This is a genomic window from Paenibacillus sp. 1001270B_150601_E10, assembly GCF_015558675.1.
GTDB lineage: Bacteria > Bacillota > Bacilli > Paenibacillales > Paenibacillaceae > Paenibacillus_B.
Genome location: NZ_JADMOL010000001.1, coordinates 727,352 through 842,694, shown reverse-complemented (window position 1 = coordinate 842,694; position 115,343 = coordinate 727,352). Strand labels below are relative to the sequence as shown.

The 115,343-nt window shown below is 45.6% G+C and carries 87 protein-coding genes, 2 tRNA genes, 4 pseudogenes, 1 riboswitch and 1 other annotated feature (1 of these 95 cut by a window edge); of the genes and pseudogenes, 65 read left to right on the top strand and 28 right to left on the bottom strand.

Annotation, left to right across the window (positions count from 1 at the left end):
- Both I2H74_RS03880 and I2H74_RS03875 read right to left on the bottom strand, forming a co-directional pair.
- Positions 1-322 carry the 5' portion of a type 1 glutamine amidotransferase family protein gene (locus I2H74_RS03880; protein ID WP_195572127.1) on the bottom strand. 308 nt of this gene lie to the left of the window's left edge, so only the first 322 of its 630 coding nucleotides appear in the window; its start codon is at positions 320-322; its stop codon lies beyond the left edge, outside the window.
- A gap of 53 nt (positions 323-375) precedes the next feature.
- Positions 376-1,365: a helix-turn-helix transcriptional regulator gene (locus I2H74_RS03875; protein WP_195571786.1), complete on the bottom strand. Its 990-nt coding sequence runs from the start codon at positions 1,363-1,365 to the stop codon at positions 376-378.
- A 103-nt stretch (positions 1,366-1,468) separates the two neighbouring features.
- Here I2H74_RS03875 and I2H74_RS03870 point away from each other — a divergent pair, with 103 nt between their 5' ends.
- Positions 1,469-1,972 (top strand): DinB family protein, encoded by a 504-nt coding sequence (locus I2H74_RS03870; protein ID WP_195571784.1) that lies wholly within the window; start codon positions 1,469-1,471, stop codon positions 1,970-1,972.
- A gap of 270 nt (positions 1,973-2,242) precedes the next feature.
- Positions 2,243-2,431 (top strand): annotated as a pseudogene (locus I2H74_RS03865) (ABC transporter substrate-binding protein); the annotation flags it as partial.
- A gap of 598 nt (positions 2,432-3,029) precedes the next feature.
- Here I2H74_RS03865 and I2H74_RS03860 read toward each other — a convergent pair.
- Positions 3,030-3,105: transfer RNA gene (locus I2H74_RS03860), tRNA-Lys, on the bottom strand.
- Between the two features lie 508 nt (positions 3,106-3,613).
- Here I2H74_RS03860 and I2H74_RS03855 point away from each other — a divergent pair.
- Positions 3,614-4,216, top strand: coding sequence for a hypothetical protein (locus I2H74_RS03855; protein ID WP_195571782.1), 603 nt, complete (start codon positions 3,614-3,616; stop codon positions 4,214-4,216).
- Positions 4,217-4,281: 65 nt separating this feature from the next.
- Here I2H74_RS03855 and I2H74_RS03850 read toward each other — a convergent pair whose 3' ends face one another.
- Together I2H74_RS03850 and I2H74_RS03845 are read right to left on the bottom strand one after the other, a co-directional pair.
- Positions 4,282-5,136 carry an RNA polymerase sigma-70 factor gene (locus tag I2H74_RS03850; RefSeq protein ID WP_195571781.1) on the bottom strand — a complete coding sequence of 285 codons (855 nt, stop codon included), beginning with the start codon at positions 5,134-5,136 and terminating at the stop codon, positions 4,282-4,284.
- Between the two features lie 112 nt (positions 5,137-5,248).
- Complete coding sequence (locus tag I2H74_RS03845; protein ID WP_229106315.1) at positions 5,249-6,358, bottom strand: NAD(P)/FAD-dependent oxidoreductase; 1,110 nt, start codon at positions 6,356-6,358, stop codon at positions 5,249-5,251.
- Positions 6,359-7,023: 665 nt separating this feature from the next.
- Between I2H74_RS03845 and I2H74_RS03840 the strand changes: the two genes are divergently transcribed.
- The gene (locus I2H74_RS03840; protein WP_195571779.1) at positions 7,024-8,238 is read left to right on the top strand and encodes a cation:proton antiporter; all 1,215 of its coding nucleotides are present in this window, start codon (positions 7,024-7,026) and stop codon (positions 8,236-8,238) included.
- A gap of 25 nt (positions 8,239-8,263) precedes the next feature.
- Positions 8,264-8,752: a cation:proton antiporter regulatory subunit gene (locus I2H74_RS03835; protein ID WP_195571778.1), complete on the top strand. Its 489-nt coding sequence runs from the start codon at positions 8,264-8,266 to the stop codon at positions 8,750-8,752.
- Between the two features lie 232 nt (positions 8,753-8,984).
- Here I2H74_RS03835 and I2H74_RS03830 read toward each other — a convergent pair whose 3' ends face one another.
- The 3 genes from I2H74_RS03830 to I2H74_RS03820 form a co-directional block, all read right to left on the bottom strand.
- Positions 8,985-9,569: a TetR/AcrR family transcriptional regulator gene (locus I2H74_RS03830; RefSeq protein WP_195571776.1), complete on the bottom strand. Its 585-nt coding sequence runs from the start codon at positions 9,567-9,569 to the stop codon at positions 8,985-8,987.
- Between the two features lie 64 nt (positions 9,570-9,633).
- Positions 9,634-10,080 (bottom strand): VOC family protein, encoded by a 447-nt coding sequence (locus I2H74_RS03825; RefSeq protein WP_195571774.1) that lies wholly within the window; start codon positions 10,078-10,080, stop codon positions 9,634-9,636.
- Positions 10,081-10,345: 265 nt separating this feature from the next.
- Positions 10,346-12,148: a glycoside hydrolase family 3 protein gene (locus tag I2H74_RS03820; RefSeq protein ID WP_195571772.1), complete on the bottom strand. Its 1,803-nt coding sequence runs from the start codon at positions 12,146-12,148 to the stop codon at positions 10,346-10,348.
- 462 nt (positions 12,149-12,610) lie between these two features.
- On the opposite strand from I2H74_RS03820, the gene I2H74_RS03815 reads away from it, so the two are divergent.
- The 4 genes from I2H74_RS03815 to I2H74_RS03795 all read left to right on the top strand — a co-directional run bounded on the left by I2H74_RS03815 (position 12,611) and on the right by I2H74_RS03795 (position 19,094).
- Positions 12,611-12,686 (top strand) — tRNA-Ala (locus tag I2H74_RS03815).
- A 1,391-nt stretch (positions 12,687-14,077) separates the two neighbouring features.
- Positions 14,078-14,653, top strand: a complete 576-nt coding sequence (locus I2H74_RS03805) for a DUF6037 family protein (protein WP_195571769.1) — start codon at positions 14,078-14,080, stop codon at positions 14,651-14,653.
- Positions 14,654-14,694: 41 nt separating this feature from the next.
- Positions 14,695-16,389 (top strand): site-specific DNA-methyltransferase, encoded by a 1,695-nt coding sequence (locus I2H74_RS03800; RefSeq protein ID WP_195571767.1) that lies wholly within the window; start codon positions 14,695-14,697, stop codon positions 16,387-16,389.
- Positions 16,386-19,094, top strand: a complete 2,709-nt coding sequence (locus I2H74_RS03795) for a DEAD/DEAH box helicase (RefSeq protein ID WP_195571765.1) — start codon at positions 16,386-16,388, stop codon at positions 19,092-19,094. Before I2H74_RS03800 ends, I2H74_RS03795 begins: the two co-directional genes overlap by 4 nt.
- 181 nt (positions 19,095-19,275) lie before the next feature.
- On the opposite strand, the gene I2H74_RS03790 is transcribed toward I2H74_RS03795, so the two are convergent.
- Both I2H74_RS03790 and I2H74_RS24950 read right to left on the bottom strand, forming a co-directional pair.
- The gene (locus tag I2H74_RS03790; RefSeq protein ID WP_195571763.1) at positions 19,276-20,397 is read right to left on the bottom strand and encodes a tyrosine-type recombinase/integrase; all 1,122 of its coding nucleotides are present in this window, start codon (positions 20,395-20,397) and stop codon (positions 19,276-19,278) included.
- Positions 20,398-20,762: 365 nt separating this feature from the next.
- Positions 20,763-20,981, bottom strand: coding sequence for a helix-turn-helix domain-containing protein (locus I2H74_RS24950; protein WP_195571761.1), 219 nt, complete (start codon positions 20,979-20,981; stop codon positions 20,763-20,765).
- Positions 20,982-21,305: 324 nt separating this feature from the next.
- Between I2H74_RS24950 and I2H74_RS03780 the strand changes: the two genes are divergently transcribed.
- From I2H74_RS03780 to I2H74_RS03770, 3 genes are all read left to right on the top strand, one after another.
- On the top strand, positions 21,306-21,842 hold the full coding sequence (locus I2H74_RS03780; RefSeq protein ID WP_195571759.1) for a hypothetical protein: 537 nt from the start codon (positions 21,306-21,308) through the stop codon (positions 21,840-21,842).
- A 60-nt stretch (positions 21,843-21,902) separates the two neighbouring features.
- Positions 21,903-22,256, top strand: coding sequence for a hypothetical protein (locus I2H74_RS03775; RefSeq protein WP_195571757.1), 354 nt, complete (start codon positions 21,903-21,905; stop codon positions 22,254-22,256).
- Between the two features lie 145 nt (positions 22,257-22,401).
- Positions 22,402-23,436: a hypothetical protein gene (locus I2H74_RS03770; RefSeq protein WP_195571756.1), complete on the top strand. Its 1,035-nt coding sequence runs from the start codon at positions 22,402-22,404 to the stop codon at positions 23,434-23,436.
- Between the two features lie 163 nt (positions 23,437-23,599).
- On the opposite strand, the gene I2H74_RS03765 is transcribed toward I2H74_RS03770, so the two are convergent.
- The 7 genes from I2H74_RS03765 to radC all read right to left on the bottom strand — a co-directional run bounded on the left by I2H74_RS03765 (position 23,600) and on the right by radC (position 28,468).
- Positions 23,600-23,740 carry a hypothetical protein gene (locus I2H74_RS03765; protein ID WP_195571754.1) on the bottom strand — a complete coding sequence of 47 codons (141 nt, stop codon included), beginning with the start codon at positions 23,738-23,740 and terminating at the stop codon, positions 23,600-23,602.
- Between the two features lie 23 nt (positions 23,741-23,763).
- Positions 23,764-23,958, bottom strand: coding sequence for a hypothetical protein (locus tag I2H74_RS03760; protein ID WP_195571752.1), 195 nt, complete (start codon positions 23,956-23,958; stop codon positions 23,764-23,766).
- 49 nt (positions 23,959-24,007) lie between these two features.
- Entirely contained in the window at positions 24,008-25,318 is a 1,311-nt protein-coding gene (locus I2H74_RS03755) for a copper amine oxidase N-terminal domain-containing protein (protein ID WP_195571751.1), read from the bottom strand.
- 22 nt (positions 25,319-25,340) lie between these two features.
- Complete coding sequence (locus I2H74_RS03750) at positions 25,341-26,876, bottom strand: hypothetical protein (RefSeq protein WP_195572156.1); 1,536 nt, start codon at positions 26,874-26,876, stop codon at positions 25,341-25,343.
- Positions 26,877-26,912: 36 nt separating this feature from the next.
- A complete protein-coding gene (locus tag I2H74_RS03745; protein WP_195571749.1) occupies positions 26,913-27,077 on the bottom strand; it encodes a hypothetical protein in 165 nt (54 codons plus the stop codon).
- Positions 27,074-27,448 (bottom strand): helix-turn-helix domain-containing protein, encoded by a 375-nt coding sequence (locus I2H74_RS03740; RefSeq protein WP_267490703.1) that lies wholly within the window; start codon positions 27,446-27,448, stop codon positions 27,074-27,076. The genes I2H74_RS03745 and I2H74_RS03740 overlap by 4 nt, the downstream gene beginning before the upstream one ends.
- A 411-nt stretch (positions 27,449-27,859) precedes the next feature.
- The gene (gene radC, locus I2H74_RS03735) at positions 27,860-28,468 is read right to left on the bottom strand and encodes a RadC family protein (RefSeq protein ID WP_195571745.1); all 609 of its coding nucleotides are present in this window, start codon (positions 28,466-28,468) and stop codon (positions 27,860-27,862) included.
- Between the two features lie 318 nt (positions 28,469-28,786).
- On the opposite strand from radC, the gene I2H74_RS03730 reads away from it, so the two are divergent.
- From I2H74_RS03730 to I2H74_RS03720, 3 genes are all read left to right on the top strand, one after another.
- Complete coding sequence (locus I2H74_RS03730; RefSeq protein ID WP_195571743.1) at positions 28,787-30,412, top strand: ATP-binding protein; 1,626 nt, start codon at positions 28,787-28,789, stop codon at positions 30,410-30,412.
- Positions 30,413-30,415: 3 nt separating this feature from the next.
- Positions 30,416-32,290, top strand: coding sequence for an AAA family ATPase (locus I2H74_RS03725; protein WP_195571741.1), 1,875 nt, complete (start codon positions 30,416-30,418; stop codon positions 32,288-32,290).
- 87 nt (positions 32,291-32,377) lie between these two features.
- Positions 32,378-33,724, top strand: coding sequence for a hypothetical protein (locus I2H74_RS03720; protein WP_195571740.1), 1,347 nt, complete (start codon positions 32,378-32,380; stop codon positions 33,722-33,724).
- Positions 33,725-33,849: 125 nt separating this feature from the next.
- Here the strand turns inward: I2H74_RS03720 and I2H74_RS03715 are convergent, their stop codons facing one another.
- The gene (locus I2H74_RS03715) at positions 33,850-34,731 is read right to left on the bottom strand and encodes a hypothetical protein (protein ID WP_195571738.1); all 882 of its coding nucleotides are present in this window, start codon (positions 34,729-34,731) and stop codon (positions 33,850-33,852) included.
- A gap of 821 nt (positions 34,732-35,552) precedes the next feature.
- Here I2H74_RS03715 and I2H74_RS03710 point away from each other — a divergent pair.
- Both I2H74_RS03710 and I2H74_RS03705 read left to right on the top strand, forming a co-directional pair.
- Complete coding sequence (locus I2H74_RS03710) at positions 35,553-35,711, top strand: hypothetical protein (RefSeq protein ID WP_195571736.1); 159 nt, start codon at positions 35,553-35,555, stop codon at positions 35,709-35,711.
- Positions 35,712-36,114: 403 nt separating this feature from the next.
- A complete protein-coding gene (locus I2H74_RS03705; RefSeq protein WP_324253988.1) occupies positions 36,115-37,998 on the top strand; it encodes an SLC13 family permease in 1,884 nt (627 codons plus the stop codon).
- A gap of 282 nt (positions 37,999-38,280) precedes the next feature.
- On the opposite strand, the gene I2H74_RS03700 is transcribed toward I2H74_RS03705, so the two are convergent.
- Both I2H74_RS03700 and I2H74_RS03695 read right to left on the bottom strand, forming a co-directional pair.
- Positions 38,281-38,850 (bottom strand): hypothetical protein, encoded by a 570-nt coding sequence (locus I2H74_RS03700; RefSeq protein ID WP_229106314.1) that lies wholly within the window; start codon positions 38,848-38,850, stop codon positions 38,281-38,283.
- Positions 38,851-38,864: 14 nt separating this feature from the next.
- A complete protein-coding gene (locus I2H74_RS03695; protein WP_195571733.1) occupies positions 38,865-39,392 on the bottom strand; it encodes a MauE/DoxX family redox-associated membrane protein in 528 nt (175 codons plus the stop codon).
- 482 nt (positions 39,393-39,874) lie between these two features.
- On the opposite strand from I2H74_RS03695, the gene I2H74_RS03690 reads away from it, so the two are divergent.
- A complete protein-coding gene (locus I2H74_RS03690) occupies positions 39,875-41,758 on the top strand; it encodes an ABC transporter ATP-binding protein (protein ID WP_195571730.1) in 1,884 nt (627 codons plus the stop codon).
- Positions 41,759-41,860: 102 nt separating this feature from the next.
- Here the strand turns inward: I2H74_RS03690 and I2H74_RS03685 are convergent, their stop codons facing one another.
- The 3 genes from I2H74_RS03685 to I2H74_RS03675 all read right to left on the bottom strand — a co-directional run bounded on the left by I2H74_RS03685 (position 41,861) and on the right by I2H74_RS03675 (position 45,159).
- On the bottom strand, positions 41,861-42,418 hold the full coding sequence (locus I2H74_RS03685; RefSeq protein ID WP_195571728.1) for an RNA polymerase sigma factor: 558 nt from the start codon (positions 42,416-42,418) through the stop codon (positions 41,861-41,863).
- 192 nt (positions 42,419-42,610) lie between these two features.
- On the bottom strand, positions 42,611-44,536 hold the full coding sequence (locus tag I2H74_RS03680; RefSeq protein WP_195571726.1) for an FAD-dependent oxidoreductase: 1,926 nt from the start codon (positions 44,534-44,536) through the stop codon (positions 42,611-42,613).
- 197 nt (positions 44,537-44,733) lie between these two features.
- Positions 44,734-45,159, bottom strand: coding sequence for a MarR family winged helix-turn-helix transcriptional regulator (locus I2H74_RS03675; RefSeq protein WP_195571724.1), 426 nt, complete (start codon positions 45,157-45,159; stop codon positions 44,734-44,736).
- Between the two features lie 147 nt (positions 45,160-45,306).
- A riboswitch (M-box (ykoK) riboswitch) is annotated at positions 45,307-45,483 on the top strand.
- Positions 45,484-45,692: 209 nt separating this feature from the next.
- On the opposite strand from I2H74_RS03675, the gene I2H74_RS03670 reads away from it, so the two are divergent.
- The gene (locus tag I2H74_RS03670) at positions 45,693-46,409 is read left to right on the top strand and encodes an MgtC/SapB family protein (RefSeq protein WP_195571723.1); all 717 of its coding nucleotides are present in this window, start codon (positions 45,693-45,695) and stop codon (positions 46,407-46,409) included.
- 148 nt (positions 46,410-46,557) lie between these two features.
- On the opposite strand, the gene I2H74_RS03665 is transcribed toward I2H74_RS03670, so the two are convergent.
- Positions 46,558-47,460, bottom strand: a complete 903-nt coding sequence (locus I2H74_RS03665) for a hypothetical protein (protein WP_195571721.1) — start codon at positions 47,458-47,460, stop codon at positions 46,558-46,560.
- Between the two features lie 213 nt (positions 47,461-47,673).
- Between I2H74_RS03665 and I2H74_RS03660 the strand changes: the two genes are divergently transcribed.
- The 18 genes and pseudogenes from I2H74_RS03660 (at position 47,674) to I2H74_RS03575 (ending at position 65,838) form a co-directional block, all read left to right on the top strand.
- Positions 47,674-48,702 (top strand): ATP-binding cassette domain-containing protein, encoded by a 1,029-nt coding sequence (locus I2H74_RS03660; protein ID WP_324253987.1) that lies wholly within the window; start codon positions 47,674-47,676, stop codon positions 48,700-48,702.
- On the top strand, positions 48,699-49,514 hold the full coding sequence (locus I2H74_RS03655; RefSeq protein ID WP_195571719.1) for an ABC transporter permease: 816 nt from the start codon (positions 48,699-48,701) through the stop codon (positions 49,512-49,514). The genes I2H74_RS03660 and I2H74_RS03655 overlap by 4 nt, the downstream gene beginning before the upstream one ends.
- A gap of 286 nt (positions 49,515-49,800) precedes the next feature.
- Entirely contained in the window at positions 49,801-50,982 is a 1,182-nt protein-coding gene (locus tag I2H74_RS03650; RefSeq protein ID WP_195571717.1) for a PQQ-binding-like beta-propeller repeat protein, read from the top strand.
- Positions 50,983-51,266: 284 nt separating this feature from the next.
- The gene (locus I2H74_RS03645) at positions 51,267-52,322 is read left to right on the top strand and encodes an LLM class flavin-dependent oxidoreductase (RefSeq protein ID WP_195571715.1); all 1,056 of its coding nucleotides are present in this window, start codon (positions 51,267-51,269) and stop codon (positions 52,320-52,322) included.
- Positions 52,323-52,574: 252 nt separating this feature from the next.
- A pseudogene (locus I2H74_RS03640) lies at positions 52,575-53,494 on the top strand (NAD(P)-dependent alcohol dehydrogenase).
- A 270-nt stretch (positions 53,495-53,764) separates the two neighbouring features.
- Complete coding sequence (locus I2H74_RS03635) at positions 53,765-54,310, top strand: hypothetical protein (RefSeq protein ID WP_195571713.1); 546 nt, start codon at positions 53,765-53,767, stop codon at positions 54,308-54,310.
- A 259-nt stretch (positions 54,311-54,569) separates the two neighbouring features.
- Complete coding sequence (locus I2H74_RS03630; protein ID WP_195571712.1) at positions 54,570-55,949, top strand: TraB/GumN family protein; 1,380 nt, start codon at positions 54,570-54,572, stop codon at positions 55,947-55,949.
- A gap of 270 nt (positions 55,950-56,219) precedes the next feature.
- A complete protein-coding gene (locus I2H74_RS03625; RefSeq protein WP_195571710.1) occupies positions 56,220-57,083 on the top strand; it encodes an AraC family transcriptional regulator in 864 nt (287 codons plus the stop codon).
- A 228-nt stretch (positions 57,084-57,311) separates the two neighbouring features.
- The gene (locus I2H74_RS03620) at positions 57,312-58,277 is read left to right on the top strand and encodes an N-acetylglucosamine kinase (protein WP_195571709.1); all 966 of its coding nucleotides are present in this window, start codon (positions 57,312-57,314) and stop codon (positions 58,275-58,277) included.
- Positions 58,278-58,342: 65 nt separating this feature from the next.
- Positions 58,343-59,659 (top strand): 6-phospho-beta-glucosidase, encoded by a 1,317-nt coding sequence (locus I2H74_RS03615; protein WP_195571707.1) that lies wholly within the window; start codon positions 58,343-58,345, stop codon positions 59,657-59,659.
- 187 nt (positions 59,660-59,846) lie between these two features.
- Positions 59,847-60,290, top strand: coding sequence for a phage holin family protein (locus I2H74_RS03610; protein ID WP_195571705.1), 444 nt, complete (start codon positions 59,847-59,849; stop codon positions 60,288-60,290).
- 161 nt (positions 60,291-60,451) lie between these two features.
- Positions 60,452-60,829, top strand: coding sequence for a cupredoxin domain-containing protein (locus I2H74_RS03605; RefSeq protein ID WP_195571703.1), 378 nt, complete (start codon positions 60,452-60,454; stop codon positions 60,827-60,829).
- A 184-nt stretch (positions 60,830-61,013) separates the two neighbouring features.
- Positions 61,014-61,442: a DUF86 domain-containing protein gene (locus tag I2H74_RS03600; protein ID WP_195571701.1), complete on the top strand. Its 429-nt coding sequence runs from the start codon at positions 61,014-61,016 to the stop codon at positions 61,440-61,442.
- A gap of 115 nt (positions 61,443-61,557) precedes the next feature.
- Positions 61,558-62,232 (top strand): helix-turn-helix transcriptional regulator, encoded by a 675-nt coding sequence (locus I2H74_RS03595; RefSeq protein WP_195571700.1) that lies wholly within the window; start codon positions 61,558-61,560, stop codon positions 62,230-62,232.
- A gap of 611 nt (positions 62,233-62,843) precedes the next feature.
- On the top strand, positions 62,844-63,686 hold the full coding sequence (locus I2H74_RS03590; RefSeq protein WP_195572124.1) for an aldo/keto reductase: 843 nt from the start codon (positions 62,844-62,846) through the stop codon (positions 63,684-63,686).
- A 100-nt stretch (positions 63,687-63,786) separates the two neighbouring features.
- Positions 63,787-64,581, top strand: coding sequence for an SDR family NAD(P)-dependent oxidoreductase (locus I2H74_RS03585; RefSeq protein WP_195571698.1), 795 nt, complete (start codon positions 63,787-63,789; stop codon positions 64,579-64,581).
- A 345-nt stretch (positions 64,582-64,926) separates the two neighbouring features.
- Positions 64,927-65,385, top strand: coding sequence for a hypothetical protein (locus I2H74_RS03580; protein ID WP_229106312.1), 459 nt, complete (start codon positions 64,927-64,929; stop codon positions 65,383-65,385).
- A 48-nt stretch (positions 65,386-65,433) separates the two neighbouring features.
- The gene (locus I2H74_RS03575; RefSeq protein WP_195571694.1) at positions 65,434-65,838 is read left to right on the top strand and encodes a YtxH domain-containing protein; all 405 of its coding nucleotides are present in this window, start codon (positions 65,434-65,436) and stop codon (positions 65,836-65,838) included.
- Between the two features lie 78 nt (positions 65,839-65,916).
- On the opposite strand, the gene I2H74_RS03570 is transcribed toward I2H74_RS03575, so the two are convergent.
- Positions 65,917-66,168, bottom strand: coding sequence for a hypothetical protein (locus tag I2H74_RS03570; protein WP_195571692.1), 252 nt, complete (start codon positions 66,166-66,168; stop codon positions 65,917-65,919).
- A gap of 442 nt (positions 66,169-66,610) precedes the next feature.
- On the opposite strand from I2H74_RS03570, the gene racE reads away from it, so the two are divergent.
- On the top strand, positions 66,611-67,420 hold the full coding sequence (gene racE / locus I2H74_RS03565; RefSeq protein ID WP_324253986.1) for a glutamate racemase: 810 nt from the start codon (positions 66,611-66,613) through the stop codon (positions 67,418-67,420).
- A 144-nt stretch (positions 67,421-67,564) separates the two neighbouring features.
- Here the strand turns inward: racE and I2H74_RS03560 are convergent, their stop codons facing one another.
- Positions 67,565-68,122: a GNAT family N-acetyltransferase gene (locus tag I2H74_RS03560; RefSeq protein ID WP_195571690.1), complete on the bottom strand. Its 558-nt coding sequence runs from the start codon at positions 68,120-68,122 to the stop codon at positions 67,565-67,567.
- A 283-nt stretch (positions 68,123-68,405) separates the two neighbouring features.
- On the opposite strand from I2H74_RS03560, the gene I2H74_RS03555 reads away from it, so the two are divergent.
- The 4 genes from I2H74_RS03555 (at position 68,406) to I2H74_RS03540 (ending at position 70,755) form a co-directional block, all read left to right on the top strand.
- A complete protein-coding gene (locus tag I2H74_RS03555) occupies positions 68,406-69,623 on the top strand; it encodes a M14 family metallopeptidase (protein WP_195571688.1) in 1,218 nt (405 codons plus the stop codon).
- A gap of 138 nt (positions 69,624-69,761) precedes the next feature.
- On the top strand, positions 69,762-70,034 hold the full coding sequence (locus I2H74_RS03550; RefSeq protein ID WP_229106311.1) for a hypothetical protein: 273 nt from the start codon (positions 69,762-69,764) through the stop codon (positions 70,032-70,034).
- Between the two features lie 111 nt (positions 70,035-70,145).
- Positions 70,146-70,370: a DUF1450 domain-containing protein gene (locus I2H74_RS03545; protein WP_195571687.1), complete on the top strand. Its 225-nt coding sequence runs from the start codon at positions 70,146-70,148 to the stop codon at positions 70,368-70,370.
- Positions 70,371-70,491: 121 nt separating this feature from the next.
- Positions 70,492-70,755, top strand: a complete 264-nt coding sequence (locus I2H74_RS03540; RefSeq protein WP_195571685.1) for a hypothetical protein — start codon at positions 70,492-70,494, stop codon at positions 70,753-70,755.
- Between the two features lie 189 nt (positions 70,756-70,944).
- Here I2H74_RS03540 and I2H74_RS03535 read toward each other — a convergent pair whose 3' ends face one another.
- A complete protein-coding gene (locus I2H74_RS03535; RefSeq protein WP_195571683.1) occupies positions 70,945-72,117 on the bottom strand; it encodes an aminotransferase class I/II-fold pyridoxal phosphate-dependent enzyme in 1,173 nt (390 codons plus the stop codon).
- An 89-nt stretch (positions 72,118-72,206) separates the two neighbouring features.
- Positions 72,207-72,423 (bottom strand) — a binding site (T-box leader).
- 744 nt (positions 72,424-73,167) lie between these two features.
- Here I2H74_RS03535 and I2H74_RS03530 point away from each other — a divergent pair.
- From I2H74_RS03530 to I2H74_RS03490, 9 genes are all read left to right on the top strand, one after another.
- Positions 73,168-73,734 (top strand): hypothetical protein, encoded by a 567-nt coding sequence (locus I2H74_RS03530; protein WP_195571681.1) that lies wholly within the window; start codon positions 73,168-73,170, stop codon positions 73,732-73,734.
- Between the two features lie 19 nt (positions 73,735-73,753).
- Positions 73,754-75,037 carry a valine--pyruvate transaminase gene (locus I2H74_RS03525; protein ID WP_195571679.1) on the top strand — a complete coding sequence of 428 codons (1,284 nt, stop codon included), beginning with the start codon at positions 73,754-73,756 and terminating at the stop codon, positions 75,035-75,037.
- Between the two features lie 63 nt (positions 75,038-75,100).
- Complete coding sequence (locus I2H74_RS03520) at positions 75,101-76,120, top strand: ABC transporter ATP-binding protein (protein ID WP_195571677.1); 1,020 nt, start codon at positions 75,101-75,103, stop codon at positions 76,118-76,120.
- Positions 76,092-76,886, top strand: a complete 795-nt coding sequence (locus I2H74_RS03515) for an ABC transporter permease (RefSeq protein ID WP_195571675.1) — start codon at positions 76,092-76,094, stop codon at positions 76,884-76,886. The genes I2H74_RS03520 and I2H74_RS03515 overlap by 29 nt, the downstream gene beginning before the upstream one ends.
- Before the next feature lie 3 nt (positions 76,887-76,889).
- Positions 76,890-77,687: an ABC transporter permease gene (locus tag I2H74_RS03510; RefSeq protein WP_195571674.1), complete on the top strand. Its 798-nt coding sequence runs from the start codon at positions 76,890-76,892 to the stop codon at positions 77,685-77,687.
- 29 nt (positions 77,688-77,716) lie between these two features.
- Positions 77,717-78,943 (top strand): DUF6421 family protein, encoded by a 1,227-nt coding sequence (locus tag I2H74_RS03505; protein ID WP_195571672.1) that lies wholly within the window; start codon positions 77,717-77,719, stop codon positions 78,941-78,943.
- A 42-nt stretch (positions 78,944-78,985) separates the two neighbouring features.
- On the top strand, positions 78,986-79,276 hold the full coding sequence (locus tag I2H74_RS03500; RefSeq protein ID WP_195571671.1) for an acyl carrier protein: 291 nt from the start codon (positions 78,986-78,988) through the stop codon (positions 79,274-79,276).
- Positions 79,273-80,229 (top strand): hypothetical protein, encoded by a 957-nt coding sequence (locus I2H74_RS03495; RefSeq protein WP_195571669.1) that lies wholly within the window; start codon positions 79,273-79,275, stop codon positions 80,227-80,229. The genes I2H74_RS03500 and I2H74_RS03495 overlap by 4 nt, the downstream gene beginning before the upstream one ends.
- Before the next feature lie 44 nt (positions 80,230-80,273).
- Positions 80,274-81,887, top strand: a complete 1,614-nt coding sequence (locus I2H74_RS03490) for an amino acid adenylation domain-containing protein (protein ID WP_195571667.1) — start codon at positions 80,274-80,276, stop codon at positions 81,885-81,887.
- Here I2H74_RS03490 and loaP read toward each other — a convergent pair whose 3' ends face one another.
- On the bottom strand, positions 81,888-82,442 hold the full coding sequence (loaP, locus tag I2H74_RS03485; protein ID WP_195571665.1) for an antiterminator LoaP: 555 nt from the start codon (positions 82,440-82,442) through the stop codon (positions 81,888-81,890).
- Positions 82,443-82,836: 394 nt separating this feature from the next.
- Between loaP and I2H74_RS03480 the strand changes: the two genes are divergently transcribed.
- The 14 genes and pseudogenes from I2H74_RS03480 to I2H74_RS03425 all read left to right on the top strand — a co-directional run.
- A complete protein-coding gene (locus I2H74_RS03480) occupies positions 82,837-83,667 on the top strand; it encodes a 4'-phosphopantetheinyl transferase family protein (protein WP_229106391.1) in 831 nt (276 codons plus the stop codon).
- A complete protein-coding gene (gene fabD / locus I2H74_RS03475; protein ID WP_195571662.1) occupies positions 83,664-86,993 on the top strand; it encodes an ACP S-malonyltransferase in 3,330 nt (1,109 codons plus the stop codon). Before I2H74_RS03480 ends, fabD begins: the two co-directional genes overlap by 4 nt.
- A 64-nt stretch (positions 86,994-87,057) precedes the next feature.
- On the top strand, positions 87,058-88,125 hold the full coding sequence (gene hisC, locus I2H74_RS03470) for a histidinol-phosphate transaminase (RefSeq protein ID WP_195571660.1): 1,068 nt from the start codon (positions 87,058-87,060) through the stop codon (positions 88,123-88,125).
- A 170-nt stretch (positions 88,126-88,295) separates the two neighbouring features.
- Positions 88,296-94,646 carry a beta-ketoacyl synthase N-terminal-like domain-containing protein gene (locus tag I2H74_RS03465; protein WP_195571659.1) on the top strand — a complete coding sequence of 2,117 codons (6,351 nt, stop codon included), beginning with the start codon at positions 88,296-88,298 and terminating at the stop codon, positions 94,644-94,646.
- A 12-nt stretch (positions 94,647-94,658) separates the two neighbouring features.
- A pseudogene (locus tag I2H74_RS03460) lies at positions 94,659-102,332 on the top strand (SDR family NAD(P)-dependent oxidoreductase); the annotation flags it as partial.
- 405 nt (positions 102,333-102,737) lie between these two features.
- Positions 102,738-104,579 (top strand): annotated as a pseudogene (locus I2H74_RS24440) (beta-ketoacyl synthase N-terminal-like domain-containing protein); the annotation flags it as partial.
- Positions 104,580-104,585: 6 nt separating this feature from the next.
- Positions 104,586-105,779: an acyl carrier protein gene (locus tag I2H74_RS24435; RefSeq protein ID WP_324254005.1), complete on the top strand. Its 1,194-nt coding sequence runs from the start codon at positions 104,586-104,588 to the stop codon at positions 105,777-105,779.
- A complete protein-coding gene (locus I2H74_RS03455; protein WP_195571656.1) occupies positions 105,780-106,028 on the top strand; it encodes an acyl carrier protein in 249 nt (82 codons plus the stop codon).
- Positions 106,006-107,232: a beta-ketoacyl synthase N-terminal-like domain-containing protein gene (locus I2H74_RS03450; protein WP_195571654.1), complete on the top strand. Its 1,227-nt coding sequence runs from the start codon at positions 106,006-106,008 to the stop codon at positions 107,230-107,232. The genes I2H74_RS03455 and I2H74_RS03450 overlap by 23 nt, the downstream gene beginning before the upstream one ends.
- A 22-nt stretch (positions 107,233-107,254) precedes the next feature.
- On the top strand, positions 107,255-108,520 hold the full coding sequence (locus I2H74_RS03445) for a hydroxymethylglutaryl-CoA synthase family protein (RefSeq protein WP_195571652.1): 1,266 nt from the start codon (positions 107,255-107,257) through the stop codon (positions 108,518-108,520).
- Positions 108,517-109,287 carry an enoyl-CoA hydratase/isomerase gene (locus I2H74_RS03440; protein WP_195571651.1) on the top strand — a complete coding sequence of 257 codons (771 nt, stop codon included), beginning with the start codon at positions 108,517-108,519 and terminating at the stop codon, positions 109,285-109,287. The genes I2H74_RS03445 and I2H74_RS03440 overlap by 4 nt, the downstream gene beginning before the upstream one ends.
- 15 nt (positions 109,288-109,302) lie before the next feature.
- Entirely contained in the window at positions 109,303-110,052 is a 750-nt protein-coding gene (locus I2H74_RS03435) for a polyketide synthase (protein ID WP_195571649.1), read from the top strand.
- 37 nt (positions 110,053-110,089) lie between these two features.
- Positions 110,090-112,546 (top strand): type I polyketide synthase, encoded by a 2,457-nt coding sequence (locus tag I2H74_RS03430; RefSeq protein WP_195571647.1) that lies wholly within the window; start codon positions 110,090-110,092, stop codon positions 112,544-112,546.
- Positions 112,547-112,565: 19 nt separating this feature from the next.
- The coding region (locus tag I2H74_RS03425; protein ID WP_195571645.1) for a non-ribosomal peptide synthetase at positions 112,566-115,343 on the top strand (2,778 nt) is incomplete at its 3' end.

The following is a 115,343-nucleotide window of genomic DNA, read 5'->3' as shown; positions in this document are numbered from 1 at the left end:
CTGCAACCACAGCACCGTCTTTCAAAGCTTGAGACGCTTTTTGCAAAATAGGTTCATGGATGGATTCCAACCACGTATTTCCGCCTGGAAGTATGAGAGCATCCGAATGTTCCATCACACACTCATCTATTGAAAGCCGTGGAAGGATGGTCAAGCCTCCCATTGTTGTAACAGGATGTGTATCAACGCCTACTGCTATGACCTCTACAGGCGCTAATCCCTTTTTAAAATACCTCCCCGAGTTGAGCTCAGCAATTAAATAACCGACCTCCCAATCTGACATCGTATCCAAGACATAAAGATAAGCTTTTGTTGTGCGCATCATGTACACTCCTTTTGTCGCTTATTGATCGATATGTCCATCATAAAAAAACTTCACTGACATCTTCCGTCAGTAAAGTTTTCAACTTGATAATATTGAATGAGCTCATAGAGGACTTCAATCATTTTTTGCTTCAGACTTTGCGGTTCAATGACTTGAACCGATTTGCCGTAAGGCAGCAACAAATAGGGTACATAGGTAAGCAACGCTGCTTCCTCTATTAAAAAAGTGACGGTCTTTGAAGTCCGTTCTTTCACATGATGTCCTAAAAACCAATGCTGGCACAAGTTATCCAATGCACTTGTCTTGCCTCCGAGAACGAAAGGGATTAGCGCTTCTTTGTCCTGTACCTCCGGCAGCAGGCTGTTCATAAAAAACTGACCTGCTGAAAATGGCTCTGGACGCTTAAAGGTCATCTCTGTATGAAGAATACGGCTGATTCGATCTGCTCTAAAACTGCGGATATCATGCCTTTGCTGACAAAATGCAATAACATACCAGTTATGCTTCCAATATATAATTCCGTATGGGTCAACAATTCTGCGCTTCGGCTGCTCTTCGCGTCTTGTATGGTACATCATTTCTACAGATGTGCCGTTAAGGATGCCTTGCTCCAATTCCTTCAATAATGGCTCCGTAGGAGATTGTCCAATTGGACTCAGTACTTCTAGCCCTTCTAAATGTTCCGTTATCCTCTTTTCCTGCTCTTGATTGGAGTGCAAGGTTAGCTTTGACACTGCGCGATTTAGTGCTTCCTCGGAAAAATACCCCGCTTTTCTTGCAAAATCAGCAGCTTGAAGCAAAGCCGTTTTCTCATCAACATCAAAGAGAAGTGGGCTCTCAATAAAATGATTCAACAGGGAATATCCACCGTGATGACCTGCATCAGCTATAATCGGTACACCGCTGGCAGAAAGCGCGTCGATATAACGGTACACCGTCCTTATATTCATTTCCAGCTTTTCAGAGATTTGCTTTGCGGTCACTCTTCTGCCTGAATGCAGCATCCATAGAATGGCCATCATATTATCCATTTTAGACATAAGCGTTCCTCTCATGTGTTCGTTACATATTTTTTAAAATATATGGAAGGATGATCCATGCGATTGGCGAAATGATTATAAAAAACGCTCAGGAGGTTTTTGTATGTTCCAAACCGTAGATCATTTTTTAGCATCTTGGGATTACGAAGCTGATGCTACACAACGTATACTGAACCATTTAACAGATGAGTCGCTTAAGCAGGAAATCACTTCGCAGAACTGGACTTTAGGACGTATTGCGTGGCATAGCGTAGCCGCTATTCGCATTATTGCATCGAATACAAATTTGACGTTTGAAGCGCCAGTCGAAGATTGGCCTGTTCCTGATTCGGCATCGTTTATCGCGAACAGCTATCAGCAAGCCAGTGATGCCTTCGTCAAAGCTGTTAAAACGCAATGGAGTGACAGTACCTTAGCTGAGGAAATCGATTTTTTAGGTCGGAAAATACCGAATGGGTCTCTTTTGCTGTTTTTGATTCTGCATCAAAGCCACCATCGGGGACAGCTGACGGTTCTTATGCGGCAAGCTGGATTAAGCGTTCCAGGCATTTATGGCCCATCCAAAGAAGAATGGGCTAACTTTGGCATGGAAGCCCCGAAAATGTAATCTTATCATAACCGATTATCAAGTTGAAGTGAGTTAAAGCTTACCGTTACATACAACCAGTGATGTACAAATGCTTACGCATTGTGAAAACAAGACATATATCGGCAATCAGGTGCCAATTGAAAATATAACAATCCTAAAATTGGCTAAAATACCGTTGAAGGCAGAAGACACTTAGGTGTGTTTATGCACAACGGTATTTTTTGTGTTTTAAAAAATAGAGAAAGAGGAATACCTTGCGCTTAACGATGTGCTGTTCATCAATAAAAATGGCTCGATGAGCTTGGCATGGCAGTGCCGACTACAGTTGATGAGTTCGAAGAGGCGCTGCTTGCGTTCAAGACGAAGGATCCAAACAAGAACGGCAAGGCCGATGAGCCTGAATTCAAGGAAGCAACGGCCTATTTTCATAAGCTGTATAAGCAGGGACTGATTGATCCGGAGAGCTTTACACAGGAACGGACGGTTCTATTCGAGGCATCGCTCGAATGGAACTGGGGAGCCATCGGAATAACGATGGAGGAGATGGCGGATGGCACCTCTCGATCAGGAGCGGGAAAGGTGTCCGGCTGGTAAATCATCCATTGGATATGGAATGCAAATTCGCGGTAGTACGCTTCGAAAAAGCTGGGTCAATCAGCTTGCTTGAGGCGACCTACCGCGGTTTGTTTTGAATGATTCTTTTTTATTGTAAAAGGGATGCGGACATTAAGAATGGGATAAATCGCTCGTAAGTTATTAAAGAGTATGCAACATTGTTTTGAAGGAGGGTGTTTTTAATCGTATCAGTAAGATGTAAGGGTCAGAATAATCGTTTACAAAGAAGCATATCTTTTCGTTTAGCTAGATTAAGGGTAACAGCTGGACGGTGGGTATTGGTCTCCAGATGGCAGCAAACTTGAAGAACTCCATTCAAAGACTTTTCAAGATTGGAAATCAGACGATGAAAAAATACAGCAATTAGCCGAACCAATGCAGTCATCCCAATGCATCGGGATAGGAGGGAATATAAAAGACAACAAAAAAACGGCATCTCTGCCGTCTTGGTTGTTAAATATGGTGGGTTCTGAGGGGTTCGAACCCTCGACCTGATGATTAAGAGTCAACTGCTCTACCAACTGAGCTAAGAACCCATATTCAGCTTCGAGTGAGAACGTTCGCTCTCATGCCTAACCTTCAATGTAAGGTATCGTGCATCGCTTATGGGATTATTATAGTCCGATTATAAGCTTGTGTAAACGTGCAAATACCGTCTAAATCGATAGGATATTTGAAAAATGTAAGCAAAATAAAGTATATATTCTCTTTTTCTTTCAATAACGCTTACTTTCTTTTCGTTATTTATAGAGTATGTCTCAGGACGAACATGTTTGCCGATAAGCAGGAATATGCTGAAAATAATTGAAAATAGAGAAGACAATCCTTAATAACGACTCGAATTAACCAATTTAAGACCACTGTATGATCTGCACGCTGAAAATTACAGCCTTTTAATCTCCACGCAAATAGCTTTGTGCAACTACGTTCTCAATAGCGGAACTCTTAAGAAGGAAACAAGTGCTAGACCACAACAGTCCTAACGTCTTCTGATTAGGACCTCATTCAGTGAAATTCCAAAGTAAAATATAGGAGGATTGACCGATGCTTTTAAAAAAGAAGAGCACTATTATTTCAATCGCACTTGCTTTAATTCTTGCGACAGCGGGAGGCTACTATTATTTTGCTATTTATCATTCTGTTCGTGATGTCTTTTCCATATCGGAATATAAAGAATATACTACGGCACAAGGATTATTTGGAGGTGCAGAATTCGTTGTCATTGGAAGTCCGATTAGAGACTTTGAAGATCGCGAGGTACTTTTGAAAGAGCGTGAGATCCTTATGGATGGGCGTCCTACAAGCATAATGGAGTATATTGTCACACGTACAGGGATTCATGTTGAGAAGGTGTTAAAAGGGCCAGAAGAGGATGCTGTTGATCTTAAAGTGATTGAACCTATCGGTGTCAAACAAACGTTAAAAGGTAAGGAAAGATATGCACTTGCAGGTTACACAGCAATGAAAAAAGGCAGTCAATACATCATATTTTTGAGCAAAAACACATCCGGTCAATACAGCATCATAAATATGCAATCAGGTAAATTCAATCTCGATGGAACGGATCCTGATGATTTTTCAGGAGTAAATTCAGGAAGAAAGCTATCCATGTTCTCTGAACTTAAAAGAATTTATCTCGAGGATTAACATAAGGTAGGGATTAACCCTACCTTTTTATCATGGATATTTCCCGGAAAATGTTCGGCTCTGATTCATGTTAGATGGGCAAGTTTGTCAGGGTTGCGCATAATATAAATATTTTGAATCTTCCCATTGCTGACATGCAAAAAGTATACACTCGCTATCTGATCATGCTCTCGAAACACGATGCAGCATTCCCCATTGTGGGTTGTAACCTCAAGTGAAGCGTTATTGGCATTGTATTTGCGTATAATGCCAAACAGGAAGCGGGACACAAAGTCTCTGGTGCGAATTGGCCGTAAGGCAGCAGATACTTTTCCGCCTCCGTCAGAGATAAGTACAACATCCTCAGCCAGCAACGAGACAACGTTGTCTACCTGACCCTTTGTTAGGGATAGAATAAATTGCTGCATCCATTCTTCATCCTGCAGCTCACGATGGTGAAGGTCTTCTTCTGAAACCCCCATCTTCGCTTTAGCACGGCTCATCAGCTTCCGGCAATTCGTTTCGCTCTTGTTCGTAAGCTGTGCGATCACGGGATAATCAAAGCACAAGGCCTCACGAAGCACGAAGACGATTCGCTCAGATGGCGTTAGCCTCTCCAGCAAGACAAGCATGGCATAGGAGAGCAGGTCTTGTTGAATGATCCCCTCATAATCGTCTTGAGCTAATAGTGACAGGGGCTCGGGCAGCCACGGTCCAACATACTGCTCACGGCGATGCTTCGCTGACTTCAGGTGATCCATACAGCGATTCGTTACCATTTTACATAGATATGCTTTCGGTTCCGTGATCCGATTGGTATCCACATGATGCAGCTTGACAAATACATCCTGTACGGCGTCCTCTGCATCCGCGACTGATCCCGTTAATTGATAGGCAAGTCGAAATAAAAGCCCCTTGTACTGTTTATACCAGTCAATCATCGTACAACCTCCAACCTTCTAGATGAACGCAGGGATTCAACCACGAAGCAGGCTTGCATAATTCCAAAGGTAAACTTTGATTCTATAGGCGAGCTTACCCGTAACGATCATATCAAGCCCCCATTTGCGTGTCCACATTTCCACGGTCTGGACCTAGTCCAATCGTAAACGAGGTAATGACATTTTTATGCTGTGGTGCCGTTCCTCCGGTCATATCGGCATAAAGAACGGAGCCTAGACGCTGAGCCTGTGGGATTGCCTCTTTGCAAGTCATTCCATCTGCTATACCCGTTATAGGATCAACAATATGTGCGCAGTCACCTATGCTGTAGATATTTGGCCTTCCATTTACTCGGTAACTGGCATCCACCTTCACCTGTTCGTCCTTTGTAAGCGGAAGGGAGAGTTGGAGAAGGATCGGATTAGGCTTCAGTCCTAACGTCCATATCGTCAGTCCAACCGGTAGACTTTTTCTAGAGGATACGTTCAATAGTCCGTCCTTTTCATACAGCGCCTTACATTGATGATGAACAGTCACCCCACACGCAGCAAGGGTGCGTTCTATCTTATGAGAGACTTTGACGGGACCCTCTTGAAATAAACGAGCTTTCGCATTGAATAAATGCACCTGAACATCATGGGGATCAAGCCCTATTCGTAACGACTCAGCCTTCATGGCATGAGCGAGCTCCGCAGCTGTTTCTACACCCGTTATGCCAGCTCCAGCCACGGCGGCGCACATAAGCCGTCTTTTTTCTAATGAGTTCGATGTCTTTGCGGCTTGCTCCAGGTTAGCCATCCATTTTATTCGAATATCCCGAGCTGAGTCCGTATCTATTAATGAAAAGCCCCCTTGATCAGAAGCATGCTTCTCTGCCATGCTGCCTACTGCCACAACCAGCTTATCAAATGGTAGCTTCTTTTCATTTCCATTCTGATCCTGATAATGAAGCTGCTTTCGCTCATGATCGATGTGCGTGGCTGCGCCTTGTACAAAGCGTACTCCCTCAGGAAGAAGCTGCTTCCACGGAACGGTAATGGGTTCGCCACTTGCTGCAGGCTGGAACAGCAATACCTTGCGAACATGGGCTTCAAGCTTATCCATAAGGATCAAGTTGAGCTCCATTCGATCTTTCTGTTCATGAAAGGCTTGATGAATAGCTTTCATCGCATGAATGCCTGCAAAACCGCCACCGAGTACAATGCAGGTTACTTGTTCCATCTCATGGTCACATCCTTCGTTTCGGTCTGAACATAGAACGAGTGAAGGGGAAGATTTGTGACAGGAAGAAGGTAGCATTTTCAAAAGAAAGCCATTTAATGTAGCTGGACTTTAGTAAGGGGTGTGCTATGATGGTAATAAGCCCCTTAATTGGGGCTATTTCATTATATGGAGGGTTGGTTTCAATGAAGAAAAACATGCATGTGAATCAAGTGACGGGAGGGTGTGTCAAAGGAAACGGAGATGCTACTTATTATGAGCCATAGTACAGAAAAGATCGGGCGCCAGGTATCTAAGTCATTTTTCAGGAAAAGGCCTGTCTGCTAACAGGTAGGGATAGCAATATTAATGAAAGCGCTTTACTAAATGTGGTCGGTAGGATTGCAGAATGTATTGCCAGCCGTTTTATTGATACTGAATCCTAACAATTTCAATTGGAAAATGCAATTTTTTAAGGGGTAAATATGAAGAATGTCAAGCGGGATCAAAGGAGGCGCATCTATACAGAGGCAGCTAAACAGGGTGATATCAATAGTAGCTGAGGTTACTCCGGATGATAAAGGCTATTGGTTTTGTGTTACCTGCAGCAGCATAAACGTTGTCTATTGTTCATATCCAAGTCCTCTGATGCCTCTGTTTATAACATAGGGAGGGGTACACGTTGTATGGAACATATCATCTTTGAGATTGGAACGGCACTGATGTTGGTGGCGATTGCATCCGTAATCGCGGGCAAGCTGAAATTTTCGATCATACCATTTCTCATTATTCTCGGAATGGCCGTCGGGCCTCATGCGCCGACTATTGGCATTATTGATTTGAAGTTTATTGAAAGTCAAGAGATCATTGCCTTTCTGGGCCGGATCGGGGTCTTGTTCCTCCTCTTCTACATTGGGTTGGAATTCTCGGTCTCAAAGCTAGTCAAATCTGGAAAGAACATTGTGTTCGGCGGAACGGTTTACGTATTATTAAACTTTTCATTAGGACTTCTATTTGGATTCGTGTCAGGACTTCCCTTATTCGAGACCTTAATCATTGCAGGAATGCTGTCTGTGTCTTCAACGGCTATTGTAGCCAAGGTATTGGTTGATCTTAAGCGAACGGGGAACTCAGAGACCGAGCTGATACTTGGCATGATCCTGTTCGATGATCTCTTCCTCGCGCTGTTCTTGTCAGTCATGTCAGGACTACTGTTTGGGGACGCTACTTCTGTTGGAAGCATTCTACTTTCAGTAGGGATCTCGCTAGGGTATATGCTCTTATTCCTTGTAATCGCTAGAAAAGGAACACCAATCCTGAATAAGCTATTGAACATCACATCGAACGAAATCTTTATCATTGTTGTATTTTCTCTTTTATTCTTTGTTTCTGGATTCTCCGAAAATCTGCACGTCGCAGAAGCAATTGGAGCGTTATTATTTGGTCTTGCTCTATCCGAAACGAAGCATAGCAAGAGAATTGAGCAGCTCGTTGTCCCATTCCGGGATTTCTTCGGGGCTGTCTTCTTCTTCAGCTTTGGCTTGAGCATTGATCCACTCACGCTTGGAGATGCTGCATGGATGGCGATCGCAGCTGTCCTGTTAACGGTCATTGGAAATGTGATCTCGGGTATGATAGCAGGCCGTAAGGCTGGGCTTTCCCATAAGGCTTCCTTGAATATCGGACTCACCGTTATGGCTCGGGGAGAATTTACGATTATTGTAGCGAATCTGGGCTTGGCTGCTGGATTGATGCCTGTGCTTAAGCCGTTTTCTGCCTTATATGTGCTGATATTAGCGATTGCAGGTCCGCTGCTCGCGAAAGAATCCAAGCCTATTTATCGTGTACTCAATAAGATCTTTAGATGGAGCGAATCTAAGGAGTTAGCTAGAAATAAATGATTTTTCGATATGGAGGATGTTAACCATGACGATGATTAGAGAATCCGATCTGCCGGGCGTTGGACGCAAGTTCCAGATCGAGACCAATACAGGCGAGAAGTTGGCCATTATTATTCATAATGACGGGCGAAGAGAGCTGTATCATTTTGATTCTGAGGATCCCGATGAGATTATTTCGGGTGTCAGTCTTGATGATGAAGAGGCGAGGCAGCTTGCAGCCATAGTCGGAGGGATGACCTACAAGCCGAAGGCGCTTGAAACGGTGGAGGTGTCACTAGAAGAGCTTGTGATTGAATGGTGCAAAGTGGAGTCGCATTACAAATGCATCAACCAATCGATTGCAGAGCTTCAGGTGCGTCAGCGTACAGGAGCAACGATTCTGGCGATCGTCGAGAAGCTTAGTCAGAAGATTAATCCTTCGCCGAATGAGAAGCTGATGGCGGATATGACTCTCGTGATCGCAGGGGAGCGCAAGCAAATCAAAGCATTGAAAGAGCTCTTGGTGAACGGGTAGAGATATCTGCAAGAGCGCGAGATGCAGTGGAAAAAGATTGGTATCGAGCCAACACAGTGTTGATATTGTGCTTTGCTCTAAATATTGCTGAGATAATATAAGGTATCGAGGAGCGGGAATCTTCTTCGATACCTTTTTAATGTTGTAAGCAGCGTACAAGCATGGATCTTCATTCATGCGGTGTGCATTCATGATCATTCATGCTTTGACTATCGTCAGGATAGGATTGAATTCACTTCTTTATGGCTTCAAGGTATGTTGCAATGACTTGTTCGCAATCCTTCATGGATTGCTCATGATTCGGCTGCAGGGCGAGCCAAAGAGCCAATTCGTTAAGTCCGCCGGAAATCAAATGTACCATTGCATCGAGAGGAAGCTGCTTTAAGGAACCATTCTGCTCCATGAGGAGAAGCTGCTCTCGGAGCAAACGCATCGAGTGCGTCTCATCCGTTAAGCGCCAAGCCTCCCAGCCCAGTACAGACGGGCCATCGATCAGCATAATGCGTTTGTTCTGCGGCTCCACTGCAGCAGTGAGGAAGGCAAGGCACCCAAGCTTCAACTGCTCCCACTCATCGCGGCATTGGGCCGACTCTGTTTCTATTCGTTCCGCAACCTCCTGGTGGATTGCTTCGAACACGACTTGGAACATCTCTTTCTTGTTGCTGAAATGGTGGTACAATGCGCCTCGAGTCAGATCGGCTTCTTGAACAATTGCCTCTAAAGCGGTTCCGACAAATCCATATTCCGTAAAATGACTTCTAGCAATATGTAAAAGCTGCTGTATCGTTCGATTTGCAGCTTCTTTATCTCTTCTCATCGATTCATAGCTCCTATTCTTGTTGCAGCTTTGTATGTGAATCGCAATGACATCCAGCTGCTTATTACACGCTTGGGTCAGTAGCTTTCCAGACTTCCTCTTGATATTGGTGGCTAAAGGCTTCTGATGGGGGGATGATTGAGATAACATCGATCAACACGCCGTTCGGATCACTCGTCATGAAATGTCTCTGCCCAAATTCCTCATCGCGCAGCTCCAGATGAAGAGGCAGCTTGGAACGTTCAATCAGCCGTTCATACGCTGCGTTCACGTCGTCAACTTCAAAGTTAAGAATGAAGCCTTTGGCACTCTTGCGGAAAGGTGCAGGGATCGTCTCGTGATTGAAGTTCAAAATGGCGAGCTCAAAGGGAGCGCTGCCTTGAAGAGCTTTCAAACTCACGTACCAATCGGATTGAAAAACAACCTCAAAGCCAAAATGTTCTGTGTAAAACGCAGCCGTGCTTGCTACTTGTTCCGTTTGAATAACGGGATAAAATGAGTTTGATTTCATGTGGAAAATCCTCCCTTATCATTGTCTGCGAGGAGCTTAACATACATACAGAATGTATGTAAATGGGGTTTGAATTGATTTACATATCAGCATTTCAAATATAGAAGTAATTTATTTGCAGTAATTTATCCGCCATTACGCGTTCTTGTATCCAGTGTTTGGTAATAAAGCAGGTCAATAAGAAAAGCCACCTCAACGAAGAAGCTAGCTATTGAAGCAGCTTATTGAGGTGGCTTATTCTTATACGGATAGGGTTCGATAATCCTTAGGGATAACGCAATCCATATCCTTCCTTGTATGTTTCATTCAGTATAACAGGTAATTTCCCTTTTGGAGATGCGCCAAAAATAACCTGAACAGCTGCATCCCACGAAACAGGAATGGGCGTGAGCCAGTACCAGTTGTCCAGCGCATAGGTGGATAGATGCGCCTTTGCGTTAGGATAGCTCAGGATGTCGCCAGGATTGCCTAGGGATACCGTCACAACGGGCTTCTCCGTAGCCAGCAATTGATTGACAAGGTCAATCTGCCCTTGGGGCAATTGACGATCGGATTGTGTAAATACGAGAATGCGATCCGCCTTCTTTGCAAGTGCAACCGCCTCAGCAATAGCCTCTGGCGCTGCATCCAGCTTCTCTCCTCGAGCAGGGGCGGCCTGATAAGCGGTGACCTGACCGCTCACCATCTGTCGGACACTTTCCGCAATCCAATCGGCATATGCGACACTAACGACGAGTATGTGATCATTGGTTTTTGGATCAAGCGGGAGGATTCCTTCATTCTTGATGAGGGTAATGGAATCCCTTGCTATTTGGTTGGACTGCTCCCAATGTTCTTTGCTGCCCACTAGAGCAGCTGCTTGATTTGCATCGACGGATTGCTGTTCGAACAAGTTCATTTTCAACTTGTAATAAAGGATTCGTTCAACAGAGTTATCCACACGAGCTCTTTCAATTTTGCCATCCTGTAGGGCTTCATATAGGGTATTCAGCGTTTCGTATTGATCCTCAACAGAACCATTTGCCATGACGATATCAGCACCAGCATTAATAGCCATAACTGCTGCTTCGCCAGCCCCCCAATTGGCAGAGATCGCTTCCATAACCATGGCGTCAGTCACAATGATGCCCTTGAAGCCCATCTGTTCTCTTAGCAGGCCAGTCAGTACTTTTTTTGATAAGGTAGCGGGAAGCTCAGGATCTATGGCTTCAATAATGATATGAGAGGTCATAATGGATTCAATGCCTTGATCGATGACCGCTTGAAAGGGTGGGAGATGGACTTTACGCAGCACCTCTTCGTTATAGGATACTTTAGCTAGAGTGGAATGAGTATCAAAGCCGGTATCCCCGTGCCCGGGAAAATGCTTGGCGCTCGAAAGCACGCCTTCTGCCTGGTAGCCTTTTACTTGCGCGACAGCCATGTCGCTGACAAGCTTGGTGTTCTGACCAAAGGAACGAACGCCGATGACGGGATTCTCTAGATTGGAGTTCACATCAGAGACTGGCGAGAAACTCCATTGAAAGCCCATGGCCTTAGCTTCAATCGCAGTAATTCGCGCAGCTTGTTCCGCATGCTCCACGTTGTGAGTAGCCCCAATGGCCATCTGTCTAGGCAAAATAGTTGCTTCACCTGGGACTCTTTGTGCTGCGCCATACTCTAAATCTCCTGATATAAAAAGGGGAATCCCAAGTCTAGATTCTCCCGCCCATTGCTGGAGTTGATTGGTGAACGCGGCCATCTCTGCAGCTGTCTGCAGATGCCGATTTAATAGAGCACTTCCAACGTAGAATTCCTTGATCATGGAGCTGGAGAATGCATCTGCTTGATCAGTAGGCGTATACATCACGAGCTGTCCGATCTTTTCCTTGTCTGTCATAAGTGCTGTGAGTTGCTTAGCCTGTTCCTCTAAAGTGCCTTTGTTCCATGCTTCTGCTTGTACTTGGTTATCTGTTGGGGGAGATGAATCATTCGATGATTTGGATGTGATATAGACAATAGAAGGATATATGACAGCAGCTGCGATCACAATGATGGAAGCAATAAAGATGATCCTCTTCTTGTTCATCAATCATGAGCTCCTCTCAGGAATAATCTTGCTATACCGTTACTGAAGCTAATGCGCTAGTGATCTTTTCAATAGGTTTCATGTTGTGTGAAGAGTCTATCATCTAAGTAGAGTCACCAACAAGGTCTGTAAGCAATGATTTCAGATACATTTCCACTGACTTGCTGCTACAATAAGTACACATCTGCGAGTTGGGCATGTTGATGTCATTGACTTTGCATTTGAGATGCTGGATAAAGCTAAACGACAAGATACGGTGTACAGTCTCGTGTACGAAATGGATCGATTAGAGATTGATGTATGGTTTTTACCATTTATCAATGAACTGGAACTTCAAAAATCCTTGTTTTTATAGCTTGCAGGAGAGTATATTGCGTAGTATAATAATGGAACGAAACAAAGTTTGTTGATTTGTTTAGAATGAATGTGTAATATGAAATACATAATGAGTTTTTAAAATATGGGGCCATAGCTCAGCTGGGAGAGCGCATCGCTGGCAGCGATGAGGTCAGGGGTTCGATCCCCCTTGGCTCCACCAAATACAAACCTTGTAGCACCGGGATTTCCCGGTGTTTTTTGATTTTCTGTCAGGCATTGCTCGGCCAAGAACCTTCTCGTGGTCACACTTTTGGTCACAGAGCTGTTTTTTGAGCCTATTTGGAGAAAATTCTTTAAAAACACTGATTCGAACGTTCAGGCAGTTCTGCTTCTTTTTTTAATAAGTCAGTGAAGGAAAAATGATGATTCAAATAACATTTTCACATATTGTGTAGCGGTCTACTTTTGAACAGAAGACAAAACATGAGAGTACGTATCAAGAGTTACTCTAATGTCGAAACGGCCAAAAACTTCTTTACCACTTTGGGATTTATGTTTTGGGCTAACATGATTGTGGGAATGTATGTCTGAGATCGTGAAAGCAGATGTGTGAGACATCTGCTTTCACGATCAATCTATAGAAGTTGCGAAGGAAATTTCGATGGTTAAGGGATTTGCCTGATTTAACGCTCACCAGAGAGCACAATGCCTGGAAGCAGCCACTGAAACAGATTCGTGAAGCCTTTCTTCCACGGCACGCGAAGTATGAGCAGCAGAAAGCCTGTTTTGGCGAATGCAATATTTACTTCTAAACCGATCCAGATGTCACGTTAATGCGGATGAAGGAAGATCATATCAAGAATGGAAGTTGAATCCAGGGTGCTATGTTGGTGGTAATGGAAACCAATTCATTTTGTTTTACAGCCTGTACCAGCGCCCACAGATACACGATGCTTCATCCCCCATATGGAACAATTGGTGGCATCCACTTTGCCGATATCCAAAACGATGCTAGCTGATGCAGGGTATGGTAGTGAGGAAAACTATTTGTATGCGGTGGGAGCAAAGCTTCAAGGATCTATGAATGTGAAGATTTGCAGCAACTGCACTTAAAGCCCGTATAAACCAAGGCCAAGGGAAACCGCCATGTACACTGGAATACGATTAAAAGCAAAGGCTAAAAAAACTCTTATCGTCATGTACGCTCGGAGTAAATTCGAGGTAGAGGGCGTATTGGCCACATCAAGGGAAATCGCTCGTTCCGTCTCTTTTCCTTGCGAGGGCTAATCAAGGTTCATATAGAGTTTTAGTTTGTGGCTTTAGTTTACAACCTACTGAAAGTAGCAGGTATCCGCTTCGCTGCTTTCCTGCAAATGCATTAAACATAGACTGGACGGAAAACCGTACGTTTTTCGCCAGTTTCTCGCCCAACCTTTTTATTTTGGGGACTTATTGGACAGCCCCATTTTTTCTAGGAAGCAGGAGGTTGGAAGGGCTTGATCGAATTTATAAGGATCGTGTTATCATAGTACGAAACATGTAAAGTTGATATGCTATAATCCCCAGTCTGCAATATTAATGTGGATTAATCATGATAAAGGTGGATTAATTATGAAACTTGACGGAATTATTCCTTTATACAATGATATGCGGCAATTAAGCCTTAAGAGGTATAGATTTGGCTTCAAATACAATAACGTGACATTCGATGTATTTTTCTTTATAGATGAAAGTCCTTACAAATTAATGTTTGGTGTGAAAGCTGAAAATTTTTACTTTGAAATGGACATTAAAAAAGGATTTGTTATTGATCCAACGCTACCAAAAGACAAGTATTCTGAATTATGCCGTATTCTCGGTTTACAATTTGATCCAACAAATAAGTTTAAACCCGCTTATTTCTTTGCGGAGTTTAATAAAAACATACCAGTAAAAGCTGATAAGAAGAATACACCCAAACCTCATGAAATAGCAGTTTACCGAACGGATGTAGAAGAAGCTGATAAAATATATTTTATGGGTTGGCTAGATAACACAATCAATGGTAACAAAGTTACTCTCAAAAATCTTGAAAAGACAAGGTTGTTATTGGGCGACGATGCTTATATACGTTGCAAAGCGAAAAATGTAAGTAGTAGATGGACAGATGAAATAAAAAAAGCTCAAGAAGTCATTCTTGATTTCTGAGAACTTGACAATACTTGATGACTACATGATTGAGGTGCTATATGAGAAGAACCAAGTTAGAATTAACATGGATCGGTAAAGATCAAGAACCACAGCTTGAACCGCGAATTTTATTAGAAGATTATGGGAAATCATATGGAGTTCAGCAAGAAAATTTACTAATACACGGCGATAATCTGCTCGCATTAAGGGCTCTAGATCAAGATTATTCTGGAATGATAAAGTGTGTTTATATAGACCCTCCATTTAATACTCAACAGGCATTTGAGTATTATGATGACGGTCTTGAGCATTCAATATGGTTATCGATGATGAGAAGTCGGTTACAGTTGATACACAAGCTTCTACATCCAAGCGGCTCGCTATTTATTCATATAGATGATAATGAATTAGCCTACCTTATTGCCATTACTGATGAAATATTCGGTAGAAAAAATCGCATCTCAGTCATAACTTTTAAGCAGAGCTCTGTATCTGGACCAAAAGCAGTTAATCCAGGTTTAGTCACTACCTCAAGCTTTATTTTGTATTATGCAAAAGATAAAGCCCGCTGGGAGTCAAATAAGGTTTATGTACCGGTGAAAAGGGACGATAGGTATAACAAGTACATTGTAAACTTTAATGAGCATTTCAGCAGTTGGAGACTTGATAATTTAAGGAATATTATTGCTGAGAAATACGGAATTAAGCCAACACAACTGAAAGCAAAATTTGGTGATAAGTTAGAAGATGTGATTGAAAACTTTGTACTAGAAGATCCCAGACGAGTAGTCAGAACAGCGAGGGTCGCACCTAAAGATATAAATCCAGAAGCTAGACTACAATTGGAAAACTCTAGACTCCAACCCAATAAAGTATTCAGATCTGAAAGAAATAACAAGGACGATTATTTCTTTCTCAATGGAGAGCAGCTTATATTCTATTCTACAAAAGCAAAAGAAATAGATGGGAAGTACATCACAGGAGAACCAGCTTCAACAATTTGGGATGACCTACTATCAAATAACCTACATAAAGAAGGAGGAGTGTCATTCCCAAATGGAAAAAAACCAGAATTTTTGATCAAGCGCATTTTAGAGTTATCGACCCAAAAGGGAGATATCGTGTTAGATTCATTTGCTGGCTCAGGTACTACCGGTGCAGTTGCACATAAGATGGGACGTAAATGGATTATGATAGAACAAGGAGAACATTGTCATACGCATATAATCCCTCGTTTAAGAAGTGTCATTGATGGCGAAGATCAAAGCGGCATAAGTAAGGCAGTAAACTGGCAAGGGGGTGGCGGCTTCCGATATTTTCATCTTGCCCCAAGCTTGTTGAAGAAAGACAAATTTGGTAATTGGGTTATAAGTAATGACTACAATTCTGCTATGCTTGCCGAAGCGATGTGCAAACACAAGGGCTTCAAGTTTAAGCCTGATGAATCATTTTACTGGAAGCAGGGTCAATCTACCGAACTGGATTTCATTTATACAACAACTCAATTGATAACACGAGAAACAGCAGACCAAATTCAAAGTCAGATGACGGCGGATGAAACGTTACTGATTTGTTGCAAGGCTTATACTGTGAATCCAAATGATTATCCTCAAATGACATTCGAGAAAATTCCAACTTCTATCTTAAAACGATGTGAATTTGGGAAAGACGACTACAGTTTGGATATTGCAGAAAATCCACAAAAACACGGTTTAAACGAACTAAACTCGGCTGAACAGGGGGACGGTCAATGAATCGCTATGTGAACTCGATTTCAGCCCGATTAAGCTTGAGGAAGCCACAACGAGATTCTCTCGAAATATTAGCAGATTTGCTAGATGTTCTGGAACTTGGTAAACATACATCTGAATCTTTGCTTACTCAACTGAATAATACAAAAGCATTGTATCCATCCGTTGACGATTTCGAGCGTGATTTCCCTTCCCTTTGCTTCGCTCTGGCTACCGGAGTTGGGAAAACGAGATTAATGGGGGCTTTTATTTCATATCTTCATATCGCAAAAGGCATGAAGAACTTTTTCGTTCTTGCGCCAAACTTGACGATCTACAACAAACTGATTGCGGACTTCACCCCGAATACACCCAAATATGTTTTCAAAGGAGTCGCTGAATTTGCATCGAATCAGCCAATTCTTATTACTGGAGAAAACTACGAAGATGGATTTGGTGTACGAAAACAAAGCATTTTTGGTGAAACAGAAGTCCACATCAATATTTTTAACATCTCAAAAATTAACTCCGAAGTGCGCGGCGGCAATTCGCCGCGCATTAAGAGATTGCAAGAATATATTGGACAAAGCTATTTTGAATACCTTTCTTCCCTTCCCGATTTGGTGCTTCTGATGGATGAGTCGCATCGTTATAGAGCTTCTGCGGGAATAAAGGTTTTGAATGAATTAAATCCGGTATTAGGTTTGGAACTGACGGCAACTCCTCAAGTAGAAAGCGGCTCGAAGTCCATTCCATTCTACAATGTCATTTACAGCTATCCTTTACATAAGGCAATGGAAGACGGATTTGTCAAAGAACCAGCGGTAGCTACGCGAGAAAACTTTAATGCTTCACAGTTTTCCGAGGAAGAACTGGAACGGATTAAGCTGGAAGACGGTATTCTTGTCCACGAGGAAACGAAGGTGGAACTGGAGATTTACGCTAGGCAATACCAACAAGCTATAGTCAAGCCGTTTGTTCTGATTGTCGCGCAGGATACAGATCACGCGCAATTGCTTTTACAAACGATTCAATCCGATTCTTTCTTTGAAGGGAGATACAAGAACAAAGTCATTACGGTTCACTCTAACCAGCGTGGTGAAGAAAAGGACGAAACGATTCAGCAGCTCATGTCTGTTGAGAATCCAAGCACCGCCACGGAGATCGTTATTCATGTCAACATGCTAAAAGAAGGCTGGGACGTAACTAATCTGTATACGATCATCCCACTTCGCGCAGCGAATTCAAAAACGTTGGTAGAGCAATCAATAGGGAGAGGATTGCGGCTTCCTTATGGTAAACGTACAGGAGTAAAATCCGTTGACCGACTAACGATTATTGCTCATGATAAGTTTCAGGATATCGTCGATGAAGCGAACAATCCAAACTCCATCATTCGAAGCGGTGTTATAATCGGAAAAGATGTGGCTGTAGAGCAAAAGAAGGTTATTGCCGCCCTACCAGCTATTGAAGAAGTTGTGGCAAAAGCTGTTGAAAAGACAATCGTAAATGAAATCAATAAAAGAACTGGTACAGAGCATCTAAATAGCACTAACCCGGTTGTACAATCGAATATTCAGCAGATTACACATTTAGTACAAACAAAGGTTCAGCAATTTGAGTACCTTTCTTCATCCAAGCAACTGGAAACTCCAGAAATCAAAAAACAGCTTGTGCGTGAGGTACAGGCAGCGTATGTTCATACTGAATTGGATTTATTTCCAGAACAACGAGAAGAAATGATTGAGAAGATCGTTGAGATTTTCGTTGAGAAGACGATTCAACATAGCATTGATATCCCTAGAATTATTGTCCAGCCGGTTGGTGGTCTCCAATGGGGATATGAAGATTTTGATCTCAATGCCAATGGCATTAATCTGTTGCCTGTCGATGATCATATTTTAATTCAGCATTTACGGACAAGCGAACGCGAAACTCTGCAACGATATGAGAATGATTACTACGAAGATCGGCTTGAAGACTATGTGGTATCCATATTAGCTGAATATCCCGATGTATCTTACGATGAGCACGCTGAACTGCTTTACAAATTATCAAACCAGTTGGTTCAACATCTTCAAAGCTATTTATCTGATGATAAGCAAGTACGTAACGTTCTCCTATACAATCGTTCCAAGCTTGGTGAATTCGTTTATGCTCAGATGAAGTCGCACTACTTCGCAAAAGCCGTTGATTATAAAGTAACGATTCCAAAAGGTTTTGAGACTCTAAAGAATACTTACTATACATCAGCCTCCGAAGAAGGAGTCCGCCCATTCAGGGAACCTGTAAATGACAGAAATCGAATTAGAAGCATGGTTTTCGGCGGTTTTCTCAAGTGTCTGTATAAAGAGCAGAAATTTGATTCAGATAGCGAGCGGCGGTTTGCTATAATTTGTGAAAATGATCCAAACGTTGAGAAATGGTTCAAGCCATCGATGAATCAGAGCCATATTAGGATTTATTACAGCCATAACTCAACTTACTATCCTGATTTTGTCCTGGAGACTAAAACAAACAAATACATCGTTGAGGTTAAAAAGGAAAGTGAGATCGCAAATGAGGTCGTCCAAGACAAAGCAAATGCTGTAGTTAAATGGTGCCAACATGCGACCGATCATGAGCTCAAAAATGAAGGGAAAGCATGGTCATATTTACTGGTTCCACATAATGAAGTGCTGGAAAATGCAACGATTGATGGTTTGAAATCGAGGTTTACAATAATGTAAAAAATGGGGCATCCAGTAGTCGGATTTTACTGACTTTCTGGACAGCCCCTTGTTTTTTAGTGGGCATTGATCGACCAAGAACCTCGTCGTGGACACTCATTTGGTCGCAATGAAAATCCTTCAAGAACACTGATTCGAACCTTCAGGAATTTTTTTTAATCCATCAGTGAAGGATAAATGATTATCTGAATAACATTTCCCCATATTGTTTAGCAGTCTGCTTATGAACAGAAGGCAAAACATGAGAGTACGTATCAAGAGTTACTCTAATGTCGGAATGGCCAAGAATTTCTTTTACCACTTTGGGATTTATGTTTTGGGCTAACATGAGTGTGGCGACTGTATGTCTGAGATCGTGAAAGCGGATGCATGAGACATCTGCTTTCTTGATCAGTCGGTAAAAGTTTCGAAGTAAATTTCGAGGGTTAAGGGGCTTGCCTGATTTTGTGCAGATGACTAGGTCATTATCTTTATAATCTGAACCAGCCGCAAGCTTCTGCTTCATAATTTTCTTGTGTTGTTTTTTCAGATCATCTAATGTTCGTTCAATTAAAGTAATCGTTCTTGCGCTCGATTTGGTTTTTGTTGCTTGTACCAGTTCTTTACCATCATGACTTAAGGTCTGACGCACACGTAAAGCGCCTTCATCAAAATCAATGTCCTTCCAGCGAAGACCTAATATTTCGGACTGACGCATTCCTGTTGTCAAAGCGAGCAAGAATGCAATATGCAGTTCATCTTCCTCAGCAAGCTTTAGGAATCGGACAGCTTCATCCAAATTCCATACGGCCATTTCCTTATGAGGGACTTTTGGAGCTTCAGCATCAGCGGCGGTATTGTAGGCAATGTATTTGCGTTTGAACGCAGTCTTAAAAGAACTTTTTACGATTTTCTGAATGTCCTGAATCGAACGTTCGGACAGACCGGTTTCTTTGAGGAGGAAAGCATAAAATTTTCCAATGTCTACCGTTGCAATTTTACCCATTTCCTGATTTTTGAAATAGGGGGCAATATGCTTTTTAATATTGGATTTATAGGTTTTAAAGGTAACGCTTCTGAGTTTCAATTCTTTGCTGGCCAACCATTCCCCTTCAAGAAACTCAACATACTTCAAATTGTTACTTTTAACGTAAGTATGGTCATCGAGTTGCTGCATAATTTTTCTCATTTCATGCATAGCTTCTTTTTCTGTTTTAAAGCCGCGTCTTTTAATTTGTCTGCGGTTTCCTTTCTCATCCTTTCCGGCGCTAATGACAAACCAGAATCTCCCAGTTTTTTCATCCTTATGAACTTTCATCTGCATGTTTAAATGCCTCCGTTCCGTTTTTTTGAAAATCAAATAGGCCAGAGCATTAAGCCCCAGCCGATTTACATTGTTACTAACTGAATTTTTTTATTTGGTCGTAATCATATGCAGGTAGCTGTCGCGCTCTGCTAAAGCAGTTCAATCTCTAACTTGATTATTTCTTTTCGGTGAATAGAAGTAACGGGTTGGTTATATTCCAATGCCAATTTCAAGTGTTGTTGTGCAAAAACAACCAAGCGAATGAGACAACCTTCACATTCCAGTGTATACGACTTATTGCTACTCATCGTTTGAACCTTCCTCAATGTCGATAAAAACAAAATAAGCTGCGACAATAAGGCCACAGCTTTCATCAATAGGCTTTATTCATTTTCAACTAACTCTTTGTAACATGCTGTGCTCATCTTCGATTGGGAAAGTACAAAGTCCTTGATCGCTGCTTTTGGAATCCGATATGCTTTCCCAATTTTGAATGATTTAATTTGTCCAGAACGCAGCAAATCATAAGCTTTATTCCGACCGATTGCTAATAGTTCCATCATGTCTGAAAGCGTTATAACATCATCGTAGTCTGTAAACACTGACACACATCCTCTCAATGTATTCCAAGAAATAATATATACATGAAACTGCCTTAGATACTGCTTTGATCGCATGTATAACGCTACTACTATTCCCACATTTCCCGCATTCCCACGTTCCCAAAGCTGTAATTGAAGTTTTGATTATGGTAGACTGAGTACAAAATCAACTGATTTTGAGCATTTTTTAGCTCTCCCTCCCGTCACATTGAATTTGATTGTTACACTTTTGTTTGGCTCATAATAATTTATTATTCGTTAGATTGTATCTCGCCAATAATACGGCATAACCATAAAACCGAATAAAATAGTAGGTGGTGCGTCATGGAGAAGTATCAGTCAGAGGACTTTATTGAAAAGTATGTGGAGAAAGTGAAGAATTCTGTTTTTGAATATAGGTTGGATGACATTAGGACAAAGATAAACAGAATTCTTCGAAAAGAAAATCTATATTTTGATGATGAAGCGTACCTCGTATTACAATCTGAAAACAAAGAAAACGAGACTAGAGTTTGCAACTTCTTTATTCTCCCTACACATAACCTATATATTGATGATGGAGAGAGGATCAATGAAGCCGGGATTGCAGTAGAACTATATTCGCAATTCAATGATGAGAAGTATAAGCGTATTGTTGTAAATCTAAGTGACGAGGCAATCGAGAAAGGGAATTGGCTAACCACTGCATATATTGACCGTGATTTCTTTGTGTATAAGCCAGACTTATATAGGTATCTGAGGATTGCAATAAAGTTGTCTTCGCGTATCCTAAAGAAAGAAGCCAAGAAGGTTTTTTATAATGACGAGTGGCTTGAAGACGATGAGGCAGTCGAGCATATTTCTAACTACCAGTATGACTGAAGAATACTCTCGATAAGGAAAATTGCAAATGAATCCAGTCATAAGGAAGATTCAGATGCAATGCTGTTTTTGAAAGCTCAGAGCCAGTATATATCTGAAATCAAATTACTCTCCTTCCCGGAGAAATCTTCTGACGAATCCAATGATTGGGGCTGGGAAGACAATGATTACTATTATCTGATCTACTCGAAAACATGGAGTTGGATTCGTGCATATTTCAATCGTAATGGGATTAAGCTTAAAACTGCTGAAAAGGAATTAGATCATTACTTGATAGAAGCAGGCGTTCTCGAAAGTAACGAAATAAGAGCAAAGACAAACTTAAAGCGCGCTGATCGAAGAACTGCTCCATTGAAAGAAAGGGTGTTTATGATTAACAAAGTAAGATTTAATGAGTTCCAATCTCAAAAGTAAAGCTAAAATCAACGCAATACATATCTATATTATTTATAGTAATATTTTGTATATCAATCGTTCTACAATCGATGATCCTATGGTGTTGATTTAGTTTGTAAGAAAATAAAAGTGCGCAAACACATTCAGAAAAGGATGTGTTTGCATGAAGATTGGTTATCATACCGTATTGCTAGCAATTCCAATAGATTTCTTTACTGAGGAAGCTTTATTCAGGGCATTGCAAACATGCTCAAAGGAACTGAATGCAAAGTTTTATAAGAAAGAATGGGGGAATATTTCGTGGACCACATTCGAGCTTTTCAAAGACAATGGACTATTAGTTTACTTGAAGGACTACCACTATAGGAGCGATGATCAGAAGTTCGTTTATAAAGTGCTTGAAATAAGGCTAAATCCAAAGCGGCTGTCTGATAAGCACCAATATGTGGAGGTTAGCGACTATGGGGATTACAAGACGATATCAAAAGCGTTCAAGAAGTTGCTGAATCCTGTAAAACGTGTTTATAAGCAGATTCGCTTAAGTGCATTCAATCGATTTATTAGTCCGTTTGTATTTGATGACATATCAATATACAAGGTTGACCGAATTGACTATTGCGTTAATATTCAAACACCGTATATGGACAGGTACATGGAGCTGATCCGTCGCGCTGACAAGCCAAAAACATTTGAAATGTGCTTAGAGGATAATCCACGCACAAAACGAAAAGAACCTTATAAAAATGCTTTCCGAATAGAAAATCAATCCGTACTGGTTCATTTTTATAATAAGCGTTTTCAGATGGCTCAGGTATTCGGTGATAAATTTCCTGACTTACGGGAAGCAGAACAGATCATTCGCTTAGAAGTGCAGTGTAAAAAAAGGAAAGTGAATAACCTTAAATACTACTATGGCATTGAAGGCAGGTCTTTGCTGGATTTTTCCCGTGAAGAGTTGTCAGAGAAGGTGCTATTATCGTACTATGAGAAAACGGTTGGATATGAGGATTACTATACGTTGCAGGAAGCAAGACGTTTGATAAGCGATTCCGATTTTAAATTGAAAGATCGGGAATGTATGATTGAAATTCTGGAACTGATTAATCGGAAAAGATCGGTTTGGAAAGCCAGGGACGAATACGAAGGTAGAAAGAAACGGTTTAATGAGGCCGTTAAACATATAAAAAAATGGGCATAAACCCTATTACAATCCTTGTATGGTGGAAGATTCAGCGACTTCCTAACCTTTTACATGAAATTGGCAGTGGTTTATGACCCTATTAGCGATTAATTTTCTGTTCAAACAATAATTTTATATGAGGGTAGAAGGACAATGAAGGGGACTATCTCTCCTTCATTCTCTATTTCTTGTTGTCGGAATCTTTGCCATACTTATCGTTCAATTCCTGTGCTGTTTTAATGACATCGAAATTGTTGCTGATCGTTTTGCTGACGGCATCAGTCGCTGCATTTTTCATTTGCTCCCACTTGTCGTTGCTCATCGATGAACCTCTCCTTTTTGAGTTTACCTAAACCATTTTTTTGTGAGTTTCCATCCTCCTGCTACACCACCTCCAGTTCCAAACAAGTATCCGAGAGCTGTTCCAACTCCAGGAAAAATCAGCGTTCCGAGAGCAGCGCCAACTGCACCACCTGCAAGAGCACTCCCACCAGTGACTGCTGTTTTTCCGGCTGTTTCAATGATAATTTTATCGCTCATGTGGTATTTTTCACCTCCTCTCTCGAGACATGCTTCTTTCTCTTTGAAATTAGTATCCCGAACCTTCGATGGTTACGGTTTTAGCTTCCATCCATTGATTATTCAACCAGTCGATACCGAAAAGCAGGGCTGTTTCTTCCTCCTTTCCTTTTTCTACTAGGAAGGAGGCTCGGTTCCAGTACACCAGAACTTTCGCGCCGCGAACTTCCTTAACTATACCGCTGAAAGTTCCTTTTCCAACAGTATCGCCAATATGGATTAGATTCCTTTGATAATCCAAAGGATCGTTGTCATTGTATTGAATTTTTTCGTGTTCTTTCTGTATGTCTTTCACTGCGTCTGCAAGAGTTTGACGATTGTCCTCCTGCTTTTGAAAGCCGTCAAGTAAAGCAAGTTTATAACCATATACAAGCCAATCGCTTTCTTTAGCTTCTGCGCCACCGTTGTATATAAGGACCATCTGCATTTCCCCATCCCAAGCTATCCTTGCCCCCAAATTTTCAGTGATAAATCGAACGGGGAGCATCGTGCGCCCTTTAATCACGGTGGGACGAACGGTCAATGTTTTTTTCACGCCATTTACATTTGCTGACTTACTATCAATCCAAAGTTCAACTGTGTTTTTATTCAACGTTATCGTTACTTTCCTTTCTTTATTATTCCAGCTAACGCTTCCGCCAAGTTGTTCTATGATCGGCGCGATAGGAAGCAGGGTGGAGCCGTTTTTGACAATTGGGGTCACACTATGGTCCGAGTCATCAAATAATTGACCGTCGTCCTCCGTCAGTAACCAAGGGTTGTTGATTTGCATGGCTAGAGTTACAGGATTCGCAGTTTGTTCGGTACCGGTTCCGTCCCCTGTCAACAAGCTGAATTCTAAATTACCATCTTCCGTGTAATGGGTTTGGAACTTCTTTCCGTATGTTGAGTTGCCTACGATATCGTTGATAAAGCTTAATGGGACGAAAATCCCAAGCCTATAATCGTCTAAATAGGTGGCTGGTGCTTCAAGCTGATATAGCTTTCCCGTCGGATTTATACAAGCACCAGATTCGTCCAGCTCATATTCCTGAATCTCTGTAAGACCATGTGTGATCCTAAAGCATTCTCCCTGAAAACTCACGAAAGAATGTGGAGGGGACTCGTCCCATTCAACGGTTTCTGTCCCAGACGGATCAAGGAAATTAAAGATTTGAGCAATTGGAAAGACTGCAACTTCGTTTACGGCAACTGGGGTATGTACAAAGCCTTCTTTTTGACCGACAAGTTTGATTCCGATTTCACTTGCTGCATGAACTACTTGGGACATACAAAATACCATGAGTAAGGACAAGCAAATAGCCGTGATTTTCTTTTGCATCGTTCAACCTCTTTTCATTTGATTAGTACTCTTTATAAAGAGCATCGGATATCGGTGAATCTTGATCAGGACCGTAAAACTCGAGGCTGTAGTTGCCGAATGAGTAGTGAATTGTGTAACTGCCGTCCAAGTCCGAAAACTCACTCTCGTCAGGCTCACCTAATTTATCGATAACATCCTGTGGTGTCGATTCTCCAATCTTGACACCTATAACTGTATGTCCATCGATAAATCTCATAGCAGTAACTTCGCCCTCAGTGATATTGCCGTTAATATTCAATTGACTCGTCGTATAATAAACGACATCATTGAACTGATAGGCGAATCCTGTTCCGGTATCCACTTCCTGAAGCACTTCGCCGTTCAAATCGAATAATGTGATCGTGCTATCCCCAATTCCTGAAGGAACCCCTGGAATCTTCCCGCCAAAAAGACTATTCGGCAATGGAGAAGGTTCAGATTGCAGTTTACTTGTTGCTTCAGATGCAACCGGCTTTTTTGTGCTCGGCTTGACGGGTTCCGATTTCGTTGTTTCCGCCGCGACTTCCTTATCATCAGTTGATGAAGCCACTTCGTGCTTTAGAGGAATTTCAAAAGTAAACGGTTCTGTACGCACCTCCCAGTTATCGCTACTGCCTTCGAACGTTGCTTTGAAATTTTCTCCGTTCACATTTATGGCTGGGAATACGATGATCCCTTCTGCTGTGACTCCGGGGCGAATGTTGTCCGAATTAATTTCAGGATAATCGGCATAAGTATTACTTGTTCTCTCGTACTGTTTTCCTTCTTGAATCAGGACAGACGAGTAAGTATGAAAATCAATGGTGTCTGCCGACTCGTTACTGATTTTGAGATAAACACGAGTTTCTTGCTTAGCCAATTCCACTTTGGATATCTCCATGATGTACCCGTTTTGATTTTGTATTTGCTTAACTTCGAGCGTCTTAATAGAAGGAGCAAATGCAGTAGCGTAGTCTGCCTTTTCAACATTCTTTACTCCAATGACCGGAATTTTTAGTGTTGCACCAAAAGCGTTTTTCCCTTGAAACAATTCTTGAACTTCGCCTACGATATGCAGAATGTCTCCTTTTTGAATGTCAAGAGTCGTATCGTCCAAGCGTACTATTGTATTTTTACTATCGTCGTTTCGTGCATACACTTGGAACGATTGGAATTTGTCTGTCTTTTCGGGCGACTGAAACACTCGACCATAAAAATCAACCTGATAACCTTCAAATGGCTTTGCATTTACATAAAGTTGATCGAACTGTTCGGAGGTCAAGAGTATACCCTTGCTCTTTGGCTCGCTGCTTTCATCGCTCATAACAATTCCTACCACAAATAAAAGCAGGATGAGGAGGCTAAGAGCAATTAGGCTATATTTCAGCTTTTTCCTCATTTTGATTGATTGTTTCTCCGGTAGCAGGAAGCTAACACCGGATAACAGTGCTGAAGATGCACCTATCATGGCGGCAAGGCCAATGTCACCTACCATAAAACTACCGATGATAAGGCCTGCTACACCTAACAGTATTTGCAGTACTCCAATAACTTTCATTTTCTGCTCCTTTTGAAGTGTGATAAGTACTTGAGACTATTTTGAGCTGACTTTCTTTGTTTTCAGCAGAAAGCCAATACCGGATAAAAGGGCAGATGTTGCGCCGATTATGGCTGCGATACCAATGTCACCAAACATTGAACTCCCCATAAAAATTCCCGCCGCTCCAATGATTATGAGAAGAATACCGATGATTTTCATATTGAATGATCTCCTTTTGTTGTGGGTTTATTATTCTTGCAATCTGCCGGATGATTGGGCACATTGTTTTTCATGGTATCAATGATAAGTTTCTTTAAATCGTCGGTCGTAAGTACAGCAAGGACAGCATTTTTATCTTTTGTCTGATCGTTTGGCTGCGTTCCGGTACCAAATAAGCTTTCAAGAGAGCAACCAAGACCAGTAGCTATTTTTTCAAGAGTGTTGATAGTGCAATTGTTTTTCTCTCCTCGCTCAATTTGTCCTAGGTAACTGATATTAACCGATGAGCTGAGTGCCAATTGTTCTTGACTCATTCCCCTTTGGAGTCGGAGGTACCGAATTTTCTCTCCGATATTCTGTCTTGGGTTCATATTCATCACCTCCATAAAAAGAATAGAATTTTACTATCTTTGCTTCAATATGATAGAGCCATTAAAAAAGTACCTGTGGATACGATATCGTGATTATTTGTTTAGATTAGACTGCTGCTAAATATACGGAATCCCCCCCTTTTTTGGACAATAAAAAAGACGCCTACCACGAAGGCAACTGTAAGACTGCATGAGAAATAAACATTTCCTCATGAATCTTTAAAGTTGTCTTGTGTCTGCGTCAAATGTTGGATATTATTGGCAGCTAATGCAAAGCTTGAAGGCTTTGCGGCTGTGGAACCTTTGCTGAAATCGCGAGTTCCAATTATTAAGTGGGGAAAAGCAATGTTTGAGAATTAATATACACATTTTTAGTGATTCTATCAAGGGTTAATCTTCACCCGCTCATATTCACATTAGGCCTCTTTCTTTAAGACTGACAAAGTTATTCCCCCCAATAATGATATGATCTAACACTTCTATGCCAATGATTTGGCCTGTATTCACCAGCCTTTTTGTTAATTCAACGTCTTCTGGAGACGGAGTAGAGTCCCCGCTCGGATGGTTATGAGCGCAGATCAGGGAGGCGCTGGCACGTTTAATTGCAGCTCGGAAGACTTCCCTTGGATGGACGATTGCAGCGTTGAGAGAGCCAATAGAGATAATCTCCTTAGTAATGAGGCGATTCTTTGTGTTTAGGAACAGGCATATGAAATGCTCTTTGGTCAGATGGCAAAGGTCTTGGGAGAGCAAGGAATACACATCCTTGGGGGTTCGGACGGTATACGGTTCGCTGGTAGGTATTGTGAGTGCTTTTGCCAGCTTAAGCATTGCAGTGATTTGTCGAGCTTTTCTTATGCCAATACCTTTAATCGTTGTTAATTGCTGTTCGGAAACATCTAATAGTTCCATGGTCGTTGGAAACTGTTCAAAAAGCTGCTGGATCGTGTAGCTGTCCTGTTGCTCCCTGAGGGATTGGGACAGAAGCGATTTCAAATTTTCATTGTGCTGAAGGTTCATTTGGACTCCTCCTGAAATTGGATTTGGGATAAGAAAGAGCCGGACACATTGGATTGGATCCGGCTCCTACATGATTAGTCTCTTGCGAGGACTACCTATCATGCATAGGTATCAGGGATATAATATAGATTTATTATTCATAAAAGTACCAATTATCTTATTTATAGAGGTCTAATTTCCTGTTTACAGGGAAGGGAAAAGACGGAAAATGTCGAACCTTTATCTATAGGAGATATTTCCACGTCAAAATGAAGTTTAACTCTTTCACAGAGAATCATAAAATAACCTTTATTAATGTTCTTAAGGAGAGTAGCGCAAATGGACTTAAGAAAAGAATCTTTGGGATTTGGAAAAGTTAATTGTGTAGATGGTAGTAAATTAACAATTAAAGCAGAATCTTTAAAAAGTATTGATGGAGAAACAACACTGCATGCTGAGGTTGGTTCATTTGTTAATTGTGGTGGATTTCATGGAGATACTATTTGCACAATAACAAGAGTCTTAATAGAGGAAGTTGAACGTCGGGAGTCAATAATTGAAAATAAAATTGTTGAGGTAGCTATAGTAGGAAGTACTGATGCAAACAATAGGTTTACACGAGGCGTGAATAAATTACCGACGGTTGGTTGTGATGCGTATTTATTGAATGGGGATCAAGTGAATTTCCTCTTGGGGATAAATCTTAATGAGCGAGAGAAGAAAAAATATTTCAAAGTAGGTCAACGTTCCATGAAAGGGGCCGGTGACGCCTATCTACATCTTGACAAGTTGCTCGGAAGACATACTGCGATTGTTGGGACTACAGGTAGCGGGAAAAGCAGTACAGTTGCAAGAATCGCCCAATCAATTCTGGAAAATTATCCTCAACCAAGATTGGTGTTTTTTGATATTCACAATGAGTATCGGAATGCATTCTCTGGGAAATGGAAAGAGAAGTCAAACTGCATTGATTGGGATAAATTCTCTTTGCCGTACTGGTTCTTAGATCTGGACGAATTTATTAACATCTACTACCCTGAAGCGGGTGGGACTCAAAAAATGTACATTAAAGAATTAATTGAATCTCTTAAGAAAAAGGGAGTTGCTGAAGCAGAAAAGGACAAAGTTTCTGTAGACAGTCCTGTATTTTTCAGTATGGAAGAGTTTCTTGGTGATATTGAAAAAAAGAGAGATAAAGAAACATCAGAAACAAAGAAAGATCCTTTTAACAAAATGCTTCTGAAGTTCCAAAGCATTCAAAACGATACTCGCTTTTCATTCTTAAAAACGGACGTTTCTAATAAAAAAAGTTTGTCCGCGTACTTTACATTTTTACTAGGACTTGAATCAGGAAAACAGAAGTATATTTCTGTTTTAGACTTAAGTGGGTTACCAGCCGAAGTAAGAACTATTTGTGTTGGCGTTTTAACTAGATTATGTTTCGATTATCGTTATTGGGATATGGATCCTGAAAACTTACCTATTGCATTGATATTGGAAGAAGCTCATACATATATTCCTGAAGATTCAGCTTCAAAATACTCTCTCTGTCTGGAAAGAGTTGAAAAAGTAGCTAAAGAAGGCCGTAAGTACGGTTTGAGCCTTATAGTAGTTACACAAAGGCCATCAAATATCTCTTCAACAGTTCTTTCACAATGCGGAACTTTCATTACTCTAAGGCTTACAAACGATATGGACCAAAATAAAATTAGGCGTCTCCTGCCTGATACATTAGGTGATCAAGCAGATGTCCTTTCTAGTCTAAGAGATGGGGAAGCATTGGTGACTGGAGATGCGATGACTTTGCCGGGAAAAGTTCAATTTGATCTTCCAGAGCCTAAACCAAAAAGTAATGATGTTAGATTTCATAAGTCTTGGGTGGATGGCCCCCCTCCAGGTTATAAAGTTGATGACATAGCTAAAAGGTGGATAACCCGGGAAAGAAATTTAGAAAAAAAGGAATAGATAATGAACATCAAATCAATCAATGTCCGCGGTTGGAGATCATTTTCCAGTGATGAGGGAGTATCTATTGGAGATTTTAAAAAAATTAATCTTATAATTGGTCCGAACAATGCAGGCAAATCAAATATATTCAAATATTTATTTCAAATTCGAAATGTAATTACAAGTGCTTCTGCAAGTCGGAAACGAAAAGACGGACTGGGAGAATATGATCTTCTGAATTCTATACCTTCCGCATTTAATGTAAGTGATACATGGTCGTACGAAGGACAGGATATTATTTGTAATATACAGTTAGAGGGGATCGACTCTTTTAATTTTGAGAAAGAGATACCCACTTTACATCAGTCAAAAGAAATAAACTTAAAAGCACATCATATGATTGGCGAGGGTAAAAGTTGCTTCGCTGTTAAATATGAAAATGATCTATGTTTACTTGAAGAGTTTAAAGAAAATAATCCGAAGGTATTAAATCCAATAAGTATGTCATATGAAAATCCTGTAGAAGGAGTTGGATATCCTCTCGAAACTGTTATTTATTGGAGGAACTTTATTGAAAGTTTGGTATTTGTTGATCCAGTCAGACACCATTCAAGGAATAGCTCAGAGTTCATTGAAAGTGACTTTGATGGTAGTAATATCGTTCAAGAAATTATCAGAGTTAGGAATGAACACGATACAGAGTGGAGAGAATTTAAAAATTGCCTTGAAGAATGGTTAAAAACCATTCTTTTAGAACCAAGTATAGTTCTTGATCCTACAAATGATAAGTTGAGATTTTATATAAGACGGGGTACAAAAGAAATTTCAGCTTCATTAGAAAATCTAGGAACTGGTGTTTCGCAACTTGTAATGTTGCTCTCATATCTTCATTTAAATCGCGAGAGACAATTGAATGTATTTATTGAAGAGCCAGAAAGCAATCTTCATCCAGAGGCTGTTGTTCAATTAGTAAAGATCATGGAAGATACTTTTCTCAACCATCGTTTCTTTATTTCAACTCATTCATCAATTTTAATAGATCAAGTTAATAGTAACTGGAGTATTCATCGAATCTATCGAAGAGATGTTCATGCATCCAATATCGTTCCGTGTACTGAGGTTTTAGAACAATACAGTTTACTTGATGAACTTGGAATTCGGCCATCACAACTACTGCAAAGTAATTCTGTGATTTGGGTTGAGGGGCCAAGTGATCGAACTTATCTGAATAAATGGATAAAAGATAATTCAGACTTAATTGAAGGTAAGCACTATAGTTTTCTAATGTATGGTGGTGCTAATTTGGCTAATTATGATTTAATAGATAATGAAGATTATATCAATGTGCTTAGAACAAGTAGATATTCTGTCATTGTTTGTGATTCTGATAAAAAACATAAAGACGCTGATTTAAAAGGTAGGGTGAGCAAATTAATTCAGCGCATTGCTGAAACAACATTTGATGATGGTCGATCTTTAAAGGACTATGCGTATATTTGGGTAACTAAAGGTAGAGAAATAGAGAATTACATACCAAAATCTTTATTGGATGATGTATTATTTTCTGAAGAATACCTACGAAAGTATGTTTATGTGAAAACTGGTACACGTGAGAGAACTAGAAAGAATCTAAAGTATACACTTGATGAAACAAGTTTGGGACTATATGAATCATTTGATGAACACTACGCTAAAAAATATATTTTTGATGATGGCTGTCAATTACTACCTGAGCAATTGACGGGCATAGCTGATGATCTTTCAAAGAAAAAGGCTAGTATTGCCAAGTCTATAGTTGAAAGATGGCAGCTTGTCCATTACTCAGATGAACTCAAAAAAGATATTGCAGACTTAATTGAACACATTAAGAAGGCTAATTATTTTGGAGATATTTAGAAAAAAGATTTAGGACACACGAAGATGATTTATCTCGTGTGTCCATTTAAAAATACTGACCATTTTCAAATATGATAGGGTGATAGTATGCAGCAAGGATATCTCTGCTTTGAAGGAATTGAATGCGTATATTCAAGACTTGATGATGGTCTAATTGTAACTCCAAAAAACGAATCAGATATTAGGACCATGTTCCAATACTGCCACAAAACAAATTTTTTTCTTGAGTATCAAAATCGGATTTACAAGAAGTCAGTTGCTTATGTTAAACAAATAATACCACGTGGGGATAATTCATTTAGATTTGTTACTAAATATAACGTAGCATTAATTGGTGAATATAATGTTACTGGTTTTACTATCACTGGGGATGATATCGATGTTTTCTTTAGTCCATCAAAATATTTCTTCCGAAAGAAAAGTGCAGGAGAATCGCTCGATACTGATTTATTGTACGATAAAATAAAGGCAGATGACTTTATTTTTACTTACTCTGAAAAAAGGATAACTGCGACACTATATTATGGAAATATTTTGGAAAAAGGAATCGCAAGCGATTTGAAAATTCATCCACATCTCAGAGTAGAATTTGACAGTACGAGTAATATCAACTTTATTTTTGGTTTATATGAGACAATTGTGAAATTTCTTAAGTTGGTTAGATACCAACAAAACATTAATCTGAAGCCGATTGAATTATTTGGTCCTACTGAAACACACGATAAATCTATATTGGGTATTATGTATTCGAACATTTACATTACCAAAGATTACAGAAAAACAAGTGACTCAGAGTATGAAATATTTAAACCGTATATTAATCAAATATTGCAGCTAGTGTCAGATGACCAAGATTTCTCTATTCGACATTTTCCGTTGAGTGAAGATGATTCATATAAGTACGACGTACAGAGATACTTATCAATATTTGCTTCATTTGAATATGAATGTAATAAAAATTCTGAAGAATATCTGCAACAAAATGATGAGCTTCTGAGATCAGTAAAAAATGACTTGCTTAATTGCATACAGGCATTGAAAAAAAATACAGCAAACGATATTGAACGTACCTTTCTTGATAATGCCCGAAATCGAATTTCTCAGTTAGGAACTCAATACGGTCAAGAAAAGAAAATTATCAATGCATATTATAAAATAGAAGATATCTTCAAAGAATCTATAACCTTTCTGTTTCCTCACGGTTTTAAAATTAAGGAGTTAGCTTCTAGATTATCTAAGTTGCGCGCAAAAATCGCACATGATAATCTTTATAGGGAATTAACAGATGAGGAGGCCAGAGATATTCGTTTTATGGAAGTCCTAAGTTATATAATGTTATTGAAGCGAGCAGGTCTTAAAGATGAGACGATCGAATTGGTTATAGGTGCTGTGTTTCATTGTAATTTTAAATACATGGATTTTTATAAGAACTAGCAATCGTACGAGCTACTTAATTTTATTTCATTACATCTGGTCAAACTTTTTCTTTCCTGTGGGCCACTGCATACTCGAACGTAGAAATACAACGTTCAAAAAAACAATTTGTGGTACAGGATGTTTCAATATTTGTCTCGTTCATATTTTTTATTTATGTGATTAAAGATGATTTTTAACTCGGTAGAGGCATTTTTTATCTCTTGTATGATTTCTTCGTATATTTCGCGTTTGAATTTGATTTTTTCATTTTCATAAAGTTGATCTGAGAAGTTGTAGAACTCAGCAATGAATTCACCCACTTCAATGCTTCGATTATCATATATATCAGGCAGTTCTATTATGAGGGGTTCATTATGGCTTCGTAGTATACTTTCATAAAACTCAAATCTTTCATAATGATGCTCAATCAAGTTATCAATAGTTTCGCGTTTACTAAGTTCATATTTCAAAATTTCATATGGTTTAGGAAATTCATAAACAAAAATTCCCTCATCCGGATTTTCATAACTAATGAACCCTTTGTCTCCATAACAATCCTTTAGAGCTCTAGCAAAGTTGTTCAGAATTATTTCTTCTGCAATATTGTAATGATTTATTGTCTTTTGTTCTTCCACCAAGCTCTTTAGTTTTAAAAGATTAGTTTTTAGCTTTTTGGGTAGAAACACATAGGAGCGCTCTAATTGCTTATCAATTTCAGGAAAATCGAAAGTTGTATTTAAACTTTTCCAGTAGGATACCTTTTCACTTTTTTTCAGTACTTCTTTTAGTTCTTCATCAATGGGGATGTAAGTGTCTTTTTTCTTCTCCAAAGCTGATTTTTGTTGTGCGTTGTAAGTGTTTACTCGAAAAGTTACAAATACTGTTATTAACCCTCCAAGAACTGTACTAACTAATGTTTTTAAAATATCAGTTTGCGGCACATTTGAGGGTCGGAAATATAGATATGTAAAAATACTGAGAATAACAATAAGTAATATAACTAAATATCGAAGTGAAGTTAACACATACACTCTCCTGTCTGTCACTTGTTTATGGTCACTAATTCGACGAGATATGACAGAATTCCTTTTCTGGTGTCCAACATTGTTAATGAGCGGATGTGCTCTTTTAAAAGTGAAGAATAATGATGTTATAAATTGTGCAGTGTTGGTCACATTTCTGGTCACACTTTTTCTTTCCCGAGCACTGAGGCGAACTCGAATGCAGAAACATAAAACTTAAGAAAGCCTTGCCCCAAAAGGCTTTCTCCCGCATTTTCCTTAACGCACAAAACCCCATCTCTCCACTGGCAGCGATGAGGTCAGGGGTTCGATCCCCCTTGGCTCCACCAAAATAATTAACGAATACGCAACCTGTATAGGGTTGCGTTTTTTATTTGGAGAATCGTCTTAGGGGAGGTGAATCCCAGTAGATGTTCCGTTAGTGTGGATTAGAATGACTTGGAGAGAAATCAATCGAAATACCTAAGATATATAGATCTGGACGATAGTTTAATATAAATGCTCATTTTCAATGCTCCAAAACATTGAAAGATTGCTTTTGAGCATAGCCAAGTAAACTCATATCGGTAGCGATCACTTTTATTTTATCTTGTTTTATGATTGGAAATAATAGTATTTTAAGGAAAATAATAATTTGCAATTATTGTAAGTGTGTTATAATACAATCATTAGGTATATTTCCTAAAAAGTACATTGTTTTTTGGGAAAAGATTTGGAGTTCTTGTGTTTTTAAATCCTAATTACGGGTTTCAGTAGCCTGCTAGAAGGATATGTAGCATGAGTCTTGAGCCGATTATCACATAACTGATTATGGAGGTATGGTCATGATTAATCGCAATAGAAAGAAAATTTTCACAGCCCTCGCCGCAGCTTTAGTTGTCTCTATGCTGGTTACAGGTGGAATAGTCGCTGACCAAGGTGAAACAACGTTAGAGGCAGCGAAGACAGCAGGGGATAAAAAGGTTGAAGTTATTAAAGCATGAAGCAGCTACCATTAGTATTAACGGCAAAAATTGTTGGTATATTTTCCTCAGCTCGGTTTAACCTAGCTGAGGTTTTTCCATTATACAGCTTGTCGGGATTCGTTAGGTAACAAGCCACCCAAGGAATACATTAGGGAATGCGTTATTCCCATTGACATGCTTCGTCATGCTGGAAATGATGATTAAAAGTCACTCTCTTGAGTGATTTTTTATTTTTCTATAAAAGGATTACAAAAACCAAGATGAATAGAGTAAATGGACTCTTCCTTATTGCTCCTTCCCAAGATTAATCTTGTGAGGGGGGATGGCAGTAGGTAAAATATAGGGGATATCCAGTCGTGGGATGAACTAAAGGTACTTGTGCTGTCATCAATAGATTCAGCGGAAAGTAGGGGAGCAGAGTGTGAATGGACCGATGATTTTGACATTAGCAACGCTTGGTGCAGCATCTATATTGTTTGTCTCAGGAAAAGTGCGTTCTGATCTTGTTGCGATTGGCGCGCTGCTGGCATTAATGCTGGGAGGCGTACTTACTGCGGAAGAAGCATTGTCCGGATTCTCTAACGCTGTCGTTATCATGATGATAGGCTTGTTTGTGGTTGGAGGAGGGATCTTCCATACGGGATTGGCGAAGCTTGTGAGCAGCAAGCTGCTGCAGCTCGGTGGAGCAAGTGATACACGGCTGCTTATCATGGTCATGCTCGTGACTTCCTTGATCGGGGCATTTGTTAGCAATACGGGAACAGTAGCGGTGATGATGCCGATTGTGGTCAGCTTGGCCATGAGCGCGCGAATAAATCCTGGGCAGCTCCTCATGCCGCTGGCCTTTTCCAGCAGTCTCGGAGGCATGCTTACATTAATCGGAACTGCACCAAATCTCGTCATTATGGAGACATTGGTGAGTGCCGGATACAAGAAGCTGTCCTTCTTTTCCTTCACGCCGATAGGCGTGGTGTGCATCATTACGGGAATACTTGCCATGCTGTTTCTGCGCCGCTTCCTTCCTAAGGAAGAAGAGGTTGGGAAGGATAAGCAGAGCGGGCGATCGCTGGAGGAGCTAGCTCAGAAGTATCAGCTAACTCAAAATTTGTACCGGGTTCAGGTAGCGGGCGATTCTGCAATCCGGTCCAAGACGCTGCGGGAGCTGGATATTCCTGCCCATTTCGGGCTTAGTATCATCGAGATTCGCCGCAAAATCTCGGCCAAGAATCAATTTTTCAAGACGATTAATCAAGAAATTGCTGGTCCGGATACGATGATAGAGTCGGAAGACATTGTATATGTGAATGGTTCCTTTGAACAGGTGCGGCAGTTTGCGGATCAGTACGGCCTGATCATATTGGACCATCATACAGCGGAACGTCGATCCGATGAGAAAGTAGAGGAACAGCAGGTTGGGGAGCAGTATGCGACTCGTGATGTAGGCATCGCGGAAGTCATGCTTACCCCCAATTCCTCCTTAATTGGCCGCTTCGTGAAGCACTCGGGCTTTCGAGAGAAGTATAGAATCAATATCCTCGGCATTCAGCGCAAGGAACAGTATCTGCTTCATCATTTGAAGGACGAAAAGATGCGCTTTGGCGATGCTTTGCTTGTGCAGGGGACGTGGCAGGATATTGCCTTGCTTGCAGCTGACCAGTCTGATGTTGTCGTAGTGGGTCAACCGATCGAGGAGTCAAGCAAGGTGACGATGGATCAGAAGGCGCCGATTGCAGCGGGGGGCATGCTTCTGATGGTGCTGCTGCTCGTAACCGAAATCGTGCCTGCTGTGGTTGCCGTCATGGCTGCAGCCGTGTTGATGGTTGCGTTGGGCTGTGTGCGCAATATGGAAGAAGCATATAAAACGGTCAACTGGGAGAGCATTGTGCTTATTGGCGGGATGATTCCCGTCTCGATTGCAGTTGAAAAGACGGGGGCGGCAGGGCTGCTGTCAGATGGACTGGTCAGCGCGCTCGGAAGCTATGGTCCGCTTGTGATGCTGATTGGCGTTTATTTAACGACTTCAATCATGACGATGTTCATCAGTAATACGGCAAGCACTGTGCTGCTTGCACCGATAGCACTGAGTGCAGCGATTCAGCTTGACGCGAATCCATTCCCGTTCTTATTTGCAGTGGCAGTAGGGGCGAGCATGTGCTTTGCCTCGCCATTCTCCACGCCTCCAAATGCTCTTGTGATGTCAGCGGGAAGATATCGCTTCAGTCATTATCTGAAGGTTGGCTTGCCTCTGCAAATGATCATTGGCGTGGTCATGATTGCTGTGCTGCCTTTATTGTTCCCGTTCTAATAAGCAGCATAAAGAAGACAAGATTGAAGGTCAGGCATTTAAGTGAGCAACGTTGCCCGATGAATGGGATAGCTTGCTTGATAAAGATCGGCAAACATAAGGGATGGTGGTGTTAGGGAATTGCTCCTGCATTGCCGTTCCTTCTTTTTGTGCTATAGATGCCTTCTTGAGCAAATGGGCATTAAATAAGGTGATCCCTGAGGCATACAGGAATCCCCTTTGGGTTGTGTTATCCACTGGGCCTTCTTAAGAGACGAAGAACATAATTTTTTTGCAGGAAAGCTAGCTGATCTTAACGTTAAGTTTCCCGGCTTCCTTTGCAAGCAATGATGAGACTTCATCAATTGTCTGTACATGACCTTTATTAAGGATAAGGCCTTCGTTAGACAATACATAGCAAAAAGGAAAGGTGAAGGTCCCGAAATTACCCATTTGATGCATCTCAATACGATGAATAGGGATGCGTAAATGGTGCTCATCGGTGATTTGATTGATTTCTTCTTCGGTACCGACCATTATTGCCGCTACCTGATAATCGTTAAAGGCATCGGCGATTGCATTCATATTGGGATACAGCTCGGCGCAGCTGCTGCAGCCATATACACTTAACATAAGGATGGTTCCTTGGACTTGGACAGGATGTAATTCAATGGGTTTGTTGGTTGTGTCGATGAGATGATCAACAGGGAAAATATGATGAAGAGGTAGTGAATTATTTTGCTGAGATTCCTGCTGGGGAGCGGGCGCGGGGCTTCGTTCATGCAGCTTTCGATACATGTATAAGGAGTTTATTAACAAGAAGATAATGAAACACCATTCTAGAAGTGTTGATAACTGCACATAGTTGACCACTTTATCACCTCCATTTATTCTGGTTCTGGCTTCACAAGCAAGATCCTTAGATGACCGTACAGGCCAATTATCGCTATGCTTTGAAGTATGCCGAGCGCAGCAGGATACACGGCAACCTGACTAACGGCCTTGCCGCTAAACACGAATTCCATAATTCCAGTGAACAATGCAAGTGCAATAAGGATAATGGCGCGATGAATGGTGTGGTCCCCTAACGTTTCTGGTATTAAGCTGCCAAAGCAGTTGCATGTAATTTTTCCGGGCAGCTTTTTGGAACGAGTGGACACCCATATAAAGCTAATGGAGAGCAACACAATTAGCAGAGATCCTCCCAGGTGTAGTGCAGGAATAAACATTAAGATGCCCGATAGCATCTCAAGACCAATAACGCAGGCAATCGTAAAAGCAGGATTGATGATCACGGTGTTCAGCTGTCTGATGGTTAGTGTAAATGAATGGAACGATAGAAGCTTGAGAACAGCTGTTGCAATCATCAAGGTACCAAGAAAAATGCGAATAAAATAGAAAAGATCCATCATCATTTCCTCCGTATATTACTACATTCTTTCATCCTCACTATATACAACACATTCACCTTGAAATTATCACAAAAGTAAATAATATTTTAAAATGTGATTATTTTACTTTTTATTTGTTTTAGATAATAGAGCCGCAGCAAGAGTTCTCGTGATAAAAAAAGGAGGAATTTTAGACAATGTCGACCGTTCAACCATTTGCACTGGAAAAAAAGATTTGCACTTATTATTCCAACTGTGTTACGGATTCTAGTGATTCATCTTACAAGTATTGCGATTATGCTCAATACTCATGTTGCGGATGCAGTAGTCCAATTGATGGTCCAAACAATTCGTTGATTGTTTCGGGTCGGAACCGTTTTGCAATTGGTACGCCTAGCATTCAATGCTTCCCAGGGGGAACTTGCTAATTTCAAGTTAATCAAGCATTCATATTTACGACCATCAATAAACCTATTGCGAGAACATCAGCTGGGAGCTGGTAAACGATGCGTTTACCGGCTTCTTCCCTTGTCAGCGGTTCTCCAATGCTTAGGAGACTGATTATGCAAAAGTTCCATCGGCTGCGATTTATCTCTGTCAATCTGTATCGTTTGATGAAGCTCTGTTGGGGGATTTGTCCGCGGGAAACTACTATTTTGGTGTTGATTCGTCTATTCCAAGCCTTTGTTCCCGGAGTACAACTCGTGCTGACTAAGCTTTTGGTAGACAGTGTAAGTGATGTTTTCACTTACCAACACAGCGTCAATCAAGCTTTCTTGCTTCTTGGGTTACAGTCCCTGCTACTACTCGTATTGCAGTCTATTCAGGTACTTGAACAGTATAACAATAGTAAAATGCAGTTAAAAATCGGGTTTGCTATAGAAGAACAAATTTCCGAGAAAACGGCAAACATTTCACTAAGGTATTTTGACTCGGGGAGCTTCTATGATACGTTGCAAAGAGCTTCATCGGGACAAAGCCAACGGATTATTGAACTGCTTAATGGACCCATACAAATAATACAAAGCGTGATTACAATCATGACTATCATCGGTGTATTGTTGAATTTCAGCTATCTCATGGCCATCCTGGTGGTTCTCATATCCATTCCTCCATTTTTCGTCAATCATCATATTGGAAATATGAGGCGCAACCTGCTGTTGGTTTTAATACCAATTTCAAGACGTTTAGCATATTTAATGAACTTGTTGAGAGGAAGAGAAACAGCCAAGGAAGTGCGAGTATTTCAATTACAGCATTTTTTACTGGGCAAATGGGGAGCACAATACAGCAAGCAAATGGACATTCAATTATCGTTTGAACGAAAAAAAAATTGGCTTCAAAGTTCATATGATTTTTCCAACGCAGCTGTTACGACAATTACTTTCGGGCTGCTTATATGGCTTGGTTCAAGAAATGGATACAGCATTGGTGATTATGTCGCGGTCTCACAGGCATTTATGACGGTTCATGGCGTCGCTGTAGCCGTTTCCTTGTCTGTTGCAGGAATATTTGAGAATATAAAGCTTCTATCCGATCTTTTTGATTTTCTCAACATTAAGGTCGAGGAAGAAAAAACAGAAACGGATACGCCTGCAATCCATTTTCCTTCATTGAATCAGCATGGCATAGTGGTCAAGGATTTATCGTTTGCATACGACAATGACAAGCATTTGAGGCTGAAAAATATCTCGTTCCAGATTAATCCAGGTCAGCGAGTAGCGATTGTTGGGGACAACGGCGCAGGGAAAAGCACCTTGATAAAATGTCTCATAGGCCTATATCGTAACTATGCAGGCCACATTTTTTACGAGAATACGGATTTGAAACATATGAATGCCAAGCTTGTATTCCAGCATGTAGGTGCTGTCTTTCAAGACTACTCAAAATATGATTTTTCAGTGAAAGAGAATATTGGGATCGGTGATATCGAGCGTTTGGCTGACGAGGAGGGAATCAGAGCTGCTGCTGAAAAGGGCGGTGCACATGAGTTTATTCAGAAGTTGGAACATCAATATGAGACTGAAGTAGGAAATGCGTTTGGTGGAGCAGTGAATCTATCGGGCGGACAATGGCAGAGGGTCGCAATCAGCCGCTCGTTCTTCTCCAAAGCTGATCTTCTTGTCTTTGATGAACCAGCAGCTTCCTTGGACCCGTTTGCTGAGTTGTCCTTGTATCAATCTTTGGCGAAACTCTCGGAGGGAAAAATCACAATTATGATTTCACATCGTTTGAGCAGTTGTGTGGATGCTGATCTCATTCTAGTAATGCGTAACGGAGAAGTTGTCGAACAAGGAACCCATGATGAGCTAATGGACGTAGGCGGGTACTATTCAAGCATGTTCCTCAGTCAACTAAGCGGTTATCAGAAAAAAGCTGTCGCTAAATGAGCTGCCTAGTTGGATAAAAGCCTTGGATCCTTGGGAACTCGTTACAGTTATAAGGAATAGTGGTGAATGCAAGTGAAAGCGGAGGTACTAGCGGGGGATATTTTATTTCCCATTCATATCATCTTTGATCGTTTTTCGTGCACGATACAGGCTTTGCCGCACACTTCCTTCAGAAATGCTAAGCTTCTCAGAAATATGCCGATAGGATAAATTCTCAAAACAATATAGATAAAGAATCAGCTTTAGTCTTTGTGGCAATTGAGCGATGCAGCCGATGAGTTCTGTGAACGTTGCTTCCCTTTCGATGGATTGCTCTAAGGTCTCATACAGCAAGCAATGCTGACTTTGAAACATGTCGTTGTCAATGATTGATGGAATCATCCGCTTTTGCTTTCTTAACTGATTAATCGCACAATTTTTTGCTAGCGTTTTGAGCCAGGAGCAAATTTTGTTTTTGTCTAAATGGTGGGGAGGAGATGTAAAAGCCTTTAGGAAAGCTTCTTGAACGATGTCCTGAGTGGAGTGGTGATTCTTGACGTAGGAAAATATCAATCTATAGACAAGCTCATTAAATGCTGAGAAAACCTCCTTCTGGACTGAATGCTCAAGCTTGTTAAACGACGGATCAAAAATTAATAACAATTTGTCGACATTATTCATTTTATTACCTCTTTTTCTTTAATTTACCATATGATCATAACATAAAAATGCAATTTTGGTATGCTTTTTTTTGTAAGTTTGAAGAGGGTGTCCAAGCATATCTGCGTGTTTGCAATTCCAAAGGATAGTAGACTAAACTAAGCTGAACTAAACGGCCTTAGTCTGATGGAGATCAGAACCAAGGCCGCTAGATTATGGTTTCACCTGAACCGCTGCATGTTCGCCTGCAATTCGGCCTGAGTTCCAGGCAAAGCCTGTTGCCAAGCCTTCGAACGTTGGGTAGCTTGTGATATTGCCGTAGAAGCCGGCTGCATTGTTGCCGACAACGAACAAGCCTGGAATGGGCTTGAGATTCTCATCCGTTGCTTGCAGCTTCTCGTTTACCCGCACGCCGCCTAATGTCCCCAAGTTGCTGATTTGCATTTTCACCGCATAGAAAGGTCCTTGCTTCACTTCATAGACTAGGCTTTTCTCGCTCTTGCCATACGGATCATTCTTCGTTTGAACCGCTAGATTGTATTCCTCCACATTGGAAGCGAGACGATCCGTTTCCATGTTCAAGTTTTTAGCTAATTCCTCAATCGTTTCGCCTTTTGTAATAATGCCTTGCTTTACGCCTTCTTCAGCCAGGGCAACGAAGTCGCCGGGGTCTGTGTTTGGTCCCCCTACAGCCGTATCCATGGTCAGGGCCTTGCCGTTGGTATAGGCTTTAAGCGTCTCTGTATCCATCAAAACATAGTAGATACCGCCTACAGAATAAGCCGCGTTAGCGGTTTCCGCCGTATCCCACACCAGCTCTTCATTCGCAAAGCGATTACCGGATTGGTCGATCCACATGAGCGGGGAACGGGTAATACGGTTGAACGGGCTGTTGGCCAAGCTGACATCGCCTTTTGTCGTTGCTGCAACCATGCCGCTGCCATGCAGCAGGGAGGAGGCTGTATCCCACTTCGCAGCGCCAGCGTCCCATGCCATGTTGACACCGGAACCATCTTCACCCCAGCCGCCTAGAGATGAAGTATTGTAGTATTGCTTCATCATTTCAGAGTTGCCGGCAAAACCGCCCGTTCCGAGAATAACCGCTTTTGCATGAACCGTAAGCGTGCTGCCATCTTTTTTCGTCGCTGCTATGCCGTTCACAACACCTTTGTCGTCTTGAAGCAATTTGGTAGCTGTCGTTTCAAAGCGCAGATCAAGACCTGCATCCTTTAGGTTCTTATGCACCACGTCGGTAACCGCAATTTCGGTTGGCTCATAGCTGAATAAATCGAACCAGTGGTACAGCTTCCACTTCATATCATTATCCATATGAGAGATCTGAGGCGTCTCACGATTCACGTGGAACGTCACGCCCCATTTCTCCATCCATTTGATCGTATCGCCAGATTTATACACAATGGCCTTCGTGAGGGGACCATAGTTGATGAAGTGAGAATAAGCATTCAGTTGTTGAAGCAAATCTTCTTTTTTCAGCTTTGCATACTCAGGTCCCGCTTCCTTTTGTAGGTGAGACTCAACAGCAAAGGGACCTCCTGCGAAGAACTTGCTGATCCCGCCGACATTGTTTGTTTTCTCGACCATCAGCACCTTCGCGCCTCCATCGATCGCAGCTGCTGCAGCCGCTGTGCCTGAAGCGCCTGCACCGACAACGACCACATCCACGGTAACTTCCTCATCCTCACCTTTAGCAGTTTCTCCTGCTTTCAGCTTGGAGGTGTCCACGCCAGCTTGCTTCAATGCATCTTCTGTCGCAGTAAGAATCGCACCAGAGGTTAAGCTGGCTCCTGAGATAACGTCGCAATCCAGTCGCTGGCTCTCTTTAATTCGATCCGCCATCTTTGGTGCTGCTTCACCGCCGACCTTTGGCGTTTCTCCGTCTGCATGTGCGACCAATGCTGTAATCTTACCGCTCTCATCCACTGTGACCTCGACTTTAACATCGTCGTGATAGCCTTTGGCAGAAGCGGTGTACGTGCCAGCCATGATCTTCTGGCTACCGCCTGCAGCATCAGCAGCCTTGCTGCTATTGGCTGCGTCGTCGCTGCAGCCAAACAGGGATAACACCATCGAGCCTGCTAGAAGCAGCGAGAGTACTGTCTTTATGCCTTTCCGTTTCATCTTGACTCCTCCTGGTTTCTCATGTTCGTTTTACGAATGGTTCGGAAACCGAACTAACGTTTACAAGCGTATCATAACTTCTTGAAATACAGTGTGCATTTTTTCACATTATAAATAAGCAAAATAAAAACAGCCTTTTCGCCTATTCAATGAGATGAATCTGGCGGGCTGTCTTCTTTGATGCTGCTGCATGTCATTTATCGACGGAATTTGATGAGCAGTCTCTCGAATTCCTGGATCTCGTCATCTGTGAAATGTTCCATAAAGGTTAAGCAATACTCATCGAATAAAGCGCGAATGTGAGATGCCGCTTCACGACCCTTATTTGTCAGACGAATAAACACCATCCGCTTATTCTGCTGATTCACTTCCCGCCATATATACCCGTCCTTTTCCATTCCGGTAAGCATCTCGGACATTGTTGATGAGCTTACGCCAAAGATATGGCTTGCTTCCTGCTGATGAAGTCCCTCATAGTCTGATAGAAAATGCAGTAGTCTCGCCTGTGAGGGCTTTAAATGAAATTCGGCGAGATTGGACATCTCGTCGTGATAGAACTGTTTGATTTGGTCAGAGAAAGAGATGTAGGCTCTAGGGTTAATCGAGAAGTCTTTGCGGATCATCAGGTATCCTCCTTCGAACTTGCAATTGCTTTTGGGTCATTCTATTTATTTTACCAAAGATTCCATTGAAAGAACAAATATAAAGGCTTTTACCCAAAGATTCCCTGTTGACATGTTTCGGCGAGTCAAAGTAAGCTTTCTTGTGTAATATATCCTCGTTAGGTGAGGCTCCTATACAAACATAGGCCACTGCCCAGAAATATCGAAAGATGCCCATGGGTAGAACAGGGATTGCCGGATTAAGGCTTTTCATAAGGTGGCTAAGGAAACGTGTGACGTTTACTTTACGTTGTATAGTGCTAAAACTAGACTAGGGGGATCAAGGTGATGGATAGGTGATCTTGACCCTCTGGCGATGTCAGAGGTTTTTTTGTTGCCTGAAAGGGGAGAGTACATTCGTGGACAGCAGCCCAGGTAGGAATGTGAATCTATGCCATCATTATTTATTAAGCAAAGAAATAGCGTGTTATTCGGTGAGCTCTCCAATCATTATTAAACTGAACACATGAACTTATATTCAAGGGGTGATCGTCATGATCATGATGATATTAAAATTATCACTGGCTCTGCTGTTTGGGCTGCTGATTGGGCTTGATCGGCAAATGAAGCAGAAGCAGCTTGGCATGCGTCCCAGTATGGTCATTTGTATCGCCAGCTGCTTGCTTACGATTGTCTCTATAGAAGCTTTTAACACATTCGGCGGGGAGAATCATCCGAATATGGACCCGATGCGCCTTGCTGCTCAGATTGTCAGTGGTGTCGGCTTTATTGGAGCTGGGGTTATCTTAAGAAGAAGCAATGAAGTGATATCTGGCTTGACTTCCGCAGCCCTCATCTGGTCGGCTTCAGCACTTGGAGTTGCCATTGGGGCTGGTTTTTATAAAGAAGCGACCTGCGGCATCTTGCTCTTGATTGCTGCTGTGAATCTGATTCCGAAGCTGATGAAGCTGATGGGGTGGGAGAAGCTGAATCGCTACGATGTCTCACTGAAGGTTGTGGTGGAGTCCAACTCGCGCATGACCGAATTCATCAGACACATTCAACGGAATCCCTCAGAGGAATCGAAGGGTAAAAAGGCGAATGACAAGGCAGAGTTTAAAATTCGGCATTTTAAGATCAAGGATCTTGACAGTGGCCGGCAGCGAATTGATCTTGTGCTGTCAGTACCGAACCATTACTATCTATCCGAGATCTACTATTACATCAAAGATATCGATCATGTGCTTACTGTAGAAGCCGAGCAGCTGTAAATGACCCGCCTATATGTTTTCTACACATCATGGCATAAGCAAAGCGCAGTCCCCTAACAGGCTGCGCTTTCTTCTTTTTCCATGCCCAGGGAACTGGAATCGTCAGTGTTCCAAGCAAAACGCGTCTTGATAGCCGATGCCATTCTCTTTATCTAGTAAAATACGAGGGGAACTCGCTTTTTAAGCCATAAGGATCGGTTGTTCTAAACTTGTACAAGCGCTCCTTTTTCTTTCTATCCATCTCTACTGAAGAAGGAATCCCGCCAGATTCCGTCAAATAGCCTCTTGTCCAATCTTTAGGTGAATCATAGAACAGATGGATCTCCTTACAAGCGGATTCAGGAATAAGCCCTAATTCGAATGCTTCAGTGAAAAGGGTTCGGTCGACCGTTAAGGGGGAGATGACTGCAATCTGATGGTGCTTCAAATTCTCTATACCTTCCTTGTTTCGAACGGCAACTACAAGGGTTTCGGAGAATGCTGCGCCAGCTTCACGGAGGATCGGAATCCAACGATCCACATAACTGCTGGCTGCATTAATAATATCAGCAACGTGAAGCACCCGTTGTCCGACTAAGTGAAGGTCGAGGGCATTGCCTTCATCGTCCGTGACATGATGCTGTCCTGATTTGAACAGGAAGAGATGCGGGAGATTCAAGATGGACGCCATCGGGATGGAAAAGAACCAATCTCTTCGTTCTCCGCCTGAGATGACTGCAGGAGGGCGGCTCCGATTGGCAAGGTAATGATCCAATAGCGCCTCAATGGAGCGCTGATATTCTTCATCCTGAACCACTACATCTATGATCATATCGAAGATCGTTTTTGAAGCCTGTGAAGCAGGGAGGCTGGATTCAAGAACTGTCGTGATTTGCTCAAGAAGGATACAGGAAGCTTCCTTCCCAGCAATGTTCTCTGTATTGATATAAAAAGGTCCAGGAATCCCAGAGGCGTACCAAAAGGCATCTGCACCACTGTGATTTCGAACGGCAATTCCTTCAGTTGCAATCAATCGCTCCAGCAATTGTGCAGATGCTCCAACCATCGTCATCTTTGAAGCTACCTCCTTCAATTTTTGTCCATTATACACCATATAATAGAAGATATTAACAAAAAATAGATTGGAGAAGTATGAATGCTCCTTCTAAAGACGGATCATGAAACCATTCTGCGGGTGGTTTATGGGTAACTCCAATTTATTTAGAATGTGAGGAGTTAATCAACAAGGTGTTCCCGATGGATCAGCTTGTAAGGAGGAGTAGCAGTGAATAATAAAGTCTGGGGAGCGATAAAAGGGAAAAACGAGTTGGCCGTTGAAGCTCGAGGACTCGTTAAATCCTTTGGCGACAATTATGCGGTAAATGGCGTGGATATGAGTGTCCGTGCGGGAACGATTTATGGCGTACTTGGCCCGAATGGAGCGGGCAAGACGACGACGATCCGGATGCTGGCTACGTTACTACGGCCAGATGCGGGGTCGGCACAGATCTTTGGATATGACGTGGTGAAGGAAGCTGCGATCGTGCGTCAATTGATTGGCGTAACCGGCCAGTACGCCTCGGTTGATGAATCGCTCAGTGCAACGGAGAACCTGGTCGTCTTCTCGCGACTACTCGGTCTTGGGCGTCAAGAAGCAAAGCGCAAAGCAGAGGAGCTCTTAGAGGAGTTTGGCTTGTCAGAAGCGGCGAAGCGTCCGCTCAAAAATTTCTCTGGGGGAATGCGCAGGAGATTAGACCTTGCGGCAAGTCTTATTGCACAGCCGCCGCTCATTTTCTTGGATGAGCCGACCACTGGGCTTGATCCAAGAACACGCGCGCAGATGTGGGAGACGATCCGACGATTGGTCAACACAGGCTCAACCGTTCTGCTGACGACCCAGTATCTGGACGAGGCGGATCAGCTCGCTGACCGCATCGCGGTTATTGATCGAGGGCAGGTCGTGGCTGAGGGGACAGCGGATGAATTGAAAGCTTCTGTTGGCACCTCGTCGCTGCACCTGAGAGTGAAGCTGCCGGAGGAGGTTAATTATGCGCGCCAGCTCGTGGAGAACGTGTTGAAGGTTCGATCCAATATCTCTGCGGAAGCAGGAAAGATAACGGCACCGATGGCCGATGCCGATCGGGTGACGGATCTGCTTCTTGCGCTGCGTGATGCAGGGGTTCATTTGTCGGAAATCAGTGTGCAGAAGCCAACGCTTGATGAGGTCTTCCTGACGATCACGGGTCACGGGGTTAAAGAACAACCGCCAGCAGAGGCTGAGATGTCGTCTGTCATGAAGGAGGCAAGAGCATGAAAAGCACCGTTATGAAGCAGCACAGTGAGCTGCAATTGAAAAATCACACAAGCCTTCGCCAATCGGTTCGAAATTCCTTTACAATGGCGTATCGGGGGCTGCTCAAGATCAAGCGTACGCCAGAGCAGCTGTTTGACGTCACCTTGCAGCCCATTCTCTTTACGCTGATGTTCACCTACATCTTTGGCGGCGCCATATCAGGCGATGTTCAAAGCTATCTGCCTGTCATCATACCAGGTATTCTCGTACAGACTGTCATCACGACCTCTATCGTCACCGGTGTGCAGCTGCGCGAGGATATGGACAAAGGGGTATTTGATCGCTTCAAATCGCTGCCGATCGCGCGTATTGCACCTTTAGCAGGAGCTCTGCTTGCTGACACGATCCGTTATGCAATCGCGACCATTCTTACCTTAGCAATGGGTTACCTGATGGGCTATCAGCCAGGAGCTGGCTTTGGTTATGTGGCATTGGCCGGCATTCTTGTGATCGTATGCTCATGGGCGATCAGCTGGATATTCGCCTTTTTCGGCGTGATTGCTCGTACCGCTTCAAGTGTGCAGGGCATTTCCATGATTGTGCTGTTTCCGCTCACTTTCTTATCCAACGCCTTCGTTCCAGTTGAGACGATGCCGAAGTGGCTGCAATGGTTCGTTAACATCAACCCAATCTCTCATCTGGTTACAGCCGTTCGCGACCTTGCGAATATGGGTACTGTAGGAGGAGACTTGGCTTATTCCCTAATCGGTGCAGCGGTTATTGTTGCAGTCTTTGCACCGTTGACGGTACGCGCCTATATGCGCCGGACGTAGTTTGTTTAAAAATATGCAGATAGGGGAGTGTCCTATCCGCGATGAGTGGTTCCTTGGAATGCTAGCTTATATCATTACAATATACGAAAATTAGAAGAGACAAGATCCGTTATCGATCTTGTCTCTTTTGCATGATCACAGCCTATTAGGTCACCTGTTACACGTCTCTGATCTTATTCTGCTTAGAAAGCAATACCTATTGTTTGTCCTGTTATGTTATATTGAACCTATATTCAATAGTATTATTTTGACAATCCAAATTACAGTGAAGGTTGGGTCAAGCATCATGAAAAAATTCGTTATCACCCTGCTTGCAGCTGGAATGATATTCTCTAATGCACCAGAGCTGGCTGTCGCAAAAAGCTATGGCACGCTCCCTCAGGCGGTCTGGGTTCAGAAGTCGAACGCGGAGTATGTGCCGATTCATGAAGAACTTTTTGATGTGCCTGGGAAAAATACAGTCTATATGCACATGGGTGAAGAAAAGGCTTCTGCAACAAAAGTATGGATGCCTGATATACTCCGTGCAGTAGATTCCAATACAGGCAAGGTGAAATGGACTTTCTCCTTTGCAAAGCCGGGATACGGCTGGCCAAGCACGGAGGATGCTTTTTCCTATGCGCCGGATGGTTCGGTTTATGCCTACTTTGCTTCCGAACAACTGCTGTATGCCGTTACTGCTTCCGGTAAAGAAAGCTGGAGCAAGCAGTTGAACACGGACATTCCATATACCAGCAAGTTGTATCGTTTAGCGGATGGAACCCTGCTGATTGCAGGCGAGAAATCCAGTAAAAGGGGAGCGGAATCCGTTCAGCTTATTGGCTTTGACAAGAACGGCAAGCAAAAGTTCAATAAAGTCATTTCAGGAAAGCTCGTTACGGTGACCAACTCACAGATCGTAATAGAGGTTCCGACTAAGGAAGGCCAAAGCATGAAGGTAGATGTATATAATGCCTCCCTAAAGCGTGTGTTCCAATATGCTTTTCCGAAAGGCACTTATGTGAACTTCTATACGACATTTGCCTTGTCGGATGGTACGATCATTTTCCCAACGACCTCAGGTCAGAAGAACAACAAGCTAATCGCTTTGTCTCCTAACGGAAAGGCATTGTGGGGACGCCCGGTTCCGCAGCAAAGCCTTGCATTCTCAGCAGGCAAAGGCTATTTCGTGTTCCAGTATTCTTCTAAAAAGCTCGGCTATTACGATCAGAAGGGTCTAGTGAAGGAGCGCACATTAACCAACTATACGATGGCTGAAGGAGACATCTTGCCGAAAGCTCAAGCAACGGCGGACGGGAAACTGCTGGTGGATCTGATCAGCCGACAGTACGTGCTGGATCCTAAGACGCTGGCCAGTGTTCATGAATTTGCTCCGAGCATGAAAGGGACGATTCTTGATTACAGAAACAATAGTGTGATTATATACAACTGGGATCAGAATCAGATTTCGAAGCATCTATTGAAGTAAGGACAAGCTTAATGCTGATTGAGATCAATCATCTCCATATTCATAAAGACGCCAAACGCTTGATGTTCAAGGGTTTGGCGTTTTTTTATTGAATTCTGATTCAAAGATAGGAGCGGGGGAATGTTACTTTTAATTCGAAAAGAAATGCCTTGTTTCTTGAAAATAATTGAAATTTACAATAACAACCTATGAAATAACTAAAATAAATGATAAATTAATATACTGTCTGATTTGAGCGTAATTATGAACATGAACATCAATGTAAAGAAAAGAGGAAATGGATAGTGGAACTAGGAATAAGCACGTTTGTCGAGACAACACCTGACGTCCAGACAGGGACCACGATCAGTCATGCGGAACGACTCCGTGAAGTCGTGGAGGAAATGGTTCTTGCGGATCAGGTTGGGCTGGATGTCTATGGGGTAGGCGAGCATCATCGTCATGATTATGCAGCATCCTCTCCTGCAGTTGTATTGGCTGCTGCTGCATCAAAGACGACAAGGATTCGGCTGACTAGCGCCGTGAGCATTCTGTCTTCTGCCGATCCCGTGCGAGTATTTCAAGATTTTGCAACGCTCGACGGCCTCTCCAATGGGCGCGCTGAGATTATGGTTGGCCGCGGCTCCTTTCTCGAATCGTTCCCGCTGTTTGGGTGTGATCTGAACGATTATGAGGAGCTGTTTCATGAAAAGATGGAGCTGCTGCTTCGCATTCAGCAGTCCGAGAAAGTAAGCTGGAGCGGCAAGCATCGCCCGGCGATACATGATCTAGGCATTTACCCGCGTCCTGTACAGGATCCCTTGCCTGTGTGGATTGGGAGCGCAGGGAGCCCGGAATCCGCGATTCGAGCAGGAGAGATGGGCTTGCCATTTGTACTGGCGATCATTGGAGCGGTAAAGCCGCTTGACTATGCATCCCAGGTGCAGCTGTACAAGAAAGCTGCTGCGGAAGCTGGACACGATGTATCGAAGCTTCCTATCGCTTCTCATTCCCATGGCTTTGTCGCGAAGGAGCAGCACCAGGCCATCGAGACGTTCTTCCCTTCTACATTTGCAAGAACGAATGTGAGAGCGATTGAAAAGGGCGTGCCTCCATACACGAGAGCCGATTATGATGAGGCTTGCAGCTTTGAGGGTGCGCTGTATGTTGGGGATCCCGATACAGTTGCCCAAAAGATCATTCATCTTCGCAAGCATGTAGGTGTCACTCGATTCTTTTTACATATGCCGCATGGTACGATGCCTCATGATGAGGTCATGGAGGCGATCCGCCTGTTTGGGACAGAAGTAGCTCCTCGTGTAAGAGAAGAAGTTGCGCGCTGGGAGCAAGCACAGTCTTAAGCGATTCATGTTCACTCTATTGAAAAAGTGATTCACGCAGCCTGACTTTCGGGCTGCGTTTTTTTATTCTGTGTGACCAGCCAATTGGGAAACAAGCAGGAAGGACTATTGGTTCTTTGGCGGTCATACAATGACTTAGCAAGTGATAGCGTGCGAAATGATGGTAGTTTTTGCTTTAGCTGGATGAAGGCAACATGGCATGACCAAAGCTGCGCAGCATTCCTAACTCGAAACGATAGAAGGAGGGAAGCGATGAGAGCCATCATCTGTACGGGATACGGGCCTCCAGAAGTATTAGCGCTTCAAAAAGTTGCAAGGCCTGTGCCGAAAGATCACGAATTGCTGGTGAAGGTACACGCAACAACCGTCACTACCGGTGATTGTCGTGTTCGAGGATTCAACAGTCCCTTGCTGTACTGGATTCCCATGCGAATCGCACTTGGGATAAGAAAGCCGAGGAAGCAGATCTTGGGTGTGGAATTGGCAGGAGAGGTCGAAGCTGTGGGGAAGCAGGTGACTCGATTCAAGAAGGGTGACCGGATCTTTGCTGCGCTTGGCATGCGTTTCGGTGCCCATGCTGAGTACGCTTGCGTACCCGAGAACGGGCTCGTCGCACATATGCCTTCAAATGCAAACTACGAGGAGGCTGTTGCCCTTCTTTTTGGAGGAACCACCGCTTTGTATTTTCTTCGGAAAGGCAAAATGGAAAAAGGACATCGGGTACTTATTTATGGGGCCTCCGGAGCAGTAGGAACATCGGCGGTTCAAATAGCCAAGGCTCTTGGAACGGAAGTAACGGGGGTATGCAGCGGCGCTAATCTTGAACTGGTTTGTTCACTCGGAGCGGATAAGGCCATCGATTACACGAAGGAGGATTTTACGAAGAGCGGCAAGCAGTATGATATCGTCTTTGATGCCGTTGGGAAGCTTTCGAAGTCAGCCATCAAGCAGGCATTGGTTCCAAAAGGCGCCTATCTAACCGTGGATGGTCAAGGGTCGCGAAGGAACAGGTAGAAGACATACACCTTCTTCGAGAGCTTATGGAATCGGGGAAGCTCAGGCCAGTCATCGATAGGCGCTATTCGCTTGAACAAATTCCTGAGGCTCATCGGTATGTGGAGACAGGACGCAAGAGGGGGAGTGTCATCATTATGGTGACGCAGAACGTCTAAAGTACGCCATGATGGTCTCGATGATTTCAATTTAATAGTTGAGCACACCTAGAGGTTTAACTTAATCATTTTTCTATTAATGTGAGACATACACGCTGAATAGCGTGTTTTTTATTGAGCACGATTGACGATAACGATTTTTGTTTCATACTTTAATTAAAATAAAATGGTTTTTATGTATAATCCATATTGAGACAATGTAGCAATAAATAGTAATAGAGGAAGGAATGCCTTTGGCTCTTCCATCTGGTAATTAGAGAGGAGAAATGAATGGACACTGCGGTTCTATTGATTATTGGGTGCGAGATTGCGTTTTGGGTCGTGATTGCAGCGGGGCTAATCACTCGATATATGTTGAAAAAGGATCGGTTGGGACTGTTCTTATTAGCCTTAACACCCGTCATTGATCTTGTTCTGCTCGTGGCGACTAGTGTAGATCTATACAAAGGGGCCACCGCAACGACAGCACATGCGATTGCAGCCGTCTATATTGGAATATCGATCGGCTTTGGCAAGAGCATGATCGCGTGGGCAGATGAACGATTTCGCTATTACATGACAAAGGATGGCGAGAAGCCGAAAAAGCGATATGGAATGGATTACGCGGTTCACTATTTGAAGGGCTTTTTCCGTCATATTGTTGCTTTCGTTATCGGAGCAGCTCTCTTGGCAGGGATGATCTACTATATAAACGATCCCAGCCGAACAGAAGCTTTAGGCGGCATTCTGCGAGTATGGGGAATCGCGCTCGCTATTGACCTGTTGATAACAGCTAGCTATTTTATCTGGCCAAAACAAAAGAAAAGCACAGCATAAGCTGTATGGCTGATCGCTCCTGAAGGGTGATCAGCTTTTTTGATAAGTACTCCTTCTATATGAAGCCCTATAAAGACTCGTTGAATCGTCATCTTTTCACGATCTTTTTATGAGGACAAATCTATTAATAGGTGCAAACAATATGTATATTCATACAAATTGTGCATAAATGATCAAAGATGCATACAAGGTGGTATAATCTACTATTGCAGGTAGAAGTAAGCTGCCTATACAACATAGAGTGAGAGGGGTAATTGGAGTGAGTGTCAAAAAACATTGGGGAAGACTCGGCCGTCTTGCCGCGGCGGGGATGTTAAGCTTTACGCTTCTTATCGGTAATGTATTCCCGGTCCATGCTGAAGCGCCAGCAGGAACACCAGCCATTAGTCCATGGTCCATCGAAACGTTGAACGAGGGAGAGAAGTACGGCATATATCCGCTTAACTGGTATTATGACGGAACCTTCCAAGGCGCGATTACGGCAGACAAGTACCAAGCATTGATGAAGGCGACAGGCGAGAAGCTGGGTCGTCTTGGCTTTAGCAAAAAAGAAGCGGCTTTATCATTTACAGCAGATAAGGTGATCACGAGAGAAGCTGTCATTACATCTTTACATAAGCTGCTGGCAAACTACGAGCTGCCAGAGGCATTCGGACTCCAAACGAAGTCTGCAGTTGACTATATGACGGATAAAGGCATTGTGAAAGGCACGAAAGCAGGTCTTGAGCTGGATAAGCCGATTACGGTTGAGCAAGCTGCTGTTATGGCAAGCCGAGTTGTCGCGTATGCATACGATACAGCAGGTGCTGGTGCAGAAGGTCTCATGTGGAAGGTGACACACGGAAGCAATACCTTGTATTTGCTTGGCTCCATCCATCTGGGCACTCCGGAAATGTATCCGATGCAGAAGAGCATCCATGAAGCATTTGAAGCTTCCGACGATCTATGGGTCGAAATCGATATTGTGAACGGAGACATGAGCTATCTGACGAATCAAATGGTATACAGCGATGGCTCTACCTTGAAGGAGCATGTTGCGCCAGAGACATATGCTAAGCTGGAAAAGGCACTCGAGAAGCTGGGAATTCCTGCGGATGCCTTTGATGGATTCAAGCCGTTTGCCATCACGACAAGCTTATCGACGTTAAGCTACTTTGACAAGCCTGAGGATCAAGTGATGGCGACAAATACAGGCATTGACAGCTACTTCATTACGAAGGCCATGCTTGCAGGAAAGCCAATCAAGGAACTGGAAAGCATTAAGCTTCAAGCTGACATCTTCGCAAGCGTCCCAGCTGACGAGCAGGAGAAGGAATTGAACGCTTTGCTTGACGCGGTATTGTCTGGAGATATGAGCGCGGCGAAGCAATTAAAGCAAATGCAGCTTGATTGGATCGAGGGAGACGCTGAAGGGTTGGTCAAGACCTTGACGGCAGAAGGGGACTTCACTGAAAGTGAAACGAATCAACGCCTGACTGGCGAGCGCGACAAAAATATGGCGAAGAAGCTTGCTGAACTGCTCGAGCAAGACGGAAAGCATACATCCTTTGTCGTTGTGGGCTCCGCACACTATGTGATGAAAGGCATGGTTGTAGATCTGCTTAAAGAAAAAGGGTATGACGTTCAATATATGAATTAACAAATTCAACATAATTCTAAAAACAGTTCGTATAGAGGAGCAACCTCCCGCCTATACGAGCTGTTTTTATATTGGGGGAAGGATAGATTAGGAGATAAGCGATGGAATCGTAACTTGCTGGTTCATGGCGATCACTTTGCAATCAAATAATCTTTTTACGATGCAAACCAAGGATAAGATTTCGAACTTTACACTCTGCTTATATAATAGAAGTAATCATTTAACGCTAAGCTTCAACTAGAACTTCACGTATATAAAGGAGAGCTCCCTATGGATAAGCCTCAACTCATTTCGAGAGACAATATTTTATTCGATCAGCCGTCGTTTCCGCTTGTGATCTCGTCAAGTGAAGGGGTAAATCCGGGCTTTGAGCGGCTACATTGGCATGATGCATTAGAAATTAACCATATACGGCAGGGATCGGGCTTTTATCTGATCAACGGTCATAAGCTGGAGTTCCAAGAGGGGGATCTGATTCTAATCAACAGCGATGATCTACATCGTGCTTTTGAGTCGAAGGATCTGGTCATGGATATTCTGATGTTTGATCCATCTATTCTTGCCGTGGATTTGCGGTATGCGCCTGAGCTAATGCGGCCGTTTCGTGAAATGGGAGAATTGTTCTCTAATCTTGTTAATCGTGAGCATGAGATGCACAAAGAGCTTCGGAAGCTGTTCTTGCGAATGAGAGAGGAATATGAAGAGAGAGAGACTTCATACCTATCTGTCATTCGCTCAGACCTCGTTCGATTCCTAGCTTTAATGAATCGGCATATGGTGCTTTCGAACGAGTCCAGCAACCTAATCAAGCATCGGAATATGCATGCGCTGAAGGAAGTCATTCATACAATGGAAACGAATCTGGCATATTCGTGGAGCCTTCAAGAACTGGCGGACCTGACTCATTTGAGTCCGTCCCGATTCAGCAAGCTGTTTTCGCAAGCAGTTGGGACCTCGCCGCTGAATTATTTAATCCAGCTGAGATTAACAGAAGCCATCCATCTCTTGGAAACGACTGATCAGAAAATTATAGCGATTTCCGCACAGTGTGGATTCCGGAATCTTTCTAACTTCAATCGCCTTTTTAAGCAATATGTGGGGGTATCTCCCAGTGATTATCGAATTCAGGACTAATTTCCTAATCTGCAATTTCGTTAAAAAGACAGTAAGATAGTATCAGCCATTACTCATTTTGCAGTAGTTGATCCTCCCCAAATCGGTGTATCTTTAAGTCATAAGATATCTCAGATATCGAGCTTAAAAAGATAATCAACACGAGTAGCATGATGTTCTATCGTTACATTCATTTCGAACATGAACTATCGATTCGTATCTGTAAATAGAAGGTGAGGAGCGATTTAAATGAGTATCTACTTAGGCGTAGATGCAGGCGGGAGCAAGACCCATGCGGTTATCACGGATGCCCAGGGACGCGTATTGGGCAAAGGAGTATCCGGCAATGGCAATCATCAGCTTGGCAAGGATAGGGCCGAGCGTAATATTCGTCAAGCCTGCGAGGATGCATTGAAGGAAGCGGGACTAACGCAAGAAGATATTAAGATCGCCTACTTTGGACTTGCAGGCGCTGACCGCGAGCCAGATTATGTGATTCTAAGACCGATGATCGCGTCACTAGGATTCAAGAGGCATTACATTACATGCGATACGATTATCGGCATGAGAGCCGGCACGAGTCAATTCAACGGGGCTGCCATCATTTGTGGAAACGGATTCAACAGTGCAGCCCGCAACACAAAGGGCGATGAGCTTCAGTACGGCGGCTTTGGCTTTACCTTTGGAGACGGCTTCGCCGGAGGCTCAGGTCTTTCCACTCTAGCCTTTCGCGCGGTGATTCGCGCATGGGATGAGAGAGGGCCGAAGACGATGCTGACAGATCTTGTACTGGAGCATATGCAAGGAGATTCCGTAGAAGCGATCTATGAAGATGTGCTCTATGAGAGGCGCAATGTGCCAAGTGATCTCGTAAAGACATTGTTCACCGCTGCAAGCCAAGGCGATCAAGTGGCAATTGACATTCTCGAGCGTGAAGGCGCAGAGATGGGCAATGCGGTTACAGCGCTTATTCGTCGCTTGAATATGACAGAAGAGCAGTTTGATGTTGTCTATATCGGCAGTGTATTGAATAAAGGAACGAGCCCTCACTTGACGGATGCTATTGAGCGAGTGGTGAAGAGTCAAGCACCGAATGCTTGTTGTGTTCATCTGCAGTCAGACCCTGTCGCAGGCGCGATTCTAAGCGCGCTTGATATGGACGGTGTGAAGCTTGACGCAGAGACAGAAGCGAAGCTTAAATCTTTGACGGTATAAGTTAAAGCGGTTATCTTATTTTAATTATATAGTGTTCCATTAATTTATGGATGGAGGAGATTATCATGACAGCAAAGACAGGATTGAAGATTGCAGTAATCGGCGGAGGTTCTTCTTATACGCCTGAGATCGTGGAGGGCTTCATCAAGCACTATGATCAAATGCCGATTCGTGAGCTGTGGCTTGTCGATATCGAGGAAGGCAAGCACAAGCTTGATATCGTCGGAAACCTCGCGAAGCGAATGGTTGAAGAGGCAGGAATTCCGATGCAGGTGAACCTTACCTTGAATCGCAGAGAAGCGATTGCAGGTGCAGACTTTGTTACGACTCAAATCCGTGTCGGGTTGCTTGAAGCACGCAAGCGCGATGAGCATATTCCAATCCAGCATGGAGTCATTGGTCAAGAGACGACTGGCCCAGGGGGGATGTTCAAGGCGCTTCGAACGGTGCCTATCATTCTCGACATTTGTCGCGATATCGAAGAGCTTGCACCTAATGCGTGGCTGCTAAACTTTACAAACCCAGCGGGGATCGTAACCGAAGCGGTAGCGAAGCACAGCAAGGTGAAATCCATTGGTCTTTGCAACTCACCGATCAACTTCCAGAAGTTCTTAGCGCAGCAATATGGCGTAAGCGAGCAAGAGGTACTGCCGGAATTCGTCGGCATCAACCATCTTCATTGGGTAACGTCGGCTCTTGTTAAGGGCGAAGAGAAGCTTGATGAGCTATTGGAAGGTGGAACGACTTATACGGCGAAAAACGTGCCGACCTTTGGCTGGAGCGTTCCGTTCCTTCAATCCCTTCGTGCGATTCCGACGTATTATTTGAAGTATTTCTACATGTCGGATGTCATGTTTGAGGAAATGAAGACCGCACTGGAGAAAGACGGAACGCGTGCTGACGTCGTTAGCCGTGTGGAGAAGGAATTGTTCGAGCTGTATAAGGACGTGAACCTGAAGGTGAAGCCGAAACAGCTGGAGCAGCGCGGAGGTGCTTACTACTCTGAGGCTGCTGTGAAGCTGATGACTTCAATCTATAATGACACACGCGACATCCAGACGTTGAACGTCATGAATGGCAATATCTATGACTTCCTGCCTGCTGATGCAAGCATTGAGGTAAACTGTGTCGTTACTGCACAAGGACCGATTCCACTTCCGCCACAGCATGTGCCAAACCATGTTAAGGGACTGCTGCATGCGGTTAAAGTATACGAGGAATTGACCATTGAAGCAGCTGTGACTGGAGATCGCGGCATTGCGCTTCAAGCGATGGTACACCATCCTCTCGTTCCTTCGGTCGGTGTTGCCGAGAAGCTGCTTGACGAGATGTTGGAGGCCAATAAAGCCTATTTGCCTCAATTCTTTAAGGAAGAGGCGTAAATGGAAGTTACATGCCAATATTCGAAGTTTGTAACCCTATCTTTTAAATAGATTTTGATCAATAAGACCTCCATATTTGTTCCTTTTAGTCATGTAAGAAGGAGCAGGGCGGGGGTCTTTTTGCCGTGGCAGCGTGGACAAGAAGTTCATAGAATGCAATATCTCGCAATGTATTGGAGGTGGCAGCTTGAATATTCAGCTTTTTAATACCATCTGCGGAGCATTCGGAGTGATACTAACGTTTCTTTTCGGGGAGTGGAGCCACTTGCTGACCCTATTTCTTGTGACGATCGTAATCGATTACATTTCAGGAATAGCTGCTTCACTTAAAGAAGGAAAAGGTCTATACAGCATGGCAGGGTTTTGGGGCTTAGCTAAAAAGGCAATGATGCTCCTCGTGATCACGCTTGCTCATCATATGGATGTGGTGTTTGGCACGACATGGATTAAGGATGGGGCGATCAGCTTCTATCTAGCAAATGAACTGATCAGCATTACAGAGAATTACGGTCGCTTAGGCTTGCCACTTCCTTCACAAGTCAAGCGTATCATTTATGTTTTGAAGCAAAGGGAAGACGAGAAAGCCGCAGATATCGAAGCTGATCAGGAGGAACCTAAGGACAAACCATAACCATTCCTATGCCTTCTTTGGTCCAAAAAATAAATGTTCAACATTCTGTCACAAATGAAAATTTTGGAACTTAAAAGTAAAACTTTGGGTTGTAGATTCTGTTGTTCATTTTATAATAGGAATAGTGACGAATGTAATAGACAAAGGGGCGTAGGACAATTATGCAAAAATGGGCAATGGTCGTCTTCTTCGGCATTGCGTGCTTGCTTGCTGCAGGTCTCATGCTGTTCAACATGCCGAAGCCTCCGGTTGAGGAAGCGGCGCCAGAAGGCGTTCAAGTTGTGAAAATGATCGCTAAAAATGACTTTACCTTTGATCAAGCTGAATATAAGGTCAAAGCAGGCGAACCTGTCTTGTTGAAGCTTGAAAACAAGTCCGGCGTTCATGGCGCTGAGATTAAGGAACTGAACATTAACCTGACGAATGAACACAAAGAGCAAGAGATTACGTTTGACAAGCCTGGAAAATATGAGATTCACTGTTCGATTATGTGCGGAGCAGGCCATGACACGATGAAGTCTGTTCTCGTTGTTGAATAAATGAATCAACCTAGCGTTAGCAAGAGGCTTTCGATAATGAAAGCCTCTTCTTCGTTCTGTTAGAAGCGATTTGCTCCTATCATTAAAAGGTAGTATAAGCGATTATATTAATCCTTTGATATGGATATCTTTTCTTGTTCTTTATGCTATGCTAATAGTATACGACTCCAAAGGAGGCATCTAGATGTATTACGTTGACCAAGAGCAAATTGAGAAGCGTTTAAATGAGATACAATCACTCGTAAAGGGTGTTGCACAGATCAAAGCCAAGTGGGACGATTCGATCATCGTGCATCTTGCGCAGGAAAGAGTCTTACAGCTCTCAATCGAGATCGTAACAGATGTAGGCAGCCTCCTTATTGATGGATTTATTATGAGAGATGCAAGCAGCTATGAGGATATTATGGATATCATCGCGCAGGAAGGCGTAGTTGATTCGGATTTGCATAAAGCGCTGGTTGCTCTTGTACAGCTTCGCAAGCCTATCGTGCAGCATTATGCGGAATGGGAACGAACCCGTATCCATCCTTTGCTTCAAGAGCTGCCGGATGTGCTGACAACATTCGCAGAATCCGTTCGTCATTTTATTGTGAAGGAGCTTCAGCTTCCATAACCATTTGGATATGAAAGCGATGCAAAAGGATCAAGCTTCCATGAGAGCTTGATTTACAGCAGTGTCATAATAAGATACAATGACGGTATTAATTTGACGCTGACAGGTGAAGCCTATGACAAGAGGACAACGAAAGCCTTCTACACGTGGGATGCTGCTCCATCTCATCAAGACTAATGGTTCGATGTCAGCTGCACAGCTTGCTGAACAATTGGGAATGACCGAGATGGGGGTAAGACGCTATCTTACCCAATATGTAGAGGAAGGTGTGCTGGAGACGGAGCAAGTTCGTCAGCCAATGGGCAGACCTTTGCAGATGTATCATCTCTCTTCCCTTGGGGATGAACGCTTTCCGAAGCAGTATCATCAGCTCGTTCTCGATCTACTAAAAGAAGTAGAGAAGCTGCCGGTTCCAGATGAGGACGCCGCTGCAAAGGGAAGCGATCGAATTGGACAATTATTCGCTGGCAGACAAGAGACGCTGCTTGATAAATACATGCCGCACATGAAAGGCAAGAGCTTGGATGAGCGTATTCAAGAGCTTGGCAACATTCAGGATTCCAATGGATATATGGTTGAAACGGAACAGCAACAGGACGGAACCTGGCTGCTTCATGAATATAATTGTCCCATTGCACAAGTAGCGGACCGCTATGAGGAGCCGTGTGCTTGTGAGCTGGCGTTATTTCAGCAACTGCTTCAAGCAGATGTCGAGCGTACCGAATGCCTTGCCAAGCAAGGAAGGCGCTGCACGTACCGAATTAAGTCGCAGAAGGAGAATGAATCGTAAGCATTATGCATGCAGAAGCCATCTAACGATAAGTGAAGAGAAGGATGAGCTTGTTTTTAATCGGAGCTGTGTTTTTATGAACCAGTTGAACCCTCTGCATCTTTAAAAAGGCAGGGGGTTCGATACACTAGGGAGGATCATTATCCTCCTTTTTTTTATTCAGTTTGTTTAACCTCCCCTTTTATCAATAGAAGAATTGTTCTTCTTATGCTGCGTTTTCAGCCTCCTTTTACTTGGGCACTTAAAAGTACCTATAGAACTTTTAAGTGTCTATAGTACAAAAAAGTGCGTACTTTTCTTTATGATTCATATCCCTCATACTATCATTTGCCGGTTGATTTTCATCATTTTAGATTAAAGATTGTCAGGACAATATCGTAGTTCATCCATGAGTGACTCGTTTGCGAATACGCTTTGGATGTTGGGGAAATCTTGTAGCTAAAGTTGAATTTATACGGGGTTCTATAGGCTTATGAAGCTTTCTTTTATCTAATATAGATGGCATTGCAAGACACCGGCTTTGCATCAGCCTCGAATACATTTATAGAAAGAGCGCATGATAACAGCACAAACATCTAGGAGATTTTTAACAATTTGGAGGTCAATTTATGATAGCGCAAAATTTACAAGATAAAACAACATTGCATAATGGTATAAAAATGCCTTGGTTTGGTCTCGGGGTATTTAAAGTAGAAGAAGGTCCTGAGTTAGTTCAAGCTGTTAAAACAGCCATTAAACACGGTTACCGTAGTGTTGATACGGCAGCTATTTATGGAAATGAAGAGGGAGTTGGACAAGGGATCCGTGAAGGAATTGCTGAAGCTGGCATTTCTAGAGAAGATCTATTTGTGACATCGAAAGTTTGGAATGCCGATTTAGGGTATGAATCCACAATGGCAGCCTATGAAGCGAGCTTAAATAAACTTGGTTTGGAATATCTGGATTTATACCTTATTCATTGGCCTGTAGAAGGCAAATATAAAGATGCATGGAGAGCATTAGAGACTCTTTACAAAGAAGGAAGAGTAAAAGCTATTGGAGTAAGTAATTTTCAGATTCATCATCTCGAAGACCTAATGAAAGATGCTGAAATTAAACCAATGGTCAATCAAGTGGAATACCATCCACGCTTGACCCAAAAAGAACTTCAGTCGTTTTGTCAGGAACATGGCATTCAGCTGGAAGCCTGGTCTCCATTAATGCAAGGCCAATTATTAGATAATCAGGTCTTGAAAGATATCGCAAACAAATATGACAAGTCTGTTGCGCAAATTATTCTGCGTTGGGACTTACAAAATGGCGTGGTAACTATTCCTAAATCTACAAAAGAACATCGAATCGTTGAAAATGCAATGGTATTTGATTTTGAGTTGACGAAAGAAGATATGGAACGAATTCATGATCTGAACCAGCATTACCGAGTTGGTCCAGATCCGGACAATTTTGATTTTTAAGAAGATGCAAAAGGATATGGACGATTTTTCGTCTGTATCCTTTTAAGTTAAGGGCGGCTTTTCTTATTTTCTGATAATAATGACTCTAGGAGGGATCTGCATGCGTCTGCATTTAGAAGGAAAAACGGCACTGGTTACGGGATCTACGGCAGGAATTGGAAAAGCGATTGCCATGTCACTAGCGGCGGAAGGTGCCACTGTACTTATTAATGGACGTCGTGAAGAAAAAGTTAATCAAACGATAAAAGAAATTCAAGAAAAATATCCTGAAGCCATCCTTCAGCCAGCGGCTGCTGATCTAGGTACAGAACAGGGATGCCAAAAGGTTATTGAAATGTACTCTGAAGCAGACATTCTTATTAACAACCTGGGTATTTTTGAGCCTGCCGAATTTTTTGATATTCCTGATGAAGATTGGTTTAAATTTTTTGAAGTTAACATCATGAGCGGTGTTCGACTTTCTCGCCGATACCTAGAACAAATGATACAGAAAAAAGAAGGCAGAGTCATCTTTATCGCAAGCGAAGCAGCGATTATGCCATCTCAAGAAATGGCCCATTATAGTGCGACCAAAACCATGCAGCTCTCGCTTTCACGCAGTTTAGCTGAGTTGACTAAGGGAACAAATGTGACGGTCAATACGGTAATGCCTGGTTCCACTTTTACAGAAGGAGTGGAAACGATGTTGAATAGTCTTTATCCTAATGAGAATTTGACAATGGAGGAAGCGGAACAGCGATTTATGAAAGAGAATCGACCAACCTCGATTATTCAAAGGCTTATTCGACCAGAAGAAATTGCACATCTAGTCACCTTCTTAAGCAGTCCTCTTTCCTCGGCAATTAATGGCTCTGCGTTACGAATAGATGGGGGATTGGTACGTAGTGTGTTTTAATAATAAACGAAACTAACAATCCTCGAAGTGTCCTAGAAACCCTGTCATTGATAAGATGTAGGGTTTCTTTTGTTTTTCCTTCACGAAACATATCCCTCTGTTCGACTCCGTAGTACTCACTCCATCAAGAGATATCTTGAAAAACACTCAATTATAAAAGCACTTGAATGGAATTTTTGATAAAGCGGGACTTTGCAGTGCCTAAAATAAACATTCCAACTCCTCAAGATTTATTTTATACAAAAAGTACAACCTCAAGGAGTGTCAAGACGAGCCCAATCTTCTTATACTGGAAGTACAACATGGGCATTCGTCCTGATCCATGCAAATAGCGAGGTGAATGGGATGCTGGAATGGAGTGCTGCGGTGGCAGCAGGAGCGTGGGTGGTGCTTAGCTTCGTACTTATGATTGGTGTTTTTCGTTGTATAAGGCTGATGCGGAAGGCTGAGCAATCCATACAATCGCTCCAACAGGAATCCGTACAGCTTGTTCAGCAGCTTCAAGACTTTACCCGCCGAAGTGATGAGGTGCTAAAACGAGCTGAAGAAGCAGCAGCAGAGGTCGCGGAGTGGAGAGAAACCGCCATTCGTATTCGGGACATTATCGAGCAGTGGAACGGCCGGATTGTCAGATGGTCGAGACGCACCGAAGATGCTGTAGATTCAGCGCACCGAGCCAATGAGCATCGCATTCAAGAGACGCTGCAGTGGCTCGATATGACCCTTGCGATCTGGAAGGATATCCAGAAGCGTCGGAGCCGCTATGCAACAGAGTCGACGGAGGAGCCTTCGCAGGGCAGATAACCGAAGACCAGTGAGATCTAAGAATGCATTTAGGAGGAGGAACAAGACATGGCATCGAAGAATCAACAATCTTTCCTGATTGGTGCGCTTGTAGGAACAATTGCAGGTGGAGTGGCCGCACTTCTATTTGCTCCTAAGCCAGGCCGTGAGCTGCGCCAAGATATTGCGGAAGGTACGAAGCAAGCGACAGGGAAAGCACAGGAAGTCGTGAAGCAGGTAAGCGAGCGTACGGTAGGCTTCGTTGAGTCCGCAAAGGAAAAAACAGCGGAATGGAAGCAGAAGCTTCAAAGCTTGCGTGAAGATGATCGCGAGGACGTATTAGCGCAAGTATCCGGTGTTACGGGAATCGAGTTGCTGGACGGAGAAGATGAGGATACGGTTGTAGAAGCGATTGAGGCTTCAGTGAAGGAAGAGGACAGCGCGGAAGATCGCGAAGGCAGCTTCCACATTTGAGCCAGGTCATGTAAGCACTCTGTCCTTGCTTGCCCTCTTCATGACAAGGAGCAGCAAGACAGAGCTATACATAAAGTGCTATTCCGTTAGCTCCGAGTTCATTCGGCTGTTGAACAGCTTGATTCTTCGCTCGGTTTCGGATGAGCCGATAAGAAACTTGGCCCATTGCTGATTCGGCGTGCCGATGATCTTATCTGCGGTGCGCGAGCGGAAGAGCTCGCCAGCAGGAGTAAATACAAGCCAGCCGATGCCGATGGTAACGGCGAGAAGCAGCACCGCTGATGCCACATTTAAAAAAGACTGCCACGGACCGCGTTTCTTCTTTGTCACAGGTGAAGCCTGCAAATGTTCAGATTTGCTCATCTGTTGGCTAGAAGTGGTTTGGTTGTCAGGTTGTGAGACGGAAGCAGAAGGCTTCCGTTTATTCTTTTTACGGTGAGTATGGCTACGGGGTGGATAACTATTCCCTAGCTCACGATCTGATTGACGTGTACGACGCTCTTGCATATTGCCAAATCCTTTCCCATCTAAAAGCTCCTTGCAAACTGTTATAAACGTAATACTGAGCAAATATTCAAAAAGTTTCTGGAAGGATGAGGGACTTCCTTCATTTTGGGCTAATATACACGGCTTGAACCTGTCATCGATATAAGTTAAGATGATCAAGGTACTTTTTTTAGACATGGTTCATATCGTATCAAATACGATAGAAATGGAAGCATTAGATCTGATCATAGTCAGTCAAACATGAGATGAAGGAAGCGGTGTTTTCGTGCAGCAAGCTATCGCAATGCTTGATTCTGGCGTTGGCGGCTTGACCGTTGTGAAGGAGGTCATGCGTCAGCTCCCTCGTGAGAAGGTCATCTATTTTGGAGATACGGCCCGTTCGCCATACGGTCCTCGTGATCCGGAAGAAGTGCGTATTTTTACGAGACAAATCGTCGATTATTTAATTCAATATCAACCTAAAATGATTGTCATTGCCTGCAACACGGCGACAGCGGTTGCGTTGGAGGACATCCGTTCACGTGTCTCCATTCCCGTTGTAGGCGTTATCCATCCAGGGGCTAGAGCAGCGATTACTGCAACAAGATCAGGCTATGTTGGCGTTATAGGCACCATAGGCACAATTAAGAGTGCTGCCTATGAACACGCCTTAAGGCGGCTATCTCCGCATGTTGAAGTGGTTAGTTATGCATGTCCACGCTTCGTTCCGCTTGTGGAGAAAGGCATGTTCCGTTCTGAGGAATCATGGCAAGTCGTGAGAGAAACGCTGGAGCCGCTTCGAGCAACTCCAATCGATACGCTGGTGCTAGGCTGTACGCATTATCCTTTCTTAGCAGAACCGATTCAAGAGGTTATGGGGCCTGGTGTGGAATTGATTAACTCAGCTGAAGAGACAGCAAGAGAGATCAGTACGATTCTTCAGGACAAAAATCAGCTATCTGCAAAAGATGAGATGCCTGTGCATCAATTTTTCTGCAGCGGAGATCCGGTTATCTTCCAGCAGATTGCGAAGGAATGGTTAGCCGATCAGCTTCAAGATGTGCCGGTTATCTGGCAAGTTCCGCACATTACTTAATTGCAATGATACGGGGTCATACCATATACAACTCAAAAAAGCCTTCCTGTTGATCAGGAGGGCTTTTTTCGTATTTTCAATTCGTATTGTCAAATGGAGGTTTGTATTTCATACAGAAGGCAGTGAGGGGCGGGAGTAAGATGTCTAGGTAGATTCGCCTGCATCAAGGCGCTTTCTAGGAACCGTATATACCATACGGATCAGCGATGATGTCGCTCCCTTCGTCCGATGATGGCGGTACGAGCGATCATGAACGTATCCGCAGTTCATATAGACGCGAATGGCACGAGTATTCGTAACCTTTACGAAGAGCTCGATTTGCTTTAAGCCAAGGGTTCGAATGCCGAAGGCCGTCAGGGCACTCACGATCTCCTCGCCAAAGGAGTGTCCTTGTGCTTCATGGCTTCCAATATAGACTCTTCCAAGCTCAGCAGTGCGCATAGTCGGGTCAATGCGGCATAGACTTCCAGTTCCGATGACTTGCTCATGCTCCATCCATACCGCAACAAACATCATATCACGCTCGTTTGTACGATAGCGTTCATAATAATTTTCGATCCTGTCTACATCGAGAGGCTGATAGTCATAATACCAAATGCGAGTGATTGCTTGATTGGGCCAGGTTCTAATGATTTCAAGGTCATGCTCGGTCAACGGACGAAGCAAGAGTCGTGGGCTAAGAATTCGGTAGGAGTGATCCATCGTGAAGTTTGCTCCTTCCTGTCATGTTCGAGACCGTTCTATGGATGTACTCGCTTAATTTCCAAGAGGTTCAGTTGTTGATAATATATACGATTACGGACGGAGGAGTGACGGATGTGGACGTTCACCTAGACGCAGGGTGCCATTTCTCACTTATTAGGGGATTAAAACGTAAGAGGGTTAGATGTCTTAGGGAAATGAGCTTACGAGTGATGACGCAGCAATTCGTCGCATAGGTTAGGTAAAAGATGATAATGGAAAAAGCCTGTTAGGAGGTTGTCCGATGTCCATTCCTTATGTGATACAAAAGGGAGATACCTATCTGCGCATATGCTTGCGTTATGGTGTTCATCTACAGTCATTGCTTAATCTGAATCCCCATTTAAGGACGAATGAATATGCTATACCAGGACATCTTATTCATATTCCTCAGCGTCCGCCTAATGTGTACCTTGTTCAGCAGCAGGATACGTTCTACGAGATCGCTTCTCGCTTTCGGGTGCCCGCTCAATGGCTCGCGAACGCTAATCCGACGGTTAATCCTAGACAGCTAACTCCTGGACAGAGCTTGATTATTCCTTACTGGACCGATGAAAGGGATGTAAGACGCGAAGCTGAATACGGGCCTGTACAGCTATTCAATGATATGAACGGTTTGATAGACCGCTATCCCTTCTTAAAGCAAGAGCAAATTGGGACAAGTGTGCTTGGCAAGCCCATTATGGCGATAGGCATTGGCAACGGTCCCGTACGGATTCATGCGAATGGAGCCGTTCATGCGAACGAGTGGATTACTTCTGCCCTGCTGATGGAGTTCTTGGAGCAGTATGCCGCTCATTATGAGAACTGTCGAAGCTGGCGAGGCTTCGATGCGCATGCTGCTTATGAACGTACGACGCTGTGGCTCGTTCCGATGGTGAATCCAGATGGCGTGGAACTCGTTCAGGAAGGAGTTCCCGATCGTACTCATTATGCTGATCCTCTCTCCGATTGGAACTGGTATGGGGAGGACTACCGGCTGTGGAAAGCGAATATTCGCGGGGTTGATCTCAATGATCAATTCCCAGCCCATTGGGAAGAAGAGCGTGACCGCAGAAGCATAATGAATCCAGCGCCATTGAATTATGGCGGGGAGGCGCCTCTGACAGAGCCGGAGGCCATTGCCCTTGCCGACTTTATAGATCGCGAGCCCCATTTCGATCTCGCTTTGTCATTTCATACACAAGGTCAGGAGATCTACTGGAATTATCGAGATTACGAGCCTGAGGAATCGGAGCGTTGGGCTAAGCTGTTGGAGCAGGCGAGCGGATATCGGGCAGTAAAGCTGTTCGGCAGTGATGCAGGCTTCAAGGATTGGTTCATTCAAAAATATCGCAAGCCAGGCTTCACGGTTGAGGTGGGCTATGGCGTTAATCCGCTGCCGCTTGATCAATTCGAGCGAATGAGCGTGGAGGTCACCTCCATCTTGAAGGCAGCACTTAGTGGGCTTCAAGAAGGCTAAATCTATTTGGATCCAGTTTAAACGCTATACGTTGCGCAAATCGGACAGAACGATTTAAGACAAATCATTGCCATTTCCCTTTATGTATTTGACCAATTGGACAACATACACTATGGTTGAAGCAGGGAGGTGTTATGGATGTCGAAGAACATGAAAAGTCGACCAAGCAAGACGCGTACCTTCGGACGTCTCTGGATGCTGTTTCGCACAGCACCGCAGCTTATGCTTTCCTCTAAGGTGCCGCTGCATCTGAAAGCGATCTTTGGAGGCGCCATCGTGTTATATTGGATTTTGCCCGATCTTATGCCTTTTATCCCGATTGATGACATGGTGTTCACGATGATCCTTATCCCTTGGTTCACAAGGATTGCTGAGAAGTATCAGCGTCCGACTATTCCTACACAATCCTGACGCTTTCTTCTTAGATCAAGGATGCGATGTTGCGAAACAGAAAGAGTTAACTTACAATAGGATAGTAATCAGTTATATAGGCAGACTATGGGATAAGCGGAGTGACAATCAATGAGTAATAATGATATTCGTATTTGTGATAAATGCCGTCACATCAAGATGAAGAGCTTCCTGCCTAAAGTCAAGAAGCTTGATCCAAACGCCGAGATTAAGATTGGATGCAAATCCTATTGCGGCCACTGTACGAAGCGGGTATTTATTTATATCAATGGACGTTATGTAACGGCTCCTACAGAGGATGAAGCGATTGAAAAGGCAAAGCCTTTTGTGAAATAAACACCATACACCGTATCGCGCATATTTCCTGCGCAGGATGACATCCTAACAGAAGACAAGAAGAGCTTAACTTAAGCAGCTAAAGCGGCTTAATCGTTAACGACTTGAGGAGGGTTAGGACATGTCTAGATACGACTCCAGCCTGCAATCGCAGAATCCGATTTCGCAGGCGCAAAATGCAGTTGAGAAGGCACATAACGCTGTTTCTCAAGCCATGACACATCCAACAGAGCAATCCATTCAGCAGGCGACCAATTCCTTGCAGCATGCCGATCTTGCTGTTGAGCAGGCAGGCTTGAGCCGCAATGAGCAAGCGGTGGAGCTGGCGGAAGAGTTGCTTGGGGAAGAGCACGCAAGGCTTAATTCCTTGAAGGATGAACAATAAGCAGCATGATGCAACAAGATAAAGGACATCGGCTATGTTAGCAGATGTCCTTTTTGCGTAAGCTCCTAACAAGCCCATAATATACCACATACATTAGATGAAAATATGCTTTGCGTATCGATTGAATCCAATCCAATCATAAGTACCCAGTTAGAAGATAGGCATTATAGACCAAATGGTATGGTGCCGTTACACGTGTGCTTTTAAAAATGTCCCGATTCGATCCAACGCTTCGACCAGATTCTCCGTTGAGGAGGCATAGGATATTCGAATATAGCCTTCTCCACTAGCCCCTAGAGCATTTCCAGGCACAACAGCGACTTTGGCTTCCCTTAATACTCGTTCGGCAAATTGCTCCGAAGTAAATCCTGTATGTGAAATTGAAGGGAAGGCGTAAAAGGCTCCTTTTGGCTCAAAGCAGGGCAGTCCGATGTCAGATAATCCCTTTACGACTAGTCTTCTCCGTTGATTGTAGGACTCCACCATTGTGGCAATCTCGTCTTTGCCGTAGCGGAGCGCATCAATCGCAGCTTTTTGGGCGGTAATAGGCGCGCAAAGCATCGTATACTGATGAATCTTGGTCATGGCAGCGATAATCTCTCGATTGCCGCACACATAGCCAAGTCTCCAGCCGGTCATCGCGTATCCTTTAGAGAATCCATTTAGCAAGATGGTATGATCCTTCATGTCAGGCAGGGAAGCGAAGCAGGTATGGGTTCCTTCGTAGGTTAGCTTGTCGTACACTTCATCGGACAACACGACCAATCCATGCTTTCTTACGAGTGCTGCAATATGCTCCAATTCTGCTTTTCTCATAATTGCACCCGTAGGGTTGTTCGGATAATTCATAATGATTGCTTTTGTGCGGGGGGTAATGGCGGCTTCCACCTGTTCGGGGGTCAATTGGAAGTGCTGATCTGGAGTTGTTCGAATGGGTACAGGCACGCCTCCAGCCATGATGGTACAGGAGGAATAGGAAACATAGCATGGTTCCGGAATGAGAACTTCGTCACCCGGACATAGGATGGCGCGAAGAGCCAGATCCAGTGCTTCGCTGGTACCTACGGTGATCAGCACTTCCTCTCGTGGCTCGTAGCTTACTTGATATTGCTCCTGCAGATGGGAGGCGATCTCTTCGCGCAGCTCCAATAGTCCCGCATTGGCTGTGTACATGGTGTAGCCCTTTTCCAAGGAATAGCAGGCTGAATCCCGAATCAGCCGAGGTGTGACGAAGTCTGGCTCGCCAACCCCAAGCGAAATAATGCCTGATACTTCGGTCGCCAAATCAAAGAAACGTCTGATGCCGGATGGCGGCAAATGCTGAATAACCGGCGATATGATCTCATTCCACTTTAGTGACATGCGGCATACCAACCTTTCTTATTTTTAAAATTAGCACGCAGCTGCGGCTTAACCGCAGAATCCAAAAAATAAAAAAAGCTCTCATCCCACAAAGGGACGAGAGCATGCTCACGCGGTACCACCCTAGTTGGCTGATCCTTCAGCCCACCTCAAGCCCGATAACGGCGGGTCGCCGGCAAACTCCTACTCATGTTCAGAGCGCAACTCAGGAGTGGCTTTCAATAGGCAATGATTCCCGGGCTCTCACCATCCCCGGTCGCTTTGGAACCAGACTTGCCTATCTACTTTCCCCTTCAACGTTCATTGCGGTTTAAGTTGATGAAAAATATATCATGAAAAGAAATCGATTGTCAATCTTTACTAATCAAGTAAAGTGTGTTATATTTCCAATATTATTTGAAACTATAACTAAAAAATACTAATTTATGAATGTTATGTAAATTATTCGACGCGATGTATGATAATGTTCGAGATTTCGCAAAAACATAGTCGAACGTTATTTTTCTCCTTTATCTCAACGCTTTGCAAGATTGTATGGACCTCATCTCATCTCAGCGAGTAAGAACGTCCCGCCTGCTCTTAAAGAAGCATCATCTTGGAATGACAACTTTGTTTCCTGCGCGCAAGGCTGATTCAGCATGGAACGACTCTATTTATAGAACATCTCTTCATCTTGCTGCTCCATTCATGAACAGAATACACCGTGCTTAAGATTAGAAAAAGGCTGCAAGCATGACCATTTCATTTTATACGATGTGGGGGGAGTGAGTGCAACCGAGAGGGATAGGGTAAGAGCTGTAGCAGATCCAGAAGTATTTCAAGAAGCTTTGGGGCCTATAAATGATAAGCGCTTAAAGCTATATGTATCACTAGCGTCTATAAATAAACGTCTGCTAAGACACACTTTGGCGAGGAATCTTAGCAAACGTCTGGTTACGACCTATTGATTTATCAAAAAGACCGTAAATCTATTATACGGGCATGCCAAATTTTTGTAAATCAATGGGTTATATCTCTATTTTTCATTTTCGAAAGCGAGGTAACCCATCCATGACGTATGCGCTGCAATCAAGCACTTCATCTTCTGTTCTGGAGCGTATTCATACCATTTGCACCTTAGGGCCTGAGAATACAAACTGCGAGCTGGCCGCAAGATTCTGGTTCGAACGAATGGGCAAGTCAGGCACCGTGTTATTGTATCCGACTTTGGAAGAGGCCATTATCGATGTGAAAGCACAGGATGGTACTGCTTTACTTGGCTGTGTCGTCTATCCCGATCTGCATAAGATCGTCTTTTCAAATTTGGATAAGCTCGTGCTGGCGGACTGCTTTATCATGCCAACATATCGAATGGTCTTAGCTTCTAAGATAAGGAGCTTGTCCATCTATCCTTCGATTGCTTCACATCCAGCACCCTCTGGACTTGCAGCGCCTTTCACCGCCAATATACAGCTTGTTAATAGCAATGCTCAAGCGGCTATTGATTGCGCTGCGGGGGTGAACGAGGCTTGCATTACGACAATTACAGCAGCGGAGCGGCACGGTCTTCACATCATCCATGATTTTGGCAAAATACCCATGGGATTTACGATCCATGCCCACAATACCACTGAATAAGGTAAATGGGAGGTACACAATGTCTAATGTACAGCTAAGCAAAACGGGTCTGAAAATGTCCGAACTGACAGGTGTTCGTTCAATCATGAAGGACATTAAAGAAACAAATGAAACGAATGCACCGCAGGATTATATTAATGTCAGCGCAGGCAATCCTCTAATCCTGCCCGAGGTTGAGGCATTATGGCGTAAATATGCGCATGAACTGCTGGATGGCCAAGAATTTGGCGAGATCATTGGACGTTATGGCTCCAGCCAAGGCTATGAGCCCTTTATCGACGCTATCGTTCATTGGTTCAACGCGGAGTATGGCTGGAATATCACGAAGCATAATGTGCTGGTTACGCCAGGGAGCCAATCGCTTTATTTCATGGCAGCAAATGCGTTCAGCGGGCCTGACGAAGAAGGCAACCAACGCTCGCTTGTCCTGCCGTTATGTCCTGACTATACAGGATATGGGGGAGTTGTCCTCTCAAAGGACGTGCTGAGAACCCATAAGCCGACGCTTGATATTCAAGCCAAGCATCGCTTTAAATACCGTCCGGATATTGACAAGCTATCGATTGATCAATCAGTAGGGGCGGTACTGTTCTCCCGTCCGTGCAATCCAAGCGGCAACCTGATGACGGAGCAGGAAGTAAATCGAATCGTAGCATTATGCGCGGAGCAAAACGTACCTGTCATTATCGATTCCGCGTATGCACCCCCGTTTCCAGATATGGTCTTTACCGATATGGTTCCGGTCTGGGGCGAGAATGTCATCCACTGCGTCAGCTTGTCCAAAGTTGGGCTTCCAGGCGAGCGTATAGGCGTAGCGATTGCCAGTGAGAAATACATTCAACTGCTTGAAGCATTCCAATCCAACATGAACATTCACTCTTCACGCTTCGGTCAGGCACTTGCGGCAAGGGCGATTATGTCTGGTGAGTTAGCGGAAGTATCCACGAATGTTATTAAATCGTTCTATCATAAGCGCTTCTTGATCTGGGAATCCGCGCTAGACCGTCTAATGCCTGATGAGGTACCGTGGTATTTGCATGTAGGCGAAGGCTCTATTTTTGCATGGATGTGGTTCAAGGATCTACCGATTACAGATGCAGAGCTGTACGTAGAGCTGAAGAAAGAAGGCGTAATCGTTGTGCCGGGATCTACATTCTTCAGCGGCCTTGCTGAACCGTGGAGCCATGTCAAGGAATGCATCCGCATCAGCTTGACCGCGAGCGAAGAGGAGTTGGAGCGTGGTGTTGCCATTCTCTCCAAGGTCGTAGCACGCGTCTATCAAGAATCGGGCATAACAACGTAATATTTATAACTTAAGATGTGATTTCCGCAAATAAAGCGCAATCGATGAAAGGGGATAAGGCCAGTGTCATTTATCACAGTGGATTCCGTATCCAAGGAGTTCAGGGTGGAACTGAAGCAGCGCGGGGTCATGGGCAAGCTCAAAAGCCTCATAAAACCGCATTACGTGACCAAGCAGGCTGTAAGCAATATTTCTTTTTCCGTTGAAGAGGGTGAGATCATCGGTTATCTGGGTCCAAATGGCGCGGGCAAATCGACCATGATCAAGATGCTTTGCGGCATCCTTCATCCTACCTCTGGTCATATCCGAGTAAATGGCTGCATCCCCTACATCGAACGCCGCAAGTACGCGATGTCGATCGGGGTGGTATTTGGCCAACGCAGCCAGCTGTGGTGGGACTTGCCCGCTATCGATTCGCTGGAGCTGTACAGGGACATCTATAAAGTGTCCTCGACAAGCTATAAGCAAAGTCTTGATGAATTTAACGAGCTTCTAGGCTTGCATGAATTCGCCAGTACGCCCGTGCGTCAGCTGAGTTTGGGGCAGCGCATGCGTATGGAGCTTGCGGCCGCGATGCTGCACCACCCGGAGATCCTGTTTCTAGATGAGCCGACGATTGGACTCGATATTATGGTGAAGGAGAAGATTCGGGATTTTATCTTGCAATGGAATCGGCTTCGCAAGACAACCGTTATCTTGACCACACACGATGTGATCGACATCGAGCGTCTGTGCAATCGCATCCTGATCATTAATAATGGCGAGATGGCATTTGACGGATCCGCTTATGAATTGGAGCAGCTGTACACCAAGGAGAAGCAGATCATTGTCACATTTAAAAATTCGGCGGAGCTGCTTCCCGCCTTGCTGCATACGACGGTACAGCGCAGAGAAGGCAACCAGGTATGGTTTGGGGTTCAGCGCAGCGAATTCGTTCAAGATGTCATTCGCACAATCGTGAACAGCTATGAGGTGACGGATATTCAGATTCGGGGAACCGATCTGGAAAGTATCATCAAAAATGCGTACCAATCGGGAAAAAAGGATGCTGTTCATGAAGTCGTATATTCAAATTTTTCATAAAACGATCTCGACCACGTTTGTGTATCGTTCGAATCTATATATGCCGATCTTGGCCTACGGCGTATTTGTATTTCTCCAATTCTCGCTCTGGTCGGCTGTCTTTGCACTGAATCAGCCAGAGGGAACAACGCTGTCGCAGATGATGACGTATATTTTTATAGGCATGATGATCCGCTTTCTGACGACAGCTTCACCATCAGAGCAGCTGTCACTGGATATCAGAGAAGGGAAGATCGAGCTTATGCTGATCAGACCCTACAATATGTTTTTATTCTTCTTCGCAAAGCAGTTGGCTAATATAGTGGTCGACTTTATCACGAAAGGACTCCCCTTGCTCACGATTAGCCTATTGTTTATTTCCTCATACATAGAGATTCCCTACAACCCAACGAATTGGCTTTACTTTATCTTCTGCTGTTTAAATGCGATCCTGATCGCTTTCTGCATGGACTATATCGTCGGCCTTATGGCGTTTTGGATCATGGAAACCTGGCAGCTTCGCTTTCTCATTCAGGACATCGGCAACGTATTCTCCGGCGTCTTTATTCCGCTATGGTTCTTCTCGGATACGTTCCTATGGATCGCGAATCTTCTGCCATATCCCTATTTGTACTTCTTTCCGATCAATGTACTGCTCGGCAATGTCGATCAAGCAGACTTTGTGCCTCGCGCGCTGATCGGATTATCCTGGAGCATCGGTCTGTTTGGCGTCATTATGCTGATGTGGCATAAATGCAAGTCTCGGATCATCATTCAAGGAGGGTAAGCCGTGATTCGCGACTATGCGGTGCTGTATCGCAAATTTATTGTGAAATATGCCAAGGCCAAGCTGGAATACAAAATACCGCTTGCCCTTGATATTATTGCGAACATTGTAAATTCACTCAGCTTTGTTTCGGTAGTCTATTTTTTAATGAATCATTTTAGCACATTGGACGACTGGCAGCTGAACGAGGTCATGCTTATGTTTGGCTTTGGGCTTCTGTCATGGGGACTGGCTGGAATGCTCTTCTGGGCACCTGTTATGCAGATTGAGCAGCTGATCATTACAGGACAATTCGACCACTTTCTCCTTAAGCCGCTTCATCCACTGCTGCACTTGATGTATCGCCACTTTCAACATACGTTCATTGGACAAACACTAGTGGGGATAGGGCTTCTCTGTTATTCCCTGTTGCAATTTCCCTCATGGCTTACACCATCGTTTATTCTCAATGGGCTTTACCTGCTGTTCAACTCCGTGCTTGTACAATCCGCTATTTTGATCGCACTCAGCTCGCTGAACTTTTTTGTCAAGAAACCGCTAGTCTTTTCGATGATGGTCGTTGTGGATTTACAAGTGATCTCTCGTTATCCGATCTCCATCTATCATCAGGGATTGCAGTTTTTCCTAAGCTTTGTCATACCCTACATCTTTGTATCCTATTACCCGATCGTCATCTTGACGCGAGGCGTGGCGAGTGAGCCGATATCAGCCGTGACGTATATCATCGGACCACTGCTCATCGTATTAGCTTGCTTATTGTTTAATTATGGCGTTAAACGCTATGACGGGGCAGGCAGCTAATTCTTTAATTCCATATGGAGGTGTTATGCATGTTGTTAACCGCGATTGAACCAGCACAATATGTGAAACAGCACATCGTGCCAATGGTGAATGAATTTCGTAAGCTTCAGCAAACGGATGGTTGTATTCATGAGCATTTTGAGGCTGCTGATCGTTTGCTCGAGCAGTTAATTCCGAATGTGCAATACGTGTATGAGAGCTTGCACATGCCTAAGATGGCGGATGCCTTCAAGAGGGACATTGCGGAATGGCGTACGAAAGGATTGAATACGCCGCCTTATTTTGATTACTCGCTTAAAGCCTTTACACCGCCAGACAATCTTGAGTTGTCCTTTATCATTGCTCCACTTGTAGCAACGAATGGCCCTGCGCCAAAAGGACACTTTCTCGAATGCTTCCTCGTGATGCGCGAGGAGCCTGAGGAATTGGAGCGCGTATCCGCGATGATGCCGCATCCAAAGAACGGCTGTCAATCCTGCCGTCTCATTACGGGCTCAGAAGGACTTGTGACAGGCAACTGCATTGTCTTTTTTCCTGAAAATATTAAGGTGAGCGAGAAAGTGGATAGCCAGTCGTTTGCGATGTTTTTCTTCAACAAGTTCCAGCAGATCTATCTTACGGAGACATTTCCAAGAGTCCGGACATTGTTCGGAGAGGGATGGGTATCCGATGCGCTTACCACGGAATCGGTATACCGTGCTCGTTCTGTATGGGGCTATCTGCACGATTATTACCATCATCAGGGCCCTAGGCCGTTCGATACCAACCTGCAGGTGAAGCTCAATTTCTTCGTTGGAATCTTGGAAGAGATTAAAGTGGACTGTCAATCCGTTGTAGCAGCATATGAGCTTGATGTTCCTTTTGGAAGCGAGATCGCAGAATACATCTTGTTTGAACGCATGCTGCGCTATCCGAATCAGCCGGATGCGAAGAGCAACTTTGATGCAGGAACGGGACTGTTTTTATTCGAATGGCTCATTCAAAATGGATCCTGCTTTCAAATCACTGATCAGGGACTTCGATTCCATCTTAAACAGTGCGTAAAAGATATTAAGCAGCTTGTTCGTGAAGTAGAGGCCATTGAGAGCATTGAAGATGACGAGCAATTCAAAGCCGAGGCAAGAAAGTACGTGAAGCAGTATTTACCTGAGGGAAGCGGCAAAGAAAAATTCACTATTCCGGACATGTATGCCCGCTATATTGGTTACACGCTAGGGAAAACCGAGCTGTTGGACTTCACGCAATTGCAGTATTAAAGGATTGTGACCGAGTCATGACGTAACAGGGGGAGAATATGAATGAGCCATAACGTGGAGGAACAAATTGGTTTGATCGTTAAGGAATCATTGGGACTAGATGCTGTTCCATGTGCTTCGGAGAAGGATGCGCCGCTTAAGCAATATGGGATGGATTCGGTAGCTATGATTCGTATGGCGGTCGCAGTAGAGAAATGCTTTCGCTTGAAGTTCAAGGGAAGAGATCTCCTCGAAAAGAACTTCGCCACGATTGCTGCGATCGAGAAGCTGGTATGGATCAAGCTGGAGGATGCGGCAGCTGTAAAGAGTGCTGCAGGGGGGGGATTCGAATGAGCTGTAGCCTATTAGAGGTAGTGGAGCATGCGGGGAAATATTTCAACTGTTGGAAATACGAGATGAGCGGATACTTAAACGGCAAAGGATTGCCTGTGGATTATCTTTTCTACAATGCACTCGAGAGCACAGACAAAGTGTACGCTGAGATCATGCAGAAAAAGAAAAATCGCTGGATCTTTGATACAACCTGTCTTCGTCAAGATGAGCAGCTTGAGCTCATTGGTGTTCGGCTCGTTCGAGAAAGTCCCGAGAGCTTCGAACAGCTTGCTTCGTTGATTACACGCGCGATGGGCATGAACAGTGCCGTTATGCTGCTGATGGATTCCTTCTATGTGCCGCATAAAGAGCACTATGCGAAGATGCACACTCCTCATTCCTATATCATCACCTCCAGCCATTTTGATGGCTCCAAACAGGACCATCTCTATAACCTAGTGGATATCGTCATCGATGATTATGGTGATTATCCCTACACTGGTTCGGAGCTTAAGCCCATGTATGAGAACAGCCAGGGAGCTTATCGAGCTGTTGCTTATTATGATTTTGAGTCTAGTGGTGTCATCCAAGAGGAGCGCATCCTAGCGGCTCACTTGGAGCATCTCGATCAACACCGAGACCACTACACGCTTCATGATCAAGTGATCGCTGGTCTTGATTGCTTTACGGCGTTTTCAGATCAGAAGGAGCTTCTCTATCATTTGGACATGGCTTATACCTTTCTTGCCGGCTCGAGATATTTATATGCGAGATTTTTGAACGCCATAGGGCATGTGCGAGCAAGTGAAGCTTATGCCAAAGCTGGGGAACAGGCAGAGAGTTTATCTAATATGCTGCGCCGGTACGGGATAATTGAAGAAGTATATATGGACGAGCTCATGGAAGAATGCAAGCTGATGAGGGAATTGGATCAGGAGGGAGAGCGTACTGTTCGCCAACAGGCGGTCGTATAGCATCCATTGTAACGGGATTAGGATAAGGGGAGGAGAACATTTTTATGACGATTCGTCAATTAGAGCCGTGCTGCGTGGGGCAGCGATTATCTGATCTGGCGGCTAGGATGCCTGATCAGACTGCTGTCGTGCATGATGAAGAGCAACTCACCTATAAAGAGCTCCATGAATGGAGCGAGCAGTTTGCTAGAAGACTGCTGGGGATGGGAATCAGGCAGGGGGATCGTGTTTGCGTGATGACGGTTAAAGATATCCGTCTGATTATCGCGATCTACGGCTGCTTTAAGGCAGGAGCTGTCTATGTGCCGCTTGATCCTGGAAATCCAGATGCCCGACTTCAATACATTGTAAGCAGTGCTAAGCCATCTGTGTTCGTCTCGCCTGAAGAGGAGAGGGACAGGCTGCATTCCTTAATGCCTGAAGCGCCGCATATCCGTACAGAATCCTTTATGAAGAATGGAGCAGATGAACAAGTCCATGATGAGAACGTTGAGCTTGCTGTAGGAACACTTCCGCCAGTTAGCCTTGATGCACCAGCCTACTGCATGTTCACCTCTGGCTCAACAGGGGTCCCAAAGGGCGTTGTTATCCGTCATGACAGCCTGATTGCATTCTTTGAGGCTGCGGATAATTATATGAGTCTTAATGAGCAATCCCGATGCTTGAATCTAGCGCCTTTTTTCTTTGATGCTGTCGTGGTCGATGCGTTCTATCCTTTGTATCGGGGTGCTACAGTCTATTTGTACGATGGCCTTATCCTGCCTACCACGGTCATGGGAATGGTTGAAGAAGCGAGGATTACAGAGTTCACGGCTGTCGCTCCTATCTTAACGATGATTGCAGATAGCGGCTTGATGGATGAGTATAATCTGAGCAGTGTAAAGACGATCTGGACAGGTGCTGATGTCCTGAACGTCAAGTCTACCCAGCAATGGCTAAGCCGAATTCCCGGCCTGACTATCGTAAATGGATATGGGCCGACGGAAGCGACGTGTGCTTGCTTGGCACACCCCATATCACAACTGGAGCCAGACCGGGTTGAACCTTATCCCATTGGCAAACCCTTTGCCGGTATTCGGATTCAGATCGTTGATGAGCACATGCAGCCGCTCCCTCAGGGAGAATCAGGCGAATTGCTCGTAAGCGGCATTCAGATCCTGGATCATTATTGGGATAATCCAGAGGAAACTAAGCGACGTGTGGTGGTGCTTTCAGGCTTGCGATATTACCGGACTGGAGATATATGTTCGATCGATCAAGCTGGGGATGTCCATTATATCGGAAGAGTAGATGATGAGATTAAGATACTAGGTCGTCGCATTAATCTGAATGAGATTCGACAAGCCTTGTTTGCTCAGCCGCTCGTGCTGGATGCGACGACCTTTGTGGTTGAAGATGAGAGCCAGGGCAAGATGCTCGGTGTGGCTGTAGCTGTAGAGGCGAATACGCTTCTCACAGAGGCTGTAGGAGAAGACATCCTAAGCAACATGGAGGAACGTCTTCCATCCTATATGATGCCAAGACGTCTTGTATTATTAAGGCAGCTGCCTAAGCTTCCTTCAGATAAGACGGATAAGCAGCGGCTCATTCGCATGGTGCAATCGTCTAAAGCTAGTGATCGTGGGATTATTATGGTATCAAATGTCATGAATCGTTGATTAGCATTCGGAGGCAGGATTCATAATCAGGATGCCAACTTCAATCGTTCGCTCTTCTCCAAGGAATGGAATTTGGAGGGTGGCTCTGTTCTTGTGACGGTCTATCTTCTTGATAAAGCTTTCCATTCCTTTTAGGGGACCGGATAGGACATGTATGTTGGACTTTGGGATTAGGCTTAGCGTGGAGAATTCAAGAATGTCGGCTTGGTTAAGCAGACGCAATAGTGGAGTGATCTCGGCTTCTTGAATGGTAGAGAATTGAAAGGTGTCTTGCTTTTGTTCATGCCATCGTCCGTTCGTCAGCAGCTTGAGCACATGAGGGGTGCGTCTTAAGTCATGATAGAGCTCAGCATCCATGCTGGTCTTAATGAGCACATAACCCGGAAACATTTTTCTGACAACATGTCGGGTAAAGCCCTGCTTTCTCTCTGGAACGATACGCTTTGGAACTAGTGATCTAAGTCTAGATTCCTCGAATTGCTGCTTGAGCCAATGCTGGACGGTCTCTTCCATCCCTGTTTCTACAAATAGAGCATACCAGTTCAATCCAATCATCCTTCTTCCTCATGGTTTATCCAGGAAATAGTATACATCCAATAAAATGAAAATAAAGTCGAAATATACAAAAAATAAATAAATTGACATAAAATACAGTCGTACATATAATTATGGTGTATTTTGTAGGATGAATATAGCCGCTTGAGTTATAGAATGAGTAATAGATTTGAATCACATCGGATTGTGTGAACATTCAAGCGCTGAAAGTAAGAAGGAAGTTGATAGACTAGGCTTGCCTTAATCGACGTTGCGGCGCGTTAAAGCAGCACTAGTTCATATAGAACCCATTCGGGTAGTGTGCATATCTGCAGATGAAAGGGAGAGAGTGTGTCTGCAGGCATGTTTTTTGCTGTACATAAGTAAGGTGCTACGTCTGGAGGAACCACATGTGATGGAATGGGATGTACTGCAGGATACAAGGAGCATGCAGACAAGTCCTAAGATCGCCGCCTGCGAATTATGGTTGCGCATGCCGGATCGACAAGACCGAGTGATTCTGACTGCTTGCCGTGTATCTAAGGTGAGGGAGAGGAAGATAGATTGGCTGCATTCTAGTGAGGAAGCCTATTATCGCAGACTGCGGGCTTCTAAGCGACAGGATAGTTACTTATCTGGACGCTTTGCCGCAAAGCATGCTGTGTCGGAGTGGATTGGGGGCATGTCATTCAACGATATCGCGATTCAACAGGGCATATTTGGTCAGCCCATTGTCATCGCAAATGGGTACTCGAACATTCAGGTTAGTATCACGCATTGTGATGATGGTGCTGCTGCTTTAGCATTTGATGAGTCATTGCTCCTCGGCATTGATATGGAACAAATTAGACCGGATCGTTTAGCGGTGCTGTTGAGCCAGCTTACGGATCGCGAACATGAAACGGTGAAGCGGCTTCCCTATGCGAAGGAGGCGTCCTTGACAATGATCTGGTCTGTAAAAGAAGCACTTTCTAAAGCACTTAAGACGGGATTAACCGTATCCGCCCATTTTTATGAGACCTCACAGCTTCAAGTGCACTCACACTTGGTGTACGGCTGTTTCACTCACTTTCCGCAGTACCGCTTCTGTGCCTTTGCGGCAGGCTCATACACCTATGCGATTGCTTATCCCCGCCAAGCCGCTTTGATTGCCCCCTTTCGTCGATCGCCAATCCTTTTTTCCGCACTAGCGCACCAATTACGATTTGATGACGATCTATATTCCAAAGCTAGGAGACGAACATGACTCAATCGATTGTATTTATGTATGCCGGGCAAGGCTCTCAATACTATGGGATGGGGAAAGCCCTTTTCGAACAGGAACCTGTGTTTCGAGAGTGGATGCTGCGAATGGACCAGACGGCAGTTAAGATGATAGGGAAGTCCGTTGTGGAAATACTCTATGATGTTAAAAAGACACCATCCGAGCCCTTCCAGCGGACAACACTCTCGCACCCTGCCATTTATATGATTGAAACGGCTATGACGGAACTGCTGTGTGCACATGGCATCCACCCCGATTATGTGCTTGGCGAAAGCCTGGGGGAATTTGCAGCCGCAACCGCAGCTGGGATGATTCGTTGGGAAGATGGACTTGAAATGGTCATTGAACAGGCCACCATGCTTGATCGCTTCTGCAAAGCAGGCGGGATGCTTGCCATTCTCGACCATGTCTCCATCTATAACGAGAATGAGCTTCTGAACAGTCAAAGTGAGCTGGCCACCCAACTATCGGACAACCACTTTGTCGTTTCAGGAGAGGCGAATGCGATTCAAGCCATTTACGCCCACTTACAGGAGCAGCGTATCATCCGAGACCTGCTGCCTGTGTCGCATGCCTTTCATTCCAGAATGATCGAAGGAGCCGCAGCGCCTTATAAGCAGTATTTGTCGCAAAAAAGATTTGAAAAAGGACGGATTCCATTCGTCTCTGGAATAGACGGACACATACGGCGGGAGCTTACGCAGGATTACTTCTGGGATGTTGTTCGGCAGCCCATAGCGTGGCTGCAAAGCATTGATAAGATTGAACAGATTGGACCCGCTGCCTACATCGATCTTGGACCGTCTGGCGGAATGGCAAATATGGTCAAGCGGCGAATATCAACCGCTTCAAGCTCGCAAACGAACATCATTCTGTCACGTTTCCATCAGGGCGCTGACCAGTGGCAGACGATCAAGCATTGGGGAAAGCAACTTCAAATGCAAAGAGCACACTCCGAAGTAGATAATGAAAAAATAGCCTCACATCAGACGCTGATGTTGAGTGATAAGGAGGAGCGGCCAATGAGAGCCTATGTGTTTCCTGGACAGGGGTCCCAGCATCGAGGCATGGGAGGAGATCTATTTGACGCATATCCTGAGATCACCGATCAAGCCGATCGCATTCTGGGATATTCCATCAAGGAATTGTGCTTGCAGGATCCTAACCAGCAACTTGGACTCACTCAGTATACTCAGCCTGCGCTGTATGTTGTGAATACTCTTCATTATTTGAAGGCACGGGATGAAAACGGCCGCCCGGATATCGTTGCAGGCCACAGCCTAGGGGAGTATAACGCGCTGTATGCAGCGGGAGCCTTTTCTTTTGAAGTAGGTCTGCAGCTTGTTAAGCGCCGCGGCGAGCTGATGAGCCAAGCGAGCGGTGGCGGAATGGCTGCAGTCATTGGCATGGACGAGGAGAAGCTCAGGCAAGCATTAGCGGATCATGGTCTGACGGAGATCGATGTCGCCAACTTTAACAGTCTAACGCAGATCGTGATATCTGGACCGCAGGAAGACATCATTAGAGCCCAGCAGGCGCTTGAAGCGTCTCACGCACGAATGGTTATTCCGCTAAAGGTAAGCGGTGCGTTCCATTCAAGAATGATGACGCCGGCGTACGAGAGCTTTGCCTCCTTTTTGGATACGTTCACCTTTGAAAGCTTGAGTATTCCGGTTGTATCCAATGTGACGGCTAGGCCCTATGTTATAGGGCAATTCAAGCAGCTTCTAGCAGGCCAAATCACACAGTCGGTACGTTGGACGGATACGATCCGCTACATGATGGGGTTAGGGGTAGAAGAGTATGACGAAGTTGGCCCAGGCAATGTTCTAACGAAACTCATCTCATCTATTCGTAAAGAAGCAACGCCACTATATCTGGAACGTGGCACGCTCATTAAGAACCCTCCAAAGGAAGAACAACCATTAGGCCAAGCAAGCATGAGAGATACGGTCGGAATGACGCTCGGAGACAGCCAATTCAAACAGGATTACGGTCTCCGTTATGCGTATGTAGCCGGGGCGATGTATAAGGGAATCGCCTCTGTCGAGATGGTTGTGCAAGCGGGGCGAGCCGGGATGCTCGGAATATTTGGTGCTGGCGGTCTCTCTCTTGAGCGGATAGAAGCATCCATTTGCAGTATTCAAGAGCAGTTGAAGAATGGGGAGGCCTACGGATTTAATCTTCTGCACGAGCCTGAGCATCCCATGAAGGAAGAGCAGCTGGTCGATCTTTACTTGCGCTATGGCGTAGATCTCATCGAAGCCTCGGCCTATATGAGCATCAATGCAGCGCTCGTTCGCTACCGTGCGTCTGGGCTTATGCGAAACCCAGACGGCAGCATACGAATAGGCAATCGCATCATTGCGAAAGTATCGCGGCCTGAGGTAGCCGAGGCATTTTTAAGTCCTGCTCCTGAGCGGATAGTATCCAAGCTGATCCATGATGGATTGATAACCCAAGAAGCTGCCGCTTTGCTGAGAGAAGTACCGATGGCAGATGATATATCTGTTGAGGCTGATTCGGGAGGGCACACGGATCATCGCTCCCCTTATACGCTCCTGCCGTCTTTGATTCGATTAAGAGATGCATGCATGAAAAAACACGGCTACCAGAAGCGAATTCGCATCGGAGCTGCCGGCGGAATCGGTACGCCTGAGGCTGCTTTGGCCGCTTATATGATGGGCGCTGATTATCTGGTGACAGGTTCCATCAATCAGTGCACAGTGGAGGCGGACACGAGCGAAGCGGTGAAGGATTTGCTCCAGCAGGCGGAAGTTCAAGACATGGACTATGCACCTGCTGGCGATATGTTTGAGCTTGGCGCAAAAGTGCAGGTTCTTAAGAAAGGTGGATTGTTCTCGGCAAGAGCCAATAAGCTGTTTGAGCTCTACCGCAATATAGAATCCATCGACCAAATGGATGCTCGCACAAAACAGATGCTTGAGGTAAAGGTATTTCGTCGCACATTTGAAGAGGTATACGAAGAAGTGCGTCAGTACAAGTCGCAAGGGGAGATTGATAAGGCAGAGCGTGATCCGAAGCATAAAATGGCGCTGATCTTTAAATGGTATTTTGCGATGTCCAATCAAGCCGCGCTTAAGGGGGTCCCTGAACAGCGAGTGAATTACCAGATTCACTGCGGCCCTGCCTTAGGCGCATTTAATCAGTGGGTAAGAGGGACGGAGCTTGAGTCCTGGCGCAGCCGACACGTAGACCGTATCGGACAACTGCTGTGTGACGAGACGGCTGAGCTTCTTCAACAGCAAGCCCGGAAACACGCGACAACATTCGCATTTTTGAATTGAAATGTTTACCATTAATTGCTATGATTTTGGAAACATCTCAATTCGCAGGGCTTGGAGGAATAGTATGTATATTAAACAATCGATAGAGCAGCTAGCACCCTATGTGCCGGGCATTCAACCTCAGATGGACGGCAACGTAATCAAGATTAACGCGAACGAGAATCCATATCCGCCATCCCCCTCTGTCCAAGAGTTATTGAGCGGATTTGATTATGCTAAGCTTCGTTATTATCCGGATGCAGCGAGTCAAGGCTTGCGAAACCTCATTGCAGAACATTATCAATTGTCTGCTGACCATCTGTTCTGCGGCAATGGCTCTGATGAAATCATCGCGTACTTATTCCAAATTTGCTTTGAAGAGCATGATTCTATTGCAACCCCGTATCCTACCTATACGCTGTACAAGACAATTGCGGATATTCACCGGGTTCATACCGAATATGTGCCTACCCGTGAGGATTTTACGATTGATATGCAGGCACTTGCACGGACGGAGGCAAAAGGGATCTTTATTGCGAACCCCAATGCACAGACAGGATTGCTGCTCCCGCTTAACGAGATTGAAGAGCTGCTGCAATCTTATCATGGGCTTGTGGTTATTGATGAAGCCTATATGGATTTTGCTCCAGCTTCCGCGTCTGCGACATCGCTTATTGGACGTTATCCGAATCTGGTTGTGCTTCGCACGTTCTCGAAGTCATATTCGCTCTGTGGGATTCGAGTTGGTTATTGCTTCGCAGCTCCTGTACTGATCAACGCTCTGGATAAATGCAGAGATTCCTATAATGTAAGCCTTCTGAGTCAACGGATGGCAGAAGCCGCATATCGCGATCAGTCTTACTTATTGGATACCGTGCAGAAGATCATTGCAACTCGTGAACGCGTCGCGAATGCTTTATCATCTTTAGGCTATGAAGTGCTGCCTTCACAGGCGAATTTCGTGCTGTGCAAGCCAGAGTATCACACCGCTAGTGAAGTCTATGAATATTTAAAGTCGCAGCATGTATATGTGCGTTACTTCGATGCGCCTCGGTTGGCAGACAAGCTGAGAATTACGATTGGAACGGATGAAGAGATGGATGTGATGCTGGAGCATTTACGCGCTTTGGCAAGTGTTCGGGCAGAGGATTAATTCTTAGAAGGAGAATGTTGGACTGCAAGTCACCAATCGTATGATTGAGCATTCGCGAATGTTGCTCAAGTGATATTAACGAGGATTACACGTACTAGGCGGAACGAGGGTTCATCCCTTGTTTCGCCTATTTGGTATGCTTCAAATCTGTTCAGGAAGGAAGTTGTGGGATGGAGCTTAGAAGTGGGGAAGTCGATATCTCGACCCAGGTTAACGATCAACAAGATATCGCAATCGTAGGAATGGCATGTCGATTTCCCGGGGCTGAGCATTACGATGCCTTTTGGGAGATGCTGGCAGCTGATCGCTCCAGCATCATTGAGGTTCCGCGCGAGCGCTGGGACTGGAGTGCATTTTGGGGAGACAAGCATGGAGAAGGAAATACCACCTATAGCAGATGGGGGGGCTTCATCAATGATGTGGATGCTTTCGATCCTGGGTTCTTTGGATTATCAGCGCGAGAGGCGGAGACGATGGACCCGCAGCAGCGAATCATGCTTGAACTGGCATGGAACAGTCTAGAGGATGCGGGAATCGCACCTTCACACTTGTCAGGCGCTAAGGTAGGCGTGTACATTGGTGTATTTAACTATGATTACAAAGAGCTTCAGGAACAGCCTTCCTTGATCATCCAAACCCATCATTCTACGGGTACGGCTTCAGCAGTCATCGCTAATCGCATTTCCTATTACTTCAACTTCAAGGGGCCAAGCCTGCCGATTGATACGGCCTGCTCCAGCTCTCTGAATGCCATTCATGCAGCAGTCCAGTCGCTGCAAGCTGGAGAGAGCGAAGTAGCGCTTGCTGGAGGGGTTAACATCCTGCTGACCCCTACGAGGCATATCTCGTTTGCAAAGACAGGAATGCTCTCGCCGACAGGCTCCTGCAAGACATTTGACGACAGTGCGGATGGCTATGTTCGCGGTGAGGGTGCGGGCATGCTGGTGTTGAAGCGGATGGCACAAGCATTGGAGGATGGCGACCATATCTATGGCATCGTTAAAGGGAGCGCGATTAATCATAGCGGAAAAACGCATACCTTGACTTACCCGAATCCAGCGGCACAGGCAGAGGTGATAAGTGAAGCCTATCGTCGAGCTGGCATTTCTCCGCTTAGCGTGGGCTATATCGAGACCCATGGCACAGGCACTCCAAAGGGAGACCCGATTGAGTTCGAAGGGCTGTGCACGGCATTCCAGCAGCTTGCGGCTGAAGAGGGATCGGAATTGAAGAAGGGCTATTGTGCCCTAGGAGCAGTGAAGTCCAACATCGGGCATCTGGAAGCTGCAGCAGGCATGGCAGGGGTGATTAAGACCTTGCTTGCTTTTAAGCACAAGCAATTGCCGAAGCTTCATCATTTCAAACATCTTAATCATCGGATCAAGCTTCGCCATACGCCGTTCTACATGCTGGATACGCTTAAACCGTGGAAGGTGCTTAAGGACAAACAGGGGCAGCCGATGCCAAGGCGAGCAGGGGTGAGCTCATTCGGATTTGGCGGCACGAATGCACATGTATTGCTGCAGGAGCCGCCTGAAGCTACACGAGCTGCAAGGCGAAAGAACAGCTACTCTGCATATTTAATCTGCTTATCGGCTAAGACGAGAGAAGCGCTGTATGAAAAGCACCGGATGCTGTCCGCATGGCTGAATCAGCAAGGGGAGCAAGTAAGCTTGCTGGATCTTAGTGCGACCCTGCTGGCAGGGCGAGAGCATTTTGCTGTAAGATCAGCGATTGTTGTATCCAGCTTAGAAGAACTTAGCAATAAGCTGAACATGATCATTGGAGGAGAAAAGCCGGCTGGATATGCTGCGGGCAGCAGCGAGGCACACACTGGTTCTAGTGAAGCGGCAGCGATTAATATTGCCAAGGAATTGTTTGGTAGAGGCGGGAAGCGTGGGGCCTATCAAGACAAGCTCCTCAACCTTGCGGAGCGTTTTGTTGCTGGAGAACAGTGGGATGCATCTCCATTATCCTCATTCATTTCCTATAAGAGACTGGCGCTGCCTACTTATCCTTTTGCAAAAGAAAGGCACTGGCTGTCTTCAGATACACTCATAGAAGATATCAACATTCGAACTGGAGCTGGATCGGGCAATTCACAGGTTGATCTTCACCCGCTATTGCATCGAAACACATCGAATCTGCTGGAACATCGTTACAGCTCAGGATGGGAGATGATAAACACTAGATTGACATCCCCTGTTGAGACAGGAACTGTGAGTCAGGCTGCTCCAGCCTTGGCGTGTCTGGAGATGGCGCGAGCAGCATTTGCGCTGTCTGATGTTCAGGCAGAACATGAGCAGCAAAGCTCTTGGATCTACCTGCGTGATGTCGTCTGGCCGAAAGAAATGCGGGCTGTGTCAGCAGCAAATGTTGTGCACACTACGCTTGTCCCGTTTGCTGATGAGATCATAGGCTTTGAACTATATGGAGACGAGAACGAAGAGCGTCCTGGTGCGATTTTCAGTCAAGGGCAGCTGCTTAGGAAGACTCGAACAGAGGCACGTCTAGAAGATTTACAGCTGCATTCGATAGAACAAGAATGGGAGAAGATTGTGCTCCCAGCTCAAATGCCTAATGTGATGACAGCATATGCATTAGATGGAAGCTATCTCATTCAACTTGAACTTCTACCAGGGGGAACGATGTTGGAATCATGTGTCCTCCGACCTGATTGGATGGGCGAAGCTTTAGAAAGTGCTGTATGTCTGCTGACGGGTGAAGAGGAAGGAGATGCCCGCTTCACCATGCATTCACTGGCAGCATTGCGCGAGCTTCATATTTATGGTGAATGTTCAGCTGACATGTGGGTGATGCTGCGTCCGGAATCTTTCGATAAGAGTTCAAACCGTCTCTTGCTAGATTTCAATTTGTATGATGCGGATGGTGCACTTCAGTTTGTTGGCAAGGGACTCGAAATCTTTCTTGAATTACACGAGGAAAAAGGGAGTGCGGGTGAGGATCTAGAGGCTCATCAGCGGTACCAATGCTATTTGCAAAAGCAATGGGTGCTTCAGCCTTCTCTTCAAAAGAGAGCCTTTCGTGGTGAAATAGCAGTACTTGCAAATGCGGAGACAGAACACATCGCAGCTGCACTTCGTCACAGGCTACCGCAGCACAAGCTGATGCTTTTCATGGAGGAGGACTTGCAGGAACAGTCCGCTCAACTGCTATCGAGCGGGACAAATTGGGAAAACTGCCACGCATGGGTGGACGTCACAGGCTGCAGTCGAATTGAATCCGCTGAGCTGCAGGAGACTTGGGATTGGATACCGCTGCTGCAGAATGTCATTGAGCATAAGCGCAAGCATGAATTCATCGTGCTTGGGGTAACACAAGGGCTGGAGGCGCACCTAAATGACCGTATTCATCGGGCAGGCGCTGCACGCGCAGGGCTGTATCGTCTGCTCCAAAGCGAATATCGCCATCTTGTATCCAGACATGTGGATGTGGAGAGACAGGCTGAAGCAGATTCAATTGCCGAAGTAATTGCAGCGGAGCTGGAAGCTGAAGGAGAAGCAGCTGAGGTTTGTTATCGCAACCAGACAAGATACACATCAACACTGCATGCATCTAGGCTTGCCGCGAATGATACGGAATCGGCCGTGCAAGAGGATGGTAACAAGTCAGAATCCATTGATGCTGCAAAAAAACATCAGGCTGGAACGGCAGTGTCGCTTGCCTTCTCCGAAGAGGAGGTGTTATGGATTACCGGAGGCACGAGAGGTCTCGGTTATGCCTGTGCGAGGCACTTTGTGGAACGGCATGGCGTTCGCCGGCTTGTCTTGAGTGGGCGAGAAGAACTGCCTCCACGAGAGCAATGGGATACGGCATTAAACAGTAAATTACAAGCAAAGGTTGAGTCGATTCGACAGCTGGAGGCGCTAGGCGCACAGGTCAAAGTGCTTGCACTGCCGCTTTCTGATCGACAATTGGTTGAACAGCATGTTGAATCCATTCGAAGCGAATGGGGACCGATTGCTGGCGTAATCCATTGCGCGGGAAGCTGGGATTTGGATCATCCTGCATTTATTCGAAAACCGCTGGAAGTGATTCGGGAAGTGGCAGAACCTAAGACGAGCGGGTTCGAAACCTTATATTCGAGCTTAAAGGCAGAGCCTTTACGCTTCTTTGTGCTGTTCTCGTCTGTATCAGCCGTGATACCTACGCTTGGAGCAGGGCGAAGCGATTATGCGATGGCTAACGCGTATTTGGATTATGCGGCGGGAGCTTATCAATCATCCTGCCCGATCGTCAGCATTCAATGGCCGAGCTGGAAGGAGACGGGCTTAGGCGTGGTCTCCAACAAAGCCTATGATGATACAGGCTTGCACAGCTTGACGACAAAGGAAGGGCTTGACTGGCTGGATTGGATTCTGTCTCATCGCATTGGACCAGTCGTCATGCCAGCAGTTGTTGATCCGACTAAGTGGAATCCGGAACAGTTAATGGATCGTTATGTAGTACGTGCCCAGGAAGCTGCTCCAATCGGCACCACAGTGCCGCCGCTGAATAAGCATGAGAATTCCTCTTCATACAGTCCTTCAGATCAAGACCTTATGAAAGAGACGGAAGCTTGGCTCACCTCCTTCCTTGCGAAGGAGCTAAAGACAGATGCGGCAAAGCTTATGAACCATGTCCCCTTTCAGGATTATGGGATGGATTCCATTATGCTTGCGCAAATTGTCCGTCAGATGGATCGGAGCTTAGACGGCGTATCCATAGATCCGGCCTCCTTCATTGAGCATGGTACGATTGCGGGAATGACTCGCTATTTAGTCGAACAGCACAAGGACGCTATGATCCAGCTTCTCACACCGAGCAAGCGAACGGCAAGCTTACATATGGCGATGTCCAATGTAACGAACAGTGTGCAACCAGATTATCGCACTGTTCCTCATATGAGCACGAATGAAGCTGTTAGCCGACAATCAGCAGCAGATCAAGCGTCTCGTCATCCGAATTCGGATGGTGCTAATGGGCACTCGACTCGTACAGCAAATCCGCAAGTCATTTCGATTCGTCAACCGAATCCACAAAAAAGGGCTGCTCCACTGCCTGATAGCCGCATCCGCCGCGACAAGATCGCAGTAGTTGGCATGGCATGCCACTTCCCAGGCGCCAACAGCATTGATGCTTATTGGCATAACCTTCGTCTTGGCAAAGATATGATGGGTGAGGTTCCGTTATCGCGCTGGAATTGGCGGAATTATTACGATTCTAGCCAGCATCTGGAAGGCAAAAGCATTAGCAAATGGGGCGCATTCCTAGACCAGATTGAGTACTTTGATCCGGAATATTTCCATATCGCCGAGTCGTTAGCGGCGCAGATCGATCCTTTGCAGCGCCAGTGGCTGGAGGTCAGCGCAGAAGCTCTTGCGGATGCCGGCTATGGAAAACGGGATTTGTGGGGCAAACGCGTAGGCGTATTTACAGGAACGCGCAGCAGCAACTTCGCAAGCAAGTACTGCGGCACGACAAAGGATGTGCTTGTGGCGACAGGTCAAAATTTTATAGCTGCACATTTGTCGCACATTTACAACTTTAAGGGACCGAACATGGTTGTGGATGCCGCTTGCGCAAGCTCGCTCACCGCTATCCATCTGGCCGTTCGAAGCATCCAGACCGGCGAAGCCGAAATGGCTCTAGCCGGAGGAGTTGAGATTCTGCTGGACGAGACGATGTACCTTGATCTGAGCGCAGCTAAAATATTGTCCCCAGAGGGACGCTGCCGCACCTTTGATTCCGCGGCAAACGGAATTGGCCTAGGCGAAGGCTGCGGAGTGCTGGTGCTGAAGCCGCTGACGGCGGCCATCGCGGATGGCAATAAAATATATGGCGTGATAGACGGTACCGCCATTAACAATGACGGCAACACAATGGGGGTAACGACGCCTAATCCGGAAGCACAGCGAGAGCTAATTGAGTCCGCCCTTGAAGACGGAGGCATTCATCCCGATACGATCTCTTATGTTGAGGCTCATGGGACAGGAACGCTAATCGGAGACCCGATTGAGTTAAAGGCACTTACGCAAGTGTTCAGCAAATATACGAGTAAAACGCAATATTGCGGCGTTGGCAGTGTCAAGACGAACCTTGGACACCTATTAAGCGCAGCGGGTGCAGCCAGCATCATGAAAGTGCTGCTATCCATGACAGCAGGGGAGCTTCCTCCTACACTGCATTGCAGCCACCCGAATCCAAGATTCAACTTTGAAGATTCGCCGTTCTATCTTGTACGAGAGGTTCAAGCATGGCGGTCTCAGCATCATGTGCTGCGCGCGGGTATTAGCTCCTTTGGTCTAGGCGGCAACAATGCGCACATCATTGTCAGCAATGAAGGCATCCCAGCACCGCTTCGGGCGACGTTGTCCCCTAAAGGTGAAAAAATAACGTTCAATCGCCGCAGATTCTGGCCGCAAACGCTGCATGCCGAGACAGCCTTCAATGATTGGGAAGAGCATGTTGAAGATGACGGGTTTGCAGGCTTTTTTGAGCCTGTACAGATTACGAGGTAAGGAGTATTGCCTATGAGCAGTCAAATGCAAACGCAAGGAAGCTACTTACAGCGGATTACTCATTCAAACTATATCGTGCGCGACCATACCGTTCATCAGATTCGAACATTGCCTGGCGTGACACTGCTTGATATGGTTTACCGCTTATGCTTGCCCTACATGGGCACGCAAGCGATTGAGCTGCGCAACATTTTATTTATCCAGCCGATTGTTACCTCTTCTGAATTCGACCAGGACGTGAATGTCACCTTTATCCCTGGTACCACTCATACTCAAGTGAAGGTAACGAGCCGGAAAGTTCGCGGCGATCAAGTGGTGGATCCTGAATGGCAGGCCAATATGGAGTGCGAGCTGTTTGCTCTGGCGGCAGCAGATCAGAAGCGTCCACCACGTCATATCCAGGAGACAATCGAGCGATCGGATCGAGCATGGGAAATGGACGACATTTATGCAGTCGCTAGGGAAGCGGACATTTACCACGATACCTTTATGAAAACACTTGGGACCGTCTATCGCCATGATCAAGAGGAAATCATGGAACTGCGTCTTGGAGAGCTGGCAGAGAAGTATCGCTCTAAGTTTTACGCTCATCCGGCATTTCTTGACGGCTCAACCTTTGCCGGCTATTCCTTCCGTCTTAGCGGTGAGCGAGCTCATTTATTCGATGATGGGAAAGCGTATATTCCGTTTATGATCGGACGCTTCTGCATTTATAAGCAGCTGCCCTCCACCATCTATACGTATACGAGAAGACACCTGGAGGAGGAAAGCGGAGTCTCCAGCGGACGGGATGTATTTACAACGAACCTGGAAATTCGGGATGCTTCAGGCGAGCTGCTTGTTGAATTCGAAGGCTTAACCTTAAAGCGCATTCGCGAGCTGGAATCCATTCAGCGGCTGATCAAGCTTGAGCAAGACCGAGAGCATGCCTCTCCCAACTCGATCAACTCTAATGCCATAACGGGCACGGATCGATTGGGTGAAACGAGCAGGATCAGCAACACCTCAGTTGTCATTGGAACAGCATCCTCCGATATATCGGATTCCTCCCGACATGGGGACGCGCTTCCAGAAGAACATACGCCATTACTCCTTGCTGAATCTTACTTGCGTGAACAAATTGGAGCGGTGCTCAGCGCTGACCCCGCTTCGATAAACCCTCAAACGGGTTTCTATGAGCTAGGCTTGGACTCTACGCAGCTTCTTGGACTGGTGAAGGTGCTGGAGCAGCGATTGGAAACGCAATTGTACCCCACTCTGATGTTTGAATATCCAACCATTGAGCGCTTGTCCGTGTATTTAGCTGAACAATACCAGGATGCTTTTAAAAGGGCAGAGTTGGATCAAGCAGGAAATGCCACACCTACTGATCAGCTCTCAAGCCTCGATATGGATGCTGGATCTGCGCATCAGCACAATACAGACCAAGAAGAAGTGAGCTTCCACGTTGACCAGCAAGCGGAGCCTTACCCCTACAGGCAAGCTAACCAGAAGTCTGCTGACGATCATAAGCTGCTTCTGTATCGAAGAGAATGGCGGCTTACAACTGACAATAACGATACATCGCGAAATGAGAGGATCCGTCAGCAGGAGGGTTCACATGAGGAGAATGGGAATACGCCTCCTGCTCGTCAGGTTGTATGGCTGATTGGAGCAGCCTCGCAGTTAATGGACAGTCTGAATGCGTTATTGCCAGCTGAACAAGAGCTTGAATTTTTAAGCCTGCACTTAGATCACGAACACCTGCCGATTCGTCTTGAAGAACTGTGCAAGCAGGTGCTGGAACAGCTTCAGCTTGAGCTGCAGCAGCGTACACCTAAACAAGTCCGTTTCCTGATTGTGGCCGATTCGGAAGAGGAGCTAGGGCACTATGCGGCAGCCTTGGAGCCTATGCTTAAGACAGCAACGCTAGAGCAGCCTCGTTTGAAAGGAAAGGTTCTTTTGGTGGAGGGCGTACAGAGCAAGCCGCTAACCGAGCTGTCAAACATCATTCAACGAGAAAGCGAGTCGTACTGTATCGGTGAGGAGATGGTTTGGTATAGAGGAGCCGCATGGGAACGCCAATGTAGAACATGGGTTTCCAACCTGAAAGACTCATCACAGCAGGTCTCTTCGAATCAAGAGGTCGCTTCTGGCCACATAGCGTTCTCCTACAGACCACAAGGAGTCTACCTGATTACAGGGGGATTAGGCGGATTGGGATTAACCGTAGCGGAGCATATTGCAGCAGGGGGTCCGGTTCGACTGGCCTTAGTTGGACGCTCGGCACTGAGAGACAAGCAAGAGCAGCGGATTCAGCTTCTGCGGGAGCGAGGGTCGGAAGTGCTTGTGCTTCAAGCAGACATCGGGAGTGAAGCGGATGTCGAGGCGGTCATTCGCCGCGTCAAGAGCGAGTTTGGGACGATTAACGGAATTATTCATAGTGCAGGCATCATTAAGGATGAATACATCGTTCGAAAAAATACAGCTGAATTGCAGGAAGTCTTTCATCCAAAGGTACGCGGTCTGTATGCACTTGATCAGGCGAGCTGCAAGGAACGGCTGGACTTCTTTGTTCTTTTCTCCTCCATATCCGCCGTGATCGGCAATATTGGCCAAGCTGACTATGCAGCGGCGAATGCGGTGATGGACGTATTCGCCGAGCGCCGACAAGCGCTTGTACAGGCTGGAGAGCGTCATGGCACCTCGCTATCGATCAACTGGCCGTTGTGGGCACATGGCGGCATGCGGATTGACGAGCAGATGGAAGAGCTGTTGTTCGCCTCCTCTGGGCTCCGGCCATTAACGAACGAAATGGGATTAAGAGCGCTGGATGAATCGCTAGCGGCAGGCCATGCACAGTCCATTGTTCTGTATGGGGACGAGCAATCGATCTGTAAGACATTCTTAGGCAAACACATGCAATCGTCTCAGGCCTCTTATCACGAACAAAGAATGGGAATTGAAGTCAGCTATGGCCCAGACGATATCGCCATTATCGGCTTGTCGGGCCGCTATCCGCTTGCACGGGATACAGCTGAGTTTGAACGTAATTTGCGGAACAAGCGTGATTGTATTACCGGTTTCCCAGAAGGAAGATGGGAAGGCCATTCCTTTGGGTATGAGGCTGACCAATTCTATGCATTCGGCGGATTTGTAGAAGATATCGATAAGTTTGATCCGCTGTTCTTCAATATGTCTCCTCGTCAGGCCGAAACGACCGATCCACAGGCACGCCTATTTTTGCAGTCTGCTTGGGAAGCATGTGAGGATGCGGGCTTTGACCTGAATCGCAGCGAGCACCATTATGCCTCGAATGGAGAGCATTCGGTAGGGGTATTTGCGGGCGTGTTCTGGAGCCACTATGAAATGTTTGGCGCGGATATGGCTCATCAAGGCGTTCCGATGTCGTTTGGCAGCAGTCCGGCCGCTATTGCTAATATGGTGTCCTACAGCTTGAATCTGCATGGCCCCTCAATGGCTGTCGATACGATGTGCTCATCCTCATTGACGGCTATTCATTTGGCACGAGAGAGCATCCGGAGCGGAGAATGCCACTTTGCGCTTGCGGGCGGCGTCAATTTGGTTACTCATCCACATAAGTACATGTTCTTAAAGCAAGCACAGTTTCTGTCCTCAGACGGTCGCTGCCGCAGCTTCGGAGAAGGCGGCGACGGCTATGTGCCGGGAGAAGGGGTGGGAGCTGTCCTGCTCACAACGGTCGCACGTGCTGAGCGCGAGGGCTATCCGATCTATGGCGTTATAAAAGGCTCTGCTGTCAACCACGTGGGCAGAACCTCGGGTTCAACGGTGCCAGATCCTATCGCACAAGCAGAAGTGATCAAGGAAGCCTTGACGAAGTCGAGCGTGCATCCACGGACGATCAGCTACGTGGAAGCTCACGGTACAGGGACGTCCCTTGGCGACCCGATCGAGATTCAAGGCTTGAACCGAGCTTATTCGGCGTGGACGTCTGACAAACAGTATTGTGCAATCGGCTCCTCCAAGTCGAATATTGGTCATCTGGAGGCAGCAGCGGGGATTGCAGGATTATCCAAGCTGCTGCTCCAATTCAAGCACGGCGAGATTTTCCCTACTATTCATTCGGAGAACGTGAATCCTTATATTCCATTTGCGGATACGCCGTTCTATTTGGAACGGGAGGGAAGGTCATGGGATCGACCAGAAGTGTTCATGAACGGCGAATCCAAATGGTATTCAAGAAGAGCGGGACTCAGCTCCTTTGGGGCATTCGGAAGCAATGCGCATCTCGTGCTGGAGGAGTATATCCCTCTAGCCAGCAACAGTCAGCACAACATGAAGGATAGCCCTGTTATCGTACCATTGTCAGCGCGCAATGAAGAACGTTTGCATGAAAGCGTTGTAAGGCTGCTTAACCATTTGACCGCAGCTAGACATCCAGCTCCCGATGACATGCATGAAGGAATTCGAACGCAGTTCATCTTTGATGCGATTCAGGAGCTGAGCACCCTCCTTGAGATTCCTGTTGGCGAGCTGGATCCTGTGCAGCATTTTGTGGATCAAAATGTAGATCAGCTTCTCCGGCATCGCTTGTTCGAGCAGCTTGCAGAGAAGTGGGGAATGACAGCATGGTCAGGGCATATTTACCAAGCCTGCTCTATCGAGGAACTGGTAGATTTGCTATTCACCCACGAGTTGGAGTCACTTGCAGCGATTCATAATAATGAAGCGGCTGCTACTGCTGCAGTCAAGCCTTCCATGGAACCTTCGATCAGCTTGGCGTCACTTGCTTATACGCTGCAGGTGGGCAGAGAGCCGATGGCAGCAAGGCTTGCTTGTGTCGTTCAGAGCCTGGACGAGCTTATAAGCAAGCTGTCAGAGTTGGCGGCTGGTCATATGCCTACCGACTGTTACCGAAGTGAGAGATCAGCTGCTCCGATGAACAGTTTCGTACATTTACATGAACAGATGAGCCGCAATGAGCTGTGCGCTGTGGCGGAGCAATGGACTCAAGGGGCGCGCATGAATTGGCCGATGCTTTACACCTTGCTTCCACAGCGCATTCATTTGCCGACGTATCCATTCGAAGCGAATCGCTATTGGATACCCGCGATAGAACAGGACGAAAGCGCAGTGGCGCAGACGACTGCTCGAGCTCGTGCCTCTTCAGCTTATCTGCATCCATTGCTGCATCGGAATACGTCTGATTTGACCGAGCAGCGGTATAGCTCCTGCTTTGACGGGTCTGAAAGCTTTCTTGCCGACCATGTCATTCAAGGACGCAGCGTGCTGCCTGCCTCCGCATGCCTTGAGATGGCACGAGCAGCAGTGTATGAAGCTGCAAAACCATTATTTTCGGAGGAACAGCAGCTGACATTTAAGCATGTCGTATGGACAAGCCCTATTGTAAAGACGGCAGGGGAAATAGACGTCCATATCGCTTTATATCCAGAGGAGAACGGTGAACTATCGTTTGAAATATATGACCAAGAGTCTGCATCATCGAATGTTCAGGGCGGAGTAGCAATGGAGCCAAAGCTCGAACAGCCTACAGTGCAACATGAACCATTATTAGAACAGGTTAAACCAAGTCAATGGAGCGCCGAGCAATATTATGAGGCCTTCCGCCAAGCAGGACTTGAATACGGCCAGGGGCATCGCTGCATCGAGCAGATTTATTTAGGAACAGCTACAGCAATTGTTAAGCTTCGCTTACCTATGAATCATGGAACGACAGCCTTGGACCCTGCTTACATGCTGCATCCGGGAATGCTGGATGCATGCCTGCAGGCAACGCTGCCGCTCATGGCGGAAACCAATGTTTCGCCTGATCTTGAGTCTTCGCTTCCTCAGATTCCTTTAGCGGTCCCATATGCCCTTCAGGAACTGCGTATGTATGGCCAAGCGGAACCGGTCATGTGGGCATATGTAAGGTTAAGTGAGAGTGGACCTTCTTCCAATCAGACGCAAACGTTTGACATCGATGTCTATAATGAGGCGGGTTGTGTGCTGTGGAGCCTTCAAGGCTTATCCGCTCGGACGCTGTTACCTGAAGAAAAAGCGGAGAATACAGGTGTGCTGATCTTCGAGCCGACGTGGCAGGAAAGTAAGGCATCTACGGAGCTTTCATCTAACAAGCCTTGGACTTGTCATGACATTTTGATTTGTGGGCTGGACGATGTGGATGAGCGACGTCTGGAAGCGTTTATGTCAGGTGTGAACTGCCGCTCGCTTCTCAGCCATGAGCAGCATCCGGGACGGCATTTTCAACATATCGCCATTCAACTGCTTGCATACATTCAACAGATTCTAACCACGACAGGTACAGAAAAAGTATTTTTACAAGCAGTCATCCCATCATCGGAAAGGGGTTCGCTTCTAGCTGGGCTAAGAGGGATGCTGAAAACCGCTCAGCTTGAACACCCGCGCCTGTTATGGCAGATTATTGAGGTTGAAGCAGGCAAACCGAACATCAAGCTTGAATCGTCAACCCCTTCATTAACTGAATTGGCAGCTGTATTGAAACAAAATGCAGAGTTGTATAAGGACGGGCATGTCCGTTATCGAGACGGTCAGAGGTATGTACGAGGATGGCAGGTGCATGAACAGGATCGCACACCAACCCTTCGCACACCGTCGTGGAGAAACAACGGGGTGTATTTGATAACAGGTGGAGCTGGCGGACTTGGCTTAATCATGGCAGAAGAGATTATTTGTAGCGTGGAGCGGCCGATTGTGATCATGTCAGGGCGTTCAAGACTAGAGAAAAGCATGGAAGACAGGCTTGAGGCCTTACGAGCTAAAGCACCTCTAGCGACGATTGCGTATATGCAATCGGATGTGTCTAATGAAGAGCAGGTTGCTAATCTTGTAAATGACATCTGCAGCCGCTACGGAACACTGCATGGCATTATCCATTGTGCCGGGGTTGCCAAGGACAGCTACATCATGAAAAAGACGCCTTCAGAGTTGGAATCGGTATTCGCCGCTAAGGTCATGGGTACCATCCATTTGGATCAAGCGACCCGTCATCTGCCATTGGATTTGTTTGTGATCTTCGGTTCGCTAGCTGGAGCTATAGGGAATGCTGGGCAAGCGGATTATTCCGCTGCGAATGCATTTGTCAGCGTTTATGCATCGCTTCGAGCAGAGGCAGTGCGCGCAGGACATGGCACAGGGCGAACGCTGACCATAGACTGGCCGCTGTGGCAAGCAGGAGGAATGGCGGTTGATGCAGGAAATGAAGAACGGCTTCGACACTCGCTTGGCATTGTTCCAATGCGCACAGCTTCAGGCATACAGGCCTTGTACGATGGATTGTCGCTGCCGGCTGAACATGTCTTGGTATTGGAGGGTGATATCGAACAGATGCGAGCCCGCGTGTTAGGTACGAAGAAAGCAGCAAGTGTGAGCGCCAACCATTCAGAAGGCCGCAATGGATCTGCAGCCGCTAGCGCTTTTGCTGCTGATGACATTATAGAAGATGCAAGCAGCGAGCTGGCAGCACTTGTGGCAGCAGCGATGGAGGATACGCTAGCCAAGCTGGTCTCTGAGCTGCTTAAAGTAAAGCCGCACGATATTGAGCCGCAGTTCAAGCTTAGTGATTACGGCTTTGACTCCGTTACTTTTACCGAACTGACCAACCGCCTGAACGGACAGTTCAAAGTGGATTTGACGCCTGCCATCTTTTTTGAATATGCGACGATTGAAAGCTTTGCCCGTTACATGGCGGAGGAATATCTTGAGTCGCTACTACCAAGTCTTCCAGTGAATATGACACGGCCGGGATCGGCAGCTTCAGGCGGTCCATCTACTCAAGAGGGGACAAATGCGTACCAGAAGCCGCAGTCGCTGCATTCCCGTGAAGAAGATTTTTCTGCCCTAAATAGTAAACCTTCATCGAAGCCTGATCCAATTAGAGAAGAAAGCCTTCCAATACGCGCTTCTCATGCTGCAAACAAGCTGCAACAATGGCGTACTACGCTTCCGGCAACCAATCATGGAACTAGACATATTCAACAACATGAACAACAGCAGAACCAACAAGACCAGCGCCAGTATAAGCTAGGCGATGACCAGCACCAACATGCGCAGCATCAGCATCATCGCCAGCAAACACGTCACGACTCTGGCATCCAATCATCGAAATCAGGGAAGGTCGCCATCATTGGCATGAGCGGGAAATTCCCGATGGCTGACAGCTTGAATGAGCTATGGACCAACCTGCTGGAAGGAACAGACTGCATTACGGAAATTCCTAGCGAACGCTGGGATTGGAAAGCTTACTATGGCGATCCAACGACTGAACCGAACAAAACGAATGTGAGATGGGGCGGCTTCCTCAACGGAATCGATGAGTTTGATCCGCAGTTTTTTGGCATATCGCCTCGGGAAGCGGAATTAATGGACCCGCAGCAGCGGCTGCTTATGACATATGCATGGAAGGCAATTGAGGATTCAGGCTACTCGGCATCCAGTCTATCGGGTACCGATACCGGAATATTCGTGGGTACGGCAAGCAGCGGTTACGGCGAACATATCTATCGGGCGGGCATGTCGATTGAAGGTTACACCTCAACAGGAAATGTACCATCTGTCGGGCCGAATCGGCTGAGCTACTTTCTGGACCTTCACGGACCGAGCGAGCCGATTGAGACCGCATGCTCCAGTTCGCTGGTAGCGGTAGATCGTGCTGTGGCAGCTATTCAAAATGGCAGCTGCCGCATGGCTATCGTCGGTGGAGTGAATACGATTCTTTCCCCAGAGCCGCATATCAGCTTCAATAAAGCAGGGATGCTGAGCGAAGATGGACGCTGCAAGACCTTCTCCGCCAGTGCCAATGGATATGTTCGCGGCGAGGGCGTAGGCATGCTGGTATTGAAGGCTCTCGAGGATGCGGAGGCTGATGGAGATTCGATCTACGGCGTCATACGTGCAACAGCGGTCAATCATGGCGGTCGTGCCCAATCATTAACCGCCCCTAATCCGAAGGCGCAGGCAGCACTGCTGCAGTCCGCGTATCGAAAAGCTGGGATTGATCCGCGCACCATTACTTACATCGAGGCGCACGGAACAGGCACGGAGCTTGGAGATCCGATTGAGATCAACGGCTTAAAAGCAGCATTCCATAGCCTGTACGAGGAGCATGGGCTTCCTACTCCAACAGCACCACATTGCGGGCTTGGCTCCATTAAAACGAATATTGGACATCTGGAGCTCGCTGCTGGGGTTGCAGGAATTATGAAGATCCTGCTTCAGCTAAAGCATCGGACCCTTGTCTCAAGCTTGCACTGCGAGCAGGTAAATCCGTATATCCAGCTTCATGACAGTCCGTTCTACATTGTGCAGCAGAACCGCGAATGGACGGCACTCCATGATGAGCAAGGTGAAGTATTACCTCGACGTGCCGGAGTGAGCTCTTTTGGGTTTGGCGGCGTGAATGCTCATGCAGTGATTGAAGAGTATATTCCAACTTCAACACTTAATGATCATAAGCAAGAGGCCACTACTGAACCAGTTGTTATGGTGTTCTCCGCGCGCAATGAGGAACGACTTCATGATTTAGCAGATCAATGGCTTGGTTATTTGGAGAAAGGGCAGCTTGATGATTCGCAGCTGACAGATGCAGCATATACGATGCAGCTTGGAAGAGATGCATTTGAAGAGCGCCTTGCGATCGTCGCTTCGTCTGTCCAAGAGCTGCATGACAAGCTTTCTCTTTTTGCAGAAGACAAAGAGGCGATTCCGGGTGTTTATCGTGGACATGCAAAGCGCAATCGTGAGATCATGTCCATCTTTGCGGATGAAGATCTGAAATCGGCAGTTGAAAAGTGGTTCTCTAAAGGCAAGCAGCATAAGCTCGCAGAGATTTGGACGCGGGGCTTGGAATTGGAATGGATGAAGCTGTACCGAGACGTCCTTCCACAACGAATCAGCTTGCCTACTTATCGGTTTTCACCTGAACGCTACTGGGCTGGAATGCGAAAGCAGGCTCGAAGTGAGCGAGGAGCTGAGCATCGCTTAGTTGAACGAACGATCGAGACCTTGGTGAGCCAACGGCACCATCATTCAGAAGTGCCGGACTTGAATCGGTCAGCGCCTTCAGACACATTTTCATGCGTTTCTATTCGTGAAGATGAACCAAGCTCCACTAAACCGGCGAGTATTAAGCTCCAGCCACTCAACAGCGGCATCACATGGAGAGAGTCGAACGAACCAGTGGTGAACAAAACGATGGTGACCTTGCGAGACTTATCTGAAACGGCGTGTCAAGAGGGAGAGCAAACACCGACCTTTAATGCTACACCACGGTCTGCTGCCGGTGCTCTTTCTAAGGAAGCGAACTCTTTCATACAAGAAGCTGCTATCCCGCTGGAAGACTCGATGATCGATCTGAATAAGCATGAGATCCACTCTTTTGCAGAGCAACTCCAAGCTGAATTGACAGCAAGCTTAGCAGATGCCTTATATCTGAATGAAGCGGATATCGATGCTGACAAGCCGTTTATTGATTTGGGGCTTGATTCCATCATCGGTGTGGAATGGATGCGTTCTGTTAATCATCACTACAGAACTGCGGTTCCGGCTACGAAAGTTTACGACTATCCGAACATCCGCGAGCTAGCAGCTTACTTTGCGAGTCAATTGCTGCAGATGGATGCTCACCGTCGATCTAGGCATGACATAGAGGAAATGCCGGCCGTGACCGAACCTAAGATGTCGGCGGATTTGTCATACAGTACGATATCACATAAATCTACATCCAGCTCCGTACAGAGACCAGCTGTGCTGGAACAACTTGCAGCAAGCTTAGCGGATGCCTTGTATCTGAGTACGGAACATTTGGACACGGAGGCCAAATTCATTGACTTGGGCTTGGACTCCATCGTGGGGATTGAATGGTTGCGTGCCATTAACCGAGCTTATGGGATGGACATCACCATTGCGAAGCTCTATGACCATCCTACGCTTAGCGAACTGGCCAAGTATCTGGAATCCCAATTAGGTCAGTCAGCCCTCGTTCTTTCCGATCACGCTTTAAGCGCTGTAAACCATAAAGAATCAAGCGATTCTAATCAATCAACGCTAGATGATATTTTGCAGCAGGTTCAAGCAGGCAGGTTAGACATCCAGCAGGCAGAACAACTGCTTATCGCATTAGGAGGAATCTAAATGAACAAAGAGCAAATCTTTAACCTTGTAATCAGCCATAGCCGCGAGCTGCTGCCAGAGCTTGAGCACCATTCCTTTCAATATTCAGATCGGCTGACGGACTTAGGAGCTAACTCGGTTGACCGTGCAGAGATTGTCATGATGACGATGGAATCCTTATCTTTGCAGATTCCTCGCGTGGAGCTGTTTGGCGCAACCAATATTGGTGAATTGGTGGACATTATCTATGACAAACTCCAGCTCGTCTGAGGTATGGGTCACAGGAGTTGGCGTCACTTCCGCGATTGGGCAAGGGCAGGAGGCGTTTGCTGAGGCTCTTTTTCAGGGCAGCCATGCCTTTGGTATCATGCAGCGGCAGGGACGACAGAAGGAGAGCAGCTTCATCGGGGCGGAACTTCCCCCGATGAGCCCTCCGGCTCGGATTTCTACAAGATTGTGGCGCGGCGCTTCGCTTACTGGACAAGCAGCTTTGGTAACATTGCTGGAAGCATGGGATGAAGCCAAGCTGGATCATGTAGATCCGACCCGAATAGGCTTGATCATCGGTGGATCCAACGTGCAGCAGCGCGAGCAGCTGCTTACTTATGACCAATATGCTGATCGTCCGCTTTATGTAAGACCAACCTATGGCCTTGCTTTTATGGACAGCGATCTGTGCGGCATCTGTACAGAGCAATTCTCCATCAAAGGCTTCGCGTATACGATAGGCGGAGCGTCGGCGAGCGGACAAGCCGCGGTTATAGCTGGAGCAGAGGCAATTCGCACCGGACAGGCAGATGTCGTGATTGCCTTGGGAGCCCTTATGGACCTGTCCTATATAGAATGTCAGGCCCTGCGTTCGCTTGGAGCCATGGGATCGGATCGTTATGCGGATGATCCCGCTGCTGCTTGCAGGCCGTTTGACCGGTTGCGAGACGGCTTTATCTACGGGGAGGCCTGTGGAGCTGTTGTCCTGGAACGAGCAGATCATGCTGTAAGCCGTGGCCATAAGGCCTATGCACGCATTGCTGGCTGGGGCTTAGCGATGGATGGTAATCGCAACCCGAATCCTTCTGCAGAAGGGGAGTCAAGAGCCATTCATCATGCAATGGCTTCGGCAGGCATTTCCTCTACAGAGATCGATTACATCAATACTCACGGAACCGGCTCATTGGTTGGCGATGAGACGGAGCTTCAAGCGATCAGGGCATGTGGACTTCAGCATGCTTATCTGAATGCGACCAAGTCAATCATTGGCCACGGACTGAGTGCGGCAGGCAATGTAGAGCTGGTGGCGGCACTTCTCCAGATGAAAGTGTCCATGCTTCACCCTACCCGCAACTTGGCAGATCCGATTGACACGGAGCTGCGGTGGGTGCTGGGAGAGCCGATTAAGCAGGATATTCGTACTGCGCTTAATCTGAGCATGGGGTTTGGCGGAATCAATACAGCCGTTATCGTGCAGCGACTATGAAGGGAAAGCAGGGAGAGGTTAGATGATATCAGCCGGAATTGAAGCAATGAATGCTTTCGGTGGAACCGCAAGCTTGAATGTGATGGAACTAGCCAAGTATCGCAGCTTGGATACAGCACGATTTGAGAATTTATTGATGGTAGAAAAATCAGTCGCACTTCCATATGAAGATCCGGTCACCTTTGCGGTCAATGCTGCCAAACCAATCATCGATGCGATGTCGGACGAGGAGAAGAATCGGATCGAAATGCTGATTACCTGCACCGAATCCGGCATTGATTTTGGCAAATCCATTAGTACGTATGTGCACCATTACTTAGGACTGCCACGCAATTGCCGCCTCTTTGAATTAAAGCAGGCCTGCTATGCGGGAACCGCAGGGTTTCAGATGGCGGTTAATTTTGTGCTGTCACAGGTATCTCCTGGAGCCAAGGTTCTCGTAGTAGCTACCGATATATCCCGGTTCCTAAAAGTGGATGAAGGTGATGAATTATCTCCGGATTGGTCGTTTGTCGAGCCAAGCGGCGGGGCGGGGGCTGTAGCGCTGCTCGTATCGGAGCGTCCCGTTATCTTTCAGGTTGATCCTGGTGCCAATGGATATTATGGCTACGAGGTAATGGATACATGCCGTCCTGTCCCGGATAGTGAAGCGGGCAACGCGGATTTGTCATTGCTCTCCTACTTGGACTGCTGTGAGCAAACCTATTTGGAATATGAGCGGAGGGTAAGCGGGGTGCATTACCGAGATACGTTTGATTATATGGCGTATCATACCCCTTTTGGAGGAATGGTCAAGGGCGCTCACCGCACGATGATGCGCAAGATGGTAAAGGCAAAGCCAGCGGAGATCGATCAGGACTTTGAAGAGAGAGTGCTCCCGGGACTGTATTACTGTCAACGAGTGGGCAACATCATGGGCGCCACTTTATTCTTATCGTTAACGAGCACCATTGACCGGGGGCAGTTTGATGCACCGAAGCGGATCGGCTGCTTCTCCTATGGATCAGGCTGCTGCTCAGAGTTTTTCAGCGGCATTGTTACGCCAGAAGGACAGGAAGAGCTGCGCAAGATGGCGATAGGAAGCCAACTGGCAGCACGCTATTCATTAGCGATGGACGAGTATGAGGCAGTGCTTCAAGCCAGCGACGTTGTCAAATTTGGCACTCGACATGCGAAGCTTGATCCGATGTTCCTGCCGCAAGCTGCAGCCAAGGGGGCGCCGCCACGGCTCGTCCTTGATGAGATTGACAATTATCATCGCCTTTACAAATGGTCTAGCGCCACATGAACCGCATTTTTGAAACGATACGGGTTCGTGAGCAAGGTCCTGTGGCTTATCTTCAGTTGAATCGCAAAGAGGCCAACAATTCGATCAATGGCCGCATGATCGATGAATGCACAGCAGCCTTATCGCGTCTTGAGCCTCATATCCAAGTGGTCGTGCTTGAGGGGCTGCCAGAAGTATTCTGTTCAGGTGCGGATTTCTCACAAGTGCATGAACAGCATGAGCGAGGGGACGCTTCATTGGATGTCGCAGAGGATTTGTATACGTTGTGGGAGCGGTTATCCTCTGGTCCTTACATTACGATCGCTCATGTAAAAGGGAAGGTGAATGCTGGTGGCGTAGGCTTTGTTGCCGCTTGCGACATTGTCATTGCAGAGCTTGAAGCCCAGTTCAGCTTGTCCGAAATGCTGTTTGGACTGTTTCCTGCCTGTGTGCTTCCTTTCCTCATCCGGCGCATTGGCTACCAGCGCTCACACTACATGACGATGTCTACGCAAGCAATAAGCGGACAGCTAGCCTATGAATGGGGCCTCGTTGATGCTGTTGGAGCTGACAGCAGTCTATTGCTTCGGAAGCACCTTCCGCGTTTGACACGCATTTCTAAGGATGCGATCTTGCAGTACAAAGCTTATTTAGCTGAGCTTCAACTTGATTTGTCTTCTATGAAATCCAAGGCCGTAAGGGCAAATTTGATGATGTTTTCCAACCCTCAGAATCGAGAACGGATCAGCCGATACGAAACGACAGGGCTGTTTCCCTGGGAACACTAGGAGCGAATATTCAGTATGAATGCGATGATCGTGCAATTGAAAGAACTGGAAGACGGAATCATCCTGCTGCAAATGGAAGACCGAGTCAACAAAAACATGCTTACGCCCGATATGACTTATGCTTTGCAAGAGGCGTTCCGCCGCATCGCGAAGATGCCTAATTGTCGAGCGGTTATTTGGACAGGGTATGACACTTATTTTTCATCCGGTGGCACGAAAGAAGGATTGCTTTCTATACATGCAGGTCAAGCCGTTTTTACCGATGCTTCTGTCTTTCAACTGTCCCTTGAATGCCCCGTGCCTGTAATTGCTGCGATGCAGGGACATGCGATTGGCGGCGGGCTGTCGATGGGACTATTTGCTGACTTTATTGTCTTGAGCAGAGAGAGCATATACACAGCCAATTACATGAAATACGGCTTTACACCCGGGATGGGAGCAACCTTTATCATGCCATATAAGCTGGGCTATTCCCTAGCAACGGAAATGCTTCTGTCAGGCAACCCTTACCGAGGAGGTGAGTTGGAGAAGCGGGGAGTGCCGTTTCCTGTTACAGCTAGAGCCGATGTATTCGGTGAAGCGTTGAATATAGCCCGCAACATGGCGTCGAAGCCTCGCGAATCTCTTGTGGTGCTGAAGCATCACTTAACGAGGACGATAAGGGAGAGACTTCCGGAAATTATTCAACAGGAGATTGTCATGCACGAACGCACCATTCACCAACCTGAGGTGAAGGAGCGCATTACCCAATTATTTGGTCATTGACAGATAGCCACAATTTGAAGGTCAAAGAGGGAGATACATGAACGCACAAGCGATATTAAGGTCTCTGCAAGAGGGAAGGATCGATCTGGAAGAGGCGAAGCTAAGGCTTGGCGAGAATTCAGGTCAGACGCGCAGAGATTCACTCGGGAGCGAACGGAACCAGCCGCTTCGTGGTGCTGATCAGCCTGTTAAGCCTCATCCGTCTGTCGGTTCCGATGCCATTGCGATCATTGGGATGTCAGGGCAATTTCCAAAGGCAGATACGCTCGAGCAGTTCTGGGCCAATCTTGCGGAGGGTCGTGACTGTATTAGCGAGGTGCCAAAGGATCGATGGGACATGGAATCCTATTTCGACAATGATCCGAAAGCGCCTGGGAAAAGCTATTCAAAATGGATGGGTGTACTGGAAGCGGCGGATCAATTCGACCCGCAATTCTTTAATCTGTCTCCTGCCGAGGCGGAACTAATGGATCCGCAGCAGCGTTTGTTTCTTGAGCATTGCTGGAGAAGTCTAGAAGATGCAGGCGTTGCTCCCTCCAGCATAGCAGGAACCCGCTGCGGTGTATTTGCAGGCTGTTCAGTCAACGACTATGATCAGCTGATGGGCAGCGAGGGAATGAGCGCATTTGGGCTCGTTGGCCGCTCGATTTCAATCCTGCCTGCAAGAATTTCGTATTTGCTGAACTTAAAAGGCCCATGTCTCGCCATTGATACCTCCTGCTCAGCCTCGCTTGTTGCCATAGCTGAAGCATGCAACAGCTTGAAGCTTGGGGACAGCGACCTAGCCTTGGCGGGCGGTGTATGCGTGCTGGCGACTCCTGCTATGCACATCATGACCAGCAAGGCTGGCATGCTGTCGCCAGATGGTCGCTGCTTTACGTTTGACAATCGCGCAAACGGCTTTGTTCCAGGCGAAGGGGTTGGGGTGGTGGTGCTGAAGCGTCTTGCAGACGCTGAACGGGATCAGGATCTTATTTACGGCGTCGTTCGCGGTTGGGGCATGAATCAGGATGGAAGAACCAATGGCATTACAGCTCCCAGCAGCCAATCACAAACGGACTTGGAGCGGGATGTCTATCAGCGCTTCCATATCCATCCCGAGTCGATCTCGATGGTCGAGGCGCATGGCACAGGCACTAGGCTTGGTGACCCTATTGAAGTAGAAGCATTGACGGCGTCTTTTCAAGCATTTACGCAAAAGAAGGGCTATTGTGCGCTTGGCTCTGTCAAGAGCAATATCGGCCATTTGCTTACGGCTGCTGGAGCGGCAGGTGTAATTAAGGTGTTGTTGTCGATGAAGCATAAGATGCTTCCGCCAACGATACATTTTGAATCGCTGAATGACCATATCAGTTTGGACCAAAGTCCATTCTACATAAATGCTCAGCTTCGCCCATGGGAAGCTGATTCTTCTGCTCCAAGACGTGCTGCTGTCAGTTCATTTGGATTCAGCGGAACGAATGCCCATCTTGTCATAGAGGAGTATGCGGCATCTCTGCTCCAAGACTCATTTTCTGCCTCAGGCCAAGCTGCTGTTCATGATCGACAGCAAGCATTATCTCCTGGTACAAATGCCGCTAGGAATCTGTACGCTGTTCCTTTGTCCAGTCCTGATGCAGCTGGGCTGAAGCGATCTGCTGCGCAGCTTATCGATTGGATCGGCAAGGAGGAGCACATCAAGGAGGGTTTACTTTCAGATCTTGCCTTTACCTTGCAGACAGGACGGGAGCAGATGAAGGAGCGGGCTGTTATCTTTGCTGATCACGCACAGAATTTGCTGCTTGGGCTAAGAGAACTTAACCAGATGGGAAACCGCATTTCCCGCGTGATTACGAAATTAGACCATCCTCGGCTAACATACGGCAATACCCGATTCGTGGATTCCGGTCATGCCTGGGTTAATGGAGGAACCGTTGAGTGGCAAAGTTTTTACACAAATGTTGAAGCCTGTCCTAGTCGATTACGCCTGCCTAGCTTTCCGTTTCAAAAGGAACGCTACTGGGCGAGATATGGAGCCTCAGAACCACTTTCCCATCATTCGGCTGTCCCGTTTGTGCCAACAGAATCAATCGACGCAAGATCCTATGTCTATGAGCTGCTGGCAAGGCACAACTTAGGCACGTCTTCCTCTACATCGGAGACTTTATTTGACGAGACGCTTCCGTTTATACAGCTTGGTCTCGATTCCCTCGTAGCGATTCATATCCAAAATACGATCATGAAAGACTTTGGCGTCGAAATTACGATGACACAGCTAATGGATGGCTTAAATGCAAGTGAGCTGATCAAGCAGCTTGAGGCTCTTCAGCATCAAGCTGCTGATCAACAGGTTAACGACGCATTAACAGCTGGACAAGTGAGAATGAAGGAAACGAGATGGCAGAGTATCGAGGATGGACAGCGCCCCGACCCGTCCACTCCACTGCATGAGGAGGCTCCAGGCTTGTCCCGAGATAGTGAACAGCAACCGAATGCGATGTGGATAGAGCTATAACAAGGAAAGGAGGGATGACATGAGCTTTTTTTCCGTGCTAACCGATCTAATGTTAAGAGGCGTCGCCTTTAAAGTAACGGATGGAAAGCTCTGCTGCAGTGACGAAGGCGGAGCAATGACAGATTCGCTACGAGCAGAGCTTCTATCCTATCGCCATGCGTTCAACAAGCTTACAGACAGGGGAGGAAGCTTCCGGATCACGCCCGTATCTCCAGCGCAGCAAGCCATGTGGATGATGCATCAGTTCTATCCCGATAGCGCGGCTTACAATACGGTGCTTGGCTTGAAGATGACAGCTCAGGTAGATGAGCATGCTCTTGCCGATGCTTGCCAGCAGTTAGGTGACAGACATCCGGCTTTGCGAACGATATTTGTGCACGAGGGACCTAATGTGCTGCAAATTATCCCCGACAGCCAGCCGGTAAACTGGCATGTATATGATTGTCGGCACCTCAGCTTAGAAGAGGCTAGATCAGAAATGACTCGGCGCAGCAAAGCACCATTTTCACTTGAACGAGGAAGCCTTTTTCGCGCAGAGCTATACCGGTTGCATGATCACAGCTGTCTCGTGCTGACCGCACATCATATCATCATGGATGCTTGGTCCTATCATCTGATCGTGGAACAATTGGAAGCCTGCTATCGTGCACGAATAGCAGGGCGTGATGCTGATCTTCCTCCACTTGACATTCAATACGAGGACTATGTCTTACAGCAGCATCAGATGCTAATGGGTCAGAAAGGGAGGGAGCTTTCGGATTATTGGCAGAAACAGCTCTCGGGTGATCTTCCTGCTGTCCATCTTCCTCTAGATTATCCACGCCAGCCCGTTCAGCGAGGGAACGGCGATTCGGTTGCCTTCGAAGTTGATTCGGCATTGCTAGGCCGACTATCTGCAGGTGCACAAGAGCTGGGAGTCACGCTCTATGTTGCACTGCTTGCCGCGTATTTGGTGCTGCTGCACCGTTATACGGGACAGGATGAGCTTCTAGTCGGAACACCTGCGACGGGTCGTACTTATCCAGAGTGGAGCGGCATTGTCGGCTACTTTATTAATGCCGTAGTCGTTCGGGCGGATTGTTCGAAAGAGCCGACTTTCGCCGAGTTTGCCGGCCAAATGAAGAAAACAGTGCTGGACGCGCTCAAGCATCAGGAGTACCCCTTTGCATTGCTCTTGGACAAGCTCGGCTTGAAGCCTGATCCAAGCCGTCAACAGCTGCTGCAGGCTATGTTTGTATTCATTGATGATATACGCAAAGCGCAGCAGGCAACACAGACCAGTACTGCGCTATGGAGTCCATTTGACCTGCCTAGCGAAGAAGGACAGAATGACCTGATGCTGGTCATGACCAAGCTGGGCGATCGTTTTGCTGGTGCATTTCGATATGACGCAGACCTGTTTGACAGGGGGACGATCACTCGAATGACAGCAAATTTTACGACGCTGCTTCATAGTATTGCGGACAATCCCCATGTCCCAATCAGCAAGCTAGCGCTCGTTAGCTCCTCCGAACGAACACGTTTACTTGATAGATGGAACGATACTTCCGCTCCATACCCACGTGAATGCAGACTGCATGAGCTCTTTGAACAGCAGGCGGCGAGCACGCCCCATGCCATTGCTGTTGTGGACAGTAAGCGATCACTTACTTATGCAGAGCTTAATCGCTACGCCAACGAGGTAGCCGTTTCCCTAATCGCAAAAGGAGTCGAACCTGATGACCGAGTGTGCATACTTGAGGATCGAGGCTGTGACTTTCTCATTGCCATGCTTGGCGTGTTCAAGTCTGGCGGAGCGTATATTCCCCTTGACCCGCGCCATCCGACAAGCCGCCACCTTGGAATTATCTCGGATAGCAAAGCTAAAGTACTGCTGACTTCCCCGGCTAAAGCAATGAACCTCCATCAAGAGAGCAAGGCTCAAGGGATACACGAAACAGAGGAATCCGAGCTTTCGCAGTACACTATATTAACAATTGCATCCTTATACGGCCGACAAGCCGAATGCCGCAATCCAAGGGTACTTGTGTCTGCTGATCATCTGGCATATGTCATTTATACCTCGGGTTCAACGGGCAAGCCCAAAGGAGCGATGGTCGAACATCGGGGGATGCTGAATCATTTGTATGCAAAAATCAATGATCTCTCTCTTGGGCCTAACGATGTGATCGTACAGAATGCTTCGCAATGCTTTGATATCTCCGTGTGGCAGTTTCTCTCAGCAGTCGTAGTGGGTGGCACCACTCTGGTCATAGAGGATGAGCTGGTCATGGACCCGGTACCATTCATAGAAGTCATTGCATCTAAGCGAACGACCATTCTAGAAATGGTTCCTTCCTTGCTGCATGCTGTGCTGGATGTCCTACAGGCAAAGCCAGATCTGGCTTCCAAGCTGCAAGGCTTGAGATGGATGCTTGTGACAGGTGAGGCGCTGCCGCCTAACCTCTGCACGAGGTGGTTTGAACGTTATCCACATGTCCCGCTTGTGAATGCTTATGGTCCAACCGAATGCTCGGATGACGTGGCTCATTACATTCTCCATGGCCCGCCTCATCCAGCGTGCACGATCATGCCGATCGGCAAGCCTATTCAAAATACTAGATTGTACATTCTTGATCGTTATCTGGAACCTGTGCCTATTGGAGTGACTGGGGAGCTGTATGTCGCGGGAGATGGGGTAGGGCGTGGATACTTGAACGATCCTGAGCGAACAAGGCAAGCCTTTCTTTCGGATCATCTCGCTCCCTTGACTGGAGGAAGATTGTACCGAACAGGCGACCGGGCCCGTTTCTTGGCT

Coding starts and splice junctions, on each gene's coding strand:
- I2H74_RS03875 (WP_195571786.1), bottom strand. CDS start 1,365: ATGTCTAAAATGGATAATATGATGGCCATTCTATGGATGCTGCATTCA.
- I2H74_RS03870 (WP_195571784.1), top strand. CDS start 1,469: ATGTTCCAAACCGTAGATCATTTTTTAGCATCTTGGGATTACGAAGCT.
- I2H74_RS03855 (WP_195571782.1), top strand. CDS start 3,614: ATGCTTTTAAAAAAGAAGAGCACTATTATTTCAATCGCACTTGCTTTA.
- I2H74_RS03850 (WP_195571781.1), bottom strand. CDS start 5,136: ATGATTGACTGGTATAAACAGTACAAGGGGCTTTTATTTCGACTTGCC.
- I2H74_RS03845 (WP_229106315.1), bottom strand. CDS start 6,358: ATGGAACAAGTAACCTGCATTGTACTCGGTGGCGGTTTTGCAGGCATT.
- I2H74_RS03840 (WP_195571779.1), top strand. CDS start 7,024: ATGGAACATATCATCTTTGAGATTGGAACGGCACTGATGTTGGTGGCG.
- I2H74_RS03835 (WP_195571778.1), top strand. CDS start 8,264: ATGACGATGATTAGAGAATCCGATCTGCCGGGCGTTGGACGCAAGTTC.
- I2H74_RS03830 (WP_195571776.1), bottom strand. CDS start 9,569: ATGAGAAGAGATAAAGAAGCTGCAAATCGAACGATACAGCAGCTTTTA.
- I2H74_RS03825 (WP_195571774.1), bottom strand. CDS start 10,080: ATGAAATCAAACTCATTTTATCCCGTTATTCAAACGGAACAAGTAGCA.
- I2H74_RS03820 (WP_195571772.1), bottom strand. CDS start 12,148: ATGAACAAGAAGAGGATCATCTTTATTGCTTCCATCATTGTGATCGCA.
- I2H74_RS03805 (WP_195571769.1), top strand. CDS start 14,078: ATGAAACTTGACGGAATTATTCCTTTATACAATGATATGCGGCAATTA.
- I2H74_RS03800 (WP_195571767.1), top strand. CDS start 14,695: ATGAGAAGAACCAAGTTAGAATTAACATGGATCGGTAAAGATCAAGAA.
- I2H74_RS03795 (WP_195571765.1), top strand. CDS start 16,386: ATGAATCGCTATGTGAACTCGATTTCAGCCCGATTAAGCTTGAGGAAG.
- I2H74_RS03790 (WP_195571763.1), bottom strand. CDS start 20,397: ATGCAGATGAAAGTTCATAAGGATGAAAAAACTGGGAGATTCTGGTTT.
- I2H74_RS03780 (WP_195571759.1), top strand. CDS start 21,306: ATGGAGAAGTATCAGTCAGAGGACTTTATTGAAAAGTATGTGGAGAAA.
- I2H74_RS03775 (WP_195571757.1), top strand. CDS start 21,903: ATGCTGTTTTTGAAAGCTCAGAGCCAGTATATATCTGAAATCAAATTA.
- I2H74_RS03770 (WP_195571756.1), top strand. CDS start 22,402: ATGAAGATTGGTTATCATACCGTATTGCTAGCAATTCCAATAGATTTC.
- I2H74_RS03765 (WP_195571754.1), bottom strand. CDS start 23,740: ATGAGCAACGACAAGTGGGAGCAAATGAAAAATGCAGCGACTGATGCC.
- I2H74_RS03760 (WP_195571752.1), bottom strand. CDS start 23,958: ATGAGCGATAAAATTATCATTGAAACAGCCGGAAAAACAGCAGTCACT.
- I2H74_RS03755 (WP_195571751.1), bottom strand. CDS start 25,318: ATGCAAAAGAAAATCACGGCTATTTGCTTGTCCTTACTCATGGTATTT.
- I2H74_RS03750 (WP_195572156.1), bottom strand. CDS start 26,876: ATGAAAGTTATTGGAGTACTGCAAATACTGTTAGGTGTAGCAGGCCTT.
- I2H74_RS03745 (WP_195571749.1), bottom strand. CDS start 27,077: ATGAAAATCATCGGTATTCTTCTCATAATCATTGGAGCGGCGGGAATT.
- I2H74_RS03740 (WP_267490703.1), bottom strand. CDS start 27,448: ATGAACCCAAGACAGAATATCGGAGAGAAAATTCGGTACCTCCGACTC.
- radC (WP_195571745.1), bottom strand. CDS start 28,468: ATGAACCTTCAGCACAATGAAAATTTGAAATCGCTTCTGTCCCAATCC.
- I2H74_RS03730 (WP_195571743.1), top strand. CDS start 28,787: ATGGACTTAAGAAAAGAATCTTTGGGATTTGGAAAAGTTAATTGTGTA.
- I2H74_RS03725 (WP_195571741.1), top strand. CDS start 30,416: ATGAACATCAAATCAATCAATGTCCGCGGTTGGAGATCATTTTCCAGT.
- I2H74_RS03720 (WP_195571740.1), top strand. CDS start 32,378: ATGCAGCAAGGATATCTCTGCTTTGAAGGAATTGAATGCGTATATTCA.
- I2H74_RS03710 (WP_195571736.1), top strand. CDS start 35,553: ATGATTAATCGCAATAGAAAGAAAATTTTCACAGCCCTCGCCGCAGCT.
- I2H74_RS03695 (WP_195571733.1), bottom strand. CDS start 39,392: ATGATGATGGATCTTTTCTATTTTATTCGCATTTTTCTTGGTACCTTG.
- I2H74_RS03690 (WP_195571730.1), top strand. CDS start 39,875: ATGCGTTTACCGGCTTCTTCCCTTGTCAGCGGTTCTCCAATGCTTAGG.
- I2H74_RS03685 (WP_195571728.1), bottom strand. CDS start 42,418: ATGAATAATGTCGACAAATTGTTATTAATTTTTGATCCGTCGTTTAAC.
- I2H74_RS03680 (WP_195571726.1), bottom strand. CDS start 44,536: ATGAAACGGAAAGGCATAAAGACAGTACTCTCGCTGCTTCTAGCAGGC.
- I2H74_RS03675 (WP_195571724.1), bottom strand. CDS start 45,159: ATGATCCGCAAAGACTTCTCGATTAACCCTAGAGCCTACATCTCTTTC.
- I2H74_RS03670 (WP_195571723.1), top strand. CDS start 45,693: ATGATCATGATGATATTAAAATTATCACTGGCTCTGCTGTTTGGGCTG.
- I2H74_RS03665 (WP_195571721.1), bottom strand. CDS start 47,460: ATGACGATGGTTGGAGCATCTGCACAATTGCTGGAGCGATTGATTGCA.
- I2H74_RS03655 (WP_195571719.1), top strand. CDS start 48,699: ATGAAAAGCACCGTTATGAAGCAGCACAGTGAGCTGCAATTGAAAAAT.
- I2H74_RS03650 (WP_195571717.1), top strand. CDS start 49,801: ATGAAAAAATTCGTTATCACCCTGCTTGCAGCTGGAATGATATTCTCT.
- I2H74_RS03635 (WP_195571713.1), top strand. CDS start 53,765: ATGGACACTGCGGTTCTATTGATTATTGGGTGCGAGATTGCGTTTTGG.
- I2H74_RS03625 (WP_195571710.1), top strand. CDS start 56,220: ATGGATAAGCCTCAACTCATTTCGAGAGACAATATTTTATTCGATCAG.
- I2H74_RS03620 (WP_195571709.1), top strand. CDS start 57,312: ATGAGTATCTACTTAGGCGTAGATGCAGGCGGGAGCAAGACCCATGCG.
- I2H74_RS03615 (WP_195571707.1), top strand. CDS start 58,343: ATGACAGCAAAGACAGGATTGAAGATTGCAGTAATCGGCGGAGGTTCT.
- I2H74_RS03605 (WP_195571703.1), top strand. CDS start 60,452: ATGCAAAAATGGGCAATGGTCGTCTTCTTCGGCATTGCGTGCTTGCTT.
- I2H74_RS03600 (WP_195571701.1), top strand. CDS start 61,014: ATGTATTACGTTGACCAAGAGCAAATTGAGAAGCGTTTAAATGAGATA.
- I2H74_RS03595 (WP_195571700.1), top strand. CDS start 61,558: ATGACAAGAGGACAACGAAAGCCTTCTACACGTGGGATGCTGCTCCAT.
- I2H74_RS03585 (WP_195571698.1), top strand. CDS start 63,787: ATGCGTCTGCATTTAGAAGGAAAAACGGCACTGGTTACGGGATCTACG.
- I2H74_RS03580 (WP_229106312.1), top strand. CDS start 64,927: ATGCTGGAATGGAGTGCTGCGGTGGCAGCAGGAGCGTGGGTGGTGCTT.
- I2H74_RS03575 (WP_195571694.1), top strand. CDS start 65,434: ATGGCATCGAAGAATCAACAATCTTTCCTGATTGGTGCGCTTGTAGGA.
- I2H74_RS03560 (WP_195571690.1), bottom strand. CDS start 68,122: ATGGATCACTCCTACCGAATTCTTAGCCCACGACTCTTGCTTCGTCCG.
- I2H74_RS03555 (WP_195571688.1), top strand. CDS start 68,406: ATGTCCATTCCTTATGTGATACAAAAGGGAGATACCTATCTGCGCATA.
- I2H74_RS03550 (WP_229106311.1), top strand. CDS start 69,762: ATGTCGAAGAACATGAAAAGTCGACCAAGCAAGACGCGTACCTTCGGA.
- I2H74_RS03545 (WP_195571687.1), top strand. CDS start 70,146: ATGAGTAATAATGATATTCGTATTTGTGATAAATGCCGTCACATCAAG.
- I2H74_RS03540 (WP_195571685.1), top strand. CDS start 70,492: ATGTCTAGATACGACTCCAGCCTGCAATCGCAGAATCCGATTTCGCAG.
- I2H74_RS03535 (WP_195571683.1), bottom strand. CDS start 72,117: ATGTCACTAAAGTGGAATGAGATCATATCGCCGGTTATTCAGCATTTG.
- I2H74_RS03530 (WP_195571681.1), top strand. CDS start 73,168: ATGACGTATGCGCTGCAATCAAGCACTTCATCTTCTGTTCTGGAGCGT.
- I2H74_RS03525 (WP_195571679.1), top strand. CDS start 73,754: ATGTCTAATGTACAGCTAAGCAAAACGGGTCTGAAAATGTCCGAACTG.
- I2H74_RS03515 (WP_195571675.1), top strand. CDS start 76,092: ATGAAGTCGTATATTCAAATTTTTCATAAAACGATCTCGACCACGTTT.
- I2H74_RS03505 (WP_195571672.1), top strand. CDS start 77,717: ATGTTGTTAACCGCGATTGAACCAGCACAATATGTGAAACAGCACATC.
- I2H74_RS03500 (WP_195571671.1), top strand. CDS start 78,986: ATGAGCCATAACGTGGAGGAACAAATTGGTTTGATCGTTAAGGAATCA.
- I2H74_RS03495 (WP_195571669.1), top strand. CDS start 79,273: ATGAGCTGTAGCCTATTAGAGGTAGTGGAGCATGCGGGGAAATATTTC.
- I2H74_RS03490 (WP_195571667.1), top strand. CDS start 80,274: ATGACGATTCGTCAATTAGAGCCGTGCTGCGTGGGGCAGCGATTATCT.
- loaP (WP_195571665.1), bottom strand. CDS start 82,442: ATGATTGGATTGAACTGGTATGCTCTATTTGTAGAAACAGGGATGGAA.
- I2H74_RS03480 (WP_229106391.1), top strand. CDS start 82,837: ATGGAATGGGATGTACTGCAGGATACAAGGAGCATGCAGACAAGTCCT.
- fabD (WP_195571662.1), top strand. CDS start 83,664: ATGACTCAATCGATTGTATTTATGTATGCCGGGCAAGGCTCTCAATAC.
- hisC (WP_195571660.1), top strand. CDS start 87,058: ATGTATATTAAACAATCGATAGAGCAGCTAGCACCCTATGTGCCGGGC.
- I2H74_RS03465 (WP_195571659.1), top strand. CDS start 88,296: ATGGAGCTTAGAAGTGGGGAAGTCGATATCTCGACCCAGGTTAACGAT.
- I2H74_RS24435 (WP_324254005.1), top strand. CDS start 104,586: ATGCGAAAGCAGGCTCGAAGTGAGCGAGGAGCTGAGCATCGCTTAGTT.
- I2H74_RS03455 (WP_195571656.1), top strand. CDS start 105,780: ATGAACAAAGAGCAAATCTTTAACCTTGTAATCAGCCATAGCCGCGAG.
- I2H74_RS03450 (WP_195571654.1), top strand. CDS start 106,006: ATGACAAACTCCAGCTCGTCTGAGGTATGGGTCACAGGAGTTGGCGTC.
- I2H74_RS03445 (WP_195571652.1), top strand. CDS start 107,255: ATGATATCAGCCGGAATTGAAGCAATGAATGCTTTCGGTGGAACCGCA.
- I2H74_RS03440 (WP_195571651.1), top strand. CDS start 108,517: ATGAACCGCATTTTTGAAACGATACGGGTTCGTGAGCAAGGTCCTGTG.
- I2H74_RS03435 (WP_195571649.1), top strand. CDS start 109,303: ATGAATGCGATGATCGTGCAATTGAAAGAACTGGAAGACGGAATCATC.
- I2H74_RS03430 (WP_195571647.1), top strand. CDS start 110,090: ATGAACGCACAAGCGATATTAAGGTCTCTGCAAGAGGGAAGGATCGAT.